This window comes from Exiguobacterium artemiae 255-15, assembly GCF_000019905.1.
GTDB classification, from domain to species: Bacteria; Bacillota; Bacilli; order Exiguobacteriales; family Exiguobacteriaceae; genus Exiguobacterium_A; species Exiguobacterium_A artemiae.
This window is the reverse complement of the sequence record NC_010556.1, coordinates 380,687-496,029: the sequence shown is the minus strand read 5'-3', so window position 1 is coordinate 496,029 and position 115,343 is coordinate 380,687. Positions and strand designations below refer to the sequence as shown.

The 115,343-nt window shown below is 49.9% G+C and carries 105 protein-coding genes, 3 rRNA genes, 1 pseudogene and 6 riboswitches (1 of these 115 cut by a window edge); of the genes and pseudogenes, 30 read left to right on the top strand and 79 right to left on the bottom strand.

Going from position 1 to position 115,343, the window contains the following annotated elements:
- The 38 genes and pseudogenes from ligA to mtnK all read right to left on the bottom strand — a co-directional run.
- A protein-coding gene (gene ligA, locus EXIG_RS02565) for an NAD-dependent DNA ligase LigA (protein ID WP_012369371.1) crosses the window boundary here: on the bottom strand, positions 1-1,923 show its 5' portion. It extends 72 nt beyond the left edge of the window; 1,923 of the gene's 1,995 nt are visible here — the first part of the coding sequence; its start codon is at positions 1,921-1,923; the stop codon falls past the left edge of the window.
- A 14-nt stretch (positions 1,924-1,937) separates the two neighbouring features.
- On the bottom strand, positions 1,938-4,163 hold the full coding sequence (gene pcrA, locus EXIG_RS02560; protein ID WP_012369370.1) for a DNA helicase PcrA: 2,226 nt from the start codon (positions 4,161-4,163) through the stop codon (positions 1,938-1,940).
- A 44-nt stretch (positions 4,164-4,207) separates the two neighbouring features.
- Positions 4,208-4,891: a heptaprenylglyceryl phosphate synthase gene (pcrB, locus tag EXIG_RS02555; protein ID WP_012369369.1), complete on the bottom strand. Its 684-nt coding sequence runs from the start codon at positions 4,889-4,891 to the stop codon at positions 4,208-4,210.
- 84 nt (positions 4,892-4,975) lie between these two features.
- Positions 4,976-5,200 carry a hypothetical protein gene (locus EXIG_RS02550; protein ID WP_012369368.1) on the bottom strand — a complete coding sequence of 75 codons (225 nt, stop codon included), beginning with the start codon at positions 5,198-5,200 and terminating at the stop codon, positions 4,976-4,978.
- Positions 5,201-5,212: 12 nt separating this feature from the next.
- Complete coding sequence (locus EXIG_RS02545; RefSeq protein ID WP_012369367.1) at positions 5,213-6,592, bottom strand: TrkH family potassium uptake protein; 1,380 nt, start codon at positions 6,590-6,592, stop codon at positions 5,213-5,215.
- A gap of 39 nt (positions 6,593-6,631) precedes the next feature.
- On the bottom strand, positions 6,632-6,946 hold the full coding sequence (locus tag EXIG_RS02540) for a YerC/YecD family TrpR-related protein (protein WP_012369366.1): 315 nt from the start codon (positions 6,944-6,946) through the stop codon (positions 6,632-6,634).
- Between the two features lie 67 nt (positions 6,947-7,013).
- Entirely contained in the window at positions 7,014-8,753 is a 1,740-nt protein-coding gene (locus tag EXIG_RS02535; RefSeq protein WP_012369365.1) for an adenine deaminase C-terminal domain-containing protein, read from the bottom strand.
- A 220-nt stretch (positions 8,754-8,973) separates the two neighbouring features.
- Entirely contained in the window at positions 8,974-10,230 is a 1,257-nt protein-coding gene (gene purD / locus EXIG_RS02530) for a phosphoribosylamine--glycine ligase (protein WP_012369364.1), read from the bottom strand.
- Between the two features lie 15 nt (positions 10,231-10,245).
- Complete coding sequence (gene purH, locus EXIG_RS02525) at positions 10,246-11,766, bottom strand: bifunctional phosphoribosylaminoimidazolecarboxamide formyltransferase/IMP cyclohydrolase (RefSeq protein ID WP_012369363.1); 1,521 nt, start codon at positions 11,764-11,766, stop codon at positions 10,246-10,248.
- Positions 11,763-12,338, bottom strand: coding sequence for a phosphoribosylglycinamide formyltransferase (purN, locus tag EXIG_RS02520; RefSeq protein ID WP_012369362.1), 576 nt, complete (start codon positions 12,336-12,338; stop codon positions 11,763-11,765). The genes purH and purN overlap by 4 nt, the downstream gene beginning before the upstream one ends.
- Positions 12,335-13,369 carry a phosphoribosylformylglycinamidine cyclo-ligase gene (gene purM, locus EXIG_RS02515; protein ID WP_012369361.1) on the bottom strand — a complete coding sequence of 345 codons (1,035 nt, stop codon included), beginning with the start codon at positions 13,367-13,369 and terminating at the stop codon, positions 12,335-12,337. Before purM ends, purN begins: the two co-directional genes overlap by 4 nt.
- Before the next feature lie 19 nt (positions 13,370-13,388).
- Positions 13,389-14,798 carry an amidophosphoribosyltransferase gene (purF, locus tag EXIG_RS02510; RefSeq protein ID WP_012369360.1) on the bottom strand — a complete coding sequence of 470 codons (1,410 nt, stop codon included), beginning with the start codon at positions 14,796-14,798 and terminating at the stop codon, positions 13,389-13,391.
- Positions 14,774-16,993 carry a phosphoribosylformylglycinamidine synthase subunit PurL gene (gene purL, locus EXIG_RS02505; RefSeq protein ID WP_012369359.1) on the bottom strand — a complete coding sequence of 740 codons (2,220 nt, stop codon included), beginning with the start codon at positions 16,991-16,993 and terminating at the stop codon, positions 14,774-14,776. The genes purF and purL overlap by 25 nt, the downstream gene beginning before the upstream one ends.
- A complete protein-coding gene (gene purQ / locus EXIG_RS02500; RefSeq protein ID WP_012369358.1) occupies positions 16,974-17,657 on the bottom strand; it encodes a phosphoribosylformylglycinamidine synthase subunit PurQ in 684 nt (227 codons plus the stop codon). The genes purL and purQ overlap by 20 nt, the downstream gene beginning before the upstream one ends.
- Entirely contained in the window at positions 17,654-17,902 is a 249-nt protein-coding gene (gene purS, locus EXIG_RS02495) for a phosphoribosylformylglycinamidine synthase subunit PurS (protein ID WP_012369357.1), read from the bottom strand. Before purS ends, purQ begins: the two co-directional genes overlap by 4 nt.
- Positions 17,899-18,606 carry a phosphoribosylaminoimidazolesuccinocarboxamide synthase gene (purC, locus tag EXIG_RS02490; RefSeq protein ID WP_012369356.1) on the bottom strand — a complete coding sequence of 236 codons (708 nt, stop codon included), beginning with the start codon at positions 18,604-18,606 and terminating at the stop codon, positions 17,899-17,901. The genes purS and purC overlap by 4 nt, the downstream gene beginning before the upstream one ends.
- Before the next feature lie 60 nt (positions 18,607-18,666).
- Positions 18,667-19,962, bottom strand: coding sequence for an adenylosuccinate lyase (gene purB, locus EXIG_RS02485; protein ID WP_012369355.1), 1,296 nt, complete (start codon positions 19,960-19,962; stop codon positions 18,667-18,669).
- The gene (gene purK, locus EXIG_RS02480) at positions 19,959-21,062 is read right to left on the bottom strand and encodes a 5-(carboxyamino)imidazole ribonucleotide synthase (RefSeq protein WP_012369354.1); all 1,104 of its coding nucleotides are present in this window, start codon (positions 21,060-21,062) and stop codon (positions 19,959-19,961) included. Before purK ends, purB begins: the two co-directional genes overlap by 4 nt.
- Complete coding sequence (gene purE, locus EXIG_RS02475) at positions 21,059-21,550, bottom strand: 5-(carboxyamino)imidazole ribonucleotide mutase (protein ID WP_012369353.1); 492 nt, start codon at positions 21,548-21,550, stop codon at positions 21,059-21,061. The genes purK and purE overlap by 4 nt, the downstream gene beginning before the upstream one ends.
- Before the next feature lie 91 nt (positions 21,551-21,641).
- Positions 21,642-21,743, bottom strand: a riboswitch (purine riboswitch).
- Between the two features lie 224 nt (positions 21,744-21,967).
- Positions 21,968-22,174 carry an NETI motif-containing protein gene (locus EXIG_RS02470; RefSeq protein ID WP_012369352.1) on the bottom strand — a complete coding sequence of 69 codons (207 nt, stop codon included), beginning with the start codon at positions 22,172-22,174 and terminating at the stop codon, positions 21,968-21,970.
- 97 nt (positions 22,175-22,271) lie between these two features.
- Positions 22,272-22,387 (bottom strand): 5S ribosomal RNA (gene rrf, locus EXIG_RS02465).
- A 47-nt stretch (positions 22,388-22,434) separates the two neighbouring features.
- Positions 22,435-25,349: ribosomal RNA gene (locus EXIG_RS02460) — 23S ribosomal RNA — on the bottom strand.
- A gap of 168 nt (positions 25,350-25,517) precedes the next feature.
- Positions 25,518-27,079, bottom strand: a 16S ribosomal RNA gene (locus EXIG_RS02455).
- The 16S, 23S and 5S rRNA genes sit together here, the layout of an rRNA operon.
- A 328-nt stretch (positions 27,080-27,407) precedes the next feature.
- On the bottom strand, positions 27,408-28,319 hold the full coding sequence (locus tag EXIG_RS02450) for a proline dehydrogenase family protein (protein ID WP_012369351.1): 912 nt from the start codon (positions 28,317-28,319) through the stop codon (positions 27,408-27,410).
- Positions 28,320-28,409: 90 nt separating this feature from the next.
- Positions 28,410-29,762 (bottom strand): NCS2 family permease, encoded by a 1,353-nt coding sequence (locus EXIG_RS02445; RefSeq protein WP_012369350.1) that lies wholly within the window; start codon positions 29,760-29,762, stop codon positions 28,410-28,412.
- Between the two features lie 87 nt (positions 29,763-29,849).
- Positions 29,850-29,951, bottom strand: a riboswitch (purine riboswitch).
- Positions 29,952-30,236: 285 nt separating this feature from the next.
- A pseudogene (locus EXIG_RS02440) lies at positions 30,237-31,272 on the bottom strand (RNA-guided endonuclease TnpB family protein).
- A gap of 195 nt (positions 31,273-31,467) precedes the next feature.
- Positions 31,468-32,337, bottom strand: coding sequence for an acyltransferase family protein (locus EXIG_RS02435; RefSeq protein WP_012369348.1), 870 nt, complete (start codon positions 32,335-32,337; stop codon positions 31,468-31,470).
- Positions 32,338-32,521: 184 nt separating this feature from the next.
- Positions 32,522-33,466 (bottom strand): YsnF/AvaK domain-containing protein, encoded by a 945-nt coding sequence (locus tag EXIG_RS02430; protein WP_012369347.1) that lies wholly within the window; start codon positions 33,464-33,466, stop codon positions 32,522-32,524.
- Positions 33,467-33,778: 312 nt separating this feature from the next.
- The gene (locus EXIG_RS02425) at positions 33,779-34,318 is read right to left on the bottom strand and encodes a hypothetical protein (protein ID WP_012369346.1); all 540 of its coding nucleotides are present in this window, start codon (positions 34,316-34,318) and stop codon (positions 33,779-33,781) included.
- Between the two features lie 300 nt (positions 34,319-34,618).
- Positions 34,619-36,139, bottom strand: a complete 1,521-nt coding sequence (gene guaA, locus EXIG_RS02420; protein ID WP_041261800.1) for a glutamine-hydrolyzing GMP synthase — start codon at positions 36,137-36,139, stop codon at positions 34,619-34,621.
- A gap of 129 nt (positions 36,140-36,268) precedes the next feature.
- Positions 36,269-36,370, bottom strand: a riboswitch (purine riboswitch).
- A gap of 37 nt (positions 36,371-36,407) precedes the next feature.
- Positions 36,408-38,480 (bottom strand): transglutaminase TgpA family protein, encoded by a 2,073-nt coding sequence (locus EXIG_RS02415; RefSeq protein ID WP_012369344.1) that lies wholly within the window; start codon positions 38,478-38,480, stop codon positions 36,408-36,410.
- On the bottom strand, positions 38,477-39,559 hold the full coding sequence (locus EXIG_RS02410) for a DUF58 domain-containing protein (RefSeq protein ID WP_012369343.1): 1,083 nt from the start codon (positions 39,557-39,559) through the stop codon (positions 38,477-38,479). The genes EXIG_RS02415 and EXIG_RS02410 overlap by 4 nt, the downstream gene beginning before the upstream one ends.
- Positions 39,556-40,512, bottom strand: a complete 957-nt coding sequence (locus EXIG_RS02405; RefSeq protein ID WP_012369342.1) for an AAA family ATPase — start codon at positions 40,510-40,512, stop codon at positions 39,556-39,558. The genes EXIG_RS02410 and EXIG_RS02405 overlap by 4 nt, the downstream gene beginning before the upstream one ends.
- Before the next feature lie 365 nt (positions 40,513-40,877).
- Positions 40,878-41,897, bottom strand: a complete 1,020-nt coding sequence (locus EXIG_RS02400) for an ABC transporter permease (RefSeq protein WP_012369341.1) — start codon at positions 41,895-41,897, stop codon at positions 40,878-40,880.
- Positions 41,890-43,413, bottom strand: coding sequence for a sugar ABC transporter ATP-binding protein (locus EXIG_RS02395; RefSeq protein WP_012369340.1), 1,524 nt, complete (start codon positions 43,411-43,413; stop codon positions 41,890-41,892). Before EXIG_RS02395 ends, EXIG_RS02400 begins: the two co-directional genes overlap by 8 nt.
- Positions 43,410-44,492 (bottom strand): sugar ABC transporter substrate-binding protein, encoded by a 1,083-nt coding sequence (locus tag EXIG_RS02390; protein WP_012369339.1) that lies wholly within the window; start codon positions 44,490-44,492, stop codon positions 43,410-43,412. The genes EXIG_RS02395 and EXIG_RS02390 overlap by 4 nt, the downstream gene beginning before the upstream one ends.
- A gap of 19 nt (positions 44,493-44,511) precedes the next feature.
- Positions 44,512-45,558 (bottom strand): S-methyl-5-thioribose-1-phosphate isomerase, encoded by a 1,047-nt coding sequence (mtnA, locus tag EXIG_RS02385; protein WP_012369338.1) that lies wholly within the window; start codon positions 45,556-45,558, stop codon positions 44,512-44,514.
- Positions 45,555-46,724: an S-methyl-5-thioribose kinase gene (gene mtnK, locus EXIG_RS02380; RefSeq protein WP_012369337.1), complete on the bottom strand. Its 1,170-nt coding sequence runs from the start codon at positions 46,722-46,724 to the stop codon at positions 45,555-45,557. Before mtnK ends, mtnA begins: the two co-directional genes overlap by 4 nt.
- A gap of 78 nt (positions 46,725-46,802) precedes the next feature.
- A riboswitch (SAM riboswitch) is annotated at positions 46,803-46,905 on the bottom strand.
- A gap of 207 nt (positions 46,906-47,112) precedes the next feature.
- Positions 47,113-47,214, top strand: a riboswitch (SAM riboswitch).
- Between the two features lie 80 nt (positions 47,215-47,294).
- Here mtnK and EXIG_RS02375 point away from each other — a divergent pair.
- The 6 genes from EXIG_RS02375 (at position 47,295) to EXIG_RS02350 (ending at position 51,788) form a co-directional block, all read left to right on the top strand.
- Positions 47,295-48,485: a 2,3-diketo-5-methylthiopentyl-1-phosphate enolase gene (locus tag EXIG_RS02375; RefSeq protein ID WP_012369336.1), complete on the top strand. Its 1,191-nt coding sequence runs from the start codon at positions 47,295-47,297 to the stop codon at positions 48,483-48,485.
- The gene (locus tag EXIG_RS02370) at positions 48,482-49,141 is read left to right on the top strand and encodes a 2-hydroxy-3-keto-5-methylthiopentenyl-1-phosphate phosphatase (RefSeq protein ID WP_012369335.1); all 660 of its coding nucleotides are present in this window, start codon (positions 48,482-48,484) and stop codon (positions 49,139-49,141) included. Before EXIG_RS02375 ends, EXIG_RS02370 begins: the two co-directional genes overlap by 4 nt.
- Positions 49,138-49,758, top strand: a complete 621-nt coding sequence (locus EXIG_RS02365) for a methylthioribulose 1-phosphate dehydratase (RefSeq protein WP_012369334.1) — start codon at positions 49,138-49,140, stop codon at positions 49,756-49,758. The genes EXIG_RS02370 and EXIG_RS02365 overlap by 4 nt, the downstream gene beginning before the upstream one ends.
- A gap of 15 nt (positions 49,759-49,773) precedes the next feature.
- A complete protein-coding gene (locus EXIG_RS02360) occupies positions 49,774-50,313 on the top strand; it encodes an acireductone dioxygenase (protein ID WP_012369333.1) in 540 nt (179 codons plus the stop codon).
- A gap of 141 nt (positions 50,314-50,454) precedes the next feature.
- On the top strand, positions 50,455-50,964 hold the full coding sequence (locus EXIG_RS02355) for an arsinothricin resistance N-acetyltransferase ArsN1 family A (protein ID WP_012369332.1): 510 nt from the start codon (positions 50,455-50,457) through the stop codon (positions 50,962-50,964).
- Positions 50,965-51,032: 68 nt separating this feature from the next.
- On the top strand, positions 51,033-51,788 hold the full coding sequence (locus EXIG_RS02350; RefSeq protein WP_012369331.1) for an MBL fold metallo-hydrolase: 756 nt from the start codon (positions 51,033-51,035) through the stop codon (positions 51,786-51,788).
- A 61-nt stretch (positions 51,789-51,849) separates the two neighbouring features.
- On the opposite strand, the gene EXIG_RS02345 is transcribed toward EXIG_RS02350, so the two are convergent.
- Positions 51,850-52,497, bottom strand: a complete 648-nt coding sequence (locus tag EXIG_RS02345) for a pentapeptide repeat-containing protein (protein WP_012369330.1) — start codon at positions 52,495-52,497, stop codon at positions 51,850-51,852.
- A gap of 158 nt (positions 52,498-52,655) precedes the next feature.
- Here EXIG_RS02345 and EXIG_RS02340 point away from each other — a divergent pair, with 158 nt between their 5' ends.
- From EXIG_RS02340 to EXIG_RS02330, 3 genes are all read left to right on the top strand, one after another.
- Entirely contained in the window at positions 52,656-53,981 is a 1,326-nt protein-coding gene (locus EXIG_RS02340) for a Y-family DNA polymerase (protein WP_012369329.1), read from the top strand.
- On the top strand, positions 53,965-54,294 hold the full coding sequence (locus tag EXIG_RS02335; protein ID WP_012369328.1) for a YolD-like family protein: 330 nt from the start codon (positions 53,965-53,967) through the stop codon (positions 54,292-54,294). Before EXIG_RS02340 ends, EXIG_RS02335 begins: the two co-directional genes overlap by 17 nt.
- 69 nt (positions 54,295-54,363) lie before the next feature.
- Positions 54,364-55,176, top strand: a complete 813-nt coding sequence (locus tag EXIG_RS02330; protein WP_012369327.1) for a ZIP family metal transporter — start codon at positions 54,364-54,366, stop codon at positions 55,174-55,176.
- A gap of 63 nt (positions 55,177-55,239) precedes the next feature.
- Here EXIG_RS02330 and EXIG_RS02325 read toward each other — a convergent pair whose 3' ends face one another.
- Positions 55,240-57,363 carry a heavy metal translocating P-type ATPase gene (locus EXIG_RS02325; RefSeq protein ID WP_012369326.1) on the bottom strand — a complete coding sequence of 708 codons (2,124 nt, stop codon included), beginning with the start codon at positions 57,361-57,363 and terminating at the stop codon, positions 55,240-55,242.
- A 171-nt stretch (positions 57,364-57,534) separates the two neighbouring features.
- Between EXIG_RS02325 and EXIG_RS02320 the strand changes: the two genes are divergently transcribed.
- From EXIG_RS02320 to EXIG_RS02300, 5 genes are all read left to right on the top strand, one after another.
- The gene (locus EXIG_RS02320) at positions 57,535-58,371 is read left to right on the top strand and encodes an undecaprenyl-diphosphate phosphatase (RefSeq protein WP_012369325.1); all 837 of its coding nucleotides are present in this window, start codon (positions 57,535-57,537) and stop codon (positions 58,369-58,371) included.
- A gap of 109 nt (positions 58,372-58,480) precedes the next feature.
- Complete coding sequence (locus EXIG_RS02315) at positions 58,481-59,074, top strand: LemA family protein (protein WP_012369324.1); 594 nt, start codon at positions 58,481-58,483, stop codon at positions 59,072-59,074.
- Entirely contained in the window at positions 59,071-59,811 is a 741-nt protein-coding gene (locus EXIG_RS02310) for a TPM domain-containing protein (protein WP_012369323.1), read from the top strand. Before EXIG_RS02315 ends, EXIG_RS02310 begins: the two co-directional genes overlap by 4 nt.
- 9 nt (positions 59,812-59,820) lie before the next feature.
- Positions 59,821-60,093, top strand: a complete 273-nt coding sequence (locus EXIG_RS02305) for a DUF1294 domain-containing protein (protein ID WP_012369322.1) — start codon at positions 59,821-59,823, stop codon at positions 60,091-60,093.
- 177 nt (positions 60,094-60,270) lie between these two features.
- Positions 60,271-61,266, top strand: coding sequence for an EAL domain-containing protein (locus EXIG_RS02300; RefSeq protein WP_234944561.1), 996 nt, complete (start codon positions 60,271-60,273; stop codon positions 61,264-61,266).
- Positions 61,267-61,320: 54 nt separating this feature from the next.
- On the opposite strand, the gene EXIG_RS02295 is transcribed toward EXIG_RS02300, so the two are convergent.
- A complete protein-coding gene (locus EXIG_RS02295) occupies positions 61,321-62,346 on the bottom strand; it encodes an iron-containing alcohol dehydrogenase family protein (protein WP_012369320.1) in 1,026 nt (341 codons plus the stop codon).
- A 138-nt stretch (positions 62,347-62,484) separates the two neighbouring features.
- Here EXIG_RS02295 and EXIG_RS02290 point away from each other — a divergent pair, with 138 nt between their 5' ends.
- The gene (locus EXIG_RS02290) at positions 62,485-63,309 is read left to right on the top strand and encodes an aldo/keto reductase (protein ID WP_012369319.1); all 825 of its coding nucleotides are present in this window, start codon (positions 62,485-62,487) and stop codon (positions 63,307-63,309) included.
- Positions 63,310-63,382: 73 nt separating this feature from the next.
- Here the strand turns inward: EXIG_RS02290 and EXIG_RS02285 are convergent, their stop codons facing one another.
- The 3 genes from EXIG_RS02285 to EXIG_RS02275 all read right to left on the bottom strand — a co-directional run bounded on the left by EXIG_RS02285 (position 63,383) and on the right by EXIG_RS02275 (position 64,905).
- A complete protein-coding gene (locus tag EXIG_RS02285; protein ID WP_131503404.1) occupies positions 63,383-64,138 on the bottom strand; it encodes a general stress protein in 756 nt (251 codons plus the stop codon).
- 123 nt (positions 64,139-64,261) lie between these two features.
- Positions 64,262-64,579 carry a DMT family transporter gene (locus tag EXIG_RS02280; protein WP_012369317.1) on the bottom strand — a complete coding sequence of 106 codons (318 nt, stop codon included), beginning with the start codon at positions 64,577-64,579 and terminating at the stop codon, positions 64,262-64,264.
- Positions 64,576-64,905: a DMT family transporter gene (locus EXIG_RS02275; protein ID WP_012369316.1), complete on the bottom strand. Its 330-nt coding sequence runs from the start codon at positions 64,903-64,905 to the stop codon at positions 64,576-64,578. The genes EXIG_RS02280 and EXIG_RS02275 overlap by 4 nt, the downstream gene beginning before the upstream one ends.
- Before the next feature lie 263 nt (positions 64,906-65,168).
- Here EXIG_RS02275 and EXIG_RS02270 point away from each other — a divergent pair, with 263 nt between their 5' ends.
- Positions 65,169-65,726 carry a GNAT family N-acetyltransferase gene (locus EXIG_RS02270; RefSeq protein ID WP_012369315.1) on the top strand — a complete coding sequence of 186 codons (558 nt, stop codon included), beginning with the start codon at positions 65,169-65,171 and terminating at the stop codon, positions 65,724-65,726.
- 303 nt (positions 65,727-66,029) lie between these two features.
- Positions 66,030-68,459, top strand: a complete 2,430-nt coding sequence (locus EXIG_RS02265; RefSeq protein ID WP_012369314.1) for an SH3 domain-containing C40 family peptidase — start codon at positions 66,030-66,032, stop codon at positions 68,457-68,459.
- A 54-nt stretch (positions 68,460-68,513) separates the two neighbouring features.
- Here EXIG_RS02265 and EXIG_RS02260 read toward each other — a convergent pair whose 3' ends face one another.
- Positions 68,514-68,807: a putative quinol monooxygenase gene (locus EXIG_RS02260; protein ID WP_012369313.1), complete on the bottom strand. Its 294-nt coding sequence runs from the start codon at positions 68,805-68,807 to the stop codon at positions 68,514-68,516.
- 77 nt (positions 68,808-68,884) lie between these two features.
- On the opposite strand from EXIG_RS02260, the gene EXIG_RS16210 reads away from it, so the two are divergent.
- The 3 genes from EXIG_RS16210 (at position 68,885) to msrA (ending at position 70,868) form a co-directional block, all read left to right on the top strand.
- A complete protein-coding gene (locus EXIG_RS16210; RefSeq protein WP_326930241.1) occupies positions 68,885-69,334 on the top strand; it encodes a M20/M25/M40 family metallo-hydrolase in 450 nt (149 codons plus the stop codon).
- Entirely contained in the window at positions 69,327-70,058 is a 732-nt protein-coding gene (locus tag EXIG_RS16205) for an amidohydrolase (RefSeq protein ID WP_326930240.1), read from the top strand. Before EXIG_RS16210 ends, EXIG_RS16205 begins: the two co-directional genes overlap by 8 nt.
- Positions 70,059-70,129: 71 nt before the next feature.
- Positions 70,130-70,233: riboswitch (SAM riboswitch) on the top strand.
- A 104-nt stretch (positions 70,234-70,337) separates the two neighbouring features.
- On the top strand, positions 70,338-70,868 hold the full coding sequence (gene msrA / locus EXIG_RS02250; RefSeq protein ID WP_012369312.1) for a peptide-methionine (S)-S-oxide reductase MsrA: 531 nt from the start codon (positions 70,338-70,340) through the stop codon (positions 70,866-70,868).
- Between the two features lie 89 nt (positions 70,869-70,957).
- Here msrA and EXIG_RS02245 read toward each other — a convergent pair whose 3' ends face one another.
- The 3 genes from EXIG_RS02245 to EXIG_RS02235 form a co-directional block, all read right to left on the bottom strand.
- A complete protein-coding gene (locus tag EXIG_RS02245; RefSeq protein WP_012369311.1) occupies positions 70,958-71,437 on the bottom strand; it encodes a DMT family transporter in 480 nt (159 codons plus the stop codon).
- A gap of 20 nt (positions 71,438-71,457) precedes the next feature.
- Positions 71,458-71,886, bottom strand: a complete 429-nt coding sequence (locus EXIG_RS02240; protein ID WP_012369310.1) for a DMT family transporter — start codon at positions 71,884-71,886, stop codon at positions 71,458-71,460.
- Between the two features lie 122 nt (positions 71,887-72,008).
- Entirely contained in the window at positions 72,009-72,944 is a 936-nt protein-coding gene (locus EXIG_RS02235) for an NAD(P)H-dependent flavin oxidoreductase (protein ID WP_012369309.1), read from the bottom strand.
- Between the two features lie 83 nt (positions 72,945-73,027).
- On the opposite strand from EXIG_RS02235, the gene EXIG_RS02230 reads away from it, so the two are divergent.
- On the top strand, positions 73,028-73,546 hold the full coding sequence (locus EXIG_RS02230; protein WP_012369308.1) for a gamma carbonic anhydrase family protein: 519 nt from the start codon (positions 73,028-73,030) through the stop codon (positions 73,544-73,546).
- Positions 73,547-73,597: 51 nt separating this feature from the next.
- On the opposite strand, the gene paaX is transcribed toward EXIG_RS02230, so the two are convergent.
- From paaX to EXIG_RS02170, 12 genes are all read right to left on the bottom strand, one after another.
- A complete protein-coding gene (gene paaX, locus EXIG_RS02225; protein ID WP_012369307.1) occupies positions 73,598-74,482 on the bottom strand; it encodes a phenylacetic acid degradation operon negative regulatory protein PaaX in 885 nt (294 codons plus the stop codon).
- Positions 74,483-74,558: 76 nt separating this feature from the next.
- Positions 74,559-75,329 carry an enoyl-CoA hydratase-related protein gene (locus EXIG_RS02220; RefSeq protein WP_012369306.1) on the bottom strand — a complete coding sequence of 257 codons (771 nt, stop codon included), beginning with the start codon at positions 75,327-75,329 and terminating at the stop codon, positions 74,559-74,561.
- Positions 75,326-76,534: an acetyl-CoA C-acyltransferase gene (locus EXIG_RS02215; RefSeq protein WP_012369305.1), complete on the bottom strand. Its 1,209-nt coding sequence runs from the start codon at positions 76,532-76,534 to the stop codon at positions 75,326-75,328. The genes EXIG_RS02220 and EXIG_RS02215 overlap by 4 nt, the downstream gene beginning before the upstream one ends.
- A complete protein-coding gene (locus EXIG_RS02210; RefSeq protein ID WP_041261798.1) occupies positions 76,531-77,400 on the bottom strand; it encodes a 3-hydroxyacyl-CoA dehydrogenase in 870 nt (289 codons plus the stop codon). The genes EXIG_RS02215 and EXIG_RS02210 overlap by 4 nt, the downstream gene beginning before the upstream one ends.
- A gap of 55 nt (positions 77,401-77,455) precedes the next feature.
- Positions 77,456-78,964, bottom strand: a complete 1,509-nt coding sequence (locus EXIG_RS02205; RefSeq protein ID WP_012369303.1) for an aldehyde dehydrogenase family protein — start codon at positions 78,962-78,964, stop codon at positions 77,456-77,458.
- 14 nt (positions 78,965-78,978) lie between these two features.
- Positions 78,979-79,755, bottom strand: a complete 777-nt coding sequence (locus EXIG_RS02200) for an enoyl-CoA hydratase/isomerase family protein (protein WP_012369302.1) — start codon at positions 79,753-79,755, stop codon at positions 78,979-78,981.
- Positions 79,733-80,056: an EthD family reductase gene (locus tag EXIG_RS02195; protein ID WP_012369301.1), complete on the bottom strand. Its 324-nt coding sequence runs from the start codon at positions 80,054-80,056 to the stop codon at positions 79,733-79,735. The genes EXIG_RS02200 and EXIG_RS02195 overlap by 23 nt, the downstream gene beginning before the upstream one ends.
- Positions 80,057-80,071: 15 nt before the next feature.
- Positions 80,072-80,566 carry a 1,2-phenylacetyl-CoA epoxidase subunit PaaD gene (gene paaD, locus EXIG_RS02190; protein WP_041261443.1) on the bottom strand — a complete coding sequence of 165 codons (495 nt, stop codon included), beginning with the start codon at positions 80,564-80,566 and terminating at the stop codon, positions 80,072-80,074.
- Positions 80,567-80,580: 14 nt separating this feature from the next.
- Positions 80,581-81,366 (bottom strand): 1,2-phenylacetyl-CoA epoxidase subunit PaaC, encoded by a 786-nt coding sequence (gene paaC, locus EXIG_RS02185; protein ID WP_012369299.1) that lies wholly within the window; start codon positions 81,364-81,366, stop codon positions 80,581-80,583.
- The gene (gene paaB / locus EXIG_RS02180; protein ID WP_012369298.1) at positions 81,363-81,707 is read right to left on the bottom strand and encodes a 1,2-phenylacetyl-CoA epoxidase subunit PaaB; all 345 of its coding nucleotides are present in this window, start codon (positions 81,705-81,707) and stop codon (positions 81,363-81,365) included. The genes paaC and paaB overlap by 4 nt, the downstream gene beginning before the upstream one ends.
- Before the next feature lie 13 nt (positions 81,708-81,720).
- Entirely contained in the window at positions 81,721-82,692 is a 972-nt protein-coding gene (gene paaA, locus EXIG_RS02175) for a 1,2-phenylacetyl-CoA epoxidase subunit PaaA (RefSeq protein ID WP_012369297.1), read from the bottom strand.
- 17 nt (positions 82,693-82,709) lie between these two features.
- Positions 82,710-84,005 (bottom strand): phenylacetate--CoA ligase family protein, encoded by a 1,296-nt coding sequence (locus EXIG_RS02170; RefSeq protein WP_012369296.1) that lies wholly within the window; start codon positions 84,003-84,005, stop codon positions 82,710-82,712.
- Positions 84,006-84,330: 325 nt separating this feature from the next.
- On the opposite strand from EXIG_RS02170, the gene EXIG_RS02165 reads away from it, so the two are divergent.
- From EXIG_RS02165 to EXIG_RS02135, 7 genes are all read left to right on the top strand, one after another.
- The gene (locus EXIG_RS02165; protein ID WP_012369295.1) at positions 84,331-84,726 is read left to right on the top strand and encodes a thioesterase family protein; all 396 of its coding nucleotides are present in this window, start codon (positions 84,331-84,333) and stop codon (positions 84,724-84,726) included.
- A gap of 43 nt (positions 84,727-84,769) precedes the next feature.
- Positions 84,770-85,912, top strand: coding sequence for a Glu/Leu/Phe/Val family dehydrogenase (locus EXIG_RS02160; protein WP_012369294.1), 1,143 nt, complete (start codon positions 84,770-84,772; stop codon positions 85,910-85,912).
- A gap of 14 nt (positions 85,913-85,926) precedes the next feature.
- Positions 85,927-86,979: a pyruvate dehydrogenase (acetyl-transferring) E1 component subunit alpha gene (gene pdhA / locus EXIG_RS02155; RefSeq protein WP_012369293.1), complete on the top strand. Its 1,053-nt coding sequence runs from the start codon at positions 85,927-85,929 to the stop codon at positions 86,977-86,979.
- A 1-nt stretch (position 86,980) separates the two neighbouring features.
- Positions 86,981-87,979, top strand: a complete 999-nt coding sequence (locus EXIG_RS02150; protein WP_012369292.1) for an alpha-ketoacid dehydrogenase subunit beta — start codon at positions 86,981-86,983, stop codon at positions 87,977-87,979.
- 12 nt (positions 87,980-87,991) lie between these two features.
- On the top strand, positions 87,992-89,206 hold the full coding sequence (locus EXIG_RS02145) for a dihydrolipoamide acetyltransferase family protein (protein WP_012369291.1): 1,215 nt from the start codon (positions 87,992-87,994) through the stop codon (positions 89,204-89,206).
- Positions 89,207-90,607 carry a dihydrolipoyl dehydrogenase family protein gene (locus EXIG_RS02140; protein ID WP_012369290.1) on the top strand — a complete coding sequence of 467 codons (1,401 nt, stop codon included), beginning with the start codon at positions 89,207-89,209 and terminating at the stop codon, positions 90,605-90,607.
- A 77-nt stretch (positions 90,608-90,684) separates the two neighbouring features.
- Complete coding sequence (locus tag EXIG_RS02135) at positions 90,685-91,206, top strand: methylated-DNA--[protein]-cysteine S-methyltransferase (RefSeq protein ID WP_012369289.1); 522 nt, start codon at positions 90,685-90,687, stop codon at positions 91,204-91,206.
- A gap of 428 nt (positions 91,207-91,634) precedes the next feature.
- On the opposite strand, the gene EXIG_RS02130 is transcribed toward EXIG_RS02135, so the two are convergent.
- The 15 genes from EXIG_RS02130 to EXIG_RS02060 all read right to left on the bottom strand — a co-directional run bounded on the left by EXIG_RS02130 (position 91,635) and on the right by EXIG_RS02060 (position 110,813).
- Complete coding sequence (locus EXIG_RS02130) at positions 91,635-92,654, bottom strand: aldose epimerase family protein (protein ID WP_012369288.1); 1,020 nt, start codon at positions 92,652-92,654, stop codon at positions 91,635-91,637.
- Complete coding sequence (locus EXIG_RS02125) at positions 92,651-94,150, bottom strand: UDP-glucose--hexose-1-phosphate uridylyltransferase (RefSeq protein WP_012369287.1); 1,500 nt, start codon at positions 94,148-94,150, stop codon at positions 92,651-92,653. The genes EXIG_RS02130 and EXIG_RS02125 overlap by 4 nt, the downstream gene beginning before the upstream one ends.
- 20 nt (positions 94,151-94,170) lie before the next feature.
- Positions 94,171-95,169, bottom strand: coding sequence for a UDP-glucose 4-epimerase GalE (gene galE, locus EXIG_RS02120; protein ID WP_012369286.1), 999 nt, complete (start codon positions 95,167-95,169; stop codon positions 94,171-94,173).
- Complete coding sequence (locus EXIG_RS02115) at positions 95,170-96,342, bottom strand: galactokinase (RefSeq protein WP_012369285.1); 1,173 nt, start codon at positions 96,340-96,342, stop codon at positions 95,170-95,172. It lies immediately after the preceding gene.
- Positions 96,339-98,471 (bottom strand): alpha-galactosidase, encoded by a 2,133-nt coding sequence (locus EXIG_RS02110; protein ID WP_012369284.1) that lies wholly within the window; start codon positions 98,469-98,471, stop codon positions 96,339-96,341. Before EXIG_RS02110 ends, EXIG_RS02115 begins: the two co-directional genes overlap by 4 nt.
- Positions 98,472-98,485: 14 nt before the next feature.
- Complete coding sequence (locus EXIG_RS02105) at positions 98,486-100,480, bottom strand: beta-galactosidase (protein ID WP_012369283.1); 1,995 nt, start codon at positions 100,478-100,480, stop codon at positions 98,486-98,488.
- 25 nt (positions 100,481-100,505) lie between these two features.
- On the bottom strand, positions 100,506-101,291 hold the full coding sequence (locus EXIG_RS02100) for a carbohydrate ABC transporter permease (protein ID WP_012369282.1): 786 nt from the start codon (positions 101,289-101,291) through the stop codon (positions 100,506-100,508).
- A 13-nt stretch (positions 101,292-101,304) separates the two neighbouring features.
- On the bottom strand, positions 101,305-102,270 hold the full coding sequence (locus EXIG_RS02095) for a carbohydrate ABC transporter permease (protein ID WP_012369281.1): 966 nt from the start codon (positions 102,268-102,270) through the stop codon (positions 101,305-101,307).
- Between the two features lie 75 nt (positions 102,271-102,345).
- Positions 102,346-103,656, bottom strand: coding sequence for an ABC transporter substrate-binding protein (locus tag EXIG_RS02090; RefSeq protein WP_012369280.1), 1,311 nt, complete (start codon positions 103,654-103,656; stop codon positions 102,346-102,348).
- A 50-nt stretch (positions 103,657-103,706) separates the two neighbouring features.
- Positions 103,707-104,168, bottom strand: a complete 462-nt coding sequence (locus tag EXIG_RS02085) for a hypothetical protein (RefSeq protein WP_012369279.1) — start codon at positions 104,166-104,168, stop codon at positions 103,707-103,709.
- A gap of 235 nt (positions 104,169-104,403) precedes the next feature.
- Positions 104,404-105,552, bottom strand: a complete 1,149-nt coding sequence (locus tag EXIG_RS02080) for an ROK family transcriptional regulator (RefSeq protein WP_233494599.1) — start codon at positions 105,550-105,552, stop codon at positions 104,404-104,406.
- Positions 105,553-105,697: 145 nt separating this feature from the next.
- Positions 105,698-106,402, bottom strand: coding sequence for a hypothetical protein (locus EXIG_RS02075; protein WP_012369277.1), 705 nt, complete (start codon positions 106,400-106,402; stop codon positions 105,698-105,700).
- A 336-nt stretch (positions 106,403-106,738) separates the two neighbouring features.
- Positions 106,739-107,590, bottom strand: a complete 852-nt coding sequence (locus tag EXIG_RS02070; protein ID WP_012369276.1) for an MBL fold metallo-hydrolase — start codon at positions 107,588-107,590, stop codon at positions 106,739-106,741.
- Between the two features lie 74 nt (positions 107,591-107,664).
- On the bottom strand, positions 107,665-110,334 hold the full coding sequence (locus tag EXIG_RS02065; protein ID WP_012369275.1) for an MMPL family transporter: 2,670 nt from the start codon (positions 110,332-110,334) through the stop codon (positions 107,665-107,667).
- Positions 110,335-110,369: 35 nt separating this feature from the next.
- On the bottom strand, positions 110,370-110,813 hold the full coding sequence (locus EXIG_RS02060) for a MarR family winged helix-turn-helix transcriptional regulator (RefSeq protein WP_012369274.1): 444 nt from the start codon (positions 110,811-110,813) through the stop codon (positions 110,370-110,372).
- A gap of 147 nt (positions 110,814-110,960) precedes the next feature.
- On the opposite strand from EXIG_RS02060, the gene EXIG_RS02055 reads away from it, so the two are divergent.
- A complete protein-coding gene (locus EXIG_RS02055) occupies positions 110,961-111,152 on the top strand; it encodes a hypothetical protein (protein ID WP_012369273.1) in 192 nt (63 codons plus the stop codon).
- 65 nt (positions 111,153-111,217) lie between these two features.
- On the opposite strand, the gene EXIG_RS02050 is transcribed toward EXIG_RS02055, so the two are convergent.
- The 3 genes from EXIG_RS02050 to EXIG_RS02040 form a co-directional block, all read right to left on the bottom strand.
- Positions 111,218-111,667, bottom strand: a complete 450-nt coding sequence (locus EXIG_RS02050; RefSeq protein WP_012369272.1) for a universal stress protein — start codon at positions 111,665-111,667, stop codon at positions 111,218-111,220.
- Positions 111,668-111,696: 29 nt separating this feature from the next.
- A complete protein-coding gene (locus EXIG_RS02045) occupies positions 111,697-112,146 on the bottom strand; it encodes a general stress protein (protein WP_012369271.1) in 450 nt (149 codons plus the stop codon).
- Between the two features lie 78 nt (positions 112,147-112,224).
- Positions 112,225-112,953: a TspO-related membrane protein gene (locus EXIG_RS02040; protein WP_012369270.1), complete on the bottom strand. Its 729-nt coding sequence runs from the start codon at positions 112,951-112,953 to the stop codon at positions 112,225-112,227.
- A gap of 114 nt (positions 112,954-113,067) precedes the next feature.
- On the opposite strand from EXIG_RS02040, the gene EXIG_RS02035 reads away from it, so the two are divergent.
- Positions 113,068-113,700 (top strand): FusB/FusC family EF-G-binding protein, encoded by a 633-nt coding sequence (locus EXIG_RS02035; protein ID WP_012369269.1) that lies wholly within the window; start codon positions 113,068-113,070, stop codon positions 113,698-113,700.
- Between the two features lie 44 nt (positions 113,701-113,744).
- Here the strand turns inward: EXIG_RS02035 and EXIG_RS02030 are convergent, their stop codons facing one another.
- On the bottom strand, positions 113,745-115,265 hold the full coding sequence (locus tag EXIG_RS02030; protein ID WP_012369268.1) for a GGDEF domain-containing protein: 1,521 nt from the start codon (positions 115,263-115,265) through the stop codon (positions 113,745-113,747).
- Between the last annotated feature and the right edge of the window lie 78 nt (positions 115,266-115,343).

Below are 115,343 nucleotides of genomic sequence, written 5' to 3'. Positions count from 1 at the left end.
TTTCGTTAACTTCGAACCGGCCTTTTCTCCGGCTACTAAAATGTCCGTTTTCTTACTGACGCTGCCGGTCACGTCCGCACCAAGCAACTCGAGCCGTTTCCCGGCTTCTGAACGCTTCAGTGATTCGAGCGTTCCGGTCAACACAATCGTTTTACCGGCGAGCGGTGCATTCGATTGATCGACCCGTTGTCCGAGAAACTGTTGGTTCAGTCCGAGTTCTGCTAAGTCCTTGATCAAGGCTTGCGCTTCCGGATGTTCAAAATACTTCGTCACAGAATCGGCAATCTTACTGCCGATTCCATCAATCGCTAAAATATCTTCATATTCCGCCTGTGCGATGCCGTCGAGTGAATCAAACCGCTCTGCCAGCAGGTACGCCGCTTTTTGACCGACCAATCGAATCCCGAGACCAAACATCAACCGTTCCAAAGAATTTTGCTTCGACGCTTCAATCGCAGTCAGAAGATTATCGACCGACGTTTCACCCATCCGTTCATACGTCAACAATTCATCCCGGTCGAGGCGGTACAAATCGGCGAGCGTCCGGATGGCTTCATGTTCATACAATTGACGCACGACTTTTTCGCCGAGACCGTCGATATTCATCGCTTGACGCGAGACGAAGTGAATGATGCCTTCGACAAGCTGGGCCGGACACTCCGGACTGACACACCGAATATCCGCTTCGCCTTCCAATCGAACAAGTTCCGACTCGCAGGCCGGACAATGAGCCGGAAATTCGATCGGTTGTTCGTTCCCTGTCCGTTCTGAAACGACGACGCTGACGACTGCCGGTATGACGTCTCCGGCTTTTTTGATGATGACTTGATCGTGCAGTCGAATATCTTTTTCCGTGATGAAGTCCGCGTTGTGCAATGTTGCATAACTGACGGTTGATCCGGCGACGACGACCGGCGCAAACCGGGCGCGCGGCGTGACTTTCCCTGTCCGTCCGACACTGAAATCAACTTCTTCGACTGTCGTCATGACTTCTTCTGCGGCAAATTTATACGCCGTCGCAAAGCGGGGACTTTTCGCCGTGAAGCCAAGTTCTTCCTGATCGTCATACCGGTCAACTTTCAGGACGATACCGTCGATTTCATACGGTAAATTAGAACGTTCCATCGTCCAGTGGGCAATGTAGGCTAAAATCTCTTCGACCGTCTCACACGTCTGCATCTCCTTGTTCGTCGGTAACCCGAGCTCAGCCAGCTGAAGCATCGCTTCGCTGTGCGAACGGGCACTCAGTGTATTGACACCGACACCGTAGACGAATAAGGACAGATTGCGGGATGCCGTAATCGACGAGTCGAGCTGGCGTAAGCTCCCTGCTGCTGCATTACGCGGATTGGCGAACAAGGCTTCCTCACGTGCTGCCCGGTCCGCATTCAAGCGTTCAAATGATTGTTTCGGCATATAGGCTTCCCCTCGGACTTCGACCGTCTCATTTCGACGTAACCGAAGGGGTAAGGCTTTGATTGTCCGCAGGTTTTGTGTAATATTCTCGCCGACCGTTCCGTCGCCCCGCGTCGCACCACGGACAAGTTGTCCGTCTTCGTACTTCAAGGAAATCGCAAGTCCGTCAAACTTCAACTCTGCCACATACGTCGTCGACCGGCCGAGTGAGCGTTCGATGCGGGCGACCCACTCCCGGATTTCTGTTTCGTCAAAGACATTGCCGAGCGATAGCATCGGTAAATCATGAGTCACCTTCTCGAAGGCATCGAGCGCCGCAGCACCGACGCGTTGCGTCGGTGAATCTGGCGTGATCAGTTCCGGATGTGCCGTTTCAAGTTCCGTCAGTTCCCGTAACAATTGATCATAGGTGCTGTCCGGAACAGTCGGTTGATCCTGCACGTAATATTCGTAACTGTATTGGTTCAACTTTTGGCGTAATTCCTCGATTCGTGCCTGTTCTATCATCTTGACGCCTCCACTCATACCTTTTTGATTGGTGCGAATTTCGCAAGCAACCGTTTGACACCGACTTCCGGGAAGGCGATATCGATTTCTAAGCTGTCCCCTGCTCCGCGTGTCTGAACGACGGTTCCGCGTCCCCATTTTCCATGTTCCGCTTTGTCACCGACGTTCCAGCCGAGTGATTCTGCGCCTGATGTCTTCATCGCTGTCGGTTTCGTGACCGATCGGCCGATGACGGCTTTTCCTTGCGGTACCGGTCGATCTTCCCATGGCAATGGCTTCGGTTTTTTACCGGTCCGTTCCAATACTTCCTCCGGTAATTCGGCAAGGAAACGGGATTCGAGATTGGCATTCGTCCGGCCATACAGTGAACGCATCCGCGCGTGGGACAAGTACAATCGTTTTTCAGCCCGCGTAATTCCGACATAGGCGAGACGACGTTCTTCTTCCATTTCGTCTTCATCCTGCAGGGAGCGGCTGTGCGGGAACAATCCTTCTTCCATCCCGATCAGGAAGACGATCGGGAACTCGAGTCCTTTTGCGGAGTGTAACGTCATCAAGGTGACCTGTTCCCCCAGATCACTCTCATCCAGTGAATCGACATCGGCGACCAGCGTCAAATCCGTTAAGAACGCGATGATCGTTTGGTCTTCCGGATCGGCTTTTTCGGTCTCTTTTTCAAAGTTTTGTGCGACTGTGATGAACTCGTTGATGTTCTCGAGACGACTTTGTGCTTCGAGTGTTTTGTCTTCTTTTAAGACTTGGCGGTATCCGGTTTTCTCAAGGACTTCTTCCACCAGTTCGGACAGGCTGATGAATTCCTGCATTTGCTGTAAGCCAAGAATCATTGTCCGGAAATCCGTCAGTTTCGCTGCCGTTTTCGGGGCAATGCTCGACAATTCGATGTCGCGGATCGCTTCCATCAAGGACACGCCTTGCAGGTCGGCAAAATCACGCAGTTTATCAATCGTCGTCGCTCCGATACCGCGTTTCGGTTCATTGACAATCCGGGCAAACGATAAGTCTTCGTTCGGATTTGAAATCAGGCGCAGGTACGCCAGGACATCCTTGATTTCTTTACGGTCATAGAACTTCGTGCCGCCGATCATCTTGTACGGGACATTGGATTTCAGCAACGTTTCCTCAATCGCCCGCGATTGGGCATTCGTCCGGTACAGAATTGCGACATCGTTTAGTTTCATGCCGTAACGCAATGCATTCCGGATTTCCTGGACGATATAAAACGCTTCTTCCCGCTCATTTTCCGCTGTATGGACAATCAGTTTTTCGCCTTCTGCGTTTTCCGTCCACAGTTTCTTATCTTTCCGGGTACTGTTGTTTTGAATGACATGGTTCGCTGCATCCAAAATTCGTTTCGACGAACGGTAGTTTTGTTCGAGCAGGATGACTTTCGCTGTCGGATAATCTTCCTCAAACGACAGGATGTTTGCGATATCGGCTCCGCGCCAGCGGTAAATCGACTGATCCGAGTCCCCGACGACACATAAGTTCTGGTGGGCTGCTGCCAGGAGATTGACGAGATCATACTGGGCTTTGTTCGTATCTTGATACTCATCGACATGGATGTATTGGAACTTTCGTTGATAAAACGACAGGACGTCCGGATTTTGTTTAAACAGTTCTGTCGTCTTCCCGATCAAGTCATCAAAATCAAGGGCGTTGTTGCGACGCAGGACCGCTTCGTATCCTTTATAAATCTCAGCAACCGTTTTTTCATACGGATTCGTGACGATGGACGCGTAGAACTCGGCACTGCGCAGTTCATTTTTTTGACTCGAGATGATCGACAGCATCGACCGGGGATCCCACTTCTTCGGATCGAGGTTCTGTTCTTTTAAGACGAGCTTCAGTGCTGACTGTTGATCGCTCGAATCAAGAATCGTGAAGTTCCGGTTATAGCCGATTTTTTCGATGTCACGCCGTAACATCCGGACACACATCGAGTGGAAGGTCGAGACCCAGATGTCATTCGCGACACCGCCGACGAGCCGTGAAATCCGGTCACGCATCTCGCGTGCCGCTTTATTCGTAAACGTAATCGCGAGGATATTCCACGGCGCAACTTGTTTTGCTGCCATCAAATAGGCAACGCGGTGTGTCAGGACACGGGTTTTCCCGGAGCCTGCTCCCGCCATGATCAAGAGCGGTCCATCGGTGTGTTTGACTGCCTTTGCTTGTTCCGGGTTCAATCCGCTGACAAGCTGTTCACTTAAATTAAACATCTAAATAGCCTCATTTCTATATTCCGAACTTTTGTTCTTATATTTTATCGTGTTGCTGCGACAGTCGCAAGTGCCGCTTCTAAATTGTCATAGATGATGTTGCCGACGACGATCGTATCGGCATGTGTCAACATCTCCTGTGCCCGTTCGATGGAATCAATACCACCGCCGTAGAACAGACGGCCTTGCTTCAAGACCCGTTTGACGGAGGCGACGAGTGACGGATCACCATACATACCGCTGTACTCGAGATAAATGATCGGCATCCGAAAGACACTGTCCGCCAGTTGCGCGTAAGCGACCACTTGATCATCATTAAGAAGTTTTGCTTGTGTGACACGGGCGACCTTGGCGTCAGCGTTCAGGACGATATACCCTTCCCCGACCAGATCTTGATGCGCGAGCATATGTCCGACTTCTTCCAGCGCTTCGACTTGCTTGTCAATCACGTGCTCAAGCGTTCCGCTGTTGAGGACACTCGGCGTCAAATATGCATCAAATCCCATCGTCGCGGCCTCAAGCTCCGATACTTCCAGTGCCACAGCGACCGGATACCGCCGCAAGCGCATCAGTAAATCCAGTGTCGCATCGAGGGTGATATCATCGGTCCCTCCGACGATGATGGCATCCGTTCCCGAAGTCGCAATCGCTTGAAGAGCAGCCTCTTCAATCTCTTTTGCCGGATCGAGTTTAAAGACATGACGCCATTCATTATAAGGTAACAACATGTTCGTTCCATCCTCTCTTCTCATTCTCTTTCCCCAGTATAAAACAAAAACCCATCCCGCGCAGAGCGAGATGGGGCAGATCGATCAAGTACGGGTCCGGCGCTTCGTCAACAGCGTAGCGAGACCGAAAGCCAAAAAAGCATAAACGACGGCAAACGCCCACGGTTCTGCCAGGAAAAAACCCAGGACCGGGATATCCAGTAACGGGGAATCCGGCGAACAAAGCGCCCGTCCGTTGACGAGTGCTAAAAACGGTAACGCCGGCACCATAAAGATATAACCAAAGTTGATCCAAAATGTCCGATTCACGTCACAACCTCCTTAACCGATGATGACTGATTCTTTCGGATAATTGTAATTCCGTTTTGGTTGATTCGCCTTCAGCAACAGGACAAACGAAATAACACCAATCCGTCCGATGAACATCAGGACGGATAAGGTCCATTTGCCGACATCGGATAACTCATTTGTAATTCCAAGCGACAATCCGGTAGTTCCGAACGCGGAACAGGCTTCAAAAAACAGCACGAGGAACGGGGCATCTTCAAAGATCAGCAGGACAATCAGTCCAATCATCGTTACACCGGTCGAAACGACGATGACGACAAAGGCTTTCCAAATGTCCGACTGTCCGATCTCGCGTCCAAAAATCTTGATGCCGTATTCGCCGCGAATAAAGGCGATGACACTGAGGACGGCGACGGCAAATGTCGTCGTCCGAATCCCTCCCCCAACGGAGGACGGCGACGCTCCGATGAACATCAGAATTGACAAGACAAAAATCGAGGCTTGCGAGAACGACGTAATATCGACCGTCGTCAGTCCGCCGTTTCGGGTCGTCACCGATTGGAACAAGGCATCGACCATTTTTTCATTGACCGGCAATCCTTTAAACGATTGATTCCACTCAAACAGCAGCAGACTGACCGTTCCGAATAAAACCAGGATGAAGAACGTCGATGCGGTTAATTTCGTGAATAATGAAAAGTGATACGGTTGACGGGTCGCTTGACGGGTCGCCCGGTACGAGATGTACCGCCGGACTTCAACGAGGACCGGGAAACCGATCGCACCAAGCGTCAACAGTAAAATCTGCATAAAGACGACAAATAAATCTCCCCGGAACGGCAGGAGTGATTCTCCGGTAATGTCGAACCCGGCATTGGTCGTCGCGCTGACAGAACCAAACAATCCTTGCAGCATCGCTTCGCCGAGCGTCGGAAAATATTTCGTATAATACAAACCTAAAATAAGAGCACCGATGATTTCAATTGACAGGATGATGATGATGACTTCCCGAATGTATTTGACGACCCCTTGCATCGTCGTCTGGTTCTGGTCACGTACGACAAGTTGCCGCTCCCGAAAGCCGATCCGCTTGCCAAGGATGACCCACATCGCAATATGCAGGGACATCAAACCGATTCCGCTGACCTGGACCAAAATCATGATCATAAAGTACCCAAACGTCGTAAATGTGTCCGAGACGGAGACGGTCGTCAATCCGGTCACGCTGACACAGCTGACGGCCATGAATACGAGATCCGTGAAATCCCAGTCGTAATTGCCTTTTGTCGACCAGGGTAACCCAAGTAAAATGACACCAATGATGACGGCAACAAAATAAATGATGACGAGTGACTGGATCGGCGTCAGTTTTCGAATGAAGTGTTGCAGTTTTTGTTGATACGCTAAATCCATCCGGCTTCGTCCTCCTTCACAGAAATAGCGGATAACCAATTAGTTATCCGCTACTTCCTCCTCTACGAGACCTAATCGTGCGAGCGCCAAGTCGTAGCCGCCGGAACCGTAGTTCAGGCACCGTTTCACACGCGAAATCGTGGCTGTCGAAGCACCTGTCGCCTTTTCGATTTTATGATACGTATTGCCTTCCCGTAACTGACGGGCGACTTCGAGACGTTGTGCCAAGGCCTGAATTTCATTGACCGTCGCCAAGTCTTCAAACAGGGTATAACAATCTTCTAATGAATCCATCTTCATGATGGCTGTAAATAATTGATCGAGTTCTTTTCCACGCAATTTATCGAGTTGCATCGTCTAACTCCCTTTCCCATTTGTTGCTCTTTAACAGTTTAAAGTGCGACGTTTTAAATTTCAAGCGTCATCGCAAAATTGCCGGGAAAAGTACTTTTTTCCGTAAGACTTCGTAAATTCCTTGCGGCGTAATCCGGACATACGGCAAATGGGTCGACGCCAGGAACAAAAGCGTATAAATCGGATCTTCAAACTGATAGCCACGGGCGAACAGTGCTTCACGGAGCGCCGTTTCCTGAACGATCAAATCTTCAAGCGGTAAATCGGACGTCTGCCCCATCAAGGTCAAAGGAACTTCTGCCACCACTTCGCCGTCTTCGACGAGAACCACCCCGCCGCCGAATGCTTTCATCCGATCAAAGGCAATCTGCATATCCCGTTTCGATTTTCCGATCAGCAGGATATCGCCGCTGATCGAATACGAACTGACGAGCCCGCCGACATGGGTCGCAAAATTTTTCAGCACGGTATTCAGACGCCATCTTCCTTCCCGGTCAACGAGCATCAAAAATGACTCATTGCATCCGGCAGGCAGCACCTGCATGCTGGTATCGTGTTCGACCTGATAGAGCTTCATGATGACCGAATTGACCATTTCAAGGCCAACCGGCATGCTGAACGAAAAGTCCTGTTCCGTCAACTCAAGACCGACTTGTGAAGCCGGCATCAAATCGATCGCCCGATCGAGCGCTTCGACCGGATAACACGGGATATCGTTTTTGCGGACCCAGGTCCCGCGGGCGACGACGTCAACCGGTGTCGGCTTGTCTTTTGCTTCGAGGATGTTTAAATGGGCAATCCGTCCCGGAGCGATACTGCCAAGCAGATGATCGAGGTTAAAGTGACGCGCTGCGTTGTACGACGCAATCCGGTACGCTTCTTCCGGCGCAATCCCGGCGGCAAGCATCAGACGGATTGTCTCATCCATCAGACCGGCTTTATAAAAGGATGGTGTCGAGCCATCTGTCGTCACCAGTACCTTCTCGTAATTTTGTAATCCCGCTTCAACGAGACCGGCAAAGATATCCGGTAAATCCGGACGGATCGAGGAATAGCGGATCGTTGTCGTGTAGCCGAGTTCGAGACGCATCAGCGCTTCTTCGACCGTCATCGCTTCATGGTCACTCGTGACACCGAACAACGCCATTTTCGTTAACGTCTTTGCAGAAGCCCCCGGGAAATGTCCTTCAATCGGTTTACCGAGCTTCATCGCGTCCTGCATCCATTGCAATAGCTCATCATCACCTTGCGACAGTCGCGGCCAGCCCGTTAATTCACCGGCTTGGATGACTTGTGGATGTTTCAGCCACGCTTGAATTCGTCGGTTATCAATCGTGATGCTGTCGGCATCCAGTTCTGTTTGAGCATCCAGTCGCGCCCACCAGTACATCGATGTTGGAAGGTCTGCCAGTGCGTCGACCTGCGCAAACGCTTGCTCCGTCGGCTCTAATAAAAGCAGCATATTATCGTTGACGAGTGTCGTCGTTCCGCGCTCTGCCGCAAATTTTGCAAGTGTCGCCGGATTATACAATTGGAACGGATGGGCATGCGGTTCGATGTAGCCGGGGACGATAAATTTTCCCGTCGCATCGTAGACTTCATCCGCCGTTTCCGGCATGTCCGGTCCGACGTAGATAATCCGGTCGCCGCTGATCCAGATGTTGGCTGTCCGCCATGTTTTGAGTCCTTGATTTAAGTACGTCGCATTTTCAATCACGAGTGTAGGTGCAAGCTTTCCGTTGATGACCGCTTGATGCGTGCGGACTTCTGTTTTCGTCCATGGGGACCGTCCACAATTTTTTTTCATGAAAGCTCGACCTCCTTTATATTTGAAAACGCTTTCTTATAGTTCTTATACTAAAATGTTACCGGAAAAGTTTCAAGCTTATTCGTCGTCAATTCGAGTCATTTCGCCAAAATAACACAAAACTGCCACGGAAGACAAGTTACGTTTTGTCTCGTACCCGTCAAAAAAGCCGGTCCTCTCACACTGATGTGAGCAGAACCGGCTTATGGAAAGTAAGAAATTATATCGTGCGAAATGCTTTTTTGGCGATATCCGTCCGGTAAAAGAAGCCAGTCCGGTCAAATGAATCAAGTCCACTGTAAACGCTCGCTACGGCCTGCTTCATGTCTTTTGCCTTCGCCACACAGACGAGGACACGTCCTCCGGCCGAAAGAATCACATCATCATCCCCTGCGGCCGTGCCCGCGTGGAAGACAAGGAGATTTGACCCGATTGTATCTGTTGGGACAGGCTGACCCGTAACCGGTTGTTCCGGATAACCGTTCGCCGCGATGACGACACCAACGACCGCTTCATCCGACCAGGCGACTTCCGGAATGTCACCCTGCATCAATGGCATGATGACGTCAAGCAGCTCCGTTTCAAGCCGCGGCAAAATTACTTCCGTTTCCGGATCACCGAAACGGGCGTTGAACTCAATGACGGATGGTCCGCGACTTGTTAACATCAGACCCGCGTATAAGAAGCCGGTAAACGGAATCCCTTCGCTTGCCATCTGCTCGACAAGCGGACGGAGGACACGTTGCATCGCTTCTTCCGTCACGGCCTGTTCGTCAAATTGCGGCAAGGGACTGTACGCCCCCATTCCGCCTGTATTCGGGCCGGAGTCCCCGTCAAAAGCCCGTTTATGATCTTGCGACAAGACCATCGGAATGACGGTTTCTTCATGTACGAAAGCCATCAGCGAACATTCTTCACCGACGAGACATTCTTCAATCACGACACTGCTCTGCTGACCGAAATCGCCGCCAAAAATTTCGTCAATCGCTTGAACAGCCTGTTCAATCGTCGTCGCAACCGTGACACCTTTCCCGGCTGCCAGTCCGTCCGCTTTGACGACGATCGGTGCACCCTGCCGACGGATGTAAGCAGTCGCTTCAGCCGCTGATGTAAAGACGGCATGGTCCGCCGTCGGGATACCGGCCCGGTCCATCAAAGCTTTCGCAAATTGTTTACTGCCTTCAATCGCTGCTGCTTCGCGGGACGGTCCGAAAATCTTTAGGCCGGCTGCTTGAAACGCATTGACGATTCCGAGCACAAGCGGTCCTTCTGGTCCGACAATTGTCCAGTCGATCTGCTCTTCCCGTGCGAACTGAACCAATTCTTCAATCGCGTCTTCCCGGATCGGCACACAGACCGCTTCCGTCATCCCGACGTTGCCGGGTGCTGCATACACTGTCTCGATCCGGACATCCTGTACCAATTTCCATACGAGCGCATGCTCGCGTCCACCTTTACCGACTACTAATACTTTCATTCGGCTCGCCTCCGCTTAGTGTTTAAAATGACGCACGTTCGTAAAGATCATCGTAATGCCATGTTTGTTGCAGGCATCAATCGATTCCTGGTCACGGATCGAACCGCCCGGTTGAATGATTGCTGTAATGCCTGCCGTAGCAGCTGCCTCAACCGTATCGCCCATCGGGAAGAACGCATCCGAGCCCATTGCGGCACCGACTGCTTTAGCACCGGCTTGGGTAATCGCGATATTGGCTGACCCGACACGGTTCATCTGCCCGGCACCGACGCCGACCGTCACTTCATCTTTCGCGATGACGATTGCATTCGATTTAACGTGTTTAACGGCACGCCAAGCGAGTTTTAAGTCTTCCCATTCACCTGCCGTCGGTTTCCGGTCTGTCACGACACGTGCTGACGCGTCATCGAGCGTCTCGTCGTCACTGTCTTGAACGAGCATCCCGCCGGCAACTGCCGTATACCGGATCGATTGAACCCGTTTGACGTCCAGTTCCAGTAACCGGAGATTTTTCTTCGCTGCAAGCAACGTAAACGCTTCTTCCGTAAAGGATGGAGCGATGATGATTTCGAGGAAGATCCCACTGAGTTGTTCTGCTGTCGCAAGATCGACTTCCCGGTTCAAGGCGACGATTCCGCCGAAAATCGAGACCGGATCCGCGGCATGGGCACGACGGAACGCTTCATCAATCGTCGGTCCGACCGCGACGCCGCACGGATTCATGTGTTTGACGACGACCGCTGCCGCTTCACGGAACTCATCGAGAATCTCAAGTGCCGCATTGGCATCCTGGATGTTGTTGTAAGACAATTCTTTGCCGTGGAGCTGCTTCGCGGACGCGAGTGAAGCCCCGCGGTAGATCGGTGTTTTGTAAAAGGCCGCTTCCTGGTGCGGGTTTTCTCCGTACCGTAAGTCCTGCACTTTTTCGAGCGTAATCGTCAATTGATCGGGGAACTTTTCACCCGTCTGCGTCAGGAAGTAATCGGCAATCAACGCATCATACGCCGCTGTGTGACGGAATGCTTTGGCTGCCAGCTTTTGACGGGTTTCGAATGTCGTTCCACCAAGATGAATTTCCTGGATGACCGCCTGATAATCTGCCGGATCGACGACAACCGTCACGGCGGCATGATTTTTGGCAGCCGAACGGATCATGCTCGGTCCACCGATATCGATGTTCTCGATCGCATCGGCATACGAGACATCTTCATTCATGACCGTTTCTTTAAACGGATAGAGGTTGACGACCACAAAATCAATCGGTTTGATCTGTTGTTCCGCCATCTGTTCGCGATGACTTTCAAGGTCTCGGCGTCCGAGCAGTCCACCATGGACCATCGGATGGAGGGTCTTGACCCGGCCGTCGAGCATCTCCGGGAATTGTGTGACTTCACTGATGCCAATGACCGGAAGTCCTGCTGCTTCAAGGGCTTGATGTGTTCCGCCTGTCGAAATCAATTCAATCCCGGCGTCATGCATCGCCTGTCCGAGTTCGACGATACCTGTTTTGTCTGATACGCTGATTAACGCTCTCATACGTTTGCCTCCTCTTTCATCCACTCTTCGATGACTTGCGGGTACAATCTATGCTCCACCTGCTGAATCGCTTGTTGGAGCGTTTCCCGTGTCATATCCTCTGTAATCCGAACCGCTTCTTGGGCGATGATTGGTCCTGTATCCATGCCTTCATCGACTATATGAATTGTAACACCTGTGATTTTGACTCCGCCACGAAATGCTTGCCCGATCGCATCTTTTCCCGGAAATGCCGGGAGCAACGACGGGTGGATGTTGACGATCCGTCCAGCATAATGCGACAGCAGGACGTCTCCGATCAAGCGCATATATCCGGCTAGGATAATCCGTTCCACGCCCCGCCGCTCCAGTTCCGCAACGATTTCCCGTTCAAACGACGGTTTATCCGGGTAGTCTTTGGCTGTGAAGACGAAGATATCACAGCCGCGGGCCTGAGCCCGTTCAATCACTTTTGCTTGTTTTTGATCACAGACGACGAGTTCAATCGTAGCCTGCAGACGTCCTGTTTCAACTGCTTCGAATAAAGCTTCGACATTACTGCCACTTCCCGAGGCAAAACAGGCAATCTTCATTGGTCGACTCCAAGAATCCGGACACCCGGTTCACTCGTCACGGTCCCAATCGTATAGACGGTCTCGTTTTCACGAGCAAGTCGTGCCGAGACTGCTGCGACATCTTCCGGTTTGACGATCATCATGTAGCCGATCCCCATGTTGAAGACATTGTACATATCGTGACGCGGAACGTTTCCAGCCTGTTCGAGCCAGTCGAAGACCGGTAACGTCGGCCATTTTTTCGGATCAAACGTCGCCCCGCAACCTTCCGGAAGCACACGCGGGACGTTTTCGTAAAAACCACCGCCCGTAATGTGGACCATCGCCTGAATTTTTTCTGTCTCAAGCGCGGCTTTGACCGCTTCGACGTAAATCCGTGTCGGCATCAGCAACGTATTGCCGATCGTACTGCCAAACATCATCAACTCATCTTCGTATCGCAGACCACTTTCGGCGACGATCTTCCGGACAAGTGAAAAGCCGTTCGAGTGAACGCCCGACGAAGCGAGACCTAAGATGACGTCTCCCGGTTGAACGTGTTCTCCTGTGATCAATTTTTGTTTTTCGACGGCACCGACGGCAAAGCCTGCAATGTCGTACTCACCGTCGGCGTACATGCCCGGCATTTCTGCCGTTTCCCCGCCGATCAGCGTACAGCCGGACTGGACACAGCCTTCCGCGACACCGGCAACAATCCGCTCGATCTTAGCGGGAATCGCTTTTCCGAGAGCAATGTAATCGAGGAAATAGAGCGGCTCCGCCCCTTGGACGATGATGTCATTGACACACATCGCGACACAATCGATTCCGATCGTATCGTGCTGGTCGAGGGCGAAGGCAAGCTTCAGCTTTGTGCCGACGCCATCCGTCCCGCTGACGAGAACCGGTTCTTTTAGATTTAATTGGCTGAGGTCGAACATTGCACCGAAACTGCCGAGTCCCGTCATGACTTCTTTGCGCATCGAGCGGGCCACGTGTTTTTTCATGCGGGAAACGGATTCGTATCCTGCTGTCAGGCTGACACCTGCTGCTTCGTATTGTTTACTCATGCTTTGTTCCCCCGTCTGTTCAAAGTTTGGCTTCTAGTTCTAATGCACCGATTGGTGTTGGATATTCGCCTGTGAAACAAGCCGTACACTGACCTTTTAATGGTCCGTCAAACGGGCGGTCGATTGCATTGACCATTCCATTGACCGTCAGAAACTCAAGTGAATCCGCTCCGATTTCCTGGCAGATTTCACTTGGTGTCAACCGGGCGGAAATCAATTCATCTTTTGAAGACGTATCGATCCCGTAATAACATGGATTCGTAATCGGCGGTGCCGTGATGCGGACATGAACTTCCGTTGCCCCGGCTTCCCGTAACAGTCCGACAATGCGGCGACTCGTCGTCCCGCGAACGATTGAATCATCAACCATGATGACCCGTTTGCCATTGACGACACCCCGTAGCGCCGATAACTTCATTTTGACGCCGCGTTCGCGCAGTTCCTGTGACGGTTGGATAAACGTCCGACCGACGTAACGGTTTTTAATCAATCCCATTTCATATGGAATGCCGCTTGCTTCCGCGTAACCGATCGCTGCCGAGATGCTTGAATCCGGCACACCGGTAACGACATCGGCCTCGACCGGTGCTTCTTCGAACATCTTTTTACCAAGTGCTTTTCGTGCTGTATGAACATTGACCCCATCGATCATCGAATCGGGACGGGAAAAGTAGATGTATTCCATCGAACACATTGCCCGTTCATGCGGTTCCATATACTGGCGTGATGACATACCGGACGTCGTAATCGTCACGAGCTCCCCCGGCTCGATATCACGGATGAACTCGGCACCGACGATGTCAAAGGCACATGTCTCGGATGAAAAGACGATTCCGCCGTCCGGTGTTTTACCGAGCGACAACGGCCGCAGACCGTGTGGATCGACCGCAACATACAATGTATCTTCCGTTAAGAACAAGAAGGCGAATGCACCGACGAGCCGGGCCAGACTATCGGCAATCCGGTCTTCAAGCGTCGGTAACTTACTCCGTTTGACGAGGTGGGCAACGACTTCCGTATCACTCGTCGTTTGGAAAATCGCCCCTTCCGCTTCAAGTAAGTGTTTTAACGAATCGGCATTGACGAGGTTTCCGTTGTGCGCCAGCGCCAAGTCGCCTGTTCTTGATTTAAAATGGAGCGGTTGTGTATTCTCGAGCGTATTTCCCCCGGCCGTCGAATAGCGGACATGTCCAATGGCATGGTGCCCCGATAAGGAATCAAGCGTCTCCTGCGAAAAAACTTCCGTGACGAGTCCTTGTCCGCGGTGCGGCAGAAGCAGTTTCCCGTCGCTCGCGACGATTCCTGCCCCTTCCTGTCCCCGGTGTTGTAAGCTGTGAAGACCATAATACGCAAGTTGCGCGGCTTCCGGTTGTCCGAAAATCCCGAACACCCCACACTCTTCATTTAATCCTTTGATGTCATATAACACGCGATCGCCCCTTCCCAGTCGGCTTGCAGTGTTGAACGTGTTGCTTCGATGAGTGTATCGTTAGTCTTAATTTGCAAAGCATCTTGATCGGTAACGTATCCTAATTTATACGCTCCTGTCTGCTTGACGAAGGCTGCTTCCTGTTCCGGCTTCACCGTCACGACGAAACGTGATTGCGATTCACTGAACAGGTGCAGGGCTGGTCCGTCAAATATCACGTCAAGACCAAGCGTCGTCCCGAATGTCATCTCGGCTAAGGCAACGGCGAGACCACCTTCTGCCACGTCATGGATCGCCGTGACAAGTCCCGCTTGAACCGCCGCTTGCAAGGCGAGTAACCGTTCTTGTTCGACGGCTAAGTCAATGTGCGGTGCTTTGCCGAATGATTTTTCGAATTGCAGGTATTGCAGTTCACTGCCGCCGAATTCCGCTGTCGTCTCTCCGAGTAGGTAGACAGCGTCGCCTGCTTGCTTGACGTGTTGTGTCGTAATCCACTCCGTTTGTTCGTGGAGACCGACCATCCCGACGACCGGCGTCGGATGAACTGCTTTTCCGGCAGATTCGTTGTATAAGGAAACATTCCCGCCGATGACCGGCGTCTCGAGCACACGACACGCTTCGGCCATTCCGGCCGTCGCTTGCTGTAGTTGCCAGAAGCCTTCCGGTTTATCCGGATTCCCGAAGTTCAGGCAGTCGGTAATCGCCAGTGGTGTCGCACCACTCGCAACGATGTTGCGGGCTGCTTCGGCGACGGCAATCTGTCCGCCGACAAACGGATCGAGGTAAACGAACCGGCTGTTGCAGTCGGTTGTCATCGCGAGTGCTTTGTTCGTTCCGCGAACCCGGATGACGGCTGCATCAGACCCCGGTGCGACGACCGTTGACGTCTGAACCATATGATCGTATTGATCGTAGACCCAACGTTTTGAAGCAATCGTCGGCTGTTTGAGCAAGGCCCGCCATGTTTCAACAGCATCTTCGACGACCGGTAACGTTTCATCCATTGCTTGGAACTCTTCATAATAAGCCGGGACACGGGATGGTTTGTTATAAACCGGTGCTTCTTCCGCGAGTGCATCGACCGGTACTTCAGCGACAATCTTACCGTGGTGAACGAGACGAAGCACTTTCTCGTCGATAACTTCTCCGACATGCACCGCATGGAGTCCCCATTTGCTGACGATGGCTTCGATCTCTGCTTCGCGTCCGCGTTCGACGACGAGCAACATCCGTTCCTGTGATTCCGATAACATCATTTCATAAGCTGTCATCCCGGTTTCCCGTTGCGGGACGTCATCAAGATGCATCTCGATGCCCATACCGGCTTTCGAAGCCATCTCGGCTGACGAGGACGTCAGTCCGGCGGCGCCCATATCCTGCATCCCGACAAGTGCCGGATGACCGACGATTTCAAGACAGGCTTCAATCAACAACTTCTCCATGAACGGATCTCCGACCTGAACAGCCGGACGTTTCGCTTCGGTATCTTCCCCAAGATCTTCTGAAGCAAAAGTCGCTCCGTGAATGCCGTCACGACCGGTTGCGGCACCGACGTACATGACCGAGTTACCGGCGCCTTTTGCGAGACCCTTTTGAATGTCTTCGTGGTTGATCAAGCCGATACACATCGCATTAACGAGCGGGTTGCCTTCATACGAATGATCAAATCCGACTTCTCCTCCGATGGTCGGAATCCCGACACAGTTCCCGTACCCGGCGATTCCGGCGACTACCTGTTCAAACAGTTGATTGACACGCGGCGTCCCGAGATGACCGAACCGAAGTGAATTCATCAACGCGACTGGACGGGCTCCCATCGAGAAGATATCACGGATGATGCCACCGACACCGGTTGCTGCACCTTGATACGGTTCAACGGCTGACGGATGATTGTGGCTCTCGATTTTAAAGACAACGGCTTGATTGTCACCAATGTCGACGACACCTGCTCCTTCACCGGGACCTTGCAGGACGCGTGGACCTGTCGTCGGAAACTGGCGTAAGACTGGCTTCGACGTTTTATATGAACAGTGTTCCGACCACATGACGGAAAACAAGCCGATTTCCGTATAGTTCGGTTGGCGTCCGAGTAAGTTGACGACCATCTCGTATTCTGCGTCACTAAGTCCCATTGTTGCGTAGATCCGTTGTTCCTGAATTTGCTCCATCGTTGGTTCAGACTGTTGTTTTAACATGGTGTGCCCCCTGTTTGACGAGTGAAGTGAATAACTTAAGTCCATCCGTTCCGCCGGTCAGTAGCTCGACTGCCCGTTCTGGGTGCGGCATCATGCCGAGGACGTTCCCGGCTTTGTTCGTGATGCCGGCGATGTCGCCGCGTGATCCGTTCGGGTTATCCGTATACGTAAAGGCAATTTGACGGTTCGTCTGTAGCATCGCGTATGTGGCGTCATCACAGTAATAGTTGCCTTCTCCGTGTGCAATGGGAATCGTTATCGTTTCCTGCGCAGCATAGTCTGATGTAAAGCGTGTCTCGTTGTTTTCGACTTTCAGTTCAACCGTGCGGCACATGAACTTCAGTCCCGTGTTGCGGTGTAAGACACCCGGGAGAAGTCCGGCTTCAACAAGAATCTGGAACCCGTTGCAGACGCCTAGAACCGTTTTGCCTTCTGCCGCAAAGCGTTTTACCTCTTCCATGATCGGTGAGAATTGAGCAATCGCTCCACACCGGAGATAGTCCCCGTAAGAAAAGCCACCCGGCAACAAGACGCCGTCATATCCTTCGAGAGACGTTTCCGTATGGAAGACGTATTCCACTTCTTCACCAAGCGCATCTTTCACAGCATGATACATATCTAGATCACAGTTAGATCCGGGAAAAACGATAACGGCAAACTTCATGCGGTCGTCACCTCTTCTACATCAAAACGATAATCCTCCATCACAGTATTAACGAGCAGCTTCTGACACATCTCATGAATCATCGCGTCTGTCGTTTCATCCGCAACGAGCAACTCGATCCGTTTACCGATCCGCACTTCTTCGACACCCGCAAAACCAAGCTGAACAAGACCGCCTTTAACCGCAACACCTTGTGGATCTAAAATACTCTCCCGTAATGCGACCGCTACTGTAACCTTTTTCATTGTCCGTTTCCCCCTAGGCGATTGAATAGTGTTTGGTACGTGTCGATGAGTGATCCGATATTACGGCGAAAGACATCTTTATCGAGATGTTCGCCTGTTTCCTTATCCCATAACCGGCATGTATCCGGTGAGATCTCGTCTGCGAGTAAAATCTCGCCAGCCGGTGTTTTACCGTATTCGAGTTTAAAATCAATCAATGTGATTCCTTTTTCATCAAAGTAAGGACGTAAGACATCGTTGACACGGTTGGCTTCCTGTTCAAGCAAGGAAAGCTCCTCCGTAGTCGCAATCTTCAGTAAATTGATGTGTGCCGGTGTGACAAGCGGATCGCCTAAGCTGTCATCTTTATAATAAAACTCGACGATCGGTGTTTCGAGAACCGTTCCTTCTTCGATGCCCAGCCGTTTACTCAGGCTGCCGGCGACGACGTTTCGAACGACGACTTCCAGTGGAATGATCGTGACACGACGTACGAGCTGTTCGCGCTCCGATGTCTGTTCAATGAAGTGTGTCGGAATTCCTGCCGCTGCGAGGACCTCAAAAAAGTGGCTCGTTAAGCGGTTGTTCAGTTCTCCCTTACCGGCAAACTCTGCCTTCTTCTCTCCATTAAATGCCGTAGCTTCGTCTTTATAGACGATGCGGAGCACATCCTGATCCTGCGTCGTGTATAATCGTTTTGCTTTTCCTTCATAAAGTGGTTGCATCGATTTCGTCCCCCATGATCCTAAGATGTAGACGGGAGTCAGACTCCCGTCTCAGGTTGATTAGTTCAAGCCACACCGTTCAAAGATTTCATCGACCCGGCTCGTATGATACGTCGGATCAAAACAAGCATCGAGTTCTTCTTCTGTAAAGAGTTCTTGAATATCCGCTTCCTGCCATAAGACATCGCGGAACATGATTTGTTCTTCCCATGCCTGCATCGCCCGCGGTTGGACGAAGTCGTACGCTGCTTCACGTGACCAACCTTTTTCAATCAAGGCGAGTAAGACGTGACCGGAGAAGATGACACCAAACGTCCGGTCCATGTTGCGTTTCATATTTTCCGGGAAGACCGTCAGATTTTTAATGATGTTACCGAACCGGTTCAGCATGTAGTTGAGTAATCCCGTCGCATCCGGCAAAATGATCCGTTCCGCAGACGAGTGGGAGATATCGCGTTCATGCCACAGCGATACGTTTTCGTACGCTGTCACCATATGGCCGCGGATGACCCGGGCAAGACCGGTCATGTTCTCCGAACCGATCGGATTCCGTTTATGCGGCATCGCCGATGATCCTTTTTGACCTTTAGCGAAGAATTCTTCGACTTCACGGGTCTCCGTTTTTTGCAGACCACGAATTTCCGTCGCCATCTTTTCAATCGATGTCGCGATTAAGGCAATCGTCGACATGTAATGGGCATGACGATCACGTTGCAGGGTTTGCGTCGAGACCGGTGCCGGTTTCGTACCAAGCTTCTCACAGACATATTTTTCGATGAACGGGTCGATGTTCGCAAACGTTCCGACCGCTCCCGACATCTTGCCGTATTCGACTGTTTCCCGTGCTGCCTCGAACCGGACTTTATTGCGTTTCATTTCTTCATACCAAAGGGCCAGCTTCAGACCAAACGTCGTCGGCTCGGCGTGTACGCCGTGTGTACGTCCCATCATGACCGTATATTTATGTTCGTTGGCTTTGACTTTTAAAATCTCGATGAAACGATCGAGATCGGCCGCCAAGATATCATTGGCTTGTTTCAACAGATACGATAACGCCGTATCAACGACGTCCGTTGACGTCAGTCCGTAATGAACCCATTTGCGTTCTTCGCCAAGTGTCTCCGATACGGCACGTGTGAAGGCGATGACGTCGTGTCGTGTCTCCTGTTCAATCTCATTGATGCGGTTGACATCAAAGGAAGCTTTTTCCCAGAGCAACTGGACATCTTCTTTTGGAATCACGCCAAGCTCACTCCAGGCTTCACATGCTAAAATCTCAACTTTCAACCAGGCTTCGAATTTGTTCTGTTCTGTCCAGATCGCTTTCATTTCAGGACGTGTATAGCGTTCGATCATCTAACCGTCTCCTTCCATATCTGCAGGCGCTCAACTTCGGCTAACGCTTCTTCGACCGAATCAGCCAAGATGTTCAGATGCCCCATCTTCCGCCCCTGTTTTGCGTCCTGTTTTCCGTATAAATGGACTTTCGTCCGCGAGGATAACATCGGTAATGCCTCGTCTAATGCCGTGATATGCTGACCTAGGATGTTCGCCATGACGACCGGTGTCGTCAAGCGGGTGTCGCCAAGCGGCAGTCCGCAGATAGCGCGGATGTGCTGCTCGAACTGTGACGTCTCACACGCATCAATCGAATAATGACCCGAGTTGTGCGGGCGCGGCGCCAGTTCGTTGACGATCAGTTCGGAGCCGACGACGAACAGTTCGATTGCCAGTGTGCCAATCAAATCGACATCGTTTGCGAGACGTGTCGCCAGTTCAATCGCTTTTTGTTCCAAGTCGATTGGGATGCGGGCGGGAACGATTGACAGATGCAGAATGTTGTCTTGATGGATATTTTCACTGACCGGGAAGACCTTCGTTTCCCGCTCGCTTCGCATGACGATGACGGAAATCTCCTGATCAAACGGTAACCATTTTTCAGCAACATATTCGGTTGCTTCAAAGGTCTTCATCGCTGTTTGTAAATCCAGCTCTGTCCGAATGACCGTCTGGCCTTTCCCGTCGTAACCAAAGCGGGCTGTTTTCAAGACGAATGGGAAACCTAACTGCCGTTTGGCTCCAAGGAGATCTTCACTTGTCTGAACTCCCTGATACGGTGCCACCTTGTAACCAAGCTGTTCAATCAGTTCTTTCTCCCGAATCCGGTGTTGGGTCCGAAACAAAAGCTCTGTCCCGTGAATCAGTTTATAACCGATTGCTTCCGCTACTTCGTGTGAGATATTCTCAAACTCATAGGTCACGACGTCTGATTCAGCAGCAAGTCGCTTTGCGGCCTCGACATCCGTGAACGGTGCTTGAATCTGTTGATCCGCTACTTGCGCACACGGTGCGTTTTCAGTTGGATCAAGTGTGATGAGCGAATAGCCCATTTGGCGTGCAGATAAAGCCATCATCCGACCTAATTGACCTCCACCTAAGATACCAACCCGTTTCATGTCAGATACACCTCGGAAGCGATGACGTCTCCTTCCAGTTCGACACGCATATGATCAAGAGCTCGGGCAATCCGTTCGTCAACCGTTCCAAGAATCTGAGCAGCAAGTAAACCCGCATTTTTGGCTCCGGCGTCACCAATTGCAACTGTCGCGACTGGAACACCACCGGGCATTTGGACAATGGAGAGTAAGGAATCGATGCCTTGAAGTGCTTTGCTTTGAATTGGGACACCGATTACCGGTAATGTCGTCTTCGCAGCAACCATTCCCGGAAGATGAGCGGCTCCGCCTGCCCCGGCAATGATGACCTTGAGCCCTCGTTCCCGGGCTGACTCGGCATATCGAAACATTAAGTCAGGTGTCCGGTGTGCCGATACAACTTTCTTTTCATAACCAATGTCCAATTGATCCAGTACATCACACGTTTTCTGCATGGTCACCCAATCCGATTGGCTGCCCATGATGACTCCGATTTCTACCTTACTCATCTGCGTCTCCTCCTCTTTTTGCATAAAAAAAGCCCAAACCACGTCTAAAAGGGTGGCTTAGGGTATAAAAAGGTACGCCAAAGAATTATCGACGAACATCCATATACCCCATAGTCCAACGATTTAGGGTCGTCGGGTAGAAACTTGCAAGCCATATCCCTGCTATTATACGAGGTGTTATATTCAATCTTCCTATCACGCCTTCATCTTAACAAGACTTCGGTCCGTTCGTCAACCAAAGGCGAACAATTTAATTATCTGAAAATTCATCGTTCGGTTTTATGGATAAATTGTTGAATTCATTTCGTTCAGCATTCGGAAATTTGAAAAGCATTCAACACGAACGACAAGAAAACCACAAAAAAATACGACCCTTTCTTTTACGAAAGAGTCGTGTGTTTGAGAAGAGACCTCGATTCAGACATTCTCAGCTTCGAGCTTCGGTTTGCAGTCAAAAATGATTTGCTGACGGATGGGATACGGTTCATCATTCGCATCCAGTCCAAAAATCGGTTCTTCCCGTCGGACGGTCGGACGATAACCCATGGCATCGATCCGATCCAGACAATCACTGATCGTTTCATTTTCTTCTACGGCAACGCGCATTTTTTGTTTTTTTGCCATGAGTATCACATTCCTTCCTTATTATATATGTGAAAAAACCAAAAAAAGTCCATAAAAAAGCGGCGGCCCTTGAGCGTATGCTCCAGAACCACCGTTTGCCTGGCAACGTCCTATCCTCACAGGGGGAAGCCCCCAACTACTTTCGGCGTTCAAGTGCTTAACTTCCGTGTTCGGCATGGGAACGGGTGTGACCACTTGGCTATCGTCACCAGACGACGGGCTCGCGCCCTCAAAACTGAAGTCATCAACAATGCATCTGCTAGAACAAGGCCTCGACCGATTAGTATCACTCAGCTCCGCATGTCACCATGCTTCCACCCGTGACCTATCTACCTCATCGTCTCTGAGGGGTCTTTCTTGATTACTCAAAGGGAAATCTCATCTTGGAGGGGGCTTCATGCTTAGATGCTTTCAGCATTTATCCCGTCCGCACGTAGCTACCCAGCGATGCTCCTGGCGGAACAACTGGTACACCAGCGGTGCGTCCATCCCGGTCCTCTCGTACTAAGGACAGCTCTCCTCAAATTTCCTGCGCCCACGACGGATAGGGACCGAACTGTCTCACGACGTTCTGAACCCAGCTCGCGTACCGCTTTAATGGGCGAACAGCCCAACCCTTGGGACCTACTCCAGCCCCAGGATGCGATGAGCCGACATCGAGGTGCCAAACCTCCCCGTCGATGTGGACTCTTGGGGGAGATCAGCCTGTTATCCCCAGGGTAGCTTTTATCCGTTGAGCGATGGCCCTTCCATGCGGAACCACCGGATCACTAAGCCCGACTTTCGTCCCTGCTCGACTTGTAGGTCTCGCAGTCAAGCTCCCTTCTGCCTTTGCGCTCTACGAATGATTTCCAACCATTCTGAGGGAACCTTTGGGCGCCTCCGTTACTGTTTAGGAGGCGACCGCCCCAGTCAAACTACCCGCCTGACACGGTCCTCCAGCCGGATGACGGCTGCGAGTTAGAGACTCTATGCATGAAGGGCGGTATCCCAAGGGTGACTCCTCCGAAGCTGGCGCTCCGGTCTCGACGTCTCCCGCCTATCCTGTACATCATGCACAAAGCCTCAATATCAGGCTGTAGTAAAGCTCCATGGGGTCTTTCCGTCCTGTCGCGGGTAACCTGCATCTTCACAGGTACTATGATTTCACCGGGTCTCTCGTTGAGACAGTGCCCAAATCGTTACGCCTTTCGTGCGGGTCGGAACTTACCCGACAAGGAATTTCGCTACCTTAGGACCGTTATAGTTACGGCCGCCGTTTACTGGGGCTTCGGTTCAAAGCTTCGCTTGCGCTAACCCATCCCCTTAACCTTCCAGCACCGGGCAGGCGTCAGCCCCTATACGTCATCTTGCGATTTAGCAGAGACCTGTGTTTTTGCTAAACAGTCGTTTGGGCCTATTCACTGCGGCTCTACTCATGTAGAGCGTCCCTTCTCCCGAAGTTACGGGACCATTTTGCCGAGTTCCTTAACGAGAGTTATCCCGCGCGTCTTAGAATTCTCATCCCGCCTACCTGTGTCGGTTTACGGTACTGGCACCTTCCACCTCACTAGAGGCTTTTCTTGGCAGTGTGAAATCGTGACCTTCGTCCCTACGGGACTCCGCATCGTTCCTCGACTTTGATGCCTGACGGATTTGCCAATCAGACGGTCTCGAAACTTACACATGCACTTCCATCCGCATGCGTCACTATCCTCCTGCGTCCCCCCATTGTTCAAACGGTGGATCGGTGGTACAGGAATATCAACCTGTTATCCATCGCCTACGCCTTTCGGCCTCGGCTTAGGTCCAGACTAACCCTGAGCGGACGAGCCTTCCTCAGGAAACCTTGGGCTTTCGACGGAGGGGATTCTCACCCCTCTTTTCGCTACTCACACCGGCATTCTCACTTCCAAACGCTCCACTGCTCCTTCCGGTACAGCTTCACAGCGGTTTGGAACGCTCCCCTACCATTCCTTACGGAATCCGCAGCTTCGGTGGTATGTTTAGCCCCGTTACATTTTCGGCGCGGCGCCACTCGACTAGTGAGCTATTACGCACTCTTTGAATGGTGGCTGCTTCTAAGCCAACATCCTAGCTGTCTAGGCAGCGCCACATCCTTTTCCACTTAACATACACTTTGGGACCTTAGCTGGCGGTCTGGGCTGTTTCCCTCTTGACTACGGATCTTATCACTCGCAGTCTGACTCCCGAGTATAAGTTGCCGGCATTCGGAGTTTAACTGAATTCGGTAACCCTGTGGGGGCCCCTAGTCCAATCAGTGCTCTACCTCCGGAACTCTCAACCTCGAGGCTAGCCCTAAAGCTATTTCGGGGAGAACCAGCTATCTCCAGGTTCGATTGGCATTTCACCGCTACCCACACCTCATCCCCGCACTTTTCAACGTGCGTGGGTTCGGACCTCCAGTCAGTGTTACCTGACCTTCATCCTGGACATGGGTAGATCACCTGGTTTCGGGTCTACGACAACGCACTATGGCGCCCTATTCAGACTCGCTTTCGCTACGGCTCCGCCTCATCAGCTTAACCTCGCGCGCTATCGTAACTCGCCGGTTCATTCTACAAAAGGCACGCCATCACCCATTAACGGGCTCTGACTACTTGTAGGCATACGGTTTCAGGATCTATTTCACTCCCCTTCCGGGGTGCTTTTCACCTTTCCCTCACGGTACTGGTTCACTATCGGTCACTAGGGAGTATTTAGCCTTGGGAGATGGTCCTCCCGGATTCCGACGGGGTTTCACGTGTCCCGCCGTACTCAGGATCCACTCTGGAGGGAAAACAGTTTCAGCTACAGGGCTGTCACCTTCTTCGGCCGACCTTTCCAGGTCGTTCACCTACTGTCTTCCTTTTTGACTCCGTATAGAGTGTCCTACAACCCCGGAGAGCATGCTCTCCGGTTTGGGCTGTTCCCGTTTCGCTCGCCGCTACTCAGGGAATCGCATTTGCTTTCTCTTCCTCCGGGTACTTAGATGTTTCAGTTCCCCGGGTCTGCCTCACGCTACACTATGTATTCATGTAACATGTCCCATCCCATTACGGATGGTGGGTTCCCCCATTCGGAAATCCTCGGATCAAAGCATACTTACTGCTCCCCGAAGCATATCGCTGTTCGTCGCGTCCTTCATCGGCTCCTAGTGCCAAGGCATCCACCGTACGCCCTTCATACCTTGATCTAGCATTTTGGTATTCTAAGAACACACGTCTAATGACATGGTTATAAAAAGTTTGATGTCTTGTTGATGTCTTCAGTTTTCAAGGTGCGAGTGTCTCTTGCGAGACGTTGAGAGACGAGCTCTCAAAACTGAACGATGGGCATGTCCCGTAAGGGACGTTTTCCTTAGAAAGGAGGTGATCCAGCCGCACCTTCCGATACGGCTACCTTGTTACGACTTCACCCCAATCATCTACCCCACCTTCGACGGCTGGCTCCTTGCGGTTACCTCACCGGCTTCGGGTGTTGCAAACTCTCGTGGTGTGACGGGCGGTGTGTACAAGACCCGGGAACGTATTCACCGCAGTATGCTGACCTGCGATTACTAGCGATTCCGACTTCATGCAGGCGAGTTGCAGCCTGCAATCCGAACTGGGAACGGCTTTCTGGGATTGGCTCCACCTCGCGGTCTCGCTGCCCTTTGTACCGTCCATTGTAGCACGTGTGTAGCCCAACTCATAAGGGGCATGATGATTTGACGTCATCCCCACCTTCCTCCGGTTTGTCACCGGCAGTCTCCCTAGAGTGCCCAACTAAATGCTGGCAACTAAGGATAGGGGTTGCGCTCGTTGCGGGACTTAACCCAACATCTCACGACACGAGCTGACGACAACCATGCACCACCTGTCACCCTTGCCCCCGAAGGGGAAACTTGATCTCTCAAGCGGTCAAGGGGATGTCAAGAGTTGGTAAGGTTCTTCGCGTTGCTTCGAATTAAACCACATGCTCCACCGCTTGTGCGGGTCCCCGTCAATTCCTTTGAGTTTCAGCCTTGCGGCCGTACTCCCCAGGCGGAGTGCTTAATGCGTTAGCTTCAGCACTGAGGGGCGGAAACCCCCCAACACCTAGCACTCATCGTTTACGGCGTGGACTACCAGGGTATCTAATCCTGTTTGCTCCCCACGCTTTCGCGCCTCAGCGTCAGTTACAGACCAAAGAGTCGCCTTCGCCACTGGTGTTCCTCCACATCTCTACGCATTTCACCGCTACACATGGAATTCCACTCTTCTCTTCTGTACTCAAGCCTTCCAGTTTCCAATGACCCTCCCCGGTTGAGCCGGGGGCTTTCACATCAGACTTAAAAGGCCGCCTGCGCGCGCTTTACGCCCAATAATTCCGGACAACGCTTGCCACCTACGTATTACCGCGGCTGCTGGCACGTAGTTAGCCGTGGCTTTCTCGCAAGGTACCGTCAAGGTACGAGCATTCCCTCTCGTACTTGTTCTTCCCTTACAACAGAGTTTTACGATCCGAAAACCTTCATCACTCACGCGGCGTTGCTCCATCAGACTTTCGTCCATTGTGGAAGATTCCCTACTGCTGCCTCCCGTAGGAGTCTGGGCCGTGTCTCAGTCCCAGTGTGGCCGATCACCCTCTCAGGTCGGCTATGCATCGTCGCCTTGGTGGGCCATTACCCCACCAACTAGCTAATGCACCGCAAGGCCATCCCAAGGTGACGCCGGAGCGCCTTTCATCATCAGACCATGCGGTCTGAAGAACTATTCGGTATTAGCTCCGATTTCTCGGAGTTATCCCAATCCTTGGGGCAGGTTCCTTACGTGTTACTCACCCGTCCGCCGCTCATTCCCTTCACTTCCCTCCGAAGAGTTCCGTGAGCTTCCTGCGCTCGACTTGCATGTATTAGGCACGCCGCCAGCGTTCGTCCTGAGCCAGGATCAAACTCTCCATAAAGTGTTTGACTTGCTCGTTTTTGTGACCGAAGTCACGTTGACGAAGCTTGCGCTTCATTCATTGTTTGTATCCGAAGATACGTTTTTTTGCCTCATCGTTCAGTTTTCAAAGTTCGTCATTTCTTTCGCGTCGTGTTAGCGACTTTAATAGATTAACAGGTTCTTTCGATTATGTCAACCACGTTTTAGAAAAGATTTTTCAGCCCCAACAAACCGTTTATAAAAGGCGTCTCGCTGGAACATTTATTAATATACCAACAAAATTCGACAAACACAAGCATTATTTTAAAAAAACTTTACAAAGGATTTAAAAACCCTTTGTAAAGCCTTTAGAGTCTTAACATGCTCATTGCCGTGAAGCCGATGTTGGCCGGTCGTTCCGCCAAACGTTTCATCAGATACGTATACCAGTCGACACCATGAGGGACATAAATGACGACACGATATCCTTCAGCTACTAATTCCTGTTGCCGCCTCGGCCGCATCCCTTGCAGCATCTGGAATTCAAATTGATCGAATCCAATTCCCTGTCGGTGGACGAATCGAATGACTTCTTGAATCATATCTTCGTCATGTGTCGCGACTTGCGTATAACAGCCTTGCAAAAGATTTTGTTTCACGAGTTGTAAATACGTCGCATCCACCGTTTCTTTCCGCTCGATATAAATATCTTCCGGACCGGTATATGCTCCCTTGACGACACGAACGGTGGATTGCAAGCGTTCAAGATCAAAACGCGTCCGGTATAGATTGGCTTGCAATGCAATTCCGACATTTGAAAAACGACGATGCAATTGTTCAAAAACTTGAATGATGCTTTCGCATACGGCTTCTTCTTCCATATTAATCGTGACACGCAAATTAAACGTTTCTGCTGTTTCCAAAATCCGTGTCATCTGCGCAACTGCAATTTTCGGATTTAACCTTAATCCGACTGAAGTCAGTTTCAATGAGACTTGCGCATTCAACTTTTCTTCCGAAATCCGATGAATGACTTTGATACATTCATCAGCAATCCCGATTGCATCTTGTTCCTTTTCGATGAATTCACCGAGACAATCAACCGTTACCGCCCGTCCGTCTTCATTTAATTCCCTGACCGTTTGGATCGTCTCTTCCGTTTCCTGCCCTCCAACAAAAAAGGTTCCGCCTAACGGCAGCCCCACCTTCCGCGCCGTTTCAATCAACCCTTTATGCTCCGCCAAGTATTCAAAGACAGGACCTGTAATCTTTTCAATCATGGAAACACCTCCTCTATTTCCCTTTCCCTTCTGCATAAAAAAAACGCCTTTCTTCTATATAGAAGAAAGACGTTAACTAGAAAAGAAAACTCAGTGTAACCAAATGAAGTAAGCAAGGAATCCGAGTGACATGGCGTACATGATCGGATGGACTTCTTTTCCGCGTCCTTTTGCAATCATCGTGATCGGATAGAACAAGAATCCGAAGGCGATTCCGGTTGCGATCGAGTACGTCAGCGGCATCATGATGACTGTCAAGAAGGCCGGCACTGCGTACTCGAACTTCTTCCAGTCAATCTGGAGAAGAGATGAAGCCATCAATACACCAACGATGATTAATGCCGGTGCTGTTACCGGTGCCGTGATGATGGCAAGTAATGGCGAGAAGAATAATGCAAGTCCGAAGAATAAACCGGTAACAATCGCCGTCATTCCTGAACGACCGCCTGCTGCGACACCCGCACTTGATTCAATGTAAGAAACCGTAGTCGAGGTTCCGAGAATTGAACCCGCGACCGTTGCTGTTGAATCTGCAATCAAGGCGCGACCGGCACGCGGGACTTTATTTTCTTTAATCAATCCTGCCTGATTTGCAACCGCAACAAGTGTTCCGGCTGTATCGAAGAAATCAACGAAGAAGAATGTCAGGATGACGACTGCCATCTGGACTGTGAAGATTTCGTCAAAGTGTAAGAATGCTTGACCGAATGTCGGTGCGATACTTGGTGGTGCTGAGACGATTTCACCTAGACCTGACGGGACCGGAATTAAACCAAAGATCATACCAGCAATGGCTGTGATGATCATCCCGAAGAAAATCGCGCCTTTAATGCCGCGTGTCATCAAGATGGCTGAGATGACTAAACCGAAAACAGCAAGTAATGTCGTCCCCTGCCCCAGGTTACCGAGTGAGACGAGTGTTGCTTCATTGGCAACGACGATACCGCCCGTTTTTAAACCGATGAAAGCGATAAATAAACCGATTCCGGCAGCTACTGCCATTTTAAGAGGTTCTGGAATCGCATTGATGATTGTTTCCCGAATACCAGACGCTGTTAACACCATGAAGACCAGACCGGATACTAAAACACCGGATAAAGCCGTTTGCCATGGGATCCCCATTCCGATGACGACACTGTAAGCGAAGAACGCATTCAGTCCCATACCTGGTGCCAAAGCGATTGGGTAATTAGCGAGTAAGCCCATCGTGACCGAACCGATGATAGCAACGAGTGCTGTTGCACCGAAGACCGCTCCCGCATCCATTCCTGCTTCTGCGAGTGTGTTTGGATTGACGAACAGGATGTAGGCCATCGCGAAGAACGTCGTCATCCCGGCGATGAACTCTGTCCGCATATTCGTACCGAGTCCATTAAAATCGAAGTAACGCGCAATCGCATTCTCCTTTTGCTTTGGTTGTTGCGGTTTCATCTGTGTGCTCATGATTGCCCTCTTTCCAAATAAGCCGTCTCAAGAAACGAAAAAAACGGCAGTTACCTGAGCGGTAAAAGCCGTTTCTTTAAGCGCACACCGGAAATCAGTGCACGCCGTAGTAGGAACCTTTAAGGTGTTCCTGTAGAGACTTCCGGGCCATATCCCCAGAATTATACGGCATTATTTTTTGTTTTTTAGTGGATGATTAAAATAAGAACAGACACATCGTAGCACGCTCTAAATCACCGGTCAACCATAAAAACGAAATTTAGTCGTTCAAATAATCCGAACGTTCGGTTTTGGAAGCGTTTTTTTCGATCAACTCACTTTTTCTACGTTTTTCTGATTACGTCTGTCGTTCTGTGAACTACTCACCACTTATTTGCTTCGCAAATTGAAGTGGGAGCTTCTTGGGAAGACCGTACTTTTACGAGCTACGATTATTGACCAAGCTCATCGGGTGGTTCCCACCCTGAAGGGGTTTCAGTCTGCTAACAGCAACAAGTTGATACTTGCGTTGATATCTCGATCATGATGCGCACCGCAAGTGCATGTCCACTCGCGCACATCCAACGTTTTCTTCTCGCCTTTCGTTCCACAAGAAGAACAGCTTTGTGTTGAGGCGTACCATTGGTCCGCTTTGATCAGTGTTCGTCCGTAGAATGTGCATTTATAGGCCAACTGCCGAACGAACTCATACCAACTGACGTCTCCGATCGATTTAGCGATTTTATGGTTCTTCATCATGTTATTCGACTTCAGTGTCTCGACGACGATGACTTGGTTATCGTCAACCATCCGTTTCGACAGCTTATGAAGAAAATCTTGACGTTGATTTACAATCTTTTCATGCTTCTTGGCGAGGATGATCCTCGCCTTGTCTCGATTCTTACTCCCCTTTTTTTTTGCGGGACAAGGCAAGTTGTGCTTTCTTAATCTTCTCTTCAGACTTTCGAAGGAAACGAGGATTGGCAACTTTTTCAGAAGTCCACTCGTCGTTTGTCAGGATGGCGAAGTGTTCCAGACCAAGGTCAATTCCTACTTTATTCTTAGCGGGAACCCATTGCTCTTCGGATTGATCGACAAGAATGGAGATGAAGAATTTTGAGGTCTTCGTCATCGAGACCGTAGCGGACTTGATCACACCATCGAACGAACGATGTTGCTTCAACTTCACAAAACCGATTTTAGGAAGCTTCACCTTACGATCTTCGATTCGTATGCTACCCTTCAGATTGTTGGTCGTGTAAGAGGCTCGGTCGTTATGCTTTGATTTGAATTTCGGAAATCCGACAGACTGATCCCGAAAAAAGTTTTGGTACGCTCTGTTCAAGTCCATCTGAGCGTTCGCAAGGGAAAGACTATCGACTTCTTTGAGGAAAGGGAATTCAGGCTTGTACTTCGCTGGGGTTGGGAGCTTTTGCTTTACGCCAGGGTTCAGTTTCGAGTCTTCATACAATCGGATTCGCTCTTCGAGCATCTTATTGTAGACGAAACGGACACAACCGAACGTCTTCATGAAATATTCTTGTTGGGATTTCGTCGGATAGAGTCGAAACTTGTACGCCTTCAGCAACGCAATCACACCTTTCCTTTTGATTCGTTACACTGATTTTATCAAACAATCTCAGTCTTGAAAAACAGGGCGATTCATCTCCCACCTATGCTGGGCTTCGCCCTGAGACGCTTAGAGGCGGGAGAATTCTCGCTAAATTTAGTTAAAATAAGCAGTGGCAATGAGTCCTTTCACAATAAATCCATGAAGTATGTAAATGGTCAGCGTCTTTGTTCCAAGATGAGAAAGTACGAATGGTCTTTTCGGCAACAAGGTAAAGAATGCCATGATCATCATCCACTGAGTCAGATATAGAACAAGTCGTACGATTAGACCAGTGTCGTTTAATCCAATTTTCGCATACGAATTTGCTCCACTCACTAAGTTAAACTGAAAAAGATCCGGCCAAATCCACATCATCAGAGCACCAGCCAGCATGACCGCTAAAGCCATCCAGCGGTTCGGGAACACCTGATAGATGATCCATCCACGACTCTTGAAGTAATAGCCGAGCACAAAAAACGGAAAAAAGACTACAATGCGTGATAAGCTCCATGCCCAACCGATTTGGTCGATGTAGCCGGCTCCCAAAGCGACCAGTACACTAACCAAAAAAACGCGTCCGATTCCGATCTTGACGGATCGCCCCAGCCAAAGAGCAGCGGGCAGCATTAGACTCCAGACGAACATCGCAAACAGATACCAGTAAATATAAGCGGGTTGTACCGTCAAGAATTGGTATTGATCAATTCCGATCCCTTTCATAACCGCTACAAATACCAGTTGTATCATGATGAATAACACGAAATAGTCCAAAGAGAGTTTCAAGCCGGTTCTAAACGTTAACTTCCCCTTTGTAAAATAACCGGAGATGAAAATGAAGGCTGGCATATGGAATAAATATATAAAATTAAATATACCTTCCAATCCTCGGCTTTTTGAAATAAAGGGCTCGATTATATGACCCAAAACCACTAAAAAAATCAATATTAATTTGGCATGATCGTAAACCCGATCGCGTCCATTCATTATCTTCCTCCACCTCCTTCCACTTTTCATCGGTTAATTGATACATCTCTTTTTTTACGTTACTAAAGTCTATGCTCAAACACACGGTTTTTCGAAGAAAAGAGATAAAAACATGATATATCGTATCGCATGCAAAAAAGAGAGTAGCTGATGAGCCACTCTCTGTTAACAATTAACTATAAAATTATCTTCTCTCATCTCGATCAAGATCGTTATCTCGGTCAAGTCTGTTATCTCGATCATTATCTCGATTAAGATCATTTGTCATGTTCGTACCATCATTGATGTCCGCTTCTTCACGACGGACTGTTTCCGAGACGGTTTCCGTATCCTGAACTTTCCGTTTCCCGACGACAATTTCTTCAGTAACAACATCTTGTTTTGAAACGACAACGCGTTCTTCAGAAAGTGGAACATGAATCGAATCATTTTCATCTACAAAAGCATCTGTTCTTGTTTCGCTCTCGTTGACCGGGCGACGTTCCACATATACTTCTTCGCGTTCAACAGGCACTTCGATGGATTGTTGATCTTCGACAACACGTTTGCTGACATTTACTTCTCCAGTTTGAACTCTTTCTTTATCAACGTTCAAACGTTCTTCATGCAAGCGAAGACGTTCTTCCTCTGTTCCAGCATCTGGTGCAATAGAAGATGTCCGATCCGTTTTTGAAGAGTTATCATAATCCTGATTCCGGTCCACTCCGGAAGTCGTACCGTATCCTTGATCCCCGTTCATATCTGAAGCAACACCATAACTTTGATTGTGTTTTTCGTAAGAATCCCCATACTCACTGTCTACATACAATACTAATTTGCCGTTTTGTACTTGACGGCGGTACTCTTCCGATTCAGTACGATCCAATCCCATACCACTGAATGCTCCCGCGGAAGAATCTTCAGAGAAGGCGGCCATAAATTTCCCCATGAACCCTTGATGCTGCTCTTCACCTGTAGTATCCACATGGACGTCTGTCTGGTCTTTTAACATAGAAAACGAATCTTTATCTTGTGCGACGACATACATATCGCTTTCATTGTAACCCTGTGCCTTTAATTCATTCACTTTACTTAATACTTCCGCTTGGGTATTAAACACGTCGATAAATGTATTTTCTTTTCTACTCATGACCTTCTCCTCCTTTGGGATAAACAGCGTTTAAAATTCAATGTTAAAATCAAATATCAAACGCTTACAAGTAATTTTAAGTGCCAACATTTTGAATTTGCCCTATTTCTTTTTTTATTAAACATTTTTTTCACATGTTTAATTAAAAGAAAGTCCGCGCTGGTTTAGCAACAGACTTTCTTCTGGCATTCCATGTTTTGCATTAATCAACAAAAAAACTAATATTTCGCCTTAACCCCTCTATACTTCTTCACATTTTTTATACATCAGATCTCATGCAAAAAAATTGAGGATTAAAAATCATCTGGAATGTTAGCTAAATATACTTTTAAAGTACTCAGACAGTAGGCCTTCTCCTCTAAATCGATCTTCTAAAACAGGTTTTACCCGCTTTAATTCATTCTTACTTGTTCGACGTGTTCGATAAGTATTCGTGAAAGATCCTAAGTAAGAATATTTATATATAGGTTCCTCAGGATACAATTCATAAGCATGCTTTAACATGGAAATTCCTTTTTCTTCCCACTGTTCATAGTCTCCAAAGTAATAAGGAAACATGGAAATCATATAACCAAAACACCAGAGAAAATCTTCATGCGTTATAAAATGAGCCAAACCGAAATTTGTCACTTCAGTCAAAACAGACTCTAATTCATCCGTATCTATATCTGCATCTGTAATCCCAAGCGGCCCTTGTTCGACTACGACATACCAACAAAAAAAGCCAAGTCGTACAGTCGTTTTTAAGTCCGTCGGATTTTGTTGCCATGCTTTTATAAGATATTCTTTTGCTTCATTCCAATTCTCTTGATGCTCTAATCGATCAACTTCAGGCCATGTCCAATCAATCATAGTGGTTCGCCACCTATTCCATTTCATTACTGACTTCATATTATATCAACTGTACGATACACAGCTCGGTGTGTCTTATTTTACTCCTTAGAATTTGTTGGTTCAGTTTGACGTCACTTAACAGTTCCATAATTTTGGCCAAGAAAAAAGCCCCCTTCCATTCACAAATAATGCGAACAAAAGAGAGCTTCATTTTTAAATATAATTGTTGAAGGTGAAACGGACTTCTTTTCACCTGTCCCCTTTAAAGCGTTGGTACGACAGGCTTCATGAGACGAATCCCCTCAGCAAGTCTAGTTCTTATTCCCACTCAATCGTTGAAGGTGGTTTCGACGTCACATCGTACAGGACGCGGTTGACGTTCTGAACTTCGTTGACGATCCGGACAGAAATCTTCTCGAGCACGTCCCACGGGATGCGTGCCCAGTCCGATGTCATCCCGTCGATTGATGTAACGGCACGGATTCCGACGGCATAGTCGTATGTCCGCTCGTCACCCATGACACCAACTGAACGAAGTGGCGGCAAGACTGTGAAGTACTGCCAGATTTCGCGTTCAAGACCGGCTTTTTTGATTTCATCACGGAGGATGAAATCGGATTCGCGGACGATTTCAAGTTTCTCGTCTGTGATTTCACCGAGGACACGGATCCCGAGACCTGGTCCCGGGAACGGCTGACGCCAGACGATTTCGTCCGACAAACCGAGTTCTTTTCCGAGTTCGCGGACTTCGTCCTTGAACAGCGTGTTGATCGGTTCGATCAACTTGAACTGCATGTCTTCTGGCAATCCACCAACGTTGTGGTGTGATTTAATCGTTTGGGCCGTATCTGTTCCGCTTTCGATGATATCCGTATAAAGCGTTCCTTGAGCCAGGAAGTCCATATCCGTCAGCTTCGACGCTTCTTCGTCGAATACATAAACGAATTCGTTCCCGATGATTTTTCGTTTTTGCTCCGGATCCGAGATCCCTTTTAACTTGTTGAGGAAGCGGTCCTGCGCGTCAATCTTGATGACGTTCATGTGGAAGTGATCCGCAAATGTTTTCATGACACTTTCGGCTTCCCCTTTACGCAAGAGACCGTGGTCGACGAACATACATGTCAACTGGTCACCGATTGCTGCGTGAATGAGTGCCGCGACGACAGATGAATCAACACCGCCTGAAAGGGCGCAAAGGACCTTTTTATCGCCGACTTCTTCTTTAATTTTTGCGATTTCGATTTCGATGAAGTTTTCCATCGACCAGTCGCCCGTACACTGACAGACTTCGAAGAGGAAGTTTTTCAAGAGTTCTTTACCGAACATCGTATGGTTGACTTCCGGATGATACTGGACGCCGTACATCTTTAGCTCTTCGTTTTTGATTGAAGCAATTGGGCACGAGACATTTGTTCCATCGACGACGAAACCGTTTGGTACCGATGTGACGAGGTCACTGTGGCTCATCCAAACCGTCTGTTCGAGCGGGAGGTTCGCATACATCGGCGATGGATCGTTGAGTGTCAACGTCGCTTTTCCGTACTCGCGGTGTCCGGCGCGTTCAACCGTTCCACCAAAGTGTTGCGACATCAATTGCATACCGTAACAAATTCCGAAAATCGGAATGCCGAGGTCAAAGATTTCTGGATCACAGCGGTACGCGTCTTCTGCGTAGACACTCCGTGGTCCCCCGGAGAAGATGATACCGGCTGGTGCGATGTCTTTTACTTCCGCTGCAGTGATCTTATGCGAATGCAGTTCACTGTAAACTCCGAGATCACGAATGCGGCGTGTGATCAATTGATTGTACTGACCTCCAAAGTCGAGGACGAGGATCATTTCTTGGTCCAAATGTGCTTCCAAATCTATTCCCGCCTTTCCAATTTCATGCGTACCCCGATGAAAAAAGCCCACTCTTCCCCCATAGATAAATGGAAAAAGAGCAGGCCGCTTCACAAAAAAGTGTATACGAAGGGTCTGCTCCTTCATAGTCAGGTCGTTTAAGGTGACCCGGTAGAGACTCTCACGCCATATTCGCGAGTATATACAAAGGAGATGCATGTATGATTTACGTTGTTCCCATTGTAACTGTATCAATTCGAAAATATCAACCCTCTATCCGTCGAATGATATTTTCGAAATATTCACGTTTTTTATCAACCGATAACGATTCGCCTCCGTAGACCATCCGTTCATAGGCATCCGTCAACGGACGCATCGCATACGTTTCGTAATATCCGTCAACCTCATGCGCAAGTTCCGTCAGTGTCCGGCCGTCCTTGTAGTGGAAGCCTTGTTTGTCGAGACGGCGCAATAAGAAACGGTACATCCGCTTGAATCCTTCCGGACGATGAAGCTGGTTGCGGAAAAATAAAATCGCCGCGGTCCGGGTCAACGGTTTCCGGAACAGATACAAGAATACCAGTCCGACGATTACACCGACAACCGGCCAAATCGGAAACGATTGTTGTTCGGTCTGCGCTGCTGTCGTCGTTTGTTCTTCATCCAGCAGATTCTCCTGCGGACGTTCCGGTGTTGCGGTTTCCGTATCGGTCTCCGTATCGCGTTGCGGATTCGCTTGTTCGGTCTCATTATTCGTTTCCTGATCAATCGTATATTGTCCGGCTCCGTCAAAACTGACGGTCGGTTCGAGCGGTACCCAACCCGGTCCTTCGATATAGACTTCGACCCACGAGTGGGCATTTTTATTGCGGACCGTATAACTCGTCACGGCTGCCCCGATGACATCCGATTCGCCGCCCGTAAATCCTTTTACCCAGCGGGCCGGCAAACCGACAGCGCGTAATAACACGGTCGCGGACGTCGAAAAATTATCACAGTAGCCGAGTTTCGTCTCAAATAAAAATTGATCGACATAATCCTGATTTTCTTCCGGTACGGCGACTTCTTCCGTATTGTATTCGAAGTTTTCCTGCTCAAAATAACTTTCGATCGCCTTCGCTTTGTCCCACGGACTGTCTTCGTCCGCGACGATCTCTTCCGCGAGATCTCGGACACGATTCGGTAACGTATCCGGTAACTGTAAATACCGGTCCTGCTCCATCTCCGACAATGTAATCGGCTCATCCGTCTGGAGCAATTCTTCCGTAAACAACGGATACGTGTATTGAATCTGATAATTTTGCTGGCGTTCCGCATCATCCAGGTACGAGACCTTTTGATTTTCCGGATCAATCAACAGATTTTGCCGTTGCTTATCGACACTCAAACGGACATTGTCCCCGTTATACGGCACAAAAGGCAGCTCCCGTGACAGTTCAAATGTCGCCCGTTCTTCCCGTTTCTTGACATCATCTCCGAAGTGCGAGAAAAATCCCCGCGAATCAATTTCCGGTTCTGATTTCGACAGGACCCAGCCTTTTCCGGTATAGACGTCTTTTGTCTCGACACGCCAGTAGCGGCTGCCTTCACTTTCAACCTGGAAGACTTCCCGGTCGTCCATTTGGAACGGACCGCCGAGTTGCTCGTCGTTGTTGCCGTATCCGACTTTTTGGATCTGGCTCGACGACGTGCCTTCACTTTCAAAACCGTCCGTCCAGTCGTACCAGCTGTCTTGCCATGTCGCCGTGATGACGGGACTCTGAACTGCGGCAACCACCGTCGCTCCAATGATCAGCAAGGCGCTGAACGGACGGACATACGATGCCATCGGCCGTTCACTGACTTCTGTCGCATATAACAAAAACAGAGCCAGCACAATCGGGTAGATGATGAACTGTTCGCCCGAGTAATCCGTCCACGTGTCGCAATAGGCAATGAACCCGATGACACCAAGCGCCAGTCCGAAGACGAATCCGCGGTTTGGAAACGTCCGCCGCGCCAGATAACCAATCAGAAAACTGATCAGTCCAATCGAGAACGCAAATGCCGGACGTCCCGGTAACTCCCCGTTGATGACACGGTTGATGTCACCGGCAATTTCACGGAACAGGTTCCACGGTGCTTCGCCGGGAATCAAAATCAAATAGAACGAAACGAGCAATGCCAGTAAACTGCCGAGTAAAAACCAGCTGCGTCGGACATGCGACAGCAAAAGTGGTGTCAACAGAAGCGGCAGAAACGGAATGACACTCTCAAACGTCGTCAGCTCAAGCAGCGGCGGCATGAAACTCGCGAACAGCAGCCCGGCGAGCAGATTCCAAATCAGTCGTCGCATCATCCGGTCGTCCTCCTCTCTGGTGTATAGACATGAACGCTTGCTTCCTGCCGGATTTTCGAAATCCACATTTCATTGTTGGATTCAAGGTCCGGTGTGATGAACAGGACATTTCCGCTCAGTCGTAACGCTTTTGAAGAATATTCCCAGGATTCAATGAACGACCGGGTCCGGCTCGGTTGCGCCGTCATCAGGTAATGCGTCAGTTTTGCGCCTTCAAGCGGCAACGATAACGACTGGACGCCATGTCCGACAAGATGAATCCGGTAATTCAGATGACGTTTATTCAATTGATCCGTTGCGGCAGCCAGCATGGAAATACTTTTTTCGAAGTTCTCATCGCTGACGGTTCCTTCGTTAAAGACGATTGTCGTCTCGCGTTCCTGTTCCCGCTCAAACGTTTTCGTCATCAATCCTTGGCGTTTCGCGGTTGATTTCCAGTCAATCTGATTCATCCGGTCTCCGCTGACGTACTCACGGACACCGACGACCGTAAAGGAGGATTGCCGGAGATCCAGTGAAACGGGAGAAATCCCGCCGTCGCCGCGATCGTCTTCATGCGGCAGTTGGACCGCTAACCGGGCCGGTTCGACGGCCAGATACGTTTCGACCGGATAGAGTTTTTTCCGCATGAACAAGCCGAACGGATCACGGATTTCGAGCACACAGCCGGGAATTTGATACAGTCCCCGGCGGATGGAAGGAATCAGATAATCGATGTGCTCGACTTTCCGGTAATGTGCCCGGAGCGGATGCCGGATATCGAGCGGTTCTTCACTGAGTGTGTCCGGAACGGCTTCCGTGACATCGACGGCACCGATGAGAAACGGATATTTCCGCCGGACTCGAAGTGAAACCGGAAGATCGGTTCCGGCAATCAACATCTTATTTGAAACTTCCCGCGTCGCGATTGCTTGTGTGACCGGCCAGATCAAAAACAGCGTCCAGTAGACGGTTAACCCTGCCATGATATAAACCAACAGTGAAGCGACGTTTCCGCCGTCAATCCGGGCATAGATCCACAGAGCTGTGACTGTAATCAGCAAGACGGCGTAACGCCAACCGATTTGCCATTTTGTCATAAGGACTCCACGTCTTGCTGGATCGGCACGGCGACTTCTTTTTTCACTTGTTCCAGAATTCGTTCTGCCGTCTGCCCATGATAGCGGGCATCCGCCGTTAAGATCAAACGGTGCGAGAGTACGGGAGTCAGCAGTTCCTTGACGTCATCCGGTAAGACGAAGGACCGTCCTTCCATATACGCCCACGCTTGTGCCACTTTCATCAGGGCAATCGAAGATCGTGGACTGGCTCCGAGATAAAGCGAGGCATGGGTCCGGGTCGCCTGAACCAAATGAACGATATATTTTTTGACCGGTTGCGAGACATGCACAGCCTTGACGTCTTCTTTCATCCGTAACAATTCGTCGCGTGTGATGACGGACTCCAGCGTCTCGATCGGTTCATCCCGCTCGAACCGTGTCAGTAGCTTCATCTCCTGTTGAAAATCGGGATACCCCATCTTGACCTTAATTAAAAACCGGTCGAGTTGGGCTTCCGGAAGCGGATAGGTCCCCTCGTGTTCAATCGGATTTTGGGTCGCCATGACAAAAAAGGGATTAGGAAGCGTGTGAATTTCTCCATCCACCGTTACGTTCGCTTCCGCCATCCCTTCGAGTAAGGCTGATTGTGTTTTCGGTGAGGTCCGGTTGATTTCATCTGCCAGGACAATGTTTCCCATCAAAGGACCCGGGCGATACTCAAATTGACTCGTCTTCTGGTTGTACATCGAAACCCCCGTCAAATCGGACGGCAACAGATCAGGTGTGAATTGGACACGCTTAAATGTCAAACCGATCGAACGGCTGAATGCACGAACGAGCATCGTTTTCCCGACACCCGGTACGTCTTCCAGTAAGACGTGACCTCCGGCAAGTAACGCGGCTAAAGATTGTGTAATGACATTCTCTTTTCCGATAATGACTTTTTCTACGTTGTCGATGATCGCTTGAATCTCCTTCGTATATGTTCGCATTGTCTGGCCCCTTGCTGTTTAGTAGTTGAATTTTCTGACTTTTTATATCATCTCATATTTTTCAATGCTTTTAAAGGCATGGGGGTAGCTGAATACGCACAAAAGGGGGCGCCGCTGTTCGCGACTCCCCCTTCCTGCTTTCAGGAACGATCACATATCGTAAACCGTTCTTGAGCCGTGCAATCTGCACGTAAAACACGAATCACTTCGTGTCTATTGTCATGTTGCGTCCGTCAAGTCCGGTGATCCTCTTCTTCTCGAAGCGACATGCGATCGTTCCCTATACATTGATAATCATTCATGTGCATCACCATCCTTTCATATACTGAATATTACCGATTCTATTAGAACTTAAACCACTTTTTTTAATTTTTTTTGAAACGGTAATAGGTCGACGCTAAAGCAATCGCCAGGACGGCGCCTTTGATGATGTTTAGGGAATAATATGGTACCGATAACATGACGAGTCCATTCTCGAGAATTCCGACGAGACAGGCACCGACGAGTGTGCCGAGCGCATTCGGTTTCCCTTGGCCGGCAAATGAGGAACCGATGAAGGCTGCTGCGACAGCCGGCATCAAATAACCCGATCCGGCGTTAATTTGGGAAGAACCGACTTGTGACGCCAGTAAAATACCGCCAACGGCCGCCAGTAATCCGGCAATCAGATACGCGACTGCGCGATACCGGTTCACCCGGATTCCCGTCAGATGCGCTGCTTCCGGATTTCCACCGATGATATACAAAAAACGTCCGTGCCGTGTGTGGTTCAAAAAGACATGTGTCACCGCTACGACGACAAGCATTATGAGGATGATCCAAGGCGCCTGACTGATTTTTAAGAACGATTCCGGGATCAGTCCGACCGTTGGTGTCCCGTCAAGACGTGGCATCCCGGCACTGATCGAGCCGCCGCCGGTATACGTCATCGCGACACCTTCAAAAATGAACATCGTCGCAAGCGTTGCGAACAAATCCGGAATCTTGAACTTCACGATTAACAGAATGTTGACGAGTGCGACCGCCAAGGCAATCACGAGAGCCAGACCAATCGATACGCCGAGCGGCAGACTGTACCAGACAAAAAACGAGACGACTAGTGAACTGGCAAACGTCGCGGTCGAACCGACGGATAAGTCAAACCCGTTGACTGTCAACGAAACCGTCAAGCCGATGGCGATGATCGTCACAATTGAAATGCTTCGTAAAATATTGACTAGATTCGTCCCCTGTAAAAAGTTCGGTGCCGTCATGGCAAAGAACAGAATAAGTGCAAGAATCGCGAGGACGATGCCCCAGTCATTCAAGAAGCGCAGCACCGGTTTTCCCGCTGCTGTTCGCGGCGCTTCCGGCTGTGCAGCCGGTTCGTGCAATACATCATTCATGTTGTTGTCCTCCTGTTGCATACCACAATAATTGTTCTTCGGTTGTTTCCGAAGTGGTCGCCTCGAATACGATCTGTCCGTCATACATGACATAAATCCGGTCGGTTACAGCCAGCAGTTCATCCAGTTCACTCGACGCATAAATGACGGCTTTTTGTTCTGCTGCCAGTTGATCAATCACTTGGAAAATTTCCGCTTTCGCCCCGACATCGACCCCTTTTGTCGGTTCATCCAATACGAGGACGGAAGCGTCGGCCAGCAACCATTTCCCGATGGCAACTTTTTGCTGGTTACCACCGGACAACTCAGCGGCACGTTGTCGGGTATCACTGACTTTAATCGACAGTTGCTGTACGATCCGGTTTGCCGCTGCCCGTTCTTTTTTCTTCTCTACAAACCCGAATCGGTTGACGAATTGTTTGAGGCTGGCCGCCGTCATATTTTGTTCAATTGGATCCGCGACCAAAATTCCTTCTTTCCGTCGTTCTTCCGGCACGAGTCCGATGCCCAGCCGGACCGCATCATACGCCGAACGGATACGCCGTGTTTCTCCCGCAAGACGCATCAATCCCGAAGTGACCGGAATCGATCCGAAAATCGTTTTACACAGTTCTGTTTTTCCGGCACCGACCAATCCGGCAATCCCGATTACTTCTCCAGCACGGACCGTTAACGAGATCTCGTCCAGTTGTCCCGCGACCGTGATACGGTCAAGCTCAAGTGAGGGGGCACCAGCCGGACGCGCCTCGCGGCTGCTTTTTTGCAAACGCCGGCCCAGCATCTGTTCGACGACCGTTTCTTTCGTTTGTCCGGCAAGAAGTTGCCGCGATACCATCTTGCCGTCGCGCATGACGGAAATCGATTCACAAATCTCAAACAACTCCTGCAGACGGTGAGAAATGAAGATGACACCCAGATGTTCCTTCTCCGCCAACTCGCGAATGATCCGAAACAGTTGTTCCGTTTCCCGGCCGCTGAGTGGAGCGGTTGGTTCATCCAAAATCAAAAACCGGCTTTCCTGCACGAGTGCACGGGCAATCAGGACGAGTTGTTTCTCGGCCAACCGTAACTCACTGACCCGTTGGCGGACATCAATCGATGCTTTCAATTTTTGTAAAGCACGCTCGGCTATTTCTTCATACCGCCGGCGTCGGATGACTCCTTTCAACTGTCCGCTCGCCAGCATATCGAGACAGATGTTTTCGGCGACGGTCAAATAATCGACCAGTGCCGTATCGACTTCCTGATAGACGATTTCAATCCCGGCCCGTTTCGCGGCATTTGGTGAATCAATCGCAAGCGGTACACCGTCGAACAAAATCGTTCCTTCGTATGACGCATAGGCGCCGGCCAAGACTTTCATCAGCGTTGATTTACCGGCTCCGTTCGCTCCGACAAGCGCGTGGATTTCCCCGCGTTTCACGGAAAAGTGAACGTCATCCAGCGCCTTGACACCGGGGAATTCCATTGAAATCCCCCGCATTTCCAGTCGTTGTTCGTTCACCGGAGGCGTCATTTCCCGTCATTCGCTTTCCGCAACTGATCCATCCACGGCTCATTGAATTTTTCGGATGTACTCCAGCCTTTGATGATGGTATCGAGATTGTACATCGTCGTATCCGCCTTGAGTGCTTTTTGTTCGACCAGTTTGGCATCGAGATCAAAACTATCCGGTGTTTTTTCGCCGGCCAGCTTTTTCGCAAGCAGGCGCATATCTGTCTGCCCGATCAAATGCGGATCAACGGCACTCGTTGAGACCCAGTTACTGCCCTTTTCACGCATCAGATTGATGTCCTGATTCGAGACATCGATCGAAATCAGCGGAATTTCCTGACGCTTGTTGTCTTTTAAAGACTTATAAGCTCCTTTAGCGACTTCATCCCAGGCGCCCCAGACGGCATCGATGCTGCCCTTCGGGTACTTGGCGAGAATCGCGTTCATCTTCGTCGCAATATCCCCTTGGACATCCTGGAAGTTCGTGGGTCCGACGGTTTCAAGCGTCTTGATTTTTCCGTCCGCTTCATACGTTTTGTAGATTTCCTGACGGCGGTCAAGCGGGGCAAATCCCGGACCAAACCATAGTTTGATGACACGGACCGGCTTGTCGTCCTTCACTTTCGTCACTTCATCGAGCGACAGCTGGGCCAGTTTATGGTCATCCTGGAATGTCTCTGTGATACCTTTTAATGTCTGGTCTTTTTTCTTCGTCACCGTATCAAATGTCACGACTTTGATGCCTTTGTCGATGGCCGGTTTGATCATGTCATAGGCATAATCCTCTTTGCCGTGCGAGATGATCAATCCGTCATAATCCTGCTGAACGGCTTGGGCGACCAACTCCTTGAACTTGACGTCATTCCCTTCCGAGATAAACGTGTTGACTTGAAAACCAAGTGCTTCCCCTTCCGAGCGGGCGCCGTCCAAAAACTGTTTTGTATGGTCGTCGGAAGCAAGGTTACGGATAACGGCAATCTTGACATCACCCTGAACCCCTTCCGGTACACCGCTGATTTTTTTCACCGGTGTTGCTTCACTGTTCGCGCAAGCAGCCAGTAAGACCGCTGGTGCCAGTACAGCCAATGCTAATTTCTTCATCTCAATCTCTCCTGTCTGTTTAGTGTGTATGTTGTCCGATTGTCCGTTTGATTGTCTCCACATCCGGGTGTTCAATGACTCCGAGCTCCGTAATGATGGCGGTGATAAGGTCGTGCGGCGTCACGTCAAACGCCGGATTAAAGACCGGTACGCCGGCCGGTGCCGTCGCTTTTCCGGCAAGCTGTGTCACTTCACGGGCGTCGCGTTCTTCAATCTCGATTTCATCTCCTGACAGACTTGTAAAGTCAAACGTCGACAGCGGTGCGGCGACGTAAAACGGAATTCCGAAGGCACGTGCGAGTAATGCCAGCTGAAACGTCCCGATTTTATTGGCCGTATCCCCGTTCCGGGTAATCCGGTCCGCTCCGACGATGATGGCGGTGATCTGCTTTTCCTTGATCGTATGCGCGACCATATTGTCCGTGATCAAGGTGACGTCAATCCCTGCCCGTTGCAACTCCCATGTCGTCAAACGTGCACCCTGCAACAAAGGCCGTGTTTCCGACGCATAGACGGATAACGGGATGCCTTGCTCCTTGGCGAGATAAAACGGAGCGAGCGCCGTTCCGTAAGCTGCCGTCGCAATTGATCCGGCATTACAAATCGTTAGTACCCGGTCACCGGACTCGAACAATTCCAGTGCATGAACCCCGATTTGACGGGATGTTTTGGCATCCGTCTGATAAAGTTCCAATGCCTTTTGTTCGAGACGTACCGGCAGTTCTTTCAGCGTCGTAGCGGAAACAATCAGCTGATTCAGCTCATCGAGGACATTTCGCAGATTGACGGCCGTCGGACGGGTCGCGAGTAATTGTGCCGACACCTCCAACAACTCCTGTTTTGCTTCAGCCAGCGTCCCTGTCGTCCGAAACGCTTCCTGAACGAGGACGAATCCGCCGAACAGACTGATGGCCGGTGCACCACGGACTCGCAATTGTTTGATGGCGTCAATCGCCTGCGCCAAGTCATGGATGATTTCATAATGTTCTTCTTCCGGAAGACGGGTCTGATCCAAAATTGTCACCGTCCGGTTTTCATAGATGATGCTCTGAACGAATTGGCTCATCGGCTGAGTTCCTCCGTCACGTCAAAATTCCGCAGATCGGTAAACGTCTTGCATTCCGTCCGGCGTTTAATCAAAGCAGCACCAAGCCGCAATGCATGGCGTTTTCGTTCAAGGCGAACGGTCGAATCCGAAATTTGCTCCAAGTCTGCAACTAATGCCAATCCAATCGTCCGGCGAATCAGTTCACAACCGGCAAATCCGAGTGCGTCCTGTAAAATCGTGCTAAGAACATCATCGACCAGTCCGTCTGCCTTCCGGAACGGCTCGACCGCTTCCCGTTCCCATAACGCTTTGAACGTCGAAGCAAACGTCAGCCAGAATGTATCGATATCCTTGATCCGCTCATCCCGCAACCGGTCATAGTCCGGATACGCGGCAAAAAACAGATGTGCGATAAATTGACCGACATCAAATCCGAACGGTCCATAAAACGCAAATTCGGGATCGATGACTTTCGTTTCTTCCGCCGAGGCAAAAATACTGCCTGTATGTAAGTCGCCGTGCAACAATGCGTCGCCCTTCGTGATGAACAAGGCTTCAAGCTTCGCGACTTCCCGTTTCAGTTCCGCGTCGTTCCAAATCCGGTCAACTTCCGCTTCGAGACCTGCTTCAATCGCATTCGTTTCTGCATCATAAAACGGATCCGTGAAGATTAGTTTTTCCGTGATATCGCACAGATCCGGATTGTAGTACTGACGGGCAATCTGTTTTTTCGCGACCGGTCCGACGGCAAAATCCGACGTATAAAACAGTGTCCGCGCCAAATACGAACCGATGTGTTCCGCGAGCAACGGATACTTTTCCCCTTCAAGCAGTCCACCCCGGACGATTGTCAGATGTGACAAGTCTTCCATCACCGTGAACGCTTCTTCTTTACTCGCATGGTAGACATGCGGGACAAACGGAACGGCGACTTTCGCGAATTCTTTTAAGGCCGATTGTTCAATCCAGGCCCGTTCGAGCGACAGCGGCCAGCTTTCCCCGACGACTTTTGCATAAGGTAACGCCTGCTTTAAAATCAGCCGTTTTTCCCCTGCCTGAATCCGGAAAACGAGATTTAAATTTCCATCTCCGATTTCCTCTGCCGTCACCGGTTCATTGCCGATCAATCCGAGTGTCCGGACCCGTTCAATCGCGTCCTGTACTGTAAATGCTTGATATCCCATTCTGTTTTCCTCCTTGGTGATCACACGAAAAAACGCCTCTTTTCGTCAAAGAAAAGAGGCGCGGCAGAATATTCCGTCCTCTTATCTCTCAGACGAATGTCTGTTGGATGTAGCACCGTGCCGGATGGTCGGTTGCTGCGGCGTCTTCGGGCCAATTCCCTCTGCCAACTCACGATAAGAGTCATATATAGTTGTCGTATGATTGATGTTGATTTGAATACTACGTGCGTTGCTAGCCGTCTGTCAATTCCATTTTTTAGTGAAATGTCTTCAAAAACGAAACCGTCTATAGAAGAAGTATTTTCAAAAAAATAAATTTTCGAAATATAGTTTGACAAGTGACGAATCTCATGTAAGAATTGCAATTAGATTTCACAATTTCATCCAATTCTTATCAAGAGCAGACGGAGGGACGAGCCCTACGATGTCGCAGCAACCGACCACTTGGCACGGTGCTAATTCTTGCAGCTATTACGCTGACAGATAAGAGTCCACGCGCAATTTTTCATGGTCTCTTGTCATTGACGAGGGACCATTTTTGTATTCTTCAACAAGGGAGAGACAGTCGATATGACGTATATTACCGCAACCTACCAACTCGGAACGACGGATCAGTTACCAAAACGGGCAGAACAAATCGCGCTCGGTTTGACCGTCGGTTCCTGGACCGATTTAAATCATTTGGAACAACAGCAGCTTGAATCGTTCAAAGGACAAGTTGTTCATACGGAAGAACACGACGGAAAAGGCTACATCACGATCCGTTATCCGGAACACAACGTCTCCCGTGACTTTTCAGCAATCTTAACGACCGTCTTCGGCAAGCTGTCGCTCGACGGACAAATCAAATTAACGGATTTACAGCTTCCGGCTTCGTTCACCACGGACTTCCCCGGTGCCAAATTCGGCATCGAGGGCGTCCGGCAGTTGATTCAAGTCCACGACCGTCCTCTGTTGATGAGCATCTTTAAAGGCGTCATCGGTCGGGACCTCACCTTTTTGCGGGAACAACTCGAAGCGCAACTTGCGGGTGGCATCGATCTCGTCAAAGATGATGAGATTTTGTACGATAATCCGTTGACGCCGGCACTCGACCGGGCGCGGATCGGACGCGACGTCCTAAATGCCCATTATGAAAAGACCGGCAAACGGGCGCTTTACGCGATTACGCTGAGCGGTTCCGTCTTCGGCTTGAAGGATCAGACGAAACGTTTGATTGAAGCCGGTGCGACCGCCTTTCTGCTCAATACGTTTACATACGGACTCGACGTCTTACGCGAATTAGCGGCTGATCCGGACATTTCCGTTCCGATTTTTAATCATCCGGCCTTAAGCGGTGCCTTGATCGCAAGCCCGGAATACGGCATTGCAGCCCCTGTTTTACTAGGGACTTTACCGCGGCTGGCCGGTGCCGATTTGACGTTGTTCCCGTCGCCTTACGGAAACGTCGCCCTCGCCAAAGACTTGGCGCGCGGAATTGCCGTCGAAGCCACACGGATCGGAGAAACGAAGACGATTCTTCCGGTTCCCTCGGCAGGCATTCATCCCGGTCTCGTCGCTCAGCTCGTTCATGATTTCGGGACCGATTCCGTCATCAATGCCGGTGGCGGCGTTCACGGTCATCCGCAGGGCGCGGCGGCCGGTGTGCTCGCTTTCCGTCAGGCCCTCGACGCAGCACTTGCCGGTGAATCGTTGACGAGTGCCGCAACGCGGCAGGAAGAGCTTCGGGTCGCCCTCGACGCCTGGGGGATTACGAAATGACGATCCGGATTTTATGTGACTTTGACGGGACCGTGACTGAACACGACAATATCATTGCGTTGATGACAGAATTCGCTCCCCCGGAAGCGTTTGAACCGTTGAAAAAAGGTGTCCTCGATCAATCGCTGTCCATCCAGTCCGGTGTCGGACAGATGTTCCGGTTGCTCCCCTCGGATCGCAAACAGGACTATATTGATTTTTTGGAACAGCGGGCTGTCATCCGTCCCGGCTTTAAGACCTTACTCGCCTTTGCCAAATCGAACGGGATTGACTTTGCGATCGTCAGCGGCGGAATCGACTTTTTTGTCCAACCGATTCTTCAAGAGTTACTGACAGATGAAGCGATTTACTGCAACGGCAGTGACTTCAGCGGGGAGACGATTCGTATTGAGTGGCCGCACACTTGCGATGCAGCATGCAACAATCAATGCGGGTGTTGTAAAACGTCGATTGCCCGGAAGCTCAAGCAGGATGGCGATATTATCGTCACGATCGGTGACTCCGTGACGGATTTTGAACTGGCGAAACAAGCGGATCATGTCTATGCCCGCGATTATCTGATTACGCTGTGCGAACAGCACGGGATTGCATACACACCATTTGAAACATTTTACGACATTGTTGATCATCTGCAGACAACGGAGGTGTACGCATGACATTTTTGACACGATACGAAGAACTCCGCGCCATCAAACAAGAGTTCGCAGCGCGGGACTGGTTTCCCGGTACAAGCGGTAACCTCGCTATTCGGACAAACAGCAGTCCGACGGAATTCCTTGTGACGGCAAGCGGGAAAGATAAACGGCAGGACACGCCGGACGATTTTGTCCATGTCGACGCGACCGGTCAATTGATCGGCGAGCAAAATGGACGTCCTTCCGCCGAGACGTTGCTGCATGTCGAAGTGTTTAACCGGACGACAGCCGGCTGCTCGCTTCATGTCCATACCGTCGACAACAACGTTATTTCGGAACTGTACGGAGACCGCGGGGAAATCCGGTTCCGCAGTCAGGAAATCATCAAAGCACTCGGCCGTTGGGAAGAAGATGCGGAAGTCATCGTGCCGATCATCACGAATCATGCCGACATCCCGACTCTTGCCGCTGACTTTGCCAAACACATCCGGACCGAAAGCGGCGCCGTTTTGATTCGCAATCACGGCATCACGGTTTGGGCACCGACTGCTTTTGAAGCCAAAAAACAGTTGGAAGCTTTTGAATTTTTGTTCAGCTACACCTTAAAACTGCAAGCGTGCCGACAGGCGATTTATTAAAAGGAGGAATTTACAATGGCAACAGTACTTTTCCAGAAAACAAACGAACGGTATACGGATCAAAATGAGGTATCTGCTTTTCTCGCTTCACGTGGTGTCCTGTATGAACAATGGGATGTCTCGAAGCTTCCGGCTGAACTGGTCGACACGTACACGTTGACGGATGCGGACAAACAAACGATTCTTGATACATTCCAATCGGAAATCACCGATGTTTCGGAACGACGCGGTTATCAGACGGCTGATATCATCTCCCTGTCTGACGCAACACCGAACTTGGATGAGTTGCTCGTCAACTTCCAAAAGGAGCATCACCATACGGATGACGAAGTCCGGTTCATCGTCAGCGGGCACGGTGTGTTTGCGATCCAGGATGACGAAGTCGGCTATTACAACATTGAGTTGAACCCGGGTGATTTGATTTCCGTACCAGTCAACACACGCCATTACTTCACGCTCCAAGAGGATCGAAAAGTTGTGGCGGTCCGGATTTTCGTGACAACGGACGGCTGGGTTCCGATTTATGAGAAGGATCCGATTGAAACAGCAAACTAAGAAAATATCCTGAAGACAGACGGTCCGAATCATCCGGCCGTCTGTTTTTTCGGTCCCATTCCTATCCTACAAACATACCGCTTGTTTCCCCTTCCTCCTATATAATGAAGAAAAGACTTATTTTAACTGGAGGTCACGTGTATGATGATTCGCCCTGTTAAGGAAGACGATTTAAAAGACATCCTTGCCATCTATAACGAAGGCATCGAAGACCGGATCGCGACGCTTGAAACGGATACGAAGGAATTGTCTTTCATGGAAGACTGGTATCGGGAACGGACACCCCGTTATGCCGGTTTTGTGGCGTATGAAGGAACAACGATTCTTGGCTTCATCTCACTTGACCCTTATAACCCTCGTCCCGTCTATCAATCCGTCGGTGAACTGTCGGTCTACATCACCCGGACCCATCGCGGACAGGGCATCGGGCGTCAGCTGTTACATGTCATCGAAGAACACGCGATTACACAAGGTTTCCATAAGTTGATTCTGTTTACGTTCCCCTTTAACAAAATCGGTCAAAAACTGTACATCCGGTCCGGCTTCCGGATTGTCGGAACGTTTAAGGAACAAGGTATGCTCAACGGATATTATGTGGACGTCCTGGCGATGGAGAAGCTGCTCCCGAAAACCATCGACGATCAAATATGATTAACACGGCGTCTGAATGGGAAATGAACGAACAGTGAAACATTCCCAACCCGAAAGGAAGACTGCCCGTGGATATTCAACAGATCCGTAATGCGACACTCGTCGTCAACTATGCCAATCAAGTATTTTTGATCGATCCGTTTCTCGGTGAAAAAGGATCTCTTCCGCCGTTCGGAGAGACGCCGAACGCCGTTCCGAATCCGCTCGTCGACTTGCCCGTTGATGTCTCGACACTGCTTGATCCGGATGCGATTTTCGTCACCCACCTCCATGCCGATCATTTTGATGAGACAGCAAAAGAAATTCTGCCGAAACAGATTCCGCTGTATGCACAAAACCAGGCGGATGCGGCGACAATCCGCGAAGCCGGATTCACGAACGTCTCGTCGTTTGAAAACGGACTGGCGCTCGGTGATATCCGCGTTTACCATACGTCAGGCCGGCACGGTGTCGGGGAAATCGGTCAACGGATGGGCACCGTCTCCGGTCTCGTCTTGACGCACCCGGACGAACCGACACTTTACATCGCCGGTGACACGATTTGGTGTGAAGAAGTTGAGACGGCAATCGAGCAGCATGCGCCTGACATCATCATCGTCAACAGCGGCGCGGCACAATTTTTGACCGGCGAACCGATTACGATGTCCCAGCGTGATTTGCTGGCTGTTCATCAGGCGGCGGCTGAAGCGACTATCATCGTCTCTCACCTCGAGTCGGTCAACCATTGCCTGTTGCGCCGTGATATGATTGCTGATTTTCTGGCCGCCCACCATCTGTCCGCTCATTTTCTCATCCCGGATGACGGTGAAACCATTTCCTTTTAAACGAAACGAAGTCCACTCTCCCGAATACGACGGGGACAGTGGACTTCGTTTTTTTTACTGGTTAACCATGACTTGGAATGACGAGTCCGAGTAACCGGGCAAAGGTGATAGCCTGGCTTTCCGTAACGATGGCCCCCGGCAAAAAGCGTGGATCAATCGTGATGCCGGATAAGTCGGCTTGTCGCAAATCCAGTCCTTTTAATGCCGTCTCGACCCATTGACTTTCCGACAAATCAACTTCATGCAGTCGGAAATCGATTGGCTTCATTTCAAAGAAATGACTTTCCCGCATCGATGTCTGTTCCAGTGTGACATGACGCAACGCCGTCCGGATGACTTGGGCGTAATTGGCCTGACAGTCTTTGATTGTTACGTGATCGATCGTGTTCGACTCAAAATGAATTCCGGTCAGGCGGCAATCCTCAAAAACAACCCGATGAAAACGACTGTCCTGAAACTGACATCCTGTCAGGTCACATTGTTCAAAACGGACATTTTCAAATGAAGCCCGCTCAAAGACCAGTCCTGCAAACGAGACATTCCGAAAACAGACTTGATTGACGTCGAGCCGTTCCGTCAGTTCGACCGGCAACGTCTCTTTCTCATACAACGTTTGATACAGATACGGATCATCGATTTCAACATCCGCAAAGGTTTCCGATGTCAACTGTTGCGGTAACTCGGGTAATTGAATGATTTGTTTTTTCATGTACTTCCCCTTCTTTCCTTTACATCGCATTCACCTTTTCCAGTGTAGCAAAGATTGACTCTTTTTTTATTTTTTTGATTTGAGACCGCTTGAGACCATGATATAGTCAAATCAAAAATAAGAACAAACGTTCTTTTATGTAGTAAGGAGTGTTTTCTATGAATCCGATCCTACCTTTTCCGGACCGACGGATTTTTTGTGTCGACAGTGTCTCTTTTTATGCCAGTTGTGAATGCCGTTATCGAAATTTACCTCCTTTAACGACGAAACTTGCTGTCGTATCGGACTTAACCCGATCCGGATCGGTTATCCTTGCGGCCAGTCCCGCTTTAAAACAACTCGGAATCAAGACAGCTAGTCGTCTTTATCAGATTGAGCAGTTGCCTTATCGTGAGCGGAAACAGATTGTGCTCGTCGAACCACGGATGCTGGCATACATGAAAACATCGATCGAAGTGCTGGACGTCTTGCATCAGTTTGCGCCGCCCGACGCAATCCGGATTTATTCAATTGATGAAAACTTTGTCGACATGAGCGGAACGGAACGGCTTTTCGGATCAGACACGGAAACAGCCTGGAAAATTCAGACGGCAATCTGGCAACAGACCGGCATTCCGGTCCGGATCGGAATCGGTCCGAACAACGTCATTGCAAAGCTGGTCCTCGATTTACGCGGAAAACGTGAAGGTATCGCACAATGCGGTTATGCGGATGTCTCTCGGTTGTTGCATGATTTTCCGGTCCGCAAGATGTGGGGCGTCGGACGGATGATGGAGCAACACTTGTCGGTAATGGGAATCCACACCATTGGGGACCTGGCAGCAGCCCCGGTCGAAGATCTGCACGAACGGTTCGGCGTAATCGGGGCAGAACTTTGGCACCATGCCTGGGGAATCGACGGTTCTCCGACAATCATTGATCCGATGACCTTGTTCCGGACTGCACCGGATACCAAACGAACGATCGGACATGGGGTGACCCTGATGCGTGACTATTACCAGTACGAACAGATTCGTTTAGTTCTCGCCGAATTAGCAAGTGATGTTGCGGCACGGGTCCGTTTTTCCAATCAGGTCGGTTGGACGGTCCATCTTGGCGTCCGCTACTCTCGACATGTCGCCCGTGACGGCTTTTCAAAACAGCTCCGATTGCCTTATCCGACCGCCGATGAACGGCTGTTATTACGTCATATTCTTCAATTGTTCGAACCGAATTGGCTCGACGGTGAACCGGTTCGCTTTCTATCGGTCGCTCTTGGACAACTCACCCCGGATCAGGGAACACTTCAATTGTCCTTGTTTGAAGACAATACAAAGGTCTGGCGCCGAAAACGGTTATTAAAAGCCATCGATCACGTCAATTTACGTTACGGTAAAGGAACGATCCGTTTGGCGGTGTCATTCCTCGATACAAGTGTCGCGAAACGCCGGCTCCGATTCGTCGGCGGACATCCGGGAGGTGATTTACATGACACGTTATCGTGACCGCGGAAATCTCAAATGGCTTCCCTTTTTGATGCCGGAACACATTCAACTCCTCAAAGCCTACTATCTTGAAACACATCAAATCGATTTTCCTGTCATCGATGAACAATTGCAGTATCCTTGGCAGTTCTTACTCGAACAAGCATTAATAGAAGGAATCGAGCTCGAAATCACGTATTATAGTGAAAGAGGCTATGTCACGACATCCGGATTCATCGAGCAGGTTCACCGTGAGCGCGCGTACCTTGTTTTGCGCGGGTCCTCACGGATTGAAATTCCGCTCGGACGAATCATCCGGATCGAAAACGGGTAGAAGAGACAGAAGCTGCTGTACGATACGCACTTATTTTAAGAATTGTCATTGAAAGAAGGATTGATTGGTATGATGGAATGGTTTACCGGACTTCCGGTCGTCATGCAAGCCCTGCTTGCCGGTATGATGACCTGGGGATTGACGGCACTCGGGGCCGCACTTGTCTTCGTCTTTACGACGATTGAAAAACGGGTCATGAATATGATGCTCGGCTTTGCAGCCGGTGTCATGATTGCGGCGTCGTTTTGGTCCTTGCTTGCCCCTGCAATTGAATTTACGGAAAAAGATGGTGGGATTGCCTGGTTGCCGGCCGCAATCGGTTTCCTCGCAGGCGGTTTTTTTGTCCGCCTCCTGGATTTTGTAACTCCCCATCTGCACTTATCCGCTCCGCTCGAAACCGCTGAAGGTCCTTCGACCGGTCTGAAAAAAACAACATTGCTGTTTCTCGCGATTACGCTCCACAATATCCCGGAAGGACTCGCGATCGGTGTCGCTTTCGGTGCCGCCGCACTGAACATGGATGGTGCGACCGTTGCCGGTGCCTTGACACTGGCACTTGGAATCGGGATTCAAAACATGCCGGAAGGGGCTGCTTTGTCGATTCCGCTTCGCGGAGAAGGCATGTCACGTCGGCGTGCCTTTAACTACGGACAATTGTCGGCGATCGTCGAACCGATTGCCGCTATGGTCGGAGCTGCTGCCGTCTTCTTTATTCAACCGCTCTTGCCGTATGCTTTGGCGTTTGCCGCCGGCGCAATGATTTTCGTCGTCGTCGAAGAATTGATTCCCGAATCACAGGCTGAAAACGGATCAGACTTGGCAACACTTGGTCTGATGGTCGGTTTCACTGTTATGATGATTCTTGACGTCGCACTTGGCTGATGTAACATCAATAAAACCTCTCCCGTGTAAATATGGGAGAGGTTTTATTTGTAGATTGAATTCTTATTTTCGTAAAATCCGCATCGCGTTTAAGACCGCGAGCACCGTTACACCAACATCGGCAAAAACAGCTTCCCACATCGTCGCAACACCAAAGGCGCCAAGCAATAAGAACACGCCTTTGATACCAAGTGCAAATGCAATGTTCTGATAAACGATCCGGCGTGTCGCCCGGGCAATCCGAATCGCTTCGACGAGCTGTTTCGGTTCATCCGTCATCAGGACGACGTCTGCCGCTTCAATTGCGACATCACTTCCGAGTCCACCCATCGCAATCCCGACATCCGCCCGCGTCAACACGGGAGCATCGTTGATTCCGTCGCCGACAAACGCGACCCGGCCGTTCGCTTGATACAAGATAGCTTCTAATTGTTCCACTTTTTGATCCGGTAACAGTTCCGCCTTCACTTGCGTTATCCCGATTTGTCGCCCGATCTGCTCCGCCGTTTCCCGGCGGTCGCCGGTCAACATGATTGTCTGACGAATTCCGAGTGCTTTCAGCCCGTCCAACGCTTCTACCGTCGTGTCTTTAATACGGTCGGCAATCCGGATAAATCCAAGGTAGCTGTCATTTTGGGCCACATGTACGTAGGTCCCGTCTTCGGTCTGATCGAGCGGCGTCAAGCCGAGTTCTTTGAACCACCGGGCATTTCCGGCCTGAATCTGATCCGTGCCGAACCGTCCGGTGACGCCGGAACCGGCTACTTCCTGATAGTCTTGAACAGCGGTCGAAACAGAAGCGTGCCGGGCATACATCCGCTGAATGGATTTAGCAATCGGATGATTGGAATGTTGCTCAACGGTCGCTGCGACGCGAAGCAGTTCGTCTTCCGATCCATGCACGGCTTTCAGTTCGACGACTTCAAACACCCCTTCCGTCAACGTTCCCGTTTTATCGAAGACGACCGTATCGAGTTGTTGTAACGCTTCGAGATGATTTCCGCCTTTGACGAGAATACCGCGTTTCGAAGCGGCGCCGATTCCGCTAAAGAAGCCGAGCGGAATTGAAATGACGAGCGCACACGGACAACTGATGACAAGGAACACCAGTGCCCGGTAAATCCAGTCACTCCACGTCGCTCCCGTCACGACAAGCGGCGGCACGACGGCAAGCAGTGTTGCCACCAGAACGACAATCGGTGTGTAAACCCGTGCAAATCGTGTGATGAATTTTTCCGTCGGTGCTTTATGACGTGACGCATTTTCCACTAAATCGAGAATTTTAGCGACGGTCGACTCATTGTACGGCCGGTCTACTTGAATCAACAGATGACCGTCAGTGTTGATTGTTCCGGCTAAAACCGGCTCGGTCGGACGGACACGCCGCGGGACGGATTCCCCCGTCAACGCGGTCGTATCAATGAACGCTTCTCCTGTCAGAACCGTTCCATCGAGTGGAATCTTCTCCCCTGCCCGGACAACGATCCGTTGACCGATATTGACCTGTTCCGGACTCACACGTCGTCCATCCTCAAGCGTCGCAATATCTGGCCGGATATCCATCAGCGCAGCAATCGATTTCCGCGACTGATCGACAGCACGGTGTTGGAAAAACTCCCCGACTTGATAAAACAACATGACAGCGACGGCTTCCGGATACTCTCCGATTAAAAAAGCACCGACCGTCGCAATGACCATCAAGAAGTTCTCGTCAAACACCTGACCATGCCGGATATTTCTGACAGCGGTTTGAAGGACATCCCAACCGATTAAAAAATAGGCAACCGCAAAAAATAGAAGGTCAATTGATCCCGGAACAAAAAAAGCACTGATGAACGAGATCATACCGACACTGTATTGTATTTTTTTCGTACGGTTCAAAAATGGACCATGATCGTGCGGATGGCTGTGGTCATGTCCCGCGTGTTCACGCGGATCGACGGCTTCTGTGGACGCCGTCCGGACGAGGTGGACATCCGGTTCAAGTTGCTGAATCCGTTCGACGACTGCCTGATACGTATCGTCGCTTGCAGCGCCCTTTTCATATGTCAGATAGAGTTTCTGACCGGCAAAATCCAAATCAGCTTGTTCGATGCCTGCCACGCTCGCGACACCCCGTTCCACCTTCGCCGCACAGTTGGCACAATCAATTCCTGTAATTTTCAGACGTTCTGTTTTCGCTTCCATTCCCTCACCTCATTCAAACGTTTGTTTGATTATAAGTTCAGTGTACTCTTTTTTGATGCTTGCAACAAGCCGGATTTCTCTCAGTCCTGCGCCCTATATTTCGATTCGTTCTATCTCAGAAGAATAAAACATGATATGTTTTTATTTAGAATAATATAGAAGGAGAATAACATGACTATCATTGAATTACTTAAAGCACTTTTACTCGGTTTCATCGAAGGAATGACGGAATTCGCCCCTGTCTCCTCGACCGGACATATGATCATCGTTGATGACATGTGGCTTCAAACAACGGACTTCTTAGGGAAGTACTCGGCGAACACCTTTAAAATCGTCATCCAACTCGGTTCGATTTTAGCCGTCATCGTCGTCTTTTGGAAACGGCTGTTCAGTTTAATCGGTCTTTATAAAATCGAAGGTGAACATGATGCATCGGGTACGCATAAATTAAAATTACGCCACGTCCTGATTGGTTTACTCCCGGCAGCCGTTCTCGGTCTGTTGTTTGAAGACTTCATCGACGAAAATCTTTTCTCGATCGATACAGTCATCATCGGTCTTGCCGCCGGTGCGATCCTGATGATTGCCGCCGATAAACTCGGACCAAAAGAACCGAAGACAACGTCGCTTGATCAAATTTCGTATCGTCAGGCAGCACTCGTCGGTCTGTTCCAATGTATCTCGCTTTGGCCGGGATTCTCACGGTCCGGCTCAACGATTTCCGGTGGTGTTTTCCTCGGAATGAATCACCGGACAGCAGCGGACTTTACATTCATCATGGCGGTTCCGATCATGTTCGGGGCAAGTGCCTTGTCACTCGTCAAGAACTGGGAATATATCAATGTCGGAGATCTTGGATTTTATGTAGTCGGTTTCATCGCTTCGTTCGGCTTTGCGTTATTGTCGATCCGCTTCTTCCTGAAACTGATCAATAAAATCAAACTCGTTCCGTTTGCGATTTACCGTCTTGTCCTGGCAGCGGTTCTTGCCGTTATCGTCTATATGTAATCCCAAAAATCATCAGCTTTTCGCTGATGGTTTTTTTATTTTTTGAAACTTATTGTTGCGGATTAGGGTATAGATAGTTGAGATACAGAAAAAAGGAGTGGTCATCAATATGGCTCGTAGAAATCGTGGAGGTTCCAAGTTACCTCTCATCATCGGGATTGCAGTCGTCGTCCTGATTGCCTTTTTAGCAATCGGACAGTACAACAGTCTCGTCAATGTCGAAGAAGATGTTTCGAATAAGTGGTCGCAAGTCGATAATCAGATCAAACGCCGGGCGGATTTAATTCCGAATCTCGTCGAAACCGTCAAAGGGGTCGCCGGTCAGGAACAAAAAGTTTATGGGGATATCGCCGAAGCACAAGCCGGTCTTGCCCGTGCCGCTTCGACGGAACAACGGATTGAAGCCGATCAACAGGTCACGTCTTCACTTCGCGGATTGATTGCGTTGCAAACGACATATCCGGAATTAAAATCAAGCGAACGATTCCAATCGTTAATGGATACACTAGAAGGCACGGAAAACCGTTTGGGTATTGCTCGGAAAGATTATAATGATGCCGTGACCGTTTACAATAAAAAACGTCGCAGCTTCCCGACTTCGCTTTATGCTTCGGCATTTGGTTTCGAGAAAAAACCATATTATGAAATCTCGGAAAGTGACCGTGAAAATCCAACGGTCGACTTCAATAGTGACTCGAAATGATTTGGCGGCGAACGCGACTGCTTTTTACCGCGTTCCTCGTCTTCTTCCTTCTGACTCCGACTGCCGAAGCCGTGTCAGAACGCACGGGCGCAGCGTTCTTCATCCAGGATGATGCACAGCTGCTGACCGCGTCGGAAGAAGCGGAGCTCGCTCGTCTCGGGCAAGAACTCGAACAATACACGACAGCACAGGTCGTTCTCAAGACGGTGCCGGATTTAAAAGGACAGGATTTAAGCACGTATGCCAATGAAACGTTTCGGGCTCAAGGCATCGGGCAGGCCGGAAAAGATAACGGGATTCTCGTCGTCGTGGCACCAAACGAAAAAGACCGGAATTTTCGGATTGAAGTCGGCTATAAGCTCGAAGGAATTCTGACCGACATCACAGCGGGACGGATTCTGGACAAATACGCCGTTCCGTATCGGGATCAAGGTGATTATGGCAAAGCAGCATCCGAAACGTACAAAGCGGTCGTCAGCGTCGTGTCAAAAGAACAGTCGCTTGAATCGCAGGATCCGGTCAAGAAAAGTACGGACGGCGGTTTGAGTACTTGGGCAAAAGTCCTGATCGGTGCCGGTCTTGTCCTCTTGCTGTTCCTCGACATGAAGTTCACCGGGGGCATGTTCTTCTTTGCCATCATCAATATCTTTTCCGCCATCATGCGTGGCGGTGGAGGTGGTGGCGGTGGCAGCCGGGGTGGCGGCGGAAGTTCCGGCGGCGGCGGCGCGGAAAGGTAATAAACAGACATGACTATTTTTTCAACTATCGCTGCCTTTTACGGCATCATGACCGTTGTCGGATTTATCTCGATGTGGCGGGATAAACGTAAAGCCCAGCAACATGCCTGGCGGACACCGGAAGCCACCTTGTTGACGATTGCTTTTTTGGGCGGCGCGCTCGGGACGCTTTTAGCCATGCAGCTCGTCCGGCATAAAACACGGACCGCCAAATTTCAACTCTTCGTACCGCTTGCGATTTTACTGCATGCGACGCTGTGGATTTTTTGGATTCGGTCATAATTCTTCAGATTATGTATCAATTAACCGATAAGAGAGACAGGATGATTCGTCATATGACGAACCTACCTGTCTCCTTTTTTAGTTTGGTCAATAGAAGCGCAAATAGTTGATATTAGGTTTATCAATAGATTACGTTCGGGTAAAGAATTTAACCAATTTAACAAATACATGTTTAACATGTATTTAAATCAGAAAGGTGGACATCCATTCATGTGGCATCCTTGCGCCGAATGTACAACAACAATCCGATTTATCGAAGCAGGTTCTTTACATATTCAATCGCCGACACCGGAAGTATTTTCTTACAGTTCATTTGAGCAGTTGGAACAAATCCTTAGCTCTACGTTACAGATTGGGGATTTTCCGGTTTCCTGCCGGGCGAAAGGATCACGTCTCGTGACACCTGTACTTGCAGCTTCTGTTTTGCTCGAACAGTTGAAGAGCCGACAAGCCATTGATTTCATTCAAAATGGAGTCATGACGAGTCATCTGCAACCCATATTCAATATCCAGGACAACAGCTTATTCGCAAACGAAGCTTTGCTCCGGGCCGCCGATCAAACGATTCCGATGTCTCCCGGCCTCCTCTTTTCGACGGCTTCAAAAATGGGACTTCATTCCCGCCTCGATCAACGGGCGCGAGAAGAAGCCATTCGGGCAACACATTTGGTTGGAGGAACACAGAAAACATTCATTAATTTCCTTCCTTCAACCATCTACAATCCGGAATATTGCCTGCGTCATACGTTCGAAATCGTCGAACGGTATAACGTCGATCCAAGCCGGCTCGTGTTCGAAGTCGTCGAAACCGAAAAAATCGAAGACGTCAATCACTTGAAACATGTCTTCGAACAATATAAAAAACAGGGCATTCAAGTCGCACTGGACGATGTCGGTGCCGGCTTCTCGACGCTTGATATGTTGTCGTTACTCCAACCGGATTACGTTAAAATTGACCGCGCCTTCATCTCAAACTGTGACACAGTAGCAGAAAATGAAGCGTTCCTGCGAAAAGCACGTCATTTAACAAAAGAGATGGGGATTCAAATTCTTGCAGAAGGGATCGAACGTCAGGAAGAACTTGAGCTCTGCCGCGAACTTGGATTTGACTTCGGTCAAGGTTATCTGCTCGGTCACCCTGCCCCTTATTCGGAGCTGGCAAAAGCACAATGAACGTAAAGTCCCGCTCCTCAAAAACGAGGAGCGGGACTTTGTCTTATATCACCTTCAAGGTATGAGAACGGCTTCCCGGTCATTTTTCATTAAAGTCGAAAGAACGGTCGCTTTCGACCAATCCGTCTCAATCAATTGACAGAGTGGTTCTCGACCAATTCGTTGCGCCAAGTCGGCTCGCTCCGCTTCCGTCAATCCAAGCGCTGTACTCGTCGTCGGTTGTTTGTTTTCCATCAAATACTGTAGCAACTCGTTATAGAACACCGTTTCATCTAACAACAACTCTTGAATCAATAAGCCGTAACCGACTTTACTTCCGTGTAAAATCCGGTTCGTCGACGGGAACGGAGATAACGCATTATGAACACCGTGACCAATCGCCCCACGTGTTGCTTCGTCACCGAATCCACCGACACTTCCGGCAAGCGGAATGACCGTCTCCACCAGATGTTGAATCGGGGACGAATACTCCTGAAATTGTTTTGGACTGATCGGTGTCTGCAAAATTAATCGTTTACAGTGTTCTGCCATCCGTAAGGCCGATTCGACGACAGGATGGTCAGAAGTCGATCCGCTCAGCGCCCGGGCTTCGTACCATTTCGCTAATGTATCGACCAGTCCGGCAACAAAATAATCATATGGACTGGCTGCTAAAATCCGATAGTCGAGCAATAATGCTTCAATGACGACAGGAATCGTGTCAAAACGAAGGTACCGACCCCGTTCATCATACATGACACTAAGGGGTGTCCACGGGGCACAGTTCGAGACGATCGTCGGAATGACAATCAACGGGTAATTTCGTTTGACGGCCACTTGTTTGGCCGTATCAATGACGGACCCGCCGCCAAGAGCGATGATCATTTCGTACGCGGCACATTGTTCTGTAAGCTCTATTACCTGCTGATCTGTACAATGTCCGGAAAACAGCAGCTTCGGCAATTCCGGCAAATACTGTTCGGACGATTTTAATGCCTGTTCACCGTGAATCAGCACCGCTTTTCTCCCCCGTAACAATTCTGAAAGCCGATCGACGGCTTGTTCTTCGTGTATGTATTGTAAAACGGCTTGACGAATCATCCTGATCCCTCCCATTATTTGTTAACGCTCAGTATACGGATTTCCTTGCGCCAATTCAACCCTTCCTTTGATTCGATTTTCGAAAGTGAAAAGCGTAAACTGGGTAAGACAGGATTATTATCTTAAGGGGGAATTCAAATGGAATTCGTTACGTTGAACAATGGGCTGGTCATGCCGCAACTCGGATACGGTGTGTTTAAAGTCCCGGAACAGGAAGTGTATGAAGCGGTGCGGGAAGCTTTACGGGTCGGCTACCGTTCCATTGATACGGCAATGATTTATGAAAACGAGGCCGGTGTCGGTCGCGCCTTAAAGGATTCGGGGATTCCACGGGAAGATATCTTTTTGACGACAAAGGTTTGGAATAAGGATCAAGGTTATGAACGGACACTGGCCGCGTTTGAAACCAGTCTCCAAAAGCTCGGGGTTGATTACGTTGATTTATACTTGATTCATTGGCCGATGCCGGACGAGGATTTGTATATGGATACGTGGCGTGCTTTAGAACAGCTGTATCGAGATGGCAAAGCAAAAGCGATCGGAGTATCGAATTTCCACATTCCGCATTTAACACGGGTATTGGAAGAAGGAACCGTCGTCCCTGCCGTCAATCAAATCGAACTGCATCCGTTCTTAAGTCAGGAAGCGATTCGCGCATTTTGCCAAAAGAACGGGATTGTCGTCGAAGCCTGGAGCCCGTTGATGAAGGGACGCGATGCCTTAACAGACCCGGTCATCACAGACATCGCGGCACGTCACGGTAAGACACCTGCTCAAGTCGTTCTCCGTTGGCATCTTCAGCATGACATCATCGCGATCCCGAAATCCGTCACACCAAGCCGGATTCAGGAAAACTTGGACATCTTTGATTTTGTGTTATCACCGGATGACATGCGACAAATCGATCAGCTCAATCGGAATGAGCGGACCGGCTCGAATCCGGACGAGATGCATAAAAAATAAGACGAGGCTTACATCAACGTAAACATCGCCCCATACAAAAAGGCTGACATGAGCGTCAGCCTTTTTGTATGCATTAACGATCCAAATCATTTCCGTGATCTTGTTTTGCTAAATCATCGGAATGATCCGCAGAACGGTTCGGACGGTGGATATCGTCTTTTTTCCCGTCCTGCTGTTCTTCGTGACGTACTTTTTGTTCTTCCCACTCCGGACGCTTAAAATCATCGTCCCGGCGCATCGCGATATCCGGTTTACGATCTTCTTTTAACTTGGCATGATGAATGGCTTCTTCGTCTTGCGGCATCTTATCCGTACCGGCACGGTGCAAATCAATCTCCGCGTGTTCTTCTTTTGAGTCTTTATCGACATCAAGCGGATTTCCCGATCCGAGTTGGGCATTTGAATTGGCATCGTCCGATGTATGCGTTTCTTCGTAACTGCCGTAACGTACTTTGACGTCAGGATGTGTATTGTCCGTGTTTAAGTGGGGATCGAACTGAATGTCCTGAACTTCCAGTAACAGAACGAATCCACCGCCTTCGACTTCCGTCTTATGGACCTCGACTTGATCCGCCGGTAAATCGAGTGAACCAAACAGATCATTTACTTCCTGATCACGTCCCTGATTCCCGCGAATCCGGTCAATCCACGACGGTTTCGTCGTCGCGATTTCCGCGTCCATCTGACTGCGGACCAGTTGAAGATTCGATTTTTCTTTAACGATGATATAAAAATCTTCTTCGCGATGACCTTGCTGATGCAACTCATCCATTTTTGAAATCAGTTCTTCCTCTTTATAAAACGTTCCGATATACTGTTTCGTTTTCATATCCATCCATCCCCTTATGCACGATTTTAATGACGTACTTGTCTTATAAGGAGTATTTCCTTTTTTCCGCTAAAATATGCCACCAAGTCGGCTCGGACAGGAAAAGTAATCTAAATGATATGTTTATTCGCCTGCAAGCTTCAAGCCGATTGTCGCACTGAGAATCAAACCGATACAGACAATCCGTTTCCAGTCCTTCGCTTCGTTGTAAAAAATCATGCTGAGAATCGTACCGCCTGCCGCTCCAATGCCCGTCCAGACCGCATAGGCTGTTCCCATCGGCAACTCATTCATCGCCAAGGTCAGGAATAAAAAACTGAACCCAAAACCAGCAAACATCAGCAACAGATTTTTAACGTTTTTTTGTTGATTGTACGTATTGATCAAAACGACACCAAGCATTTCAAACAATCCGGCCAGAATCAAATAAAACCAACTCATTGTTTTTCACCCTCCCCGCTGACTAATTTCAAACCGATCACCCCTACGAGCAAGACCGCGATCAAGATCAACTTGATGACGGATGCGGACTGATCAAACAAGACGATATCCGTCACGACCGTTCCTGCTGTGCCGAGTCCGACGAAAACGGCATAGACCGTTCCGACCGGCAGATGATTACAGACCTTGATTAACACCGTGAAACTGATAATGATACTGACCACAGTCGCCGCCCATTCAAGTGGTGTCGTAGCGTGCTTTAAGCCGATGACCCAGCCGACTTCAAAAAAGGATGCCAGAATGATGCTTAACCAATATTTTGCCATGTCATTTCCTCCTTCAGTTCGAATCAAACAAAAAAGCCCGGGAGCAAGCGTAAAAACGCTTTACTCCCGGGCTTTTATCCCTCCGTTGCATAAGGTTTCCCTTATGTTCCTCCCTTGGTCCAGCCGAACGGAACCCTAGAGGATACTTATACTGTTCATTCGATACACCGACTTTAGCACGCTTGATTTTGCCTGTCAAACAGGAAAATCGGGCTGAACAGCTAATATCTTATAGAGAGTCCACTACAGAGGAGGAGTCCATCATGCGCTATAAAATCAACGAGCAACTACGAATCCGTCGTTTCACTCCAGAAGATTTAGAAGCTGTCCATGCCTATGCCTCAAAACCGATTGTCAGTCAGTATCAATCGTGGGGACCCAACTCCGAAAGCGACAGTAAACAGTTTATTCATGATGCTCTCGAGAGCGAACTTGAAAATCCACGCCGCCGTTATGTCTTTGCCGTCACCTTCCCGGACGACCGTGTCATCGGAGCCGGTGAACTGGTAATCACCGATACCGAACACAAGATTGCCGAAATTGGTTATATCCTGTCACCCGATGAATGGGGAAACGGCTATGCAACGTCCGTTGCGGCATTTTTACTCGAATTCGGATTCGAAAAACTGGAGTTACACCGGATTACTGCCACGTGTGACCCGCGAAATGTCGCTTCAGAACGTGTTCTTCAGAAAGTTGGGATGACGAAAGAAGGACAGCTGCGTGAAACCGTCTATCTCGAAGATCATTGGCGCGATTCGCTCATTTACGGCATGCTCGATTGGGAATGGCAAGTCGATCACGAAGACGATCCCGCATAATTCAGACGGTGCCTCTTTAACACGAGGTACCGTTTTTTTAACGTCATACCGTCTCTTGTATCATTTGGATGATGATTTACTTTTTTTGATATCTTTTTACACCATTAAAAATGAACATGGTAAACTTAGTTTTAATTGGATTAAAAATTAATTTTCTATAGAAATGGAGTTTTATATACGATGCCTCTTTCAAAAAAATGGTTCACATCACTCGCTGCTTCCGTCATGCTGTTCAGTTCTTTCCCGATCAGTCCGCTGGCATAAGGAAATGATTCAGCCGCCGTTGTCGACGAACAAACAGAAGTGGCGACCGGTAAACAGTTTACCCAGACTGCTACCCCGGTCTTTGAAACAACGGAAAGTACAGCCGCAGTCAGCACTCTGCCTGCCGCTACTGAAGTCGAGACGTTCGGAGTCGAGGGTCTCTTCACCCGGATCCTGCTCGATGGCGTCTACCGTTTTGTGAAGACAGACCAACTGGCGGATACTCCGACGTATCCGAAAATTGACAGTCACTATACAAATAAAGTGACAGCCCTGTATTCATCGGCAGATTCGTCGGCAGCAACCGCTCAGACATTTGCGCCAAACAGCAAAATCGATACATATGGTCAGGTCGGTCTCTTCACCCGCGTCAAACAGGATGCCGATTATCTGTTCGTCCTGACGGCGGATTTAAGTACAACCCCTGTCTATTCGGCGACAGGAGAACGGTTCGTCCAACAGAAAACGTCGGTTTATCCAACAGCTGATACGGTTGGAACACCTCTCACCACGTTGAAACAAAATGATTCCATCAAGACATTCGGGACGTCAGGGAATGTTACCCGGATTGAGTGGAACGGTACATATGCTTTCGTCTTAACGGCTCACCTCGGGACAAAACCAGTCGTCTCCTATGAAGCAACCGGTAAAAAGTACAGCCAACAAACTGCCAACGTTTATCCAACCGCCGCAACGACAGGGACACCACTCGGCATATTGTCCCAAAATCAACTCGTCGACATCTACGGCGTATCCGGTGCCTATACACGCGTCCGCTTAAATGGCGTCTATGGATTTGTCCTGACAGCTCAGTTAGGCAATCTGGAGTTTTTTGCGCAGACAGCCCGACTTTATGTCCAGTCACCTACTCCAATCCGCCAAGCACCTAACGCATCGAGTCCCGTCTTAAAAGAACACCAGACAAATACCTTGCTGACGGTATATGGCACAAGCGGTACCTACAGCCGGATTTTATTCAACGGACAGTATGCCTATGTCCTGACGAGCGCACTTGCTCCTTTAAAAGTCTATGCCAAAACAGCTCGTTTATACGTCCAGACACCGACGGCAATCCGTTCCGCACCTAATGCATCCAGTCCCGTCCTCAAGCAGCATCAGATGAACACGCTGTTAACGGTCTACGGAACAAGCGGTGCCTACAGCCGGATTCTGTTCCGCGAACAATACGCCTACGTCTTAACGAGTACGCTTGCTCCGACAAAAGTCTATGCCAAGACAGGTCTCCGGTATGCGAGCAAATCAACAGCGATTTTTAAAGACACGACGGCAAAAACGATTGTCCGTACAATGAAGCGCGCAGAACAGATTGACATTTATGGCACAAGCGGTTCCTACACACGCGTTAAGCTTGGTTCCGTCTACGCTTACGTCAAGACAGCCGATCTCGTGACGAAAAAACCGGATTTGTATGATGTCACCGGAATCCGTTACGTTCTCGATGATAAAGTCGTCGTTCATCCAAAAGCCAGTCTGACAGGAAAAATCGGCACCCTGAAGAAAAATGCACAACTGTCGATTTACGGTACAAGCGGCTACTACACACGGGTCAAAATTGGAACGACATTTGGCTTCGTCGACTCGAGTAGACTTGGCTTAAACAAACCGGTCGCGCGCCCGAAAGTCGGCACCGTCTTTTATGTCCACTTTGATCAGACGCCGCTCTTCTCAGCCGATGTCGCTTACAGCCGCCCTGCCGGTTATTTGAGTAAAGGCACAAAGTTGATTGGTCTGAAAGCAATCGACGATGACTTTTGGCAAGTCCGCTTGCCGAACGGAACAACCGGTTATGTCATCAATCCGTACATCGGAACAACAAAACCGGATATGCGTTACACCCAACAAGCGATTAACCGTCAAAAAATCTATACGGTCAAAGCAACATCGTCTTATTTTGCGACACCGGTCAGTCCGAAAAGTGCCGGATTGGTGGAACAGGGAAAACGTGTTTATCCCCGGTACCGGGTCGGTAATTTTTATGTCATCCAGTCCGGCTGGTCCCCTGTTTATCTGCCGGTCAGTGCCGTCACGGTCAAGACGGATACACGGATTGCACAGAAAAATACATCGCGCGGTGAAAAGTTGATTCAGGCAGCCGCCAAACACTTGGGAACACCATATACATGGGGTTCGCAAACAGCAGCCAACGGTGGGTTTGATTGTTCCGGACTGATTCATTACGCGACGAATGAAGCCGGGAAATACGGTGGCCGGACGAACGTCAGCGGCTACTGGTACGGGGCGTTCTTTACGAATCGACGGACGACAATCAGCAGCGGGAAACGGTCGGATATCGTCTTCTTCGAAAATACGTACACGGATGGACCGTCACACATCGGTATCATGCTCGATAATGAATATTTCATTCATGCCGGCGGCTCACAACTGCAAATCAATTCGATTTACGAACCACGTTGGCAGGAACATTTCCTCGGCTTTAAATCGATGTAACAACGAAAAAGGCGTATGGACCCTTTCGGATCCATGCGCCCTTCTTTCCTTGATTTAGAATGTCATCTCGACGTACTTCGTCACTTGACGATCCTCCAGGTATAACTCGATTTGTTCCCGGTATGCTTTATAATGATCAGATGCGATATGCGCTTCCAGAGCCTCTTCGTCCCGGTACACTTCATAAAGCATGAACTGATGTTCATTTTCAATCGATTGATGTAATGTATAACGCAAGCAACCCGGTTCATTTTGTGCTGCTTTGTAGACTGTGCTTAAAATCGGAAAGACTTGATCGGCTAATCCTGCTTTGACTGTAAGAACGGCATTGACGATGATTTCACCCATATGTTGATTCCTCCTCTGATTGATTACCTCTATCTGTACCCGTTTTTACTCAAGACATACCGAAAAGGATGATTTCGATGCAAGAAAATTTATTCACCTACTTAACTGAGTATGAATCAGAGATGATTCGTTTACGCCGCGACTTTCACCGCCATCCGGAATTATCGTTTCAGGAAGTCCGGACTCCCGCTAAAATCGCCGCTTTTTATGACGCCCTCGGTATTCCTTACCGGGCGAACGTCGGCGGCAGCGGAATCGTCGCGACGCTGACAGGGACACGTCCCGGAAAAACAATCGCCATCCGGGCCGATTTTGATGCGTTACCGTTGCAAGAAGAAACCGAGTTATCGTTCCGTTCGATTCGTCCCGGCGTCATGCATGCCTGCGGACACGACGGTCATACGGCGATTGTTCTCGGACTGGCCGCTGCTTTTCATGCCATACAGGATGAACTGGCAGGTACTGTCGTCTTCATTCATCAACACGGGGAAGAAGTGTTCCCCGGCGGGTGCCATCCAGATGATTGAGGACGGTTGTCTCGACGGTGTCGATGCCATCTTCGGCACCCACCTCGAAAATGATCTTCCGGTCGGATCAATCGGCTATCACAGCGGTCATACGTTATGTGCAATCGATGAATTTGAAATCGTTGTTCACGGTCAAGGTGGTCATGCCCAGGCGCCGCACCGGACACAGGATGCACTCGTCGCCGGTGCCCAGCTTGTCTGTAATCTCCAGCATCTCGTCAGCCGACGGGTTGATCCGTTTGAGCCGGCTATCGTTGCGATCGGTTCGTTCCACGCTGGAACGGCACCAAACATCGTCACCGGTGAAGCCCGGATCGTCGGAGAAATCCGGACGTTCAATGAACAACTCCGGCACCAGTTACGCCAACAGGTGGACCTCGTCGCCCGGACGACCTGCAGCGGAGTCGGCGCTGATTATTCGATTGATTTCACGACCGGTTATCCGTCGCTTTGGAATCATCCGGATGAAACACAGCTCGTCCAGGAAGCCGCCGGTTTTTTACCGGAAGCACAGGTTCGCGAGATGAAACCGATGATGGCAGCGGATGACTTTGCCTATTACCTCGAAAAAGTACCGGGCAGTTATTTCTTCACGGGCTCTGCAAAAACGGATGGGCGGACGATTTATCCGCAACACCATCCGAAATATGAAATTGATGAGCGGGCTCTGCTGATTGGAGCCAAAACGTTAGGAGCCACCGTTCTTCGTGCCTTACAGACATAAGGATTGACTTTCCACTTTTATGAATGGTATTATCATCCCAATGATAACGAACTTACATCAACTTCATATAACACTTATCAAGAGTGGACCGAGAGATCTGGATCGATGACGTCCCAGCAACCTGCGCACAGCAAGGTGCTACGACCAGCAAAGCGAAAGCTTTGGTTGATAAAAAGCGGCGACTCCTTTTGCAACCAAGCAAAGGAGTCGTTTTCGTTTTCTCGCTGTCAGACATGACAGGATTACGGCTCAAGCAGCCAAGGGAAAGGGAGAGATGACATGGAAAAAGCAACATTTGCAGGAGGATGTTTCTGGTGCATGGTGACACCATTTGAGGAACTGCCGGGGATTCACAGTATCGTATCCGGCTATACAGGAGGACATGTCGACAACCCGACATACGAGCAAGTCAAAACCGGAACGACCGGACATTCCGAAGTCGTCGAAATTACATTTGACCCGGCCCTGTTCTCATACGAACGGTTACTCGAACTGTACTGGCCGCAAACGGATCCGACCGATGCCGGCGGACAATTCCAGGACCGCGGTACACAGTATGCTCCGGCGATTTTTTATCACACGGAAGAACAACGCCTTGCAGCAATTGCTTCGCGTGACGCCTTAGCGGCGACAAACCGTTTTAAACAACCAATCGTCACCCGGATCGAACCGGCACACGCCTTCTATCCGGCGGAAGAATACCATCAGGACTTCCACAAAAAAAATCCGGCGCACTACAAAAAAGACCGGAAAGCATCCGGTCGCGATGCCTTTATCGATGTCGCCTGGAAAGAAGAAGTCACTGTCTGATTCAGCTTCAAAAAGAGATCACCCTTTCACGCACTTTACCAGTAGAAGTGGCGTGAAAGAAATGATCTCTTTTTTTTATCTTTTTTTCTTCAGGAAATGACTTTAACATCTTCCACTTCTTCTGTATCCTCTGCGACCTGATACCGTTTCAGGACAAAGATGCCGCTGAGCATGACGGCCAGACCGATGATTTGACCGAACGACAACTCGACTTTCGGTAAACCGAACCAGCCAAAGACGTCGACACAGAGCGCAAAACTGAGTTGCGAAATCAGGACGACGGAAATCGCAATCGACGGTCCGAGCAACTGAATTCCCCGCATGACACAAAAGACAACCCCGACACCAACGAAACCGCCAAACAGATAAAGCGGTTCGACTTCGGCCAGCCCCGCAAGCGTTCCACCCCGAAAGAAGATCAATGCGAGCAACGACCCGAGCAGTCCGACAAAAAAGACTAATGTCGTCGTCGCCCAAGCACCGAAGGCATGACTCATCCGTGCATTTAAAACGGTCTGTAAACTGATCATCATTCCTGCGACGATGGCACAAAACATTCCGAGTCCCATTCTAATTCCTCCTATTCCATTCAGGCAAATGAAAAAATCAAGACGCCGGTCAACATCAAGCCGACACCGACCCACTGCCCGGTATTACTACTTTTTTTAATGACTCCAAACCAGCCGTTCAAATCAATCACAAAGGCACACAAAATCTGGGCGACAAGCAACAGCGACATCGCCCATGTCATCCCGAGCAATTGAATCGACGTCAGTTCCGTCACGACGACGAGGACACCAAGCAATCCGCCGCTTGCGTAAATCAGCGGCAAAGTGCGGAAACCGCCGATTTTTCGGTCGCGGACAAATCCGTAAATTAATAAACAGCCGATCAGACCGACGAAATGGACGATCGTCACGGAGATCCATGGCCCTACCGCGTCACCGAGCCGGGCATTAAAGATCCCTTGCAATGCGATGAACAATCCGCTGAATAAAGCAAAAACGATTCCTTTCATCTTCATCCTCCTTTTTCTCTAATTATGAGTAGAACGTATTTTACACTCATTTGAAAGGACAAATGTCCTGAACCACAAGAAAAAGAAGCAGACCAGATCGGTCGGCTTCTTTTTCTTGTACGCTACTGGAGTGTCCGGTACATGCGTTCGATCCGTCCGAACGCATCATCCATCATCCGGTTAAACAGCTCCGCGACGGTCGGAACATCATCAATCAAACCGGAAATCAGACCTGCATTGACGTATCCTGCCGTCTCGTCCCCCTCAAGGGCTCCTTTGATATGAAACGATTCGTTTGTCTGTTCCTGAAAAGCCGTGAGTGACGTCGGCTGCAGTGCCTCGACATACGGTCCGTTCAACACCCGCCGAACCTGTCCGACTTCACGACCGATGATTCGTGTTTCCAGATCGTCTGCCTGCACAAGATGTTGTTTATACTGCTCATGCACACGGGATTCCTGTGTCGCAATCAATCGGGTGCCGAGCTGCACACCTTCTGCTCCGAGCATCCAGGCAGCGGCAAGACCACGCCCGTCGCCGATGCCGCCGGCGGCAAGGACAGGAATCGTGACATGATCCGCAATTTGTGGAATCAAGGTCATCGTCGTCAACTCAAGCGGTGAATTGATGCCCGCTGCTTCGACGCCTTCCGCCACCAGTACATCAATCCCTGCCTGTTCAGCTTTAATCGCCTGTTTGACCGAAGCAATGACTCCGATCGTCTGGATCCCCGCCTGCTTTAACTTGGACAAAAAAGGAGCCGGATTACCGGCCGACAAGGATATGACCGGAATCCGTTCCTCAATCGCCAACTCAACCAACTGTTCGGCATGGGGCGAGACGCGGATCGCGATGTTGAGGGCAAACGGACGTGATGTCAAACGGCGTGTTGCTTCGATTAACTGTCTGACTTCAGCAAGTGTCATCGTCCCGCATCCGATCGTTCCAAGCCCTCCGGCATTTGAGACGGCTGCGGTCAGTTCGGCATGGCTGATATTCCCCATCCCGCCTTGAATAATCGGGACATCAATCTTTAATTTGCTGCATAGACGAGACATGGTCTCCCTCCGTTTCCGTTGTCAGGAATGGTATACTAAGTAAGATTGAATTTTAATTCATTTTTTAGAAAAGAGGCGTTTTCATGAAGATTCCGTACCGTGATAGTTCTCCGCAGCTCGCCACAAATGTCTTTGTCGCTCCTGGCGCTTTTTTGATCGGCGATGTGACCGTCGGGGAAGAGTCGACGATTTGGTTTAATGCCGTCCTCCGCGGCGATGAAGGTCCGATCACGATCGGCAAACGTTGCAGCATCCAGGACAATGCGACCATCCACCTTTACGAGGGAGCACCGGTCATTGTTGAAGATGAGGTGACGGTCGGACACAACGCCATTTTACACGGTTGTAAAATCGGCCGGCGCTCAATCGTCGGGATGGGGGCGACGGTTCTCGATCATGCCGATATCGGGGAAGAATGTATTATCGGTGCCAACACCTTAATTCCGTCCGGCAAAAAATTCCCGCCCCGTTCGCTCATTATCGGGTCACCGGGTAAAGTCGTCCGTGAGCTCACGGCAGCCGATCTCGAGATGATTCAGGAATCGATCGATTCCTACGTCGATAAAGGATATGCCTTCCGAAAACAGCTTGCTGACAATTGACGATCTGCACGAAAACGCTCATCTCGTTTCTTCGGGATGAGCGTTTTTGTTTTAGCGTTCTGCGAACAACGGATGTTCCGAAGCATCATAATCGGCACTTTTTTGCGTCACATCGTGGGTTTCACGAAAAATGGATTCAAAAAACCGGCTCGCCGGTTCTGCGAGCAGCCGGTAGTATTGTTCAAACAACAAGGCCGCGTGATGACCGCTCCACTCATCCGGCAACAGCTCCTGCGGCAGTCCGGGATCCGTAAATAAAAACTTCCGGTATTCATGGACGAGTGTCGTCCGTTCGACAAAACACTGTTCCTCATCCATTTCACCGAGCTGGATCCGGCTTTGATGGACGATGTAACGCCGGCTGTACTCAGCAATGAACTGTTCATATCGTTCCTGTAATTCATCGAGCGGAAAGGCCCGTTCGACCAGTGATTGATCCTGTTGCGGTCCGTGGTATTCGCCGACAAAAAAGTCGATATACGCCTTGATATCATAAGCTTCAATCAACCGTTCCGCTTCTTTTTCGAGTGGGTTCGGCGAAATCCAGACACCGTTCGATAAATTTCCGAATCCGCTCCACGACAACTCTTTCCGCAATTCATCACGGATTTGCCGTTTGTCTTCCGGAATCGTGTACATCAGCGTCCGCCATTTTCCGTCCCAGACATGAGGTGTCGATTTATAAATCCGCCGGGCGGCTTCTTCCATCCGCTCGACACCACGCGGGGTCAGCGAATAAAAACTTTTCGTGCCTTGTTTTTGTGAGGTGAGCCAGCCTTGCTTGACCATCCGGGAAACCGCGACCCGGACCGCCTGTTCATTATGACCAAACTCTTTGAGCAGACGAATCAGACTGCCGACCCAGATTTGATTGCCGTAATGACGGATGTAATCCCCGTAGACCGTAAAAATCATCGATTGTGTATTCGCACTCATGTCATTCACTCTCTCTTTAATATAACGTTTTTTTGTGTACCGTTAGTATACGTGTTATTTCAGAGAACGACCATCCTCATTTTCCTTGAAACTGCGGTGTCCGTTTCTCGGCAAAAGCACGTAACGCCTCCAAGCGGTCTTCCGTCGGGATGACGGTTTCATAGGCAGCTGTTTCAAGTTTCAAGCCTTCTGAAAGCGTATGATCAAGCCCTTGGTCGATTGCCTGTTTCGCCTGCCGGATGGCAATCGGTCCGTTGCGCAGCATCTCGTCGGCAAAAGCCAGACAGACTTCCATCAATTCTTCGACGGTCGGAACGACACGCGAGACGATGCCGTAACGTTCCGCTGTCTCCGCATCGATTTTTTTTGCGGTGAAAATCATTTCCTTTGCCCGGGTCTCCCCAATCAACCGGGGCAGACGTTGTGTCCCGCCGGCGCCGGGAATGATCCCGAAACTGGTTTCCGTTAAGCCGACGAGCGCACCGTTGACGATGATCCGGAAATCACAGGCGAGCATCCATTCGAAGCCTCCTCCGAGCGCATGACCGTTGACGGCAGCAATCGTCGGTTGCGGCAAACGGGCAATATCTGCGAAGACGTCACGAATCATTTCGACGTTCCGTCGGACTTCCGTTTCGTTTAACGTCACCCGTTCCTTTAAATCCGCCCCGGCACTAAATGCTTTCCCCGTTCCCGTGAAGAGAACGACCCGGATATCCGGCTCGCGACGGACGGTTGCGACGAGCTCTTTCAATTCGACCAGCGTCGGATAATCGAAACAGTTCAGCCGTTCCGGCCGGTCCACCCGAATAACGGCGACGTGATCCAAACGTTCCAAATGAATCATGTCAGTTCCTCCCGTTCAACAATGAGTGCAATGCCTTGTCCGACTCCTACACACATCGTTGCGAGACCATATGTCTGATTCGTCCGGCACATTTCGTGGATTAACGTCGTCAAAATCCGTGCCCCGCTTGCGCCGAGTGGATGACCGAATGCGATCGCACCTCCGTTGACATTAACTTTTTCCGGCGGTAATCCAAGCTCGTTCATACAGGCGACGCTTTGTGCCGCAAACGCCTCGTTGAGTTCAATCAAGTCCAGCTGCTCCACCGTCAAACCGGCCCGTTTCAAGACTTTCCGGGTCGCGTCGACCGGTCCGATTCCCATGACAGCAGGCTCGACACCGGCGACGGCACTGGCCCGGTAATAGGCAAGCGGTGTCAGACCAAGATGTTCCGCCGTTTCTTCGCTCATCAACAACAGCGCAGCTGCCCCGTCGTTGACACCCGATGCATTTCCCGCTGTAACAGTACCGTTCGGAAACAGGCTTTTGAGCGTTCCAAGCTTTTCACGGCTTGTGTCGGGACGCGGATGTTCGTCCGTATCGACTTCGATGACCTGACCTTTACGTGTCGTATACCGGACCGGCACCAGCTCGGTTTGAAAACGATGTGTTTCCATCGCCTGCTTCGCCCGTTGCTGACTGGAAAAGGCAAAATCGTCCTGCGTTTCCCGCGAAATGCCGTACCGGGTTGCAACGTGTTCCGCCGTTTCCGGCATCGAGTCCGTTCCGTACATTCCTTGCAGCTTTTCATTGACGAACCGCCAGCCGATTGTCGTGTCATACAGCGTCGGATTCCCGCGGGCGAAACCCGTTTCCGGTTTGCCCATGACGAACGGAGCCCGGGTCATGCTTTCCGTTCCGCCGGCAATATAAATATCGCCTTCGTTCATCGCAATCGCCCGGGCTGCCGCAATGACGGCATCCAGTCCGGAACCGCACAGCCGGTTGACGGTTGTTCCCGCGACTTCTACCGGCAGACCGGCGAGTAAGCCGGACATCCGGGCGACATTCCGGTTATCTTCTCCCGCCTGATTGGCATTTCCGAAAATCACTTCTTCGATTTGCTTCGGATCGACATTCGGATTGCGGTCAACGAGGGCTTGAATGACACACGCCCCTAAATCATCCGGGCGGACGTCTTTCAGTGCCCCGTTATACCGGCCGATTGGTGTACGGACCGCATCAATGATCGCTACACGTCTCATCGTGTCTTCACCCCGCTGTCGGAATACTCATAGACACCGCGTCCGGTTTTTCGCCCGAGCCGTCCTGCTTTGACATACTGTTCGAGCAGTGGTGCCGGCCGGTATTTTTCACCCAATTTTTCATGCAGATACTTCAGATTGTTTAAACGGGTGTCGAGTCCGACGAGATCCCCGAGTTCAAACGGTCCCATCGGATAGTTCAGTCCAAGCTTGATCGCTTTATCAATTTCTTCCGGTGTCCCGAGTCCTTCCTGGAGCATATAAAACGCTTCATTTCCGACAAGGGCACTGATCCGTGACGTAACGAATCCGGGAAACTCCTGAATGACAACCGTCTCTTTTCCCATCTGTTGCGCAACGGTTTCGCAGATCATTACCGTTTCGTCCGATGTCTCAAGACCCCGTGCCAGTTCGACGAGCGGCATCCGGTGGACCGGATTAAAGAAATGCATCGCCATGACCCGTTCCGGACGTTTCGTAAACGACGCAATCTCGGTCGGGCTCATCGTCGACGTATTGGTCGCAAAGACACACTCCGCCGGCGCATGACGGTCCAGTGTCTCAAACACCATTCGTTTGATTTCGAGTCGTTCCGGAACAGCTTCGATTACGAGATCTGCTTCTTTGACCGCCTCTTCTAAATCCGTTGCATAACGCAAACGGTCGAACAGTTGACCGACTTCTTCCGTCGTCATTTTCCCACGGCTGACACCTTTATCCGCAATCGTTTCCAGTTCTTGCTGCGCTGACGCAAGCAGTTGTTGCTCCACATCGACGAGCGTCACGTCAAATCCGCTTGCTGCTGCGACGTACGCAATCCCTCTTCCCATCACACCTGATCCTACGACAACCATCTGTTGAACCATCATCTGATTTCCCCCTTTAAAAAAGCGTCCGGACGAACGTCCGCACGCTTTGGTTTTACAGTCCGAACGGATTAAGTGGACGACTGCCGTAGTACGACAGGATACTTTTCGTTTCCGTATATAAATCAAGCGTCTCGATGCAGAGTTCACGACCGAAACCAGATTGTTTGTAGCCGCCGAACGGTGTGCCCGGGAAGGCCGAGAACGGACAGTTGATCATGACGATACCGGCTTTGATTTGATTCGCAATCCGTGTCGCCCGCGCTCCGTCTTTTGTCCAAATCGCTGATCCGAGTCCGAACTCCGTATCGTTTGCGAGACGGACGGCTTCTTTTTCGTCCTTGAACTTCATCACGACGACGACCGGTCCGAAGATTTCTTCCTGGACGGCTTTCATGTCGTGTGTCACATCGGCAATGATCGTCGGTGCATACCAGAAACCTTCTTCAAAGCCGGCTACCTTCTCGACTTGACCCCCAGTCAAAATCGTAGCACCGTCCGCTTTTGCCGACTGGACATAACCGTCGATGACATCGAGTTGCTGTTGATCGATGATCGCTCCGACGTGTGTGCCTTTGTCGAACGGATTACCGAGCACCAATTGTTTCGTTTTCGCGACGAATTGTTCCATGAACGTATCGTAAATGTCTTCATGAATATACAGGCGTGAGCGCGCTTCGCACGACTGACCGCTGTTGTAGAAGATTCCGAACAACGAACCGTCGACAGCTGCCGTGATATCGGCATCCTCAAAGACGAGGTTCGGTGATTTACCGCCAAGCTCGAGCGTGACGCGTTTCAGACTTTCCGACGCCCGGCCCATGATATCTTTTCCGACTGGTGTTGAACCGGTGAAGGCCACTTTATTAACATTCGGATGCTCTACCAAATGATTGCCGATTTCACGGCCCGATCCCGGAATGACGTTGACGACGCCCGCCGGTACACCGGCTTCGAGACAAATTTCACCCAGGATAATGGCTGTCAGTGGTGTCAGCGTCGCCGGTTTCACGACAACCGAACAGCCGACGGCAATCGCCGGTGCGACTTTCCACGCCGCCATCATCAACGGATAGTTCCACGGAATGATTTGGGCACAGACGCCGACCGGTTCTTTTTCCGTGTAGTTATGGAATTGACCCGGCACGTTATTGACGGATCCGCGGTGACCGACGATGGCACCGGCATAAAATTCAAAGTCTTCAATCGCTTGCGTGATTTGTCCCTGTGCCGCAGCGAGTGATTTCCCGGTATCCAGAATCTCGAGTTCCACGAGCTCATTAAAACGTGAACGCATGATGCCGGCAATTTTATTCAGCACTTGTGACCGGCGACCGACCGGCCACATTTTCCACTTCCCGTGATCAAAAGCATCACGCGCCGCCTGGACAGCACGATCGGCATCGGCTTTTGACGCTTTTGCGACTTCCGCGATGACTTCGCCCGTCGCCGGATTATACGTTTTGAATGTCTCGCCTGATGTCCCTTCGACCTGTTCGCCGTTGATGACCAGATGATAGACGGAACGTTTCATCTCAATTGTTTTTTCATGTACCGTTGACATAGCTCCCACTCCTTTTAGTTTCCTTTGAATGTCGGTTGGCGTTTTTCAACGAAAGCTTGCATGCCTTCCGTTTGATCGTTCGTCCCGAATAGTAAGTAGAAATTTCGTCGTTCATGATCCATGCCGTCTTGCAACGACAGATTCCCTGCTTTATCAACCGCATCTTTAATCAGACGCACGGACATCACCGGTTGCGCTGCAATCCGCTCGGCCACTGTCAACACATGTGCTTCAAGCTGATCCGCTTCCACGATCCGGTTGATGATCCCGAGTTGCTGTGCTTCCGATGCCGGCATCCGGTCTCCCGTCCACAACCATTCCAGTGCCCGTGTCCGACCGATCCGTTTCGTCAACCGTTGTGTCCCGCCGGCTCCCGGCATGACGCCGAGTCCGACCTCCGGAAACGCAAACTGCGTCTCGGGTGTCGCATAGATTAAGTCGCAGGCGAGAGCCAGTTCAAACCCTCCGCCGAGCACAAAGCCATGAACGGCCGCAATCAACGGTTTATGCAGCCGGCTGATTCGGTCCCAATCCGCAAACGGATCAAGCAATTCCATCGAAACCGGGGTTGCGTCGACCATCTCCTCGATGTCGGCTCCGGCGGAAAAGGATTTTCCTTCACCGTTCAGGACGATGACCGCAACCGTTTCATCCTGATCGAACCGCTCCATCGCTTCGACGATTTCCCGGATCATCGCCCGGTTTAAGGCATTGTAACGCTCCGGACGGTTCAGCCGGATCCGGCCGATCCGACCGTCGATACTCGCCTTAACGTACTGTGGCGTCAGCATGGACTTCTTCACCAATCATCAGCGTTACAAGATCTCCCGCAAAGCCCATCAAATCTTTCCCGGATGCTTTCCCTTCAAGCGAACGCATGCCGGCTTTCATCGTTTCATGGCTTTCGTAGACCATTTCGCACATCAGATAATATTTCCCGTCTCCGCCCATCGGTGAACCGACGATTTTCGTGACCGTCATCTGTTGCAGACCGGGAATCTTGGCCGTCAGCGGACCATGGACATTAAAGTAATGCTCGTCAAACTGTTCCTTGTTTTCCGGATGTGTATAAAGCGCGATTAGTTTTACCATAATGATTACCTTCCTTCACATGAGAGTAGAGACGGGTTTCATCGCCTCGAATGGATTTTTGCATGATTTACAGTATAAAATGCTGCGACAAGCCGTCGGACCAAACAGATTTTCAATCGAGACGAACGTCGATCCGCAGTACGGACAGTCGATTTCCCATTTCCCATCGACGACCCGCGGCGGGGCAATCCCAAACGACTTCAGACCGGCAATCCCTTGTTCCGTAATCCGGTCCGATGTCCAGGGTGGATCAAACAGGAAGACGACATTGACCGTATTGACCCGAGGTACTTGCAACAACGCGGATTCCGTATTTTTTTGAATGATATCAAGCGCCGGACATCCTAAAAATGTCGGCAGCAGTGTCACCCGGACATCGTATCCGAACGGTGTCTCCGTCCATTCCGTCGCTTCGACCATCCCGAGATCCAGGATACTGACCGCATCGATTTCCGGATCCTTGACCGTATCGAGCGCCTGCCGGATCTCCTGTTCTAAACGTGTCGTCATCTGCCGTTCCCCTTTCACCATACCGCTGACTGATCGAGCAGATACACTTCCCCGAGCGTCGATAAGGCATCGTTCAAATCAGGCGAGTGCTCACCGTTTCGTCCGTTGTAGGTCATCTTCATTTCCGGCAACGTGACGTTTAGATCGACGAGCACCGGCGTCAGTGCCTGATACCAGCGATCCAGTAAAATCCCCTGACCTTCAATCAACCGCATTTCATCAATCAGTTCTGACGCTTCCCCGTAATCAAACAGATCACCGAAGTCTGCCAGCACCCGTTCAAGCGCCGCATCCATTTTCTGACGGGCTGTTTCCGTCGATTGATACAGCTGGGTGAACCACGTCTGCCAGTGCAGCAGATGATAATACAACTCCATGTTGACCTTGACGGCGAGGGCCGCAAGCGGCGTATAACTGCTTTTTTTCAACGAATCAATCCGAACCTTTTTCGCGAGCGTGTAACAATAGTTGCGGACAACGGCGTAGGCCCAGTCGTATTCCGGGTTTTCCATATAATAGCCCGGTCCGTTGACGCGTTCGACGAGAACGGAGTTTTTCCGTTCGTGCGCAAGCCGGACGTGTGCGAGTGCATCGGCTTTTCCTTCTCCGATTTCTTCAAGCAGCTGATAGTACATCGCCGCATGCCCCATCGAATCCTGGGCAATCGAGGATGACGCGACATCTTCTTCGATATGCGGAGCGAGCCCTAACCACTCTGATCCCCGGTAGGCGTATAAAAAGTCATCATCCGCCAGTTGATAGAGCAGTGAAGCCAACGCTAAACGTTCTGTTTCCGTCATTTCGAATCGCCTCCTTGCCAGGACATGATTTCTTTTTCATCGAGCATCTGTTGCTCATAATGACGCCATTTTTTCTTCAGGTAACCGTACCCTTTCGTCGTCCGGTAATCTTTGTTGTCGAGCCGTTGCAGCATCAGCTTTTCATCCGGTGTCATTCCCCGGATATCGGCCCGTTTGACGACCCAGATGTCGACGACCGGTTCGCGGCGCATGAAATTTTCCTGCGCCATCAGTAGAGCCATCTCTTTATTCGGTGCCAGTAAACTGAACTGATGCGTAAAGGCTGCATTCGGCGTCCGTTTACTGAACACTTCGAACTCTTGATAAAACGTTTCCGTCATGGTCTTTCCTCCTTCAGCCGATCGTCTCAGCAAGTGCCTCGCGCACCCAGGCATTGTTTTGATATGAAGTTTGGCGTAAGGCGAGCCGTTCCTTCGAACGGGGACAGCCGCCCTGAATGATTTTCTTGAATTCCGTCCAGTCCGGCTGGGCGTAAATCCATTGTCCGGTTTCCTCATCAAACCGTAATGTCGGATCCGGAATGATGAGACCAAGCGAACGGATACGGGGAACATATTTCGTAAAGAAATTTTGCCGCAACTCTTCGTTTGTCTTCGTCCGGATTTTATAAGCGATCGTCACGTCCTGTTTGGACGTACCGGTCGTTTCTTTTGATGCCGGACCGAAGAACATCAACAGGGATTCCCACCACTCGTCCAGCGATTCCTGAATCATTGCTTTTTGTTCCGGTGTCCCTTCTGCCAGAGCCATGATGATTGATTCGCCGTGCTGGGCATGGAACACTTCTTCGGCACAAATCCGTTGCAATGCCCGTGCATACGGTCCGTAGGAAGCTCCGAGCATGTTCGTCTGGGTAATGATTGCTGCCCCGTCGACGAGCCAGCCGATTGTCCCGGCGTCTGCCCAGGAACGGGTCGGCATATGGAAGACGTTATGGAATTTAAGACGTCCCGTGAATAAGTCATCCATCAGATCCGCCCGTGTTTTCCCGTACGGTTTCATCAAGTCCTCAACGACCCGAAGCAGGAGTTGACCATGTCCCATCTCATCCTGGACTTTTGCCATGATACCAAGTTTCCGGCGTAAGGACGGCGCTTTCGGCACCCATTCTTTTTCCGGTAAGGCGCCCATGATTTCACTGATGCCGTGCATCGAAATCAATTTGATCAGCGTGTCCCGGTAGAAATCAGGCATCCAGTCGTCGGCTTCAATTTTTTCCCCGTTTTCGATCCGTTCTTTAAATCGTTCCATTTTTTCCTCTTCGGTCATGACCGGTGGTTCAAAAAGATGCGTCGCATCGTACATTTCATTTCCTCCTTTGCTTAAACAAACTTCTTCTCAGACTCTGTGCGACGGTCGATGATTCGAACGGCCTTGCCTTCAGACCGCGGAAGTCCATATGGCGGGTGACAAATCAGATCCACTGATATCAGACATTCTGTTTTCATCGCATGACAGATGACCCGCTTCAGCTCTTCGGCAACCGTCCCAGCTTCGAGCTCGATGTGCAGTTCCAGTGCTTCAAGTCCTGCCCGTTGAATCCGGTGAATTTGATAGTGCGGTGTGACACCCGGTTGTTGCAACAGCACCCGTTCGATTTCGGACGGGAAAACATTGACGCCCCGGATAATCATCATGTCGTCCGTTCGTCCTTTGACCCGTGACATCCGGGTCGTCGTCCGGCCGCAGGCACAGACTTCTGTCGTCACGGATGCCAAATCCCCGGTCCGGTACCGGATGATTGGAAGCGCTTTCTTTTTTAAGCTTGTAAAAACGAGTTCCCCGACCATTCCTTCTGGTAGCGGTTCGCCCGTTACGGGATCAATGACTTCTGTGATGAACAAATCATCCATCAGATGCAATCCGTTTTGTTCCTGACATTCCATCGCGACACCGGGACCCATGATTTCGCTGAGACCATAGATGTCAAATGCCCGAATCCCCCACTTGTCTTCGAGGGTCTGCCGCAGCTCTTCCGACCATGGCTCGGCTCCGAAAATCCCGTACCGGAGGCTGCTCATCTTCGGATCGAGACCCTTCTCTTCCATCCGTTCCGCCAGATGCAACATATAAGACGGTGTTCCGCAAATTCCGCGCGGCTGAAAATCTTCAATCAATGTGATTTGCCGATCCGTATTACCGCCGGACACGGGAACAATCGTCATTCCCAGCTGTTCAGCTCCGCTGTGCAAGCCAAGTCCGCCGGTGAACAGACCGTAGCCGTAGGCGTTGTGCAACAAATCGGTTTTTTCAGCACCGATGGCGACCAGACCACGTGCAACAGCGGTCGACCAGTCATCGAGGTCACTTTGTGTATAACCGACGACGGTTGGTTTTCCGCTTGTTCCGGATGAGGCATGGATCCGCACCGCTTCATGCGGCGGAACGGCAAACAATCCGAACGGATACTGTTCCCGAAGGTCACTTTTATACGTGAACGGCAACTTTTGGATGTCTGCCATCGTTTGCAGTGCTTCGGCATCAAGTCCCCGTTCCTTGAAGCGGGTTTGATAAAACGGAACATGTTCCATCACATGACGAACGGTCTCTCGTAGACTTGTCAGTTGTAAGCGCGTCCGTTCTTCCGCTTCCATCGTTTCCAGGATTTCGTTATACAAGTGGCACCCCTTCCCGCGTCTATATAACACAATAAATAAACGTTCGTTTTAAAATGGTTATACCATTAAACTACGATACGTTCACAATGTTGTCAATCCTTCATTTTGTTAAAAGCTCCCAACTTTCTTAAGATCCGTCTTTATTTCGATTAAATATGTGAATAAAGACCTTTCCTACAGAGAAACTCAAAAAACGATATTTCTTTTTGGAAAATATTCCTGAAATTGTTTGCTCATTTTGTAACTGATTGATAAAATATCGTGTGACAAGTGTTATACTGTTTTTGGTAAGACCAGCTCTGGTCAGGGGTAAGGGGGAATCGACGTGAAAAACGGTTTGTCGCTCGGCGACTCTGCGGTGATCGAGACGACTGTCACAGAAGAAATGTTTGCACAGTTTGAGGGTGTGGTTGTCCATCCCGCCTATTCGACCGTCTCGATGGTCTATCATATGGAATGGGCTGCCCGAAAACTCATCCTTCCTTATCTGGAAGAACAGGAGGAAGGTGTCGGTGGAGCTGTTTCCTTAAAGCATGTAGGAATGGCGACACTCGGATCGAATATCCGGATTGAAGCCGTTGTCAGTGAGCTTACCCCGGGTCGCGTATTGGCAAAAGTCGAAGTCAGACACGGCAATCGTGTCATCGGTCTTGGGGAAGTCAAACAGATTATCTTAAATAAGCAGCTGATTCAGGAAAAGTTGACGCCGCATGTTTTTTGAACTTAAAAATGAAAGCGCTTACTAAAGTTAGGAGGATGTTTTTATGAACATGTTGAACCCATCCACAAATCCATCGCTATCGATCATGGAAAAAATCTCAGGTCACGAGCAGGTCGTTTTTTGTAATGATCCTGTGTCCGGTCTGCAAGCCATCATTGCCATTCATGATACGACACTCGGTCCCGCCCTAGGTGGTTGCCGGATGGCACCGTATTCGACCGTCGATGAAGCTCTCGATGATGTCTTGCGGCTGTCACGCGGCATGACGTATAAATGCGCTGCAGCCGACGTTGATTTCGGCGGCGGGAAAGCCGTCATCATCGGCAATCCGGCAACAGACAAAACACCTGAATTGTTCCGTGCTTTCGGACGATTCGTCGATTCGCTCGGCGGACGGTTTTATACCGGAACGGACATGGGCACGACGATGGACGATTTCGTCCATGCCAGCCGGGAAACGTCACGGATCGTCGGGATTCCGGAAGCCTTCGGCGGCAGCGGCGATTCATCGATTCCGACGGCAGAAGGTGTCATTTACGGTTTGCGGGCAACTGTCGAAACCTTATACGGATCCGATGACTTGAGCCGGGCCAGTTATGCCGTCCAGGGACTTGGAAAAGTCGGCTATAAAGTTGCCGAACAGTTATTGTCCGCCGGCGCGAATCTGTATGTATCCGATTTGAGCGAAGCCGTTCTCGCTGCTCTCGTTGAGCAGGCGGAAAAAACACCGGGAACGGTCCGTGTCATTGCTGCCCATGAAATTCATCTGACAGATGCGGACATCTTTGTCCCGTGTGCCTATGGTGGTGTCATCCAGGCGGCGAATATCGGACAGTTGCAATGTAAAGCCATCTGCGGATCGGCCAACAACCAGCTGGCCGACGATGCGCTGGCACTCGAATTACAGCAACGCGGGATTTTATATGCACCCGATTATATCGTCAACGGCGGCGGTCTGATTCAAGTCGCTGACGAACTGTACGGGGCAAACCATGAACGTGTCCTGTTAAAAACGAAACATATCTATGATGCGGTGCTAGAAGTGTTTAACGAGTCGCATGCAGAATCAATCACGACACTCGAAGCCGCCAACCGGATGTGCAACAAACGGATTCAGATCCGGTCTCGTCATAACAATATCTTTACGAATACGATCAAACCGAAATGGAACATCCGTAACGACTAATGGAGGTGACACCAATGGAAACCGAATTTCCGATTTACCGGATCCTTGATGATGCGGGACAAGTGACGGATACATCTAAAACCGATTTGCTGACAAAAGACTTGAGCCTCGCCTTATTTACACATATGAACCGAATCCGGACGTTTGACCGGAAAGCGATCAATCTCCAACGTCAAGGGCGGCTTGGCACCTATGCACCGTTCGAAGGACAGGAAGCCGCACAGGTCGGCAGTGCGTATGCGTTGCAGGACAAAGACTGGGTCTTCCCGACATACCGGGATCACGGAGCAACACTGACGTTTGGCGCCGACATGGTCCGGACGTTCTTATATTGGAACGGACGCGTCGAAGGCTGTGTCGCGACGGATGAGTTGCATATCTTTCCACCCGCTGTTCCGATCGCCACACAAATTCCGCACGCAGTCGGTGCGGCATGGGCGGAAAAACGAAAAGGATCGACCCAAGTTGCCGTCGCTTACTTTGGCGACGGAGCGACGTCGGAAGGTGATTTTCATGAAGGCATGAATTTCGCCAGCGTCTTCCAGGCTCCGGTGATCCTGTTTAATCAAAACAACGGCTATGCGATTTCCGTCCCGATTCAAAAACAGATGCATTCGGAAACGATTGCCCAAAAAGCATTGGCATACGGTATGCCAAGTGTACGGATTGACGGCAATGACGTGTTCGCCGTGTATTTCACGATGCAAAAAGCACTGGAGCGGGCCCGTTCCGGTGGCGGTCCGACATTGATCGAAGCCGTCACGTGGCGCTTCGGTGCCCATACGACGGCGGACGATCCGTCGAAATACCGCGATCAGGAACGCTCCCGGGACCGAGTGGATCCTCTCGAGCGACTAGAAGCATTCATGAAGGAACAGGGCTTTTATGATGAGCAGGAGATCGAAACGATTCGGTCCCGTCATCAGGAAGAAGTCGAAGCCGCCGTCAAGACGATGGAATCCTTCCCGCCGCCTGACGTCAATGATTTATTTGACCATACGTTTGCAACATTACCGGACGATTTAGTCCGTCAAAAAACGGATTATCTGACTGCAAGGGGGAATTAACATGGCGACACCTATCAATCGGCAAACAGAGATGACGCTTGTCCAGGCTGTCACCGATGCTTTACGGACAAAACTGACGGACGATGAGACGACGCTTGTACTCGGAGAAGATGTCGGAAAAAACGGCGGTGTCTTCCGGGCAACGGACGGTTTGCAGGAAGAGTTCGGGGAAGACCGGATCATCGATACGCCGCTTAGTGAAGCCGGCATCGTCGGAACATCGATCGGTCTCGCGGTCAACGGATTTAAGCCGATTGTCGAAATCCAATTTCTCGGTTTTATCTATCCTGCTTACGAACAGATCATGACCCACGTCTCACGGATCCGGATGCGGACAATGGGACGTTACGGTGTACCGATGGTCATCCGTGCACCTTATGGAGCCGGCATTCGGGCACCGGAAATCCATTCCGACAGTACGGAAGCGCTGTTTACTTCGATGCCCGGCCTGAAAGTCGTCTGCCCTTCGACGCCGTATGATGCGAAAGGATTATTGATTGCCGCCATTGAAGATCCGGACCCGGTCCTGTTCCTCGAGTCGATGCGGAGTTACCGGGCCTTTAAGGAGCCGGTTCCGAGTGAAGCGTATACGATTGAAATCGGTAAAGCCAACTGCATCACCGAAGGGCAGGACGTGACCCTGATTGCCTGGGGAGCAATGGTTCAAGTCGCACAAAAAGCCGCGACGGAAGCCGCGACCCGTGGTATCTCCTGTGAAGTGATTGATTTACGGACCCTTTATCCGCTGGATCGTGAAACGATTTCAGCATCGGTCCAAAAAACCGGCCGGGCTGTGATCATTCATGAAGCCCAGGCAACGGGTGGTCTTGGAAATGATCTGCTTGCGCTGATCAACGATACTTCGTTCTTATATTTACGGGCACCAGTTGCCCGCGTCACCGGGTTCGACGTTCCTGTTCCATTATTCGCCCTGGAGGACCATTACATCCCGACGCCGACGCGTGTGCTTGAAGCGATCCAGCGTACGGTCGATTTTTAAGGAGTGAATGTGATGATTGAAGTAAAGCTGCATGACGTCGGTGAAGGGATGACGGAAGGTGAAATCGCGAACTATCTGGTCCGGGTCGGGGATCGTGTCACAATTGATCAGCCTGTCGTCGAAGTGTCGACCGATAAAATGGTCGCTGAATTACCGGCACCGGTTTCCGGTGTCGTTACGGACCTCATCATCCCTGTCGGTCAAACCGTCTCGGTCGGTACGGTCCTATTATTGATTGAAGCCCTTGAAACAGAAACGGCCGTAACTGCGGAACAACCGATCCAGCAGACGACGGAACAAATCAAAGTCCGGCCGCCTGTTGTCACACCGGCTGTTCCGTCAAATAATCGGCGTGTCTTGGCTACACCGTACACGCGTAAAATCGCACGTGAACATGGAATTGATTTGGAACAAGTTCCGCCTTCCGATCCGTCAGGTCGTGTGACAGAGGAAGATGTCCGGCGGTTCCTTGATGCCGATACTTCCGTCGAGAAAACCGATGTCGTCGAACAGACAAGTACACTTTCCGCTAACCCGGTCGAAACGATTCCGTTCCGAGGCATCCGGAAGCAGATCGCTAAAAAAATGACACAGTCGCTCTTTACGATTCCGCATGTCACGCATTTCGAAGAAGTCGATATGACCCGCCTGCTCGCCTTACGCGAAGAATTAAAGACGGCCGGTAAACCGATCAGCGTCAACGCCTTTTTCATTAAAGCCTTGATCTTCGCACTGCAAGACTTCCCGGTCTTTAACGCTAAACTTGATGAGGCCAACGAACAGATCATTCTCGAGCAACAGTTTCATATCGGCGTCGCAACCGAGACGGCGGATGGACTGATTGTGCCGGTCGTCCGTGACGCTGACAAATTGACGATGCAACAGTTGCACACGCGTGTCGCAGAACTGTCGGCCCGTGCCAAGACAGGCGATTTACGCGCTGCAGACCTGAAACCAAGCACGTTCACGATGAGTAATGTCGGTCCCCTCGGAAGTACGGGAGCGACGCCAATCATCAACTATCCGGAAACTGCTTTGATTGCCTTCCATAAAACAAAAAAACGGGTCTGTGTTGACGACCACGATCAAATCGTCATCCGTTCGATGATGAATCTCTCGATGTCCTTTGATCACCGCGTCGCCGACGGCGCAACGGCCGTTGCTTTTACGAACCGGTTCGCCGGATTGATCGAACACCCCACTACTTTATTGATGGAGCTGATTTAAATGGTCGTAGGTGAACTGACGCAAGAACGTGATTTAGTGATTCTTGGCGGTGGTCCAGCCGGTTACACCGCTGCGATCCGTGCCAGTCAATTGGGTCGAACCGTCACTTTGATTGAACAGGCACAAATCGGCGGACTTTGTTTGAACAAAGGATGTATTCCGTCTAAAGTCGTTGCTCATGCCGCAGAAGTCAAACTGCAAACGAAACATATGACTGCTCTCGGCTTCTCGTTTCATCCGACACATGATTTCAGTCAATTGGTCGAGTACCGGGAACGGACCATCCGTCAATTACGAACCGGAGTCGAAGCGCTCTGTCAGGCCAACGCAATTGAAGTCGTTCACGGAACGGCTTCCTTCTTGGCGGATGACCGGATCGGTGTCGAGCTCGGGCATCAGTTTGATACGTACCGGTTTAACGATGTCGTGATTGCGACCGGCAGTCACAGCATCAAGCAAGATGCCCCTTCCGTACTGAATGCCGAACAGTTATATCAATTGACCGAGTTACCCGAACGTCTCGTCATCATCGGACAGGACTATATCGCGATCGAAGCCGCCATGAGTTTTCAAGCCCTCGGGACGTCAGTCACACTGATTGCAGATGCATTCGATTTTGATCCGAGTCTCGACAAAGAGTTGCGGCGTCTCTTTAAAAAACAAAAAATCCAGTTGGTCACCGGTACCGTCACGGCAATCGAAGCTCAGGAGGACGTGACCGTGACTGTTGTCAAACAGGGGCAGGAAACGACCTGGTCCGCTCCTTTCCTGTTTCACTCGTTACCCCGGGTTCCGCATACATTGGAGCTTGGGCTTGAACGAATCGGTGTGACGTTAGCAGAAGACGGAACGATTCCCGTCGATCCATTCGGACAGACGAACCGTCCTCACATTTATGCCATCGGCGATGTGACACCCGGTCCCGCTATTGCAACACGTGCCATCCACGAGGCAAAACGGACCGCTGAACATCTGAGCGGACAGTCGGCTGATACGACGGTTCCCTATTATCCGACCATCATCCGCTCCCTTCCGCCCATTGTCTCGATCGGCTTGACGGAACAAACGGCGACAGACGCCGGTCATTCGTTCCGGACCGCGCAGTTCGCACTTAACGCCAATGGAGCGACGACCATCGAAGGAGGTAGCGGATTCATCAAAGTGATTTCCGATGCGACGACCAGTCTCATCCTCGGTATTCATATGATCGGCGAAGGTGCGATCGAATTGGCCGGTGTCTTTGCTCAGACGCTTGAACTGCATGCGAAAGAAGAAGACGTCCGCTTCCCGGTCATGCCGCATCCAAGTCGAAACGAAGCCTTTACGGAAGCTATCGAAGCCTTGCTCGGACAGGCAATTCATTTACCGCCTCGTCAGCAGGATGTCTTAGCGAAGTCGTAAGTTGCAACCGGACCGTTCCTTTTCCTAGGTAACGGCCGGTTTGTTGTTTGGATTTTTAGTGCGAAGGAGGTTAGACGATGGAAGTCTACTTTACACGGTTGAACTGGAACGACACATCCTTTCCCATTGCGGCATCGGAAACCGGACTCTGTTATGTCGGTGCGTTAAATGAACCGTCGGACTTATTTGACGACTGGATCCGAAAGCATTTACCCCGGGCTGAACTGATTGAGCATCCACGTATCATGCAACCATACCAGGAACAACTTCTTGAATACTTAAACGGGGTACGGACCCGGTTTTCCCTCCCGCTGCATTTGATCGGTACACCCTTTCAATTGGAAGTCTGGCAGGCTTTATGTCAGGTTCCGTACGGTGTGACGGTGACGTACTCCGATATCGCTAAGCAGATCTATCGACCGGGTGCGACGCGTGCTGTCGGAACAGCCATCAGTAAAAATCGTGTCCTAATTGTCGTTCCCTGCCACCGCATCGTCGGCAAAAAAGGCGACTTAACCGGTTACTGGGGCGGTCTGAACATGAAACGTCAGCTGTTGGAGATCGAACAGGTCTCGTCCTCGAAACTCCCTTTCCTGTGATTGAAGAATATCGGGAAACACTTGGTTCATACACAAAAAGGGACTGACTCAAAAGTCACTCTCTATAAAAATCAGGGTGGCGGAATGATAGTCCGCCACCCTGATTCCGTAAAAAAAAAGAATCACTCGCCTTCACGCGACTCCTATAGAAAAAAGCGCAAACTGGCCGGTGTCTCACCTGAGGAAAAGGCGTGAAAGAAACAGTGTTTGTTCGCTCGAAATCGCTTCCTAGGGAAAAACAAGCAGGAGCGACCCAGCAGCAAAGCGATGCGGCGCGATGCTTGTCCCAGGAAAACGATTCGAAGCGAACAAAAAAGCGGTTCTTCTCGATCAAGAGAAAAACCGCTACTTTGTCTTCAGTCTGAGGCGCCGGATTTTACTCCGACGCCTCTGCTATGAAAAAAGATAATCCCGGGTATCCCGTTGGTTCAATCGTTATTTACACCAAACCGGTAAGTCATTTCCCAGTGGTAGATCTGATTTGGTTTAACCAAAATATCCGGGAAACTAGGTTCATTCACTGCATTCGGATGAACCTGCGTTTCAAGACACAGTCCGAGTGAAGGACGGGAACGGACACCGCGGATTTCATAATCCGTCTCGAGTTGCGTCCCCGTATAGAGAATGACGACGGGTTGATTGGTTGTCACTTCAAGAGACCGGCCACTTGCCGGGTCTTCCAACCGAATCGGCTGTCCCGAGAGCAGAAACGGATGATCGTACCCATGTCCAGCTGCGACCGTTTCCGGATGATCGGACTCCGCACCATTGCGGATCGAACGTCCGGAACGAAAATCAAGGGGAGTCCCCGTCACGTCCCGCAACTCACCGGTTGGCAGTAAATCCGCTCCGACAGGCAAGTACATCTCACTTGGGATCGTCAATTGATGGTCGAGGATATCCCGTTGTAAGTTCCCCGACAAATTCCAGTACGTATGATTCGTCAGATTCAACGGTGTCGTCTGATCCGTCGTCGCGTGCATCGTCAGCGTCAATTCGAGACCGTCCAGCTGATAGATGGCATCGAGCGTGACGTTCCCGGGGTACCCTTCCGTTCCGTCCGGACTGACCAACCGGAGGTGAAGCCGGTCCGTTGCGGCTTCGACGATGTCAAAAAGTGTTTGATCAAATCCTTTGATGCCTCCGTGCAGATGATGCCTGCCATCATTTGCTGCCAGTGGATAGACGGTTCCTTCCACTTCCATTTGCGCTTGTCCGATACGCCCGGCGACCCGGCCGACGATGGCCCCGAAATATGGAGAATGGTCCCGGTACTCCTTTAATGTGTCAAAACCCAGAACGACACTCTCGATCCGGCCATCCCGATCCGCAACACGAATGTCATTGATGATACCGCCATAATTCCAAATCTCGACTTCGATTCCCGGTTGCGTCAGCGTGTGACGAATGAGATCCGTCTCCCGGATCAATGCTGTCTGTTTCGTCATCGCCGATCACCTGCCACTTGGCGGCTGACCTTTTCAAGAAAGCGGTCAAGTCCCGCCTGCCCGTCCGGCGTCTGTTTAAAGACACCACAATCTTCGAGTCCGCGGACAAATTTTGCTGCGACCGCTTGGCGGACATAGTCCGTCACGTCTTGTCCGGTGTAGGCCGCCTTCAATTCCGTTGCCCATTCTTGATGCGAAGGAGCTGTCGAATCAGCCGTCCCTACGATAAACTGTTCGACTTGCTCAAGTTCACTTAACAGACGGGCCGGCAACACCGCGAGACCCATTACTTCAATCAAACCGATGTTTTCGCGTTTGATATGGTGAATGTCGGCATGCGTATGGAAGATGCCGTCCGGATGTTTTTCCGATGTTCGGTTGTTGCGCAAGACGAGATCAAGTTCAAACCGTTCGCCGCGCATCCGGGCAATCGGTGTCACCGTATTGTGGCGGACACCATCCGTCGCTGCGAGAATCTGATGATCGGTATCTTCGTACGTCAACCAGGTCTGATAGACCTCGTCCGCCGCATCGAGTAGTGCGTCAGCATCGGTACTGCTCAACCGAACGACCGTCAACGGCCAATGTAATGTTTCACCGGCCACATCCGGATGATCCGGTAGGACGAACTCTTGGAGCGTCTTCGCCCGGTCCATCGCAAATTCATACCGTCCGCCCTGATAATGATCATGCGTCAAAATCGATCCGCCGACGATCGGCAGGTCCGCATTGGATCCGGCAAAATAATGCGGGAACTGGGCGACGAATTCAAGCAACCGCGCAAAGGCTTGACGGTTAATGACCATGTCCCGGTGCTCCTGCGACAAGATGATGCTGTGTTCGTTGTAATAAACGTACGGCGAGTATTGTAACGCCCAAGATTCGCCACTGAGTGTCAGCGGTACAATCCGGTGATTCGCACGGGCCGGATGATTACTCCGTCCGGCATAGCCGACGTTTTCAACACACAAGAGGCAGGTCGGGTACGTTGATTCAACGATTTCTGTCTGGGCCGCCGCAATTTCACGGGGATCTTTTTCCGGTTTTGATAAATTGATCGTAATATCGATTTCCCCGTAGACCGTATCCGCCTGATACTGAATATTTTTAGCGATCCGTTTTGTTTGGATGTAATTATTCGCTTGACTGAGCTGATAAAAATAGTCAGTCGCCTGTTGCGGATGTTCCGCGTACAGCTGATGGAAAGTCGAAGTGATCTGAGACGGGCGATCGACGAACACATCCATCAATTCTGCCGCTAACCGTTCTTTTTCGTCCAGACGTGGTGCCAGCTTCCCGGCCGTGATCTGTTGTTCAATCATCTCTTCCAAAAGATCAGGAATCGGACGCGTTCCGACGGTTCCCGGATCCACGTATGCAGCTTCCCCGAGCAAGGATAAGAGACGGTTTCTTGCGTAGACCGTATCTTCCGGTTCGATCAACCGTTGACGGACCGCCTGCTCTGTTAATTGTTTGATGAGTTCATTCATCGCCATTCACTCTCCTAACTCTCTCTTTACCGTACAGGTGTTTTGTAGCCTTGCGGACGCTGTTCATGCCAACGCCATGCATCTTGAATGATGGTGTCGATTTCTGTCCGGCGCGGTGTCCAGCCGAGAACCTTTTTCGCTTTATCAGATCCCGCAATCAATGTACTCGGGTCTCCGGCGCGTCGTGCGACAACCTGTTCCGGAATCGCATGTCCCGTTACACGGCGTGCCGCTTCAATGATTTCCCGGACTGAAAAGCCGCGGCTTGAACCGAGATTAAAGACGTCACTCGTGTTGCCTTGTTTTAAATATTCCAGTGCCAACAGGTGGGCATCGATTAAATCCTCGACATGGATATAGTCACGGATACACGTGCTATCTTCCGTCGCATAATCATCGCCGTAAATCGAAATCACCGGCCGCTGCCCGTTGGCGACTTCGAGGACAAGCGGAACCAGGTGGGTTTCCGGTGTATGATCTTCTCCGATTTCACCCGTTGCGCGTGCTCCGGCAACATTAAAGTAGCGGAGCGCGACATAGTTCAGACCATATGCCGTTTCACACCAACGCATCATCTTCTCCATCATCAGCTTCGTTTCACCGTAAGCATTCGTCGGATTCGTCGTGGCCGTCTCAAGAATCGGCATCTGTTCCTGTTCACCGTATGTCGCAGCTGTCGACGAGAAGACGATTTGCTTCACGTCATGTGCCATCATGGCTTCGAGCAACACTTGTGTGCCGTAGACATTGTTATCAAAATAAGCGAGCGGGTGCTCCATCGATTCGCCGACTAACGAAAAGGCCGCAAAATGTACGACCTGATCGATTGTTTCCTTCTCAAACACCGTGTCAAGGAAAGCACGATCCCGAATATCCCCTTCGTAAAAACGGGCTTTCGGATGAACCGCTTCCCGGTGTCCCGATTTTAAATGATCGATGACAACAACATCTTGTCCGGCATCGACCAGTTGATAGACTGCGTGTGATCCTATATATCCTGCTCCACCTACTACGAGTACTGCCATTTAGATAACCTCCTGTTCGACTTCTCGTGCTCCATCGCCAACGGTTGCCGTATAAAACGATGCCGGATAACCGATTTCGGTCTCATACGCGTGTCCGACTGCCGTCATGAATGTTTCCACTGTGTCGTCTTCAACGATTGCAATCGCGCAGCCGCCAAAACCGGCACCTGTCATCCGGGCACCGAGAACTCCCGGTTGCGCCCAAGCGGCTTCGACCAATGTATCGAGTTCTTTCCCCGTTACTTCATAATCGACCCGTAACGAACGGTGGGAAGCGTTCATCAGTTGACCAAATGCTTCGAGCCGGTCTTCTTTGAGTGCATCCAGTGCCTGCAATGTCCGTTCATTCTCAGAAATCGCATGCCGGGCCCGTCGTTCCAATCGTTCGTCCTCAAACGAAACCGTTTCGAATTCATTCATCGACCATTGGCCGAGTGAGGCATACGGACGGTACTGTTGCAGATAAGCGAGCGCCGCTTCGCATTCCGAGCGGCGTTCATTGTATTTTGAATCGGCCAGTTCACGGCGTTTGTTCGTATTCATGATGATGATCGTATAACCGGATAAATCAAGCGGTGCATACGTATAGTCAAGTGTCTCACAATCCAGTAACAGACCGGATCCCGCTTTGCCCATCCCGATGGCAAATTGGTCCATGATGCCGCTGTTGACGCCGATGTACTGGTTTTCGACCTGTTGACCGTATTTAACGAGGTCAATCCGATCGATATCCAGATTGTACAGTTTATCGAGTAAGACACCGATGACGAGTTCGAGTGACGCGGACGAAGATAATCCGGCACCATTCGGGATATCACCTTTAATTAAAATGTCGCACCCTGTATCAATCCGGTAACCGGCTTCCCGTAAGACATGAATCATTCCTTTGGCATAGTTGGCCCAGCCATGGGCAGATTGAGGCGTCAAGTCATCACCTGCGACTTCAATGATCCCGTCATCTTCAAAATTCAGCGAATAAAACCGAAAGACCACATCGTCCCGTTTTCGGGCGACCGCATGGGTGCCGAGCGTCAAGGCACACGGAAAGACATGACCACCGTTATAATCTGTATGTTCTCCGATCAAGTTAATCCGGCCCGGTGCAAAAAAACGGTGGGTCGACGATTGACCGAATTGTTGTTCGAAAATCTGTTCTAATGTCTGGTCTGTCATACGATCGGCTCCTTTGACTCTGATGTAGGTATGCTGCGATGAACCGGTTGGATCCGCAGGCAACGTGCTTCATAATCGTTCGTGTAGTTCCAGGTCAGACCTTGTTGCATCAAGTAAGCACCACTCAGTTGACGATCTTCAACCTGATAGAGTGTGGTTTCCTCAAGGCCGGCTAACCGGAAATGGTAGTGACCGATTCCGTGTTTACGCATCGGGGCGACCGCCAGAATCACCGTTTGATCGTTTGAAGTATATTGCATGAGGGAAGCCGCCACGCGGTCCGCCTTCAACCGGTACTGACGACCGAATTGAACGGTTTCCCGAATCGTCTTGTACGTCGCAATCCATTCAGCTGCTTCCGCCAATTCTTCCGTTGTCCATTCGCTTAAGTTACCGCCGATGCCGAGTGTTCCCTGCATCGAAGACACGAAGCGTGTTGCAAGCGGTAAGTTCCGACCGTTGAGCCAGTTCGGACCATCCGTCACCCAGCAACTCATCATCTTCGCATTGTAGGCAAAGGAGAAATCGTGTTGGATCGTCAAGCGATCCAGTGGATCCGTATTGTCACTCGTCCAGACTTGTTCCGTCCGTTTGAGAATTCCGAGATCAATCCGTCCGCCGCCTCCGGCACACGCTTCAAAATCAACTTCCGGATGACAGACGCGCAATCTGTCAAAAATCCGGTACAGCGCATCGACATGCCGCTTCCATAATTCCTGTTGTTCTGCCGGTGTCGCACCCGGGAGAGCCGGTTCCGAAAATGCACGGTTCATATCCCATTTGATGTAATCAATGGCGTGGGTTGCGAGCAGTTCATCCATCATCCGGAATACGAATTGTTCCACTTCCGGCAAGCCGATATTCAAGACAAACTGATTGCGTGATGTCGTCCGACGGGCACCCGGACTGTGATAAATCCAGTCAGGATGGGTCCGGTATAAATTTGAATCCGGATTAACCATCTCCGGTTCGACCCAAAGTCCAAATGACATGTTTTGTTGTTTCACATAATCAATCAACGGCGTTAATCCGTTCGGAAACTTCTCCGGATTGACGACCCAGTCGCCAAGACCGGCCTGGTCGGAGTTCCGTTCACCGAACCAGCCGTCATCGACGACAAACAGTTCACAGCCGATGGCAGCGGCTTGATCCACCAGTGTTCGTTGACCGTGTTCCGTCACGTCAAAATAGGTCGCTTCCCAGGAGTTATAGAGCACCGGCCGAACCTTGTTCCGGTCCGATTCCGGCATGATGACGTCCCGCTGGAAATCGTGGGCGCGGGCACTCATCCCGGCAAAGCCGTCTGGCGCGTATCCGATATAAAATTCCGGTGTCGTAAGATGCTGACCGGCTTCAAGTCGCCAGCTGAAATCAAACTCATTCATCCCGCCCGATAGCTGGACGAATCCGAAGGCATCCTGCTCGAAGTGCATCGACCAGTTGCCGGAATAAGCGAAATGTCCGTAAATGACTTCGCCGGCTGATTCCGTTGCGCCGTGTTCCAAAGCGAACCACGGATTCGCCTGGTGACTCGTCACACCCCGTCGGCTGTCAATTGTCTTACGTCCCGATGTCAGCGGTGTGACTTGTTTTTGGAATTCACCGGTCCATGTTCCCGCGAAGTGGTGTAAGTTCAAGTCCGGTCGTTGTAAAATCCCCATCGCAAACGATTGGGCCGTCGTCAACCGGACGGATTGTGTTCCTGTGTTTTCAATCACGAGTGATCGCCCGATCATATCGTACGTTTCGTACAGGTCGTATTTGATACCGACCCGGAGTTCCTGTAACGAATCAAACAACCATAAGATCAATCCATTGCCGGATTGTTCGGCGCGTTCAAAAACGAACTGACTGATTCGTTGCCCGTCCTCCCGTTCTGATTTTAAAGTCGGTTCTGTGTAGACCATCTCACCAAATGGAATGAAGTCATAGACCGCAACCCCGTCCGGCGATTCAAATGAGCTGTGTGCCAGGACCGGATTCGGTAAGGCTTCATAGTCGGATGGGTACGGCAGACGCGCTCCAAAATACGTATGCAACACTTTGCCGTGCTGTCCGATTGTCACGACATGCGCGACGTGTTGTCCTTCGAGGACGAAACGCTGATTCGGCAGTTCAAGAATGGCCATGGTCGTTCTCCTCCTTACGTTGTCAGAATCAGCGTCTCGAGTGGGGCGAGCGTCACTGTTCCACTATATGTCTCGTTCGTATTCAACTCTTGATAGGCAGCATCGAGCACAACGTCCCGGCTTGCTTTCGTATCGTGATTCATCAGGAAGAGGAAATCACGTGTCTCACCATGACGGCGTACAATCTCGACTTGATCCGGTGCTTCAAACGTTTGAACACCGGCATCGAGAAACGCTTGACGGTAAATCGTATCGATCATCGCATCGTCAATCGATGCGCCGATATAGGTAATCATTCCTTTGTATTCGTTGCGTGTCACGGCAGCGACGCCGTCATAAAACGTATCGCGGTAGACAGCAAGCGGTTCGGCTGTCGTCGGTGTAATCAAATCACACCAGAGACGGGCCGGTGAGCCTTGTCCCGCGAATTTTCCGATCCCTTCCACCCGGTTTTCCTGCACGGCTTGCAACGATTCGTACTCATCGATTTCAATCCCGGCATACGTTGCGAACTGACCAGGCAACGTCAGTGGCAGGACATTGTTGTGCGGATCCTTGACGCCGGTCCGGTACGTGAAGATGACGTGTCCGCCCTGCTCCATGTAATCGATTAACGCTTGATCGAATGTCGGATTCGTCAGGAAGTACAGCGGAACGATGATTAATTTATATTGATCCAGTTTGTCTCCCGGGAAGACGATATCCGTCGACGCTTGACGCCGGACGGCACCACCGTAGAAACGGACGAACTCGGTCCGGAAATCAAACGCATCACTGTGCGGCTGATGGGTCCAGGCCCAGACGTTTTCTTGATCGAAATACACGCCGACTTCCGCCCGATAGCTACTCGCGTTAATCTCGTCACCAAACGTGTTCAGTTCGGTCATGATTTGTTTGACTTCGTTGAATTTACGCTTCGGTTTTCCGTCGTGATCGATGATCCCATGACAAAACTCTTCCGTTCCGAACAACGCCGCCCGGAAACGGAAATAGACGATCGCTTCGGCACCGCGCGCGACAGCCTGATACGTCCACAACCGGATATGTCCCGGGCGCGGCAAGTAACCGATTTTGCTCCAGCCTTGCGCTCCGCTGAGCTGCTCCATCACCCAAAAACCTTTCCCTTGTTTTGAGGAGCGGCAAAGGTCATGATCGCTCGCCATCTTCTCGAAACGGTTCGGTTCCGGCAAACCGCCCCAGACCGGATAGTTATCAAAGGCGACATAATCAAGATCCTGTGCCATCTGCTGCTGATTGACGGCCATGTCGCTGTACACGAGGTTATGGGTAATGAAGGCCTCCGGATGGATGTGTTCCCGGAGCGCATCGACTTGCAGTTTGTTGTAATGGTTGTAACCGTCGGCACAGAAACGGTCGAAGTCGACAAGTAACGATGGATTGTGTTCCTGATAGACTTTCCGCGGCACCGGGATTTGCTCCCATGCCGTATAGATTTGACTCCAGAAGACGGTTCCCCATGTTTCATTTAACGCATCGAGCGTGCCGTAACGGTTTTTGAGCCAGACCTGGAAAGCAGCCCGGTCGACATCGCTGTAGGAACGGTCTGATTTCTCATGACCGTATTCGTTGTCCGTCTGCCAACCAATGACACGCGAGTGTTTTCCATAGCGTTTCGCCATTTCTGTCGTGATGGCAACGGAAAAACGTTGGTACGTTTCGCTGTGAACCGTATAATGGCGACGGGCTCCGAAACTGATTGTCACGCCGTGCTCGTCTGCCGGAAGAATCTCCGGATACTTGTGACACATCCAGGCCGGTGGTGTTGCCGTCGGTGTCCCGAGGACGATGTCAAAACCGGCGGCACTCAAGCGTTCGATGATATCGTCCCAAAACCGGAAATCGTAAACTCCTTCTTCCGGCTCCATCATCGTCCAGGCAAATTCCGCCAACCGAACGACGTTGACACCAAGTTCTTTCATCAATCGGAAGTCTTCCTCCCATAACGCACGTGGAGTTTGTTCCGGGTAATAATCGACGCCTAAATACATTGTGCTCCCCCTGACTCAAAACAAATTATTTTACTGCACCTGCCGTCATTCCTTTTTGGAAGAAACGTTGGAAGAAGATATAGAAGACCATTGTCGGTAAACTGATTAATACGAGTGACGCATAGATTTTCCCCGGATCACCGCCGAGCGCATCTTTGAAGAAGCTTGGTGCCATCGTGACCGTTTGATAAGCCGGATCCGTCATGAACGTCAAGACCATCAAATACTCATTCCACGAGTTGAGGAAAGCATAGATTAACGCTGTTGCCAGTGCCGGTTTCGCAAGCGGCAACATGACTTTAAAGAAGACTTCCAGAATCGTCGCGCCGTCAATGTACGCGGCTTCCATTAACTCATTTGGCAGCTCGTCAAAATATCCTTTAATCAGCATCAGACCGAACGGCAGGAAGAACGCGACTTCCGCCCCGATCAAGCCCCAGTGGTTATTCAGACCGTCAAACGACCGTAATGTGAAGAACAATGGAACGATCATGGAAGCGACCGGTAACATCAGACCGGCAAGTACCATGTTGAACAACAGACGTTTTCCGGCGAATTCGAGTTTTGAGAACGCGAATGCGGCAAACGCAAGAATCGTGATCGAAATGATGATCATGAAGAAAGCGACAAAGAAACTGTTAAAGACGAATGTCGGGAAATTCGGGTTTTGCAGCGTTGCGATATAGTTTTCAAATCCGTTGACACGTAAGCTTTCCTTGAACATGACGAAGATCGGGAACAGCCATACGATCGAAGCGAGCATCAGGACAAGGTTGATGACCCAACGACTTCTTTTAGATTCTACATTCATGGGACGTTCCTCCTTAGTTATCCATTTTCTTTTGCACACGTAACTGGAAGTACGTGATCAGTAAAGCGATTGTCAGCAGGATGATGGCAACGGCACTTGAAAAACCGACTTCTTGTTGCAGCATCGATTTACGGAACAGGTACGTCGAGATGAATTCCGTTGAAGAACCGGGTCCGCCGGCTGTCGTGATCCAGACTAAATCAAACGTCTTCAGACCACCGATGACTCCGAGAATTGATAACGTAAATGTCGTTCCTTTTAAGTTCGGGAAGACGATGCTCCAAAGCGTCCGGAAGAATCCGGCTCCGTCGATTTTAGCAGCTTCAAAGATTTCTTTTTCAATCGTCAGCATCGCCATGTAGTACATGACCATCGATGAACCTGTCCACTGGAAGATGTTGATGGCGATGACCGAATAAAGCGCGATATCCGGGTCGCCGAGCCAGTTTTGCTCCAGGCTGCCGAGACCGATTGCACGGAGAAACTCATTGATGTATCCGAACTGGAAGTCGTAGATTTGTGAGAACGCGGCTCCAAGAACAACCGGACTCAGGACAACCGGGAAGAAGAAGACCGATTTCATCGCCGTCCGCAACGGTCCCTGTGTGTGCAGGAAGTACGCGAGAACCAAACCGATGAAAGCTTGAATCGTAACCGTCAAGATCGTGAAGATGAATGTATTTTTAAGCGAGAGGTAGAAATCCGGATCACGGAACATTTCCGCGTAGTTTTCAAACCCGACGAAGACTTTATCAAACGAAATGCCGTCCCACGAGAAGAACGAGTTATAGGCGTTATAGAAAATGCCGTAATAGATAAACGCGACGACAAACAGGACGATGGGACCTACGAAGGCCCAACCGACCATGTTTTGCTTCATTTTGCCTTTTTTCTTCTGTTTCGGAACGTTCGGACGTGGTGCTGCTTTCAGCGTTTCCGCTTTCGGTTTGATCGGCAATTCTTGTTGCTCTGTCTGCATAACGATTTCCCCACTTTCTTGATCTTTAAAAATCAGGAAGTGGCACGCTAGGCGCACCACTTCACTGTATCGTTCTTATTTTTTCGATTGATCGGCTGCATCCTGAACACGTTGGAGTGCTTCTTTCGGATTTTGACCCGTCGCGATGTTTTGAAGTTCCTTACCGAGGATATCGTTCAGTTTTGTATCACGGATACCACGGCTTGCTACAGCTTTAGAAAGTGTTTCGTTAAGCATTTTGTACGACTCTTTTTCCCCTTCAGATGTGAAGGCTGCATCTGAATCAATTTTGACATCCTTGATTCCCGGTGCCATTTCGAACTCGCCCATGTAAACTTCTTGTCCTTTACCTTGGCTCATGAAGGCAACGAATTCAGCTGCACCTTCTTGTTGTTTTGATTCTTTGTTGACGGCAAGCGCCATATCGATGGAAGCGATGATCGGCTGTTCTGTTCCGCCTGCAAGGTTTGGAAGTGGTGTGAAGCCAAGCTCGTCTTTGATTTTCCATTTGTCTTTTTTCTCAGCTGTCGTCATCGAGTGGGCTTCCCACGAACCGATGACCCACATCGCTGCTTTTTTATCGAAGAATTGGTTCATCCCGTCATTGTATGTCGCAAGTCCGAGTGCCCCTTCTTGGAAGACTTTCTTTTCAAACAGATCTTGCCAGATTTGCGCTGTCTTGACCATCTCGTCGTCTGTCCATTTCGCTTCGCCAGATAAGACCTTTTGGATGTAACCAGGTGCTACCTGGTGGCTTAATACGTTGTAGACATCAATGTCGATCCAAGCATCTTTTGCACCGAGCATCAATGGAATGACTTTATCGCCGGACGCTTTGATTTTCTTGACAGCGTCGACTGTTTCTTTGTAGTTTTTCGGTGGTGTTACGCCGTATTTATCAAGCATCGTTTTGTTGTACATCAAGTAGGCTTGCCCCGTAAATCCGATTGGAACTGCATATTGTTTGCCGTCAATCGTCGTTTGATCAATTCCGAGCTCAACGAATTTATCTTTCCATCCTTTGCCGGCTGCTTTATCCATGTAAGAATCGACCGGTACGACACGGTCTTTGTATTGTTGAATCATTGGTTCTTTTAAGCCGATGATGTCTGGTCCCTTACCAGATAACATCGCGACTTGAAGTTGCTTTTCGTAATCTTCACTGTACCGTTTGAATTCGACGACGTATTTGTCCTGTGATTTGTTGAAGGCATCGACGACTTCCTTACCGGCTTCAGGCTGAGGTGCCCAACCCCACCAGGAAATGATTGTTTTGCCGTCTTTGGTTGTGGCTTGTTTTTCATCTTCGCCGCCACAAGCAGCGAGAAGTGCCGATAATGTCAGAACTGATGCGGCTGCAAGTACTTTGGTTTTTTTGAATTTCATGTGAGTGATCCCCTTTTGTATGTGAGTGGTCAAGCGTACTTTCTAAGCTGTTACCCTTCAAGCTGTGCGTGTTGACACCATTGTTCGATGACTTCCATGCCAATCGGCATCCGTTGGAGTTGAATCAAGACCCGTGCAATCAGTCGTAGACGATAGTCGAGCGTGTCCACTTCCGGTGTCACGAACAGATAAAATTCTCCACCGAGCGTCAAACAACCGGCTGTGCGCATATGTTGCATCAACACCCGTAACTCGATGTATCCGTTCTCATTTTTTCGAAGATGAAGTTCTGAAGACCGAATCGTCAGTACCCCTTGTACGGACGACATTCGAAATTGAAAGACTCCATCTTGTCGTGGCCGAACGAGAACGCCGTCCTGATCTGCAGACCGCTTATCTCCCGGCTGTTGTTCCGTCATATCTCCTGTCAAACGGTTCACGTAAAAGCCACGGATTGCTCCGTAACGCCCGAAAGCTTCACGGTAGGAAACCCATAAATCCTCTGTTTCCATCTGCGCGACGCCCCCTTCTTTCTGTTTCAGCTTAACCGGTCCCTGCCGGTCTGCATCCACCTCCACTAGTTGATGAAAACTTAGTAAATTAAATTTATTATCTAACTTTAAGAAAACTATAGCACATCCTGTTTTGTTTTGTAAACGGTTTCAAAAAATATTTTTTTCGGCATTTATTCCCATCAAAAAAGCTTGTTGAATCCGGTAAATAACACCGTCATCCAACAAGCTGATTTTAAATCGTTTGAAAAATACTGTTTGTCGCGAGTGCTGCTGCACTGAGTGCCCCTTGTTTTTCACTCCAAGGAACCATCTTGACGTCGGTTTCACGTGAAGCGGTCGTCAAAGCCGTGTGCTCGACCCGTTCTTTAATTTGATCGACAATGGATGGTGCCAGTTCGAACATCGGGCCCCCGAGTAAAATACGTTTCGGATTGATCAGATGAATCGTATTCAGGACACCGATTCCGATATACTCGCCCGCCCTGTGATATGCCGCCGTCGCATGCGGATCCTGGTCCGTCAAGCGTCGCCGGAGTTCCGTTAACGTCTTGACTTGCGGATCAACAGCTTCAAAATCACGTAATAACGCTTTCTCACCGGCTAATGCTTCAAGGCAGCCACGGTTACCGCAGGAACAGATTGGTCCGTCCAAATCAAGCCGCATATGTCCGACCTCACCGGTAATATGATTTTCGCCGTCAATCAGTTTCCCGTCAAGGACATATGCTCCCCCAATTCCTTCTCCGGCATACAAATAGAAAAATTGGTCGACCCCGACGCCTTCTCCGAATAACAATTCAAACGAAGCGAGTGCCCGGACATCATTTTCAATGAACACCGGATACGCAAAACGCTGTTCCAAATGTTCTTTTAAGGCGACATCATGGAGGTGAAAACGGGGAGCAAACAGAATGACCCCGGTCTCCGGATTAACCATCCCGTGAACGGATATACCGATTCCATGAATCGTTCCGACCTGATCGGTTGCGTCAATCAATTGTTGACACAATTGAACGACAGCTTCCATTAATTCTTCATTCGTATCAAATTTCCCCATCGTTTCCACTTCGTGAATCGTATTCCCGCTTAAATCCGCGATGACGCCGATAAAACGGTGACTGGTTGCATCGATCCCGATGACGTATTGTTCTTTCGCCACGAGTTCGAGTAAAATCGGTTTCCGTCCTCCGTTTGAGACACCGAGTTCACGCTCCATCACGAGTTGATCCGCAATCAATTCTCCGACGATATTCGAAACGGTCGGTTTCGTCAATTTTGTCTGTTGTGCCAGTTCCACCCGTGAAATCGGTTGATGCATCCGAATCAAACGTAATACAAGTGCCCGATTGTAGGAACGCATCCACTTTGAATTTCGTGGCATCTCTTTCACCATGTTCGTCCCGCATCCCTTCCCTTTTTGTCTCTATTCCTATTCTCGCATATTTTGTAAGGGATTTCATGATTAGCTAAAGATTCGTCCCTTTTAACTTTTCTCAGAAAAAATCCCCGGTATCCTCATGGGAAAATTAAGCTTCATCGTATGGCTGCTCAATGACAAGGATCCGGCTTCCATCCGGATTTTCTGTCAGTTCCATTTCGATAATGGCTTTACCGACCAATAAGACAATCGGCAGATTCGAATCCGTTTTCCGGAAAAATCCGACCCGTCCCTGATACGTATCCATATAGTCTGCAAATAAAAAGGTACCGTTAATATGAATCTCATCCTGATTCGGATTAAACTCAAGATGAGGAACCTCAAACCGGGCTTCTCCATTCAAATACAACAATGGTTTTTTCCCGATCACTTCGCTTGATTCCCGCCGCATCTCAATTGCTCCTTCCGTCTCATAGTACAATCGATCGGTTCCTCTCGTCGCAATGACAATCGGATTTCCCTGATATAAAACGATTTCTAAAATTTCATCTGCTTGTTCCACGTAGTAACCTGTTGCATCCGCTGTCGCAAAACCTATCGTATAGAGTTGCATCCAGGCGACGATATCCGGTACTTCGACCGGTTTTAAAAAGAGCGCGGATACGAGATGCGCCCCTTCAGAAGTCATCACAAGATTGACATAAATATCTGCCAACTGTATCGTCCGTACTTGGGTCGAAGGATACAATTCATCATAGTTTGATACCAATACCGCTTCGTAATAGTCATCCATCTCTCGTAGTTCAAGTGGTGGCATTCGACGATCAAAGTCGGCAATCTGGATGCGTTTCATTGTTGAAGTGCCTCCTTTTAAGTGAGTTTTCTTTGTGCCCTCAGTTAAGGATTACCCAATATCTGGTTCGCTTGCACTCCCCTAAAACGAAAAAAATCACCCTGAGCTACAGGGTGATCAGTCATTTCACAAAAAATTGATACAGCAGGTATAAGGCAAAGCCAATCACTACAAGGATCGTGAAAATGTTAGTTGTTCCAAAAAATACACGATTGGCCGTTTCATTCCGATCTTCAGGCTTACGATCCATTGCGAGAACCCCTTTGCTAAAATCCGTTTTTTCCATCTTATACTTAAGGAATTCTCGAATGAACGGTTCAGCACCTGCTGTTTTAATTATTTTTTCGCACCATTCGCAAAAAATACGAGTGTTTCTTCTTCGTCTGTCGTCAAGTCCCGTCCGACCAGATCACGATACAGCCGGCGCATCTCCGATACATGTCCTTCTGCTTGTTTTGTCACTTCGATGATTTGGCGTAAGACGTGTACCTCTTGCTCAAACGCGTCTTTCGCCATCGCTTCGCCGTGAGACCAGACATAATAATCCGCCTCGTATTCAGCAATCGTATCTAACAGCCGCGTTGTTTGATTGACTGTATAATTCCACTTGTCGGAGAAAATATCCGCATACATGGCATCTCCTAAAAATAAAACCCGTTCTTCCGGAATATAGACAAGAGCACTCCCTGGTGAGTGGTCATTCTCGACTTGTCGTAACAGACACGTCACGCCCCCGAGGTCGATTGCAAGTTCTCCCGTGAAACGAATCGTCGGCAAGATGACTTCAATCTCCCGGTCCTTCCCGAACTCCAGTTTGATCGCATCCGCACAAAACGGAATTTCAATGCCTTGACGAATCCGTTCCTCGAGCGCCTCATCCGTCCATTCGTAGTCCAGCATTTTCTGAATTTCTTCGACTGTCCGGTGCGTCGCAATCGTCGGTACCGCCATCTGTTTTATACCGAAAATATGATCCCAGTGCCAATGCGTCAATGCGACGAGATCCGGACGTCCGAGCCCCTGATTCTTCATCTCCTCTAAAAAGAGTGTCGCGTGCTGACTTGAGTTTCCGGCATCAATTACAAGACTCCGGTCGTCGCCCGTAATGACGGCAACGATCGGCCGATCCGTTTCACTGACCGGCGTTTGATACCAGATCCGGTCCGTTAATTGTTTAAACTGTTGCATTTCCATCGCCTCCTGTTTGTAGTATAACGAAAAAGTCCATCCGGATGATTTCCGAATGGACCAGTCGAATCGACTTACTTCTTATTTTGCTTTTGACGGAACGGCCACCAGACACCCGGTCCGAACGATACCGTGATTGCCGGAATCAGGAGCGGTAAGACAATTAATCCATACAGGAGCAGACCCGTGATGACGATTGTTGCAATCTGAACCAGACTCAGGACACCCGACGGCATCATCGCACCAAACGTTCCGGCAAGGATGATGGCAGCCGTGATGATGACAGATCCCATTTTCTTCATCGAAACATACATCGCTTCATTCGTCTCGAGTCCATTAATCGTTTCTTCCCGGAACCGGTCGAGCAGGAAGATCGAGTAATCGATACCAAGAGCGACGAGCATAACGAATCCGAAGAACGGAACGGCCCAGCTGATGCCGTCATAACCAAGACCGTTGACGAAGATCAGTTCAGCAATCGACACCGACGTATAGTACGTCAACAGGAGCGAACCGATCATAAACAGCGGCATGATCAATGAACGGAACATGATCGCAAGAACGATGAACAAACTGATGATCATGATGACGACCGTCCGAGAGAAATCGGCTTTTGACGTATCATTTAAGTCACTGTTGATGCTTGAGATTCCGCCGTAAGCAACCTGTGCCTGTTCAAGCGGCGTATCTTTCAGTGTACTCGCTGTCGTTTTCTTGATCGCAGCGACCGTTTCGATCGCCTCCGGTGAATAGGGATCATCATCCAGAATCACTTCGAATTTCAGACCGGTCTTGTCATCAATCGTATAGCGGTCGATGACAGGCTCAAAGTCCTTGCTTGATAAGGTATCTTTCGGAATGAACATCCCGGTACCGCGAATCGTTTTCGAGTTGCCCATCTCTTTTAGGAAATCGGCTGCTTCTTTTAAACCGTCTTCGATTTTACCAAGCCCATTGTTAGCAGATCCGACACCATCAGCCAGTTGGGTTAATCCGTTACCCAGTTGACCGGCTTGTGCGCCTTGCGTTTCAATTCCGGTTGCCGCTTGTGCGATTCCCGTTTGCACTTGTGTCAATTGACCGGATAACGCTGTCAATGTCCCGACAGTTTGCGGAATGTTTTCCGCTGACTGTAATCCTTGACCGACAAGCGTTAACTGCTGATTAATTTGACCGAGACCGTCTGCGGCCTGCTGCAATTGTGCTGCACCTGCTGACGCCTGGTCACCGGCCGGAAGCTGACCGCTGATTGTCTTCAGATTATCTTCCACAGTCTGTAGACCTTGGCCGACTTCACCGAGCCCGTCTTTGGCATCCGTCAGACCGGATGCGACTTGTTTCAGTTGTTGATCGACGTATAAATCGTCAATGACTTCGCCCGTCGGACGCGAAATCGAGCGAACGGCTTTGACCCCGTCCAGTTTAACGAGTTCACGGCTCAACTGTTCTGCATATGGAACCGTTTTTTCAGTCACGATATTTTGATCGTCCTTCAGGATAATATTGACCGGTAATGACTCACCGGCACCAAAGCCGTCTGAAATGGCATTTAATCCTTTGACCGTTTCATATTTCGCACCAATCTCATCGACAGTGTTGAACGACAGATCGTCATCATACGTGAACAAGGTTGGAATCGTCACGACAGCGACGATGGCCATCGCAAGTAATGGACGACGAATCGATAATCCGCCGTAGCGGGCCCACAAACGACTGTCTTGGTGACTCGCCGCATTTTTAGACGGCCAGAACAGTTTCTCTTTTAACGTTGCCATGAAAAACGGTACCAGTGTAAAGAGAACCAGTAACAAGACTGCAATCCCGACCGCAACGGCGACCGATGATTTAAAGATCGGGAAATCAGCGAAACCGATCGCCGAGAAGCCGACGAGGACGGCAAGACCACTGATGAGCAGGGTCCGTCCCGCTGTTTTATAGGTGTTGACGATGGCTGTCTCGACATCGTGTCCGGCAGTCAATTCTTCTTTGTACCGGCTGAGAAGCAGAATACAGTAGTCCGTCCCGATCCCGAAGAGAATCGCAACAAGGAAAATCTGCGTGAAATTCGAGACAGGGAATCCGAACCAATCAACGAAAAAGGCCACAAACGATTGGCTCATTAAATACGTGACACCCACCGCAAATAACGGAACGAATGGTGTGACAATCGAACGGAACACGATTAACAACAGTCCAAAAATCAGACCGACTGTGATCAATTCGGTTCGTTTCAATCCTTCTTGTGAACTTTTATTAACATCGGCATTAATCAACGATTCACCGGTCAGATAAATCGTCCGGTCGTCCGGTAAGAGATCACTCCGGATGTCCTCGGCGAGTGCCGTGATTTCTTCCTGCGAACCATCAACGGTAATCGGAACGAGGACCGTTTTTTTATCTTTTGAAATCAATTGTCCTTCCGTTTCCTTACTTTCAAACGGATCGAGAACTCCCGTCACCGGTTGATCCAGTTTCTCCAAATCTTTGACGATTTGACCGATTTCGGTCCGATCTTGTTTCGTGACGGCTTCCTTTAACGGAATAACCAGCGAAATCGTTTCTTCACTTGCACCGGCTGCCTTTAAAATATCGGCTGCCCGTTGTGAATCCGTGTCACTCGCGAGCTGAATGGCACCCGCATCTTCCGCCTGTTTTGATAAGTTTGGTGCCGCTAAAAATAATCCGACTGTCGCAAGCAACAAGACGATTACGATCGGCCAACGCCATTTGACGATTTGTCGCATTCCCGTTCCACCTCTTCTGTGTCTGTTTTTCTGACTTAATCTTCAATCTTTAAAATGGCTTTGACTTTTCGGAACGTCTCGATGAATTGTTTAATTTCGTCATCGTCGACCTTGCCATCAATCAACTGTTCCAAATAACTGTAAATCGCTTGATCGGATGCTTCGACAACTTCTTTTCCGGCATCCGTCAAAATAATCCGCTTGGTCCGGTGATCATCTTCTGAACGTTCGACTTCGACCAAGCCGTGTTCATTTAACTTTTTCAGACGATTGGAAATCGCACTTTTATGAACTCCTTGGATGACGGCAATCCGCCCGGAAGCAATCGGTCCATATTTATCGACCAGCTTTAACAAATGCAGCTGCTCCGGTGAATAGAGACGCCACACCGGTGAATCAACTGATTTCAAGACACGTTCCGTCCCGTGAATCATCACCTCTTCAAATAATTGAACGGCTTCCCTCAGATTTTCTTTCATGATTAGTTTACCCCCTAAACTCATATCAGTAGTTTAGCCCCTAAACCAGATGGCGTCAACTCCAAACTGTCACAATTATTCTGACATGTAAATCCAATTTTCGTTATGATGGGAGAGAGGATTTATATTACTGAAGGAGGGCTAAACATGACCGTCTTATTTTGGATTGCTTTAGTAATCTGTGTACTTGGACTTATTTTTACAGTAATGGTCGGACAGAGTCGAAACGAAGAAACGTACAGCAACAGCCAGACAGCCAAAAACATGTCCTGGATGTATTTAGTCTTGTTGCCAGTCATTTTGATCATCTTAGGCATTTTTTATTATTTATTAACTTAAAAAGATCACTGAACATCAAACAGGCTGCTTCGATTCTTCATCGAAACAGCCTGTTTGTGTGGTATTCACTTGAGTGTTTTCGGACGAACGATATAGATATCACACTTCGCATATCGGGCAATGTTTTCAGAGACACTCCCGATCATGATTCGTTCCATTGCATTCATTCCGACAGCACCACAGACGATCAGCCCTGCCCCGACACGCGGTGCGATGACTTTCGGAATCAGCGTTTTCGGCGACCCGCTTTCGATGACCAGTTCAACTTCCGCTACGCCTTCCTCGACCGCCCGTTTTTGATATTTATCAAGCAGTTCCTGGGCGTATTCCGTGACATTTTGATCGATGAAGCGCTGGTTCGCCCGGACATTCGCAAAGGTTTGAATATCGATGACATGTGTGATGACGAGTTTCGCTTGATCGAGCTTTGCGAACTGGACGGCTTTTTCAAAAGCTAAGTCTGCTGTTTTGGAGCCGTCGACTGCTACTAAAATCGTGTGATAATGGCTATCCATCGTCGTTCACCCTTTCCACTCTGGCACGGTTACAACATCCGGTCGTTTTCGTTCTCAAGTGCCCGGTTTTCATGGTCAAGCTTCCGCTCAGCCTCAATGCCTTCCGGTTCACTCTCTAAAATACTTTGGGGTTCTGGTTTAGGGCGTCTTGCCCCTTCTTCATCCGCCAACAGAACATAAGCCCCGTGTTTGACGCTTGCTACATGTTGTTCCATGTCACCTTCCGGCAAACCTAAAGATTCGAACGCTTCACGGGTCTCTTCCTCTGTCACCGGCTTCCCTGTAAACCGTTCAAATAATGTCCGTTTTCCCGAAACAAGCTGGGCTGCCGATTGGCCACGCAACATCGCCATATCGGTTTTATCCTGCAGAACGACATATAAATCTTCTTCCAGGTATCCGGCAAAGTGTAAATCTTCAATCTGGCGAATCAAATCCGTCTCATTCTCATATGTTCCGATCAACTGTTTTTTCCCCATTGGTCATTTCCCCCTTTTATACTTCTATAAGGGATATACCCCAAAAACCGAAAAGCAATGACACCAACTGCCGCTTTCTTATGAAACCGGTCTTTTTTCCTCGGCAAACAGCCGGTCGCGTTTCCGAAAGACCAGAATGACCGCTGCCAGAACGGCAATCAGACTAAAGACCGCCACGCCTTGCTGAAAGTCCGTCAACCGACCATTAAAGAACAGACCGACGTAATACCAAATCATGACGAGACCAAATACCCAATCGGTGTGGACGAAAATAAAAAATACGATGCCACAGGCAAATAAAATCAACATGATCGTCACCCACTCCGACGTCATCAGTCCAAACAAATCTTCAAACCGGAAGTCACGCAAAATACGAAATGGTAAGATTAGAATCTGGATGCTCGACCAGGCGAGAAATACGGAAAATGGGGATCGCATCCACGGGGAACGGTTCGGATGATGTTGTACTTTCATATAGATGATACATAAACTGATGAACGAAATCGTCGTCAACACCAGTTCCCACGGCGGACCGACGATACTGCCCGCCCCGTACCCGAGCATCGTCAGCACAAACCAGCCGCTGATATCAAAAATCAACGTCCGGTCAGCGGGATAGGCTTGTACAGGCCGGATACACCAAATCAGCAAAGTCGTATAGACAACACCAAACACCGCATCCGTAAACGATGCCGGCACAATAGCAAGAGGTTCTCCGGTCGGTGCCTCATACCAGAAGACACGTGCTAAAAGGACAAATAAAAAGCTGATTAAATTTAACAGGCGTAGTCCGGTCAATGCTTGCATTCCTGTACACCTCCTCAGGTATTTATTTCCCGTGCACTGCTTGAAGAAAACAAAAAAATGCCGTTTCGATGAAAGTGTTTTCGTGAATACAGAACTATAAAGGAGCGATGGAAAATGGAACCTTTCATTCAGCCATTTCAGTATAATTTTATCCGCAGCCAGATCGACTCGATGATTCAACAGTTAAGCGCTGTCCATGATCCGGACGTCCGGGACGCCGTCATTTACAGCGCTTCTAAAAAAATCTTTGATTTGCTTCCGGTTTTGACTGCCGAACAGGAGGCGTTATTGATGGTCGTTCGAACCGTTCAAACCGAGGCGGATTTCGCCCGGTACCTTGAGGATATCCAACCATTCGTCCAATCCTTCCCGTCGATTACCGAACAGCAACTGCAGCAACTGTTTCGAAAAACGAAGAAGTTACGGCACCCGCCCCTTCACTCAATCGATTTTCTTAAGACGACCTATTTAAGTTGGAACGACACCGGGAATAAAAAGAAATTTTTTGTCTATCCTTTAAAAGGAGAATGGATTGGAATCGAAGGCACGTATCTTCCGACGATTCAAAAAGGCATCTGTACCATCTGCAATCAATACAGTGATGTCACCCTTGTCTCCGCCCGGACGAATCAATCAGCTGATCAATACCGGGCAATCGGAAATTATATTTGTATCGACAGTGACCATTGCAATGAGCAGGTGACTGACCCGATCGCTTTGGAGAAACTACTGAGTAAGATGAAATGAGTCAAAAAAAGTCCCCGACAGTTGTCAGGGACTCTTTGCTTGATTCAGACTTCCACATGAAATTGATTTTTCCCGCGCCGCTTCGCTTCATACATCGCGACATCCGCCTGTTCGATTAATGCCGTCCGGGAAGTCGCATGCGTCGGATAGACAGCGCCGCCAATGCTTGCCGTCATGAAGACAGGCGTGTCCTTCAGAATGAACGGTCGTTCGAATAACTGAACCAGCTGTCGGCCACATGCTTCGATGTCCGATTCGTCTTTGACATCAAATAATAGTAAAACAAACTCATCCCCACCTTGTCGGGAGATGACCGTATTATGCGGCAATTTTTTTTCAAGACGGTTGGCGATATCAATGATCAACTGATCTCCAATTTGATGGCCGTATGTATCGTTCACTTGTTTAAAATGATCAATATCGATGAAAAACAGACCGACAAATCGTTGATGAATTTCCGCCCGGCGAAGTTCCTCCTTGAACAAGCGGGCAAACAAATACCGGTTCGGTAAATTCGTCAGTGCGTCATGATAAGCCATATGCTCCATCTCTTCCAATGCCTGTTCGAGTGCTGCCGTCCGCTCCTCGACTTTCGCCTCAAGATTTTCCCGCAACCGTTGATTGTCCATCACGATCCGAACCTGCCTTGAAATCAATAAAGGAATGGCAATCATTAAACCAATCGTTAAACCATTCCAACTGACGGCTTGACGTGCCATTGTCACAAACAAAATCAACAGGAAGACATACGGTGTCACGAGACGAATCCCGTCCAGAATCCGCCGGTTGACGTTAAATCCAATCGGTCGTTCATCGACATCAAATAACAGTCCTGCCCCGCCAATTAATAAGACGGTCGCAATCCAAATCGGATCCAACCACATCAAAGAAATCGGAAAACTGGTTCGATCCAAAATGACGTATAATAAATCCGCAATCAACTGCAGATGAAAACCAATCAATATCATCAGAAGCGGGATACTGTTTCCACGTTTCATGACACCAAAGAACAGGATCAGCATCCCACCCAGTAACAACAGATCTCCTAATGGATAACGGAGTAATAACAGTGTTTCCATGCTGAACAGTTCCGCCTGTTCCAAATACGGCGTGACGAGATAATGCCAGGAAATCGCCCCTGTCACAATCAAAATGATGAGTTCATCAAATAGGAAAAATCGTAAATTCACTTCTGAACGGCGACTGATTAAAAAATAACAAAAAGCCAGCAAATAAAATCCGATTTGCAGACTGAATATTAAATCAATTCCATCAAACATTCCGGAACGTTCCAAGTGCTGTTGGGACACGATCAATTCTGCCGTTTCGCCCATCGCCAGCGACATATTTCCGAATAAGAGCAGTAAAAATAGACGTTGCGTAATGGGACGATTCGGATGACGCCGCGCCGCCGCTACCAACATGATCGTCGAAAGGACCGCGCCTAGAATCATGAACAGGCTGTTCCCTGTTCTCGAAAGATCCGATGATGTGCCGATGATTCCTAACCATAACAAATGAGACATCACCCATCCGCCGATGATGGTATAGATTAGTTTATGCATCGTCCACGCCCTTTCTTTTGTCCTAGTTCGTTTGTCCTATATGTTTATCGGCAAATCTTTCTGTTTTTTAACTATCTC

Excerpts from the sequence above, each read along its gene's own strand:
- EXIG_RS02085 (WP_012369279.1), bottom strand. The coding sequence starts at position 104,168 with ATGGAAACAGAGGATTTATGGGTTTCCTACCGTGAAGCTTTCGGGCGT.
- EXIG_RS02310 (WP_012369323.1), top strand. The coding sequence starts at position 59,071 with ATGATTTGGCGGCGAACGCGACTGCTTTTTACCGCGTTCCTCGTCTTC.
- paaD (WP_041261443.1), bottom strand. The coding sequence starts at position 80,566 with ATGACGACACGTTTAGAACAGGAGATCCGGCAGGCGCTCGATACGGTC.
- EXIG_RS02400 (WP_012369341.1), bottom strand. The coding sequence starts at position 41,897 with ATGAATGATGTATTGCACGAACCGGCTGCACAGCCGGAAGCGCCGCGA.
- purK (WP_012369354.1), bottom strand. The coding sequence starts at position 21,062 with ATGAAACGGGTTGGTATCTTAGGTGGAGGTCAATTAGGTCGGATGATG.
- EXIG_RS02060 (WP_012369274.1), bottom strand. The coding sequence starts at position 110,813 with ATGAAAGAAAATCTGAGGGAAGCCGTTCAATTATTTGAAGAGGTGATG.
- EXIG_RS02340 (WP_012369329.1), top strand. The coding sequence starts at position 52,656 with ATGAATCCGATCCTACCTTTTCCGGACCGACGGATTTTTTGTGTCGAC.
- EXIG_RS02390 (WP_012369339.1), bottom strand. The coding sequence starts at position 44,492 with ATGAAGAAATTAGCATTGGCTGTACTGGCACCAGCGGTCTTACTGGCT.
- EXIG_RS02410 (WP_012369343.1), bottom strand. The coding sequence starts at position 39,559 with ATGACAAAATGGCAAATCGGTTGGCGTTACGCCGTCTTGCTGATTACA.
- EXIG_RS02090 (WP_012369280.1), bottom strand. The coding sequence starts at position 103,656 with ATGAAATTCAAAAAAACCAAAGTACTTGCAGCCGCATCAGTTCTGACA.
- EXIG_RS02160 (WP_012369294.1), top strand. The coding sequence starts at position 84,770 with ATGAACATGTTGAACCCATCCACAAATCCATCGCTATCGATCATGGAA.
- pdhA (WP_012369293.1), top strand. The coding sequence starts at position 85,927 with ATGGAAACCGAATTTCCGATTTACCGGATCCTTGATGATGCGGGACAA.
- EXIG_RS02445 (WP_012369350.1), bottom strand. The coding sequence starts at position 29,762 with ATGAGCACACAGATGAAACCGCAACAACCAAAGCAAAAGGAGAATGCG.
- purQ (WP_012369358.1), bottom strand. The coding sequence starts at position 17,657 with ATGAAGTTTGCCGTTATCGTTTTTCCCGGATCTAACTGTGATCTAGAT.
- EXIG_RS02240 (WP_012369310.1), bottom strand. The coding sequence starts at position 71,886 with ATGAAAGGAATCGTTTTTGCTTTATTCAGCGGATTGTTCATCGCATTG.
- purN (WP_012369362.1), bottom strand. The coding sequence starts at position 12,338 with ATGAAGATTGCCTGTTTTGCCTCGGGAAGTGGCAGTAATGTCGAAGCT.
- EXIG_RS02395 (WP_012369340.1), bottom strand. The coding sequence starts at position 43,413 with ATGACGCCTCCGGTGAACGAACAACGACTGGAAATGCGGGGGATTTCA.
- EXIG_RS02045 (WP_012369271.1), bottom strand. The coding sequence starts at position 112,146 with ATGGGGAAAAAACAGTTGATCGGAACATATGAGAATGAGACGGATTTG.
- EXIG_RS02355 (WP_012369332.1), top strand. The coding sequence starts at position 50,455 with ATGATGATTCGCCCTGTTAAGGAAGACGATTTAAAAGACATCCTTGCC.
- mtnA (WP_012369338.1), bottom strand. The coding sequence starts at position 45,558 with ATGAGCCAATTCGTTCAGAGCATCATCTATGAAAACCGGACGGTGACA.
- EXIG_RS02320 (WP_012369325.1), top strand. The coding sequence starts at position 57,535 with ATGACTATCATTGAATTACTTAAAGCACTTTTACTCGGTTTCATCGAA.
- EXIG_RS02470 (WP_012369352.1), bottom strand. The coding sequence starts at position 22,174 with ATGGCAAAAAAACAAAAAATGCGCGTTGCCGTAGAAGAAAATGAAACG.
- EXIG_RS02035 (WP_012369269.1), top strand. The coding sequence starts at position 113,068 with ATGGAACCTTTCATTCAGCCATTTCAGTATAATTTTATCCGCAGCCAG.
- EXIG_RS16205 (WP_326930240.1), top strand. The coding sequence starts at position 69,327 with ATGATTGAGGACGGTTGTCTCGACGGTGTCGATGCCATCTTCGGCACC.
- paaX (WP_012369307.1), bottom strand. The coding sequence starts at position 74,482 with ATGAGTGCGAATACACAATCGATGATTTTTACGGTCTACGGGGATTAC.
- EXIG_RS02215 (WP_012369305.1), bottom strand. The coding sequence starts at position 76,534 with ATGAGACGTGTAGCGATCATTGATGCGGTCCGTACACCAATCGGCCGG.
- EXIG_RS02345 (WP_012369330.1), bottom strand. The coding sequence starts at position 52,497 with ATGAAAAAACAAATCATTCAATTACCCGAGTTACCGCAACAGTTGACA.
- purM (WP_012369361.1), bottom strand. The coding sequence starts at position 13,369 with ATGAGTAAACAATACGAAGCAGCAGGTGTCAGCCTGACAGCAGGATAC.
- EXIG_RS02535 (WP_012369365.1), bottom strand. The coding sequence starts at position 8,753 with ATGAAAAAAAATTGTGGACGGTCCCCATGGACGAAAACAGAAGTCCGC.
- EXIG_RS02125 (WP_012369287.1), bottom strand. The coding sequence starts at position 94,150 with ATGGCGATGAATGAACTCATCAAACAATTAACAGAGCAGGCGGTCCGT.
- paaB (WP_012369298.1), bottom strand. The coding sequence starts at position 81,707 with ATGACGGAAACGTTTTATCAAGAGTTCGAAGTGTTCAGTAAACGGACG.
- galE (WP_012369286.1), bottom strand. The coding sequence starts at position 95,169 with ATGGCAGTACTCGTAGTAGGTGGAGCAGGATATATAGGATCACACGCA.
- paaA (WP_012369297.1), bottom strand. The coding sequence starts at position 82,692 with ATGTACGATGCGACGCATCTTTTTGAACCACCGGTCATGACCGAAGAG.
- EXIG_RS02405 (WP_012369342.1), bottom strand. The coding sequence starts at position 40,512 with ATGCGAACATATACGAAGGAGATTCAAGCGATCATCGACAACGTAGAA.
- purL (WP_012369359.1), bottom strand. The coding sequence starts at position 16,993 with ATGTTAAAACAACAGTCTGAACCAACGATGGAGCAAATTCAGGAACAA.
- EXIG_RS02285 (WP_131503404.1), bottom strand. The coding sequence starts at position 64,138 with ATGAAAACGAAACAGTATATCGGAACGTTTTATAAAGAGGAAGAACTG.
- EXIG_RS02080 (WP_233494599.1), bottom strand. The coding sequence starts at position 105,552 with ATGCCACGAAATTCAAAGTGGATGCGTTCCTACAATCGGGCACTTGTA.
- EXIG_RS02415 (WP_012369344.1), bottom strand. The coding sequence starts at position 38,480 with ATGATGCGACGACTGATTTGGAATCTGCTCGCCGGGCTGCTGTTCGCG.
- EXIG_RS02545 (WP_012369367.1), bottom strand. The coding sequence starts at position 6,592 with ATGGATTTAGCGTATCAACAAAAACTGCAACACTTCATTCGAAAACTG.
- EXIG_RS02270 (WP_012369315.1), top strand. The coding sequence starts at position 65,169 with ATGCGCTATAAAATCAACGAGCAACTACGAATCCGTCGTTTCACTCCA.
- EXIG_RS02290 (WP_012369319.1), top strand. The coding sequence starts at position 62,485 with ATGGAATTCGTTACGTTGAACAATGGGCTGGTCATGCCGCAACTCGGA.
- purE (WP_012369353.1), bottom strand. The coding sequence starts at position 21,550 with ATGAGTAAGGTAGAAATCGGAGTCATCATGGGCAGCCAATCGGATTGG.
- EXIG_RS02370 (WP_012369335.1), top strand. The coding sequence starts at position 48,482 with ATGACGATCCGGATTTTATGTGACTTTGACGGGACCGTGACTGAACAC.
- EXIG_RS02150 (WP_012369292.1), top strand. The coding sequence starts at position 86,981 with ATGGCGACACCTATCAATCGGCAAACAGAGATGACGCTTGTCCAGGCT.
- EXIG_RS02070 (WP_012369276.1), bottom strand. The coding sequence starts at position 107,590 with ATGCAACAGTTTAAACAATTAACGGACCGGATCTGGTATCAAACGCCG.
- EXIG_RS02030 (WP_012369268.1), bottom strand. The coding sequence starts at position 115,265 with ATGCATAAACTAATCTATACCATCATCGGCGGATGGGTGATGTCTCAT.
- EXIG_RS02325 (WP_012369326.1), bottom strand. The coding sequence starts at position 57,363 with ATGGAAGCGAAAACAGAACGTCTGAAAATTACAGGAATTGATTGTGCC.
- EXIG_RS02105 (WP_012369283.1), bottom strand. The coding sequence starts at position 100,480 with ATGTATTTAGGCGTCGATTATTACCCGGAACAAACTCCACGTGCGTTA.
- EXIG_RS02220 (WP_012369306.1), bottom strand. The coding sequence starts at position 75,329 with ATGATTCATTTGGAACGTTTGGATCACGTCGCCGTTATTCGGGTGGAC.
- EXIG_RS02300 (WP_234944561.1), top strand. The coding sequence starts at position 60,271 with ATGTATTTAAATCAGAAAGGTGGACATCCATTCATGTGGCATCCTTGC.
- EXIG_RS02335 (WP_012369328.1), top strand. The coding sequence starts at position 53,965 with ATGACACGTTATCGTGACCGCGGAAATCTCAAATGGCTTCCCTTTTTG.
- EXIG_RS02140 (WP_012369290.1), top strand. The coding sequence starts at position 89,207 with ATGGTCGTAGGTGAACTGACGCAAGAACGTGATTTAGTGATTCTTGGC.
- EXIG_RS02110 (WP_012369284.1), bottom strand. The coding sequence starts at position 98,471 with ATGGCCATTCTTGAACTGCCGAATCAGCGTTTCGTCCTCGAAGGACAA.
- EXIG_RS02050 (WP_012369272.1), bottom strand. The coding sequence starts at position 111,667 with ATGGATAGCCATTATCACACGATTTTAGTAGCAGTCGACGGCTCCAAA.
- pcrA (WP_012369370.1), bottom strand. The coding sequence starts at position 4,163 with ATGTTTAATTTAAGTGAACAGCTTGTCAGCGGATTGAACCCGGAACAA.
- EXIG_RS02540 (WP_012369366.1), bottom strand. The coding sequence starts at position 6,946 with ATGCAACTCGATAAATTGCGTGGAAAAGAACTCGATCAATTATTTACA.
- EXIG_RS02100 (WP_012369282.1), bottom strand. The coding sequence starts at position 101,291 with ATGAATGTAGAATCTAAAAGAAGTCGTTGGGTCATCAACCTTGTCCTG.
- purS (WP_012369357.1), bottom strand. The coding sequence starts at position 17,902 with ATGAAAAAGGTTACAGTAGCGGTCGCATTACGGGAGAGTATTTTAGAT.
- EXIG_RS02330 (WP_012369327.1), top strand. The coding sequence starts at position 54,364 with ATGATGGAATGGTTTACCGGACTTCCGGTCGTCATGCAAGCCCTGCTT.
- guaA (WP_041261800.1), bottom strand. The coding sequence starts at position 36,139 with ATGATCCTCGTCCTCGACTTTGGAGGTCAGTACAATCAATTGATCACA.
- EXIG_RS02450 (WP_012369351.1), bottom strand. The coding sequence starts at position 28,319 with ATGATTGAAAAGATTACAGGTCCTGTCTTTGAATACTTGGCGGAGCAT.
- EXIG_RS02365 (WP_012369334.1), top strand. The coding sequence starts at position 49,138 with ATGACATTTTTGACACGATACGAAGAACTCCGCGCCATCAAACAAGAG.
- EXIG_RS02260 (WP_012369313.1), bottom strand. The coding sequence starts at position 68,807 with ATGGGTGAAATCATCGTCAATGCCGTTCTTACAGTCAAAGCAGGATTA.
- EXIG_RS02130 (WP_012369288.1), bottom strand. The coding sequence starts at position 92,654 with ATGACGAAACAGACAGCATTGATCCGGGAGACGGATCTCATTCGTCAC.
- mtnK (WP_012369337.1), bottom strand. The coding sequence starts at position 46,724 with ATGGGATATCAAGCATTTACAGTACAGGACGCGATTGAACGGGTCCGG.
- EXIG_RS02195 (WP_012369301.1), bottom strand. The coding sequence starts at position 80,056 with ATGGTAAAACTAATCGCGCTTTATACACATCCGGAAAACAAGGAACAG.
- EXIG_RS02210 (WP_041261798.1), bottom strand. The coding sequence starts at position 77,400 with ATGGTTCAACAGATGGTTGTCGTAGGATCAGGTGTGATGGGAAGAGGG.
- purB (WP_012369355.1), bottom strand. The coding sequence starts at position 19,962 with ATGATCGAACGCTATACACGTCCTGAAATGAAAGCGATCTGGACAGAA.
- EXIG_RS02295 (WP_012369320.1), bottom strand. The coding sequence starts at position 62,346 with ATGATTCGTCAAGCCGTTTTACAATACATACACGAAGAACAAGCCGTC.
- EXIG_RS02230 (WP_012369308.1), top strand. The coding sequence starts at position 73,028 with ATGAAGATTCCGTACCGTGATAGTTCTCCGCAGCTCGCCACAAATGTC.
- EXIG_RS02315 (WP_012369324.1), top strand. The coding sequence starts at position 58,481 with ATGGCTCGTAGAAATCGTGGAGGTTCCAAGTTACCTCTCATCATCGGG.
- EXIG_RS02115 (WP_012369285.1), bottom strand. The coding sequence starts at position 96,342 with ATGACAGACCAGACATTAGAACAGATTTTCGAACAACAATTCGGTCAA.
- msrA (WP_012369312.1), top strand. The coding sequence starts at position 70,338 with ATGGAAAAAGCAACATTTGCAGGAGGATGTTTCTGGTGCATGGTGACA.
- EXIG_RS02065 (WP_012369275.1), bottom strand. The coding sequence starts at position 110,334 with ATGCGACAAATCGTCAAATGGCGTTGGCCGATCGTAATCGTCTTGTTG.
- EXIG_RS02360 (WP_012369333.1), top strand. The coding sequence starts at position 49,774 with ATGGCAACAGTACTTTTCCAGAAAACAAACGAACGGTATACGGATCAA.
- paaC (WP_012369299.1), bottom strand. The coding sequence starts at position 81,366 with ATGACGGAAACAGAACGTTTAGCGTTGGCTTCACTGCTCTATCAACTG.
- EXIG_RS02305 (WP_012369322.1), top strand. The coding sequence starts at position 59,821 with ATGACTATTTTTTCAACTATCGCTGCCTTTTACGGCATCATGACCGTT.
- EXIG_RS02145 (WP_012369291.1), top strand. The coding sequence starts at position 87,992 with ATGATTGAAGTAAAGCTGCATGACGTCGGTGAAGGGATGACGGAAGGT.
- EXIG_RS02425 (WP_012369346.1), bottom strand. The coding sequence starts at position 34,318 with ATGATTGATTGGACATGGCCTGAAGTTGATCGATTAGAGCATCAAGAG.
- EXIG_RS16210 (WP_326930241.1), top strand. The coding sequence starts at position 68,885 with ATGCAAGAAAATTTATTCACCTACTTAACTGAGTATGAATCAGAGATG.
- EXIG_RS02135 (WP_012369289.1), top strand. The coding sequence starts at position 90,685 with ATGGAAGTCTACTTTACACGGTTGAACTGGAACGACACATCCTTTCCC.
- purC (WP_012369356.1), bottom strand. The coding sequence starts at position 18,606 with ATGCAACCACTTTATGAAGGAAAAGCAAAACGATTATACACGACGCAG.
- EXIG_RS02435 (WP_012369348.1), bottom strand. The coding sequence starts at position 32,337 with ATGAATGGACGCGATCGGGTTTACGATCATGCCAAATTAATATTGATT.
- EXIG_RS02040 (WP_012369270.1), bottom strand. The coding sequence starts at position 112,953 with ATGCAAGCATTGACCGGACTACGCCTGTTAAATTTAATCAGCTTTTTA.
- EXIG_RS02200 (WP_012369302.1), bottom strand. The coding sequence starts at position 79,755 with ATGCTGACGCCACAGTACGTTAAGGCGAGTATCGACGGTCGGATCGGC.
- EXIG_RS02430 (WP_012369347.1), bottom strand. The coding sequence starts at position 33,466 with ATGAGTAGAAAAGAAAATACATTTATCGACGTGTTTAATACCCAAGCG.
- EXIG_RS02055 (WP_012369273.1), top strand. The coding sequence starts at position 110,961 with ATGACCGTCTTATTTTGGATTGCTTTAGTAATCTGTGTACTTGGACTT.
- EXIG_RS02235 (WP_012369309.1), bottom strand. The coding sequence starts at position 72,944 with ATGTCTCGTCTATGCAGCAAATTAAAGATTGATGTCCCGATTATTCAA.
- EXIG_RS02275 (WP_012369316.1), bottom strand. The coding sequence starts at position 64,905 with ATGGCAAAATATTGGTTAAGCATCATTCTGGCATCCTTTTTTGAAGTC.
- EXIG_RS02075 (WP_012369277.1), bottom strand. The coding sequence starts at position 106,402 with ATGAAACGCATCCAGATTGCCGACTTTGATCGTCGAATGCCACCACTT.
- EXIG_RS02280 (WP_012369317.1), bottom strand. The coding sequence starts at position 64,579 with ATGAGTTGGTTTTATTTGATTCTGGCCGGATTGTTTGAAATGCTTGGT.
- purH (WP_012369363.1), bottom strand. The coding sequence starts at position 11,766 with ATGAGAGCGTTAATCAGCGTATCAGACAAAACAGGTATCGTCGAACTC.
- EXIG_RS02095 (WP_012369281.1), bottom strand. The coding sequence starts at position 102,270 with ATGCAGACAGAGCAACAAGAATTGCCGATCAAACCGAAAGCGGAAACG.
- EXIG_RS02245 (WP_012369311.1), bottom strand. The coding sequence starts at position 71,437 with ATGGGACTCGGAATGTTTTGTGCCATCGTCGCAGGAATGATGATCAGT.
- EXIG_RS02375 (WP_012369336.1), top strand. The coding sequence starts at position 47,295 with ATGACGTATATTACCGCAACCTACCAACTCGGAACGACGGATCAGTTA.
- purD (WP_012369364.1), bottom strand. The coding sequence starts at position 10,230 with ATGAAAGTATTAGTAGTCGGTAAAGGTGGACGCGAGCATGCGCTCGTA.
- EXIG_RS02205 (WP_012369303.1), bottom strand. The coding sequence starts at position 78,964 with ATGTCAACGGTACATGAAAAAACAATTGAGATGAAACGTTCCGTCTAT.
- pcrB (WP_012369369.1), bottom strand. The coding sequence starts at position 4,891 with ATGTTGTTACCTTATAATGAATGGCGTCATGTCTTTAAACTCGATCCG.